The organism is Pseudomonas sp. Marseille-Q7302, from assembly GCF_965111925.1.
Map to the genome: position 1 here is coordinate 3777501 of NZ_CBCOPK010000001.1, position 112470 is coordinate 3889970.

Genomic DNA, 112470 nt, shown 5'->3' on the forward strand with positions numbered 1-112470 from the left:
CAAGGACAGCCAGGCCTTCCATACCGACCAGAGCGTCTTCAGTTTTCTGGTCAAATACCAGTTCTGATCCAGGCGGGATGGCGGATCCGCCCAGAACGCCCCGCACGCTCTGACCCGGGACGACTTGTGTCGCGGGTCGGGGGTGCGCTATTGATGCCCGTCCGTGCCTTCAGACCTTGCAGTGGCCAATGACCCTACTCGTACCCGCGCACCATGCTGGCCAGGACAAGCCGGCCGGACGCATCCGGCAGAAGAATGAGGAGGCGATCCTGAGCGCGGCGGAGGAGGAATTCGCCCGCCATGGCTTCAGGGGCACCAGCATGAACACCATCGCGCAACGTGTCGGGCTGCCCAAGGCCAATCTCCATTACTACTTCACCAACAAGCTCGGCCTCTATATGGCGGTGCTGGGCAATATCCTCGAGCTCTGGGACAGCACCTTCAACCACCTGACCGTCGATGACGATCCGGCCGAGGCCCTTAGCCGTTATATTCGCGCCAAGCTGGAGTTCTCGCGACGCCAACCGCTGGCCTCACGGATCTTCGCCATGGAGATCATCGGCGGTGGCCACTGCCTGTACGAGTATTTCGATCAGGACTACCAGACCTGGTTTCGCAGCCGGGCGGCAGTGTTCGAGGCCTGGATCGCCGCTGGCAAGCTGGATCCGGTGGATCCGGTCCATCTGATCTTTATGCTGTGGAGCAGCACCCAGCACTATGCCGACTTCGCCAGTCAGATCTGTCAGGTGACGGGGCGTGCGCGCCTGACCCGACAGGATTTCGACGAGGCGGCCCAGACCCTCACCCATATCATCCTCAAGGGACTGGGTCTCAAGGCATCATGACTTTTACCCTGACTCAGGACGCCTCTTTCGAAGAAGAGGTACGCAAGAGCCGTTTCCTCGCCCTCGCCGCCCCAGTGGCGACTGCGGAAGCGGCCATGGCCTTCATCGAGCGCGTGAGCGTGCCGACCGCGACCCACAACTGCTGGGCCTGGAAGCTCGGCAATCAATACCGTTTCAATGACGATGGCGAGCCCGGAGGTACAGCTGGCCGGCCCATTCTGGCAGCCATCGAAGGGCAGGATTGCGACCAGGTGGTAGTGGTGGTCATCCGCTGGTACGGCGGCATCAAGCTGGGTACCGGCGGTCTGGTACGGGCCTATGGCGGTTGCGCCGCCCGCTGTCTGCAGCAGGCGGACAAACAGCCGCTAGTGGTGCGGCAGGACTATGGCTTTGCCTGCACCTATGCGGAATGGCCGCTGATCAAGGCGCGCCTGGCGGGCCTGGCGGTGCTGATGCTCGAAGAGGATTACCAGGCGTTGGAGATCGCCCTGCGGATTGCGGTGGAGCCACAGCGCCGGGATGAAGTGGCGACGCTGCTGAGCAATCTGAGCAGCGGTCGTATCGTCCTGCGCTCGCTCTAGCGGCATGACCTTTGCTGTCTGGTGGTGCACGCCCTTCCGTTTCGCACCGCCCAGGCGCATCCCTGCGCCAAATCCACGTTGCGTTTCTCCTGGCGGCAAGACTGAACCTGCCGAGAGCTGCCACGCGCCCCAAAAGCGCGCACCAAGCAGCCGCCAGGCATGTTTTTGGTGCAACCCTTTCAGACGACTGCCCTGATGAACGAATTGCCTTCTGCCGTGGCGACCCTGGTCCACAGTGCCAATACCCTCTTTCTCCTGCTCGGCGCCGTGATGGTGCTGGCCATGCACGCCGGCTTCGCCTTTCTCGAAGCCGGTACCGTGCGGCACAAGAACCAGGTGAATGCCCTGTCCAAGATCCTCGCCGACTTCGCCATTTCCACCCTGGTGTACTTCTTCGTCGGCTACTGGATCGCCTATGGCGTGACCTTCTTTGCTCCGGCCCAGGTGCTGACCGCCGACAGTGGCTATGGACTGGTGAAGTTCTTTTTCCTGGCGACCTTCGCCGCGGCCATTCCGGCAATTATCTCCGGCGGCATCGCCGAGCGGGCGCGCTTCGTGCCACAGCTGTGCGCCACCGCGCTGATCGTGGCCTTCGTCTATCCCTGCTTCGAGGGCCTGATGTGGAACAACAACCTGGGGCTGCAAGACCACTTCGAGAGCCTGTTCGGCGCACGTTTCCATGACTTCGCCGGCTCCGTGGTGGTGCATGCGGTGGGTGGCTGGCTGGGGCTGGCCGCGGTGATGTTGCTGGGCCCGCGCCAGGGCCGCTATCGCGAAGGCCGACTGGTGGCCTTTCCGCCCTCGAACATTCCCTTCCTGGCGCTGGGTTCCTGGATCCTGATCGTCGGCTGGTTCGGCTTCAACGTGATGAGCGCCCAGAGCCTGGCGGGCGTCAGCGGTCTGGTGGCGCTGAACTCGCTGATGGCCATGGTCGGCGGGACGGCTGCCGCCCTGCTGCTGGGACGCAATGACCCTGGCTTCCTGCACAACGGCCCTCTGGCCGGGCTGGTCGCCATCTGTGCCGGCTCCGATCTGATGCACCCCATCGCCGCCCTGGGGACCGGTCTGGTCGCGGGAGCCCTGTTCGTCTGGGCCTTTACCGCAGTGCAGACACGCTGGAAGCTGGACGACGTCCTGGGGGTCTGGCCGCTCCACGGCCTCTGCGGTGCCTGGGGCGGCATCGCCTGCGGCCTGTTCGGCCAGACCGCGCTTGGAGGTCTGGGCGGTGTGAGCCTGCTGGCGCAGCTGGCCGGCACCGCGCTGGGTATCACCGTTGCCCTGCTTGGTGGCCTGGCGGTGTACGGGCTGCTCAAGGCCGTGCTGGGACTGCGCCTGAGTCAGGAAGAGGAATACCAGGGCGCCGACCTGTCGATCCATCGGATCGCCGCCAACAGCCACGACGGCTAGTCGCTCAGGTTACCCACAGGGACCGTGTACAGTGATGTGGATAACCCGTGCATGAAGTCACGAGAACGCCACAGAGACCGGGCTGGCGGCGACTGGTGAAGAAATGAACACGCTACCGATGTCGTGGGGGCAACCGGAGACGGCGGGACTCAGGTAGCCCACTGGCAACCGGAATCGGTAGAGTGGGCGACCCTTCTCCCAGGAGCGCTCCATGCCCGCCCTTTCGACCCTGCTGCCCTGGCTCCGTGAGGTGGACCGCACCACCCTGAAGGCGGATCTGGGTGCGGGTCTGCTGGGGGCGGTCCTGGCACTGCCCCAGGGCGTCGCCTTTGCCACCCTGGCCGGACTGCCACCGCAATATGGCGTCTATGGCGCTGTGGTGCCCTGTATCGTCGCTGCCCTGGCGGGCTCCAGTCGCCATGTGGTGACCGGGCCAACCAATGCCAACTCCCTGGCCCTGCTGGCGGCGCTGTCGCCACTGGCGCTAGCCGGCTCTGGCCCCTATATCGATCTCGCCCTCGCGGTGACCCTGCTGGTCGGTCTGCTGCAATTGACCGTGGGCGCCCTGCGGCTCGGCGCGGTGGCCAACTTCATCTCACCCTCGGTGCTGCTCGGTTTCATGAGTGGTGCCGCCGTGCTCATCGGGCTCTATTCGCTCAAGGACCTGTTCGGGCTGTCGCCGCCGCTGGGCACCTCGGCTTTCGGCGTGCTCGGTTACGTACTCGCTCATCCCCTGGCGATCCATTGGCCCTCACTGGTGATCGGGGTGGTGACCCTGGTCGCCACCCTGCTGCTGCGCCGGCTGCGCCCGCGCTGGCCGACCATGCTGCTGGGCCTGCTGGCCGGCTGCCTGAGCGCCTGGGTGCTGGAGCGCAGCGTGCCGGGTGCGGCCCAGGGGATCGCCACGGTCGGCCGCATTCCTTCGGCGCTGCCGCCCTTCCATCTGCCCAACGTCACCCTGCAGGACCTGGGCAATCTTTCCGGGATCGCCGTGGCCCTGACGCTGGTGGCACTGGGGCAGTCGCTGTCGATCGCCAAAGCGGTGGCCCAGCGCTCCGGGCAGCGGCTGGACGTCAATCGCGAATTCCGTGGCCAGGGGGTGGCCAACCTGGTGGGCGGCTGCTTTTCAGCCTATGTCTCCTGCGGCTCGCTGAACCGCTCCATGCCCAATTTCGAAGCCGGCGCCCGCACCCCGCTGGCGGCGGTGTTCGCTGCCCTGCTGGTGGTGGCCCTGGTGGCCTTCGGGGGTGCCTTGATCGCCGCCATTCCCCTGGCAGCCATCGCCGCTACCCTGCTACTGGTGGCGCGCGGCCTGCTGGATCTGGGGCGCTGGCGCGAGGTCCTAAGGGTCAGCCGCACCGAGGCCCTGGTCGCGGGAGTGACCTTTCTGGCGACCCTGACCATTGCCCTGGACCGGGCAGTGCTGCTGGGCACCCTGGTATCCCTGGTGGCCTATCTCTATCGCACTTCGCATCCGGCTATTCGTCCTCTGGTACCGGATCCGCGCACGCCCGAGCGCCGTTTCACCCCGCTGGACGAACTGGGCCAGCCGGCGCAGGAGTGTCCGCAACTCAAGCTGGTGCGGGTGGAGGGCTCGGTATTCTTTGGCGCCGTACCCCATGTCGGGGATCAGTTGGACGGTTTTCGCAGTGCCCAACCCGGCCAGAAGCATGCCCTGTTCATGACCAAGAGCATGAACTTCATCGACCTGGCCGGTAACGACCTGTGGCGCCGCGAGTGGCGCGAGCGCCGGGCCCTGGGCGGCGATCTCTATTTCCACCGTCCTCGTACCCCAGTGCTGCAGCTGTTCGCCAAGACCGGCTTTCTCAAGGAGCTGGGCGAAGGCCATGTCTTCTCGTCCAAGGATCAGGCCTTGCGCAGCATCTATCCACGTCTGGATCCGGAGGTCTGCCGGACCTGCACCGCACGGACCTTCGTCGAGTGCGCGGCGCGTGCCGCGGAACAGGCTCCAGGCGCGGACGCCGCCCGGACGGACTGCTAAGCTGGCGGTTTCCTTCTGCCGCTGGAGATCTCCATGACCGCTGTCCTGCGTCACGCTCGTCGCCTCGCTCTGACCTGCCTGCTGCTGCCGGGGCTGGCCCTGGCCCATGGTCACCTCAAGACCGCCGAGCCTGCACCCGACAGCACCAGCCAGGCGCCGAAACAGTTGAGCCTGAGCTTTTCCGAAGGCATCGAGGCGTCCCTGAGCCAGGTGCAGCTGCAACGTCTGGATGGTCAGGCCAGCACGGCCATCACCACGGGCAAGGTCATTTCCGGCCGCGACGAACGCACCCTGGACGTTCCGCTGGAGGCGCCGCTGGCGCCGGGCCGCTACCAGGTGAAATGGCGCGTACTGGCCAAGGATGGGCACAAGACCCAGGGCGACTACCGCTTCACCGTCCAGTAACGATGGATGGCGGACTGGCAACGCCCGACGCCTGGCGTCCGCTCGCCCGTGCCCTCTTCCTGTTGCCGCTGCTGCTGGCCTGGGGCTATCTGGCGCTAGCGCTCTGGCTCGGTCGCCCTAGACTGCGCACCTGGCTGTTGGAACGCGCGCGAGCCAGCGCCCGTCTGCTGGGGGCGCTGTTGCTCCTCGGGGTACTGAGTCAGCTGCCCTTGCAGGCGGCGCTGGTGGGTGATGGCTGGGGAGATGCCTTCAACCTGCCCTTGTGGCAACTCTACCTGGGCACGGCGGCCGGCCACGGCTGGCGCTGGCAACTGCCTCTGGGCTTGTTGCTGTCTCTGTGGCTGCTAGTGGGGCCATGGGTCCGCGGCAGCCGCTGGCTGTGGGGATTCAGTGGCCTGCTGCTGGCCAGTCTGGCCCTGGGTGGCCATGCCGCCGCGACGGCCGGCTGGCTTGGCGGAGTGCATCAGCTGAATCAGGCGCTGCATCTGCTGACCACGGGTCTCTGGCTAGGCAGTCTGCCCGGGGTGCTGCTGTGTCTGCAGCGACCGCCGAGCGCCCTGCGCGATGATGTTCAGCAACTGCTGCGCAGCTACTCCCTGCCCGGTCAGATCAGCGTGGCGCTGGCGCTGCTCAGCGGTGTCTTCAACAGCCTGTTGATCCTGGGCCCGGATGGGCTGCTGCAGCTGACGCCCTACTCCGGTCTGCTGCTTGGCAAGGTGCTGGTGGTGGCGGCGATGGTTGCCCTGGCCCTGGCCAATCGTTATCTGCTGGTACCCCGCCTGAGGCGGCAGGCGCCTGCCTTGACGCTGTTGCGCCGGGCCACCGCCGCGGAGATCGTTCTGGGCGTGGTCGCCGTGGCGCTGGTGGCAACCTTCTCGGGCCTGGACCCCTACGGCTGAAGAAGACCGGGACGACCGCTGTCGACCCGGCCGCGCCTTAGAAGTAGACGTTCATACCCACATAGATTTCCTTGCTGCTGTCGAGCCGGCTGGAACCGAGCTTGGCGCCGTCCTGGTCGATGTCCGGCTTGGCGTTGCTGCGCAGATAGCGGTAGCCGGCTTCCAGGGAGGTGCGCTCATTGACCTGCTGCAGAATGCCCGCCTGGACGCCGGCCACATAGCCGGTGTCGCTCTCGTGTCCAAAACTGGAACCGTCCTGGGTGACCCGGGCGACGCCCAGGGTGCCACCGCCGAACAGCTTGGTACTGCTGCCCAGGGGGTAGAAGGCATCGTAGCTCCCCGTGAGATCCTGCTGCTTCAGCCTCAGGCCATCGCTGCTGCCGCTCGCCTGGTCGAGGGTGGCGTAGTAGCGACCGGCAGCGTTCTGCTGACCGACGCGCAGCCCCCAGGTGTTGCTGCCATCGATGGCGCCATCGGTGTCAGGGCTGTTCAGGTTGCCATCGAGGGCGTGGCTGTTGCTGAAGTTGTCGTAGCTCTTGCCATAGGTGAGGCCGGCGAAACTCTGGGTATCGGCGGCAAAAACCTGGTGGCTGGCCAGGGCCAGCAGGCCGAAGAGGACGACACGGGATTTCAGGGCGTTCATGGTGGAAAGATCCTCACACGATTCGAATACAGCCCGACCGGCTGCGCGGCCATCTTTGGCGGATGCGGATTAGCAGCGGATTAAGGGGACTGAATCGGAGCTGAACGGGTGAGGCGACAAGCGAACCGGACCGCCCGTTGCAGGCGGCCCGGCAGGAGGGATCAACGCTGACGGTGGTACTCGGTCACGCGCTGGACTTCTTCCTTGGAGCCCATGAACACGGCCACGCGCTGGTGCAGGCCGTCGGGCTGGACGTCGAGGATGCGCTGGTGACCGTTGGTGGCGGCACCACCGGCCTGCTCGACCAGCATGGACATGGGGTTGGCCTCGTACATCAGGCGCAGCTTGCCGGGCTTCTCGGGCTCACGGGCATCGCGGGGGTACATGAAGATGCCGCCGCGGGTAAGGATGCGATGGACGTCGGCCACCATGGAGGCGATCCAGCGCATGTTGTAGTTCTTGCCCAGGGGGCCTTCCTTGCCAGCCAGCAGCTCGTCCACGTAGCGCTTGACCGGGGCTTCCCAGTGACGCTGGTTGGACATGTTGATGGCGAATTCGGCGGTGGACTCGGGAATGGTGATGTCTTCGTGGGTCAGGACGAAGCTGCCCAGCTCGCGATCCAGGGTGAAGCCCTTGACGCCGTCGCCCAGGGTCAGCACCAGCATGGTCTGGGGACCGTAGATGGCGTAGCCGGCAGCGACCTGCTCGGTACCCTTCTGCATGAAGGCTTCTTCGGTCACGTCACCGGTGGTGCTGCTGACGAAGTCCTTGCGCAGGATGGAGAAGATGGTGCCGACGGAGACGTTGACGTCAATGTTGGACGAGCCGTCCAGCGGGTCGAACATCAGCAGGTAGGCACCCTTGGGGTAGTGACCGGGGATCTGGTGAACCTGATCCATTTCCTCGGAGGCCATGCCGGCCAGGGTGCCGCCCCACTCGTTGGCTTCCAGCAGGATCTCGTTGGACAGCACGTCCAGCTTCTTCTGCACCTCGCCCTGGACGTTCTCGGTGCCCATGCTGCCGAGCACGCCACCCAGCGCCCCCTTGGACACCTCGTAGCTGATGCGCTTGCACGCCCGTGCCACGACTTCGATGAGGAAGCGCAGGTCGGCCGGGGTCTTGTGGCTGCGGGTCTGCTCGATGAGGTAACGACTGAGGGATATCCGGGACATCGCGGTGCTCCTTGTAATGATGGGCGCGAGTGTAGCGCCAAAGCTCAAGCTCCGTCTCAAGCAGAGCGGACCGACAGGCCGGGTCTGCCAGCCAGTGCCGATTTGCTGCTTCCTCGACCAGGTGAGAAAGCGATCAGCGCTGACGACCGACCGGGAACGGGCGCCTAGGGCGCGTCCGGGGTCTCCACGGCCAGCAGTACGCCTCGGCCAACACGGAGGTTTTCGGCGCTGGGATAGACTGCCGAGTCCGGTTCCAGTTCAGGCCGACGGCTGTCCAGCTGTATCACCCAGTGATGTCCGTCACGTGACGGGGGCAGACGCAGCTCGATCTCCTCCCGGCGTGGCTGGAAGGCCAGCCAGATTCGCGCCGCGTCGGGCTGATCCTCGCCATCGAGGGATTCCAGGGTGAGCGCGAGTGGCAAGCGGCCCCCGGCTTGCCAGCGGCCGTCGTCCATCGACACGCCATCGGCATCGAGCCATTCGATCCTCACCCAGCCACGGGAATCGGGGCGACCCAGCAGCCGCTGTGCCTGCAAGGCCGGCAGTTCCTGGCGTAGCGCCATGAGGCGGCCGACGAAGGCGCTCTGCCGTTGCCCGGCGGGGCTGGCGGCCTGCCGCCAATCCAGCCAGGACAGTTCGTTGTCCTGCACGTAGGCGTTGTTGTTGCCCTGCTGGGTACGACCGAATTCGTCGCCAGCGGTGAGCATGGGTTCACCCCCGGCGAGGATCAGGGTCGCCAGCAGGGCGCGCTGATCGGCGGCACGGGCCTCTTGGATAGTGGGATCGTCGCTCGGGCCCTCCGCGCCGTTGTTCCAGCTCTTGTTGTCGGTGGTGCCGTCGCGATTGTCTTCGCCGTTGGCGTCGTTGTGCTTTTCGGCGTAGCTGACCAGGTCGGCGAGCGTGAAACCGTCGTGGGCGGTGATGAAGTTGACGCTGGTGCGCAGCGGGCGATCGCCCGTGCCGAACAGATCGGCACTGCCAGCCAGGCGGGTCGCCAGGGCGCCACGCAGCCCCTCGTCGCCGCGCCAGAAGCGGCGGACGTCGTCACGAAAGGCGTCGTTCCATTCTTGCCAGGGCGCGCGGAAGGCACCGACCTGATGACCACCGGGGCCGATGTCCCAGGGCTCGGCCACCAACCGCACCTGGCGCAGGACCGGATCCTGGGCCAGCGCCTGGAGCAGTGGTGCGTCACGATCGAAACCGCTTTCCAGGCGCCCCAGCGCCGGCGCGAGGTCGAAGCGGAAGCCGTCGACGCCGGCGGCGGTGACCCAGTGGCGCAGGCTGTCCAGGGACAGGCGCAGCGCCGGCGGGCTGTAGAGTGCCAGGCAGTTGCCGCAACCCATGTCGTTGATATAGCGGGCCGGATCGTCTGGCTGCAGGCGGTAGTAGCCGGCGTTGTCCAGGCCACGGAGGTTGAAGGTCGGGCCCAGTTCGTCGCCTTCGCCGGTATGGTTGAAGACCACGTCGAGCAGCACCTCGAAGCCGGCCGCCTGCAGGGTGGCCACGGTCTCGCGCAATTCGCCCAGGGCATCGCGCCCGGCCAGGCGAGGATCGACGGCGGCCATGACCACCGGGTTGTAGCCCCAGTAGTTGGCCAGCCCCAGGGCCGGCAGATGGCGGTCGTCAGCCCAGGCGGCGATGGGCAGCAGTTCCAGGGTGGTGACGCCGAGACCCTGCCAATGCTCGATCAGCGCAGGATGCCGCAACGCCGCCAGGGTGCCGCGCTGGCGGGCTGGGACCTTTGGATGCAATTTGGTCTGGCCGCGGACGTGCAGCTCGTAGATCAGTCCGGCGTCGCGACGCTTGGGTGCGGGCGTCAGGGCGTCGAGCGAAGGCAGGACGATGGCCTTGGGGACATGGGCGCCGCTGTCGCGCTCGTCCGGGCGGTTGGGGTCTTCGGGGTGGAAGCCATAGGTACTGGGGTGCAGCTGGAACGGCCGGTCCACCGCCAGGGCCCAGGGATCCACCAGCAATTTTTGGGCATTGAATCTGAGCCCATCCTGGGGCCGATAGGCGCCCTGGGCGCGCAACCCATATCTTAGGCCTGGCTTGGCGCCAGGTAGAAAACCATGCCAGACGCCGCCCTCATGTTCGCGAAAGGCCAGGCGCTGGGTCTCGGCCTCACCCTTGGCATCGTAGAGGCAGAGTTCGACGGCTTCGGCGGCAGGGGACCAGACGGCGAAGTTGATCCCGCCGTCGACGACGGTGGCACCGTAATGGGCGGGATTGCCCGCTTCGAGGCGGGTGAAGGTACGGGGCATGAGGGCTCCAGATGAACGCTTGCGAGGCGGAGGCTGCAAGGATGTAGACGTCGTGGAAGGCGGGGGTTCTCAACCGGGGGTAGTTGATCGCGGCCATGGCCGGCCCCCGTAGATACCGTCTTCCACCTCAGTGTGCAATTGCCAATGCAGGATCGAAAGGCTTGCCCGATTTGAGCACGCCATAGGCGATGCTCAGCAGCTTGCGCATGGCGGCGCAGACGGTTTGTTTCCCTTTTTTGCCCTTGGCTTTCAGGCGCTCGGCTTGCGCCTTGATCGCGGGGTTATGGGTCAACGCCACGACGGCAGGCAGGTACAGCGCGGTGCGCAAGCGGGCTGATCCCGTACGCGAGATACAGGTACGGCCACGATAGGTGCCAGACTCCTGCAAGCGTGGATCCAGACCCGCAAAGGCAGTGACGGCGCGGGCATGAGTGAAGCGACCGATATCGCCCAGCTCAGCTAGGATCAGGGCTGCGGTCTTGTCGGCGATGCCGTCTATGCTCACCAGCAGATCACGTTTGCCGCGCAGGTCCGGATCATCGTCGATGTGCCGTTTGATCTGCTCTAGCGTCCAGGCAATCTGTTCATCGAGCCGCTGCAGGACTGCTCGGATCGAGTCCTGGACGTTTTCCGGGCTGACCTCGAGTCGGTTGAGCTCCATCTGCCGCAGCGATCGAAGATCTTCCAAGCGTCGGGTCAGCGCGCGGAGTTGGCGCAAGGGCAGAGGCTCAGGTTGCCAGGCCCGTAGTCGATCCAGATGCAGCTGGCCATAGGTGGCAATCAGCTTGGCATCGAGCTTGTCTGTCTTGCTGCGCTGCAGCTGACTTTGTGCATAGCGGGCAACCTGCGCAGGGTTGAGTATGGCGATCCGATAGCCCAAGGCATGAAAGTGCTCGGCAAGGGCTTCGTGGTAGATGCCGGTCGCCTCCATCACGATCCAGGCGTCCGGTTCGGCATGCCGCTGCAGCCAGTCGGCAAAGACCGCGAAGCCTGCCTTGTCGTTAGCCAGTTTGCCCTTGGTTCGATACTTGCCGTTGGGTTGCAGCATCGCCAGATCAAAGGTGCGCTTGGCGATATCGATGCCCACTACCACTGCCATGAGATCTCCTCCACGAAGGTGTCTTGATGATCACGTCATCCTGTCCAACCTTGCGTAATACGAGCTCTTGTGGCTCCAGATACCGTTCGGACTTAATGGATGAGTGTGGAGGAGGCAGCCCAATCTACGTTGCAAGCTCAAAGGCTTAAGGGTGGATACGGCTTGCCATCCTCCCCCGATGATCAGTCGGGGACTATGACCTCGCAAAGGGGCCGTAGTCGAGATACAAGGTTGGGTTGAGCACAGCGAAGCCCAACGTCGCCTCGGGGACCGGCAATGTTGGGCTTCGACGATGGAGCCGTCTCAACCCTACCTACGGTCTATCGCCGCCGTGGCCGCGAAACGTACTCGGCTACAACGCCCTCCAGATCTCCGTGGCGTATTCGCGGATGGTACGGTCCGACGAGAACCAGCCCATGCTGGCGGTGTTGATCACCGCCGATTGCCACCACTTGTCCGGCTGCTGCCAGCGGGTTTCGACCTGGCGTTGGGCATCCCAGTAGGCGTCGAAGTCGGCGCAGACCAGGAAGCGGTCGTGCCAGGTCAGGACGTCCAGCAGGCTGTTATAGCGCGCCGGTTCTTCGGGCGAGAACTGGCCGGCACGCAACCCGGCCAGTACCTGGGCAAGCCGGGGCGAATTCTCGATGATGTCCGAGGAGATGCCACCACTGCGCTGGCGCTCTTCCACCTCGGCCGCCTTGAGGCCGAAGATGAACATGTGCTCTTCACCGATCAGCTCGCACATCTCCACGTTGGCGCCGTCCAGGGTGCCAATGGTGAGGGCGCCATTGAGGCCGAACTTCATGTTGCTGGTGCCCGAGGCCTCCATGCCGGCAGTGGAAATCTGCTCGGACAGATCCGCCGCCGGGATGATGACCTCGGCGAGGCTGACGTTGTAGTTGGGCAGGAAGACCACCTTGAGCAGGTCGCGGGTCAAGGGATCGTTGTTGACCACCTTGGCCACGTCGTTGGCCAGCTTGATGATCAGCTTGGCCTGGTGATAGCTGGCCGCAGCCTTGCCGGCGAAGATCTTCACCCGCGGCGTCCAGTCGCCATTGGGGTTGTCGCGGATGGCCTGGTAGAGGGCAATGGTCTGCAGCAGATTCATCAGCTGCCGCTTGTACTCGTGGATACGCTTGATCTGGACGTCGAACAGCGCGCCGGGATCGAGATCGATCTCCATCCGCTGCTTCACCAGACCCACGAAGGTGTCCTTGTTGCGCTGGCGCTGCAGGGCGAAACGCTCGCGGAAGTTGCTGTCGTTGGCATAGGGCTTGAGGTGCGGCAGGGTCTTTTCGGGGTCGTGCAGCACGCCCTGACCGAGGGTATCCACCAGGAGGTCGGTGAGCGCCGGATTGGCCTGGTGCAGCCAGCGGCGAAAGGTGATGCCGTTGGTCTTGTTGTTGATGCGATCCGGATAGAGCCGGTGCAAGGAGCGGAAGACCGTCTTGCGCATCAGGTCGGTATGCAGCCCGGACACGCCGTTGATGCTGTGGGAGCCGAGGAAGGCGAGATTGCCCATGCGTATCCGGCGGCCCTGGCTTTCGTCGATCAGGGAGACATAGGAGATCATGGCGCCATCGGTCTCGCCGCGGGCGCGCAGGGAGTCGAGGAACTGGGCGTTGATCAGGTAGATGATCTGCATGTGCCGCGGCAGCAGACGCTCCATCAGCTGCACCGGCCAGGTCTCCAACGCCTCGGGCAGGAGGGTGTGGTTGGTGTAGCTGAGGGTGCCGACGGTGGTGCTCCAGGCGGCGTCCCAGGGAATGCCGTGGAGGTCCACCAGCAGCCGCATCAGCTCGGCCACGGCGATGGCCGGGTGGGTGTCGTTGAGCTGGATGGACACGTGCTCGGGCAGGCTGAGCAGGTCGTTGTGCTGCTTGAGATGGCGGCGGGTCAGGTCGGCCAGGGAGGCGGCGACGAAGAAGTACTCCTGGCGCAGGCGCAGCTCCTGGCCGGCTTCGCTGCTGTCGGCGGGATAGAGCACCCGCGAGATGCTCTCGGCGCGGGCCTCGTTGGCCACGGCACCGACGTGGTCGCCGGCGTTGAAGGTTTCCAGGTGGAGGATCTCCAGCGGCCGCGCACGCCAGAGTCTCAGGGTATTGGCGCCCTCCCCGCCCCAGCCGATCACCGGGGTGTCATAGGCCACCGCACGGATGCGCTCGCCGGGCGTCCACACCTGGCGCCGCGGATCGCCTTCGCCATAGGGGGCGACATGGCCGCCGAAGCCGATCTCGTACACCACCTCGGCGCGTTCGAATTCCCAGGGGTTGCCGAAATCCAGCCAGTTTTCCGGTTGCTCCAGCTGGAAGCCATCGGCGATCACCTGGCGGAACAGGCCGTGCTCGTAGCGAATGCCGTAGCCATGGCTGGCGATGCCCAGGGTGGCCATGCTCTCCATGAAGCAGGCGGCCAGGCGACCCAGGCCGCCGTTGCCCAGGGCGGCGTCCGGCTCCAGCCCGCGGATACGCTCCAAGTCGACACCCAGGTCGGCCAGGGCGCGGCGGGTCTCTTCGAGGATGCCGAGGTTGGATAGGCTGTCGATCAGCAACCGACCGATGAGGAATTCCAGGGAGAGGTAGTAGACCCGTTTCTGACCGGTGCGATAGGCGTCGCGGGTGCGACTCATCCAGCGATCGACGATGTAGTCGCGGGCCACCAGGGCGGTCGCCTGGAACCAGTCGTGGTCGAGGGCGTTGTCGGGATCCTTGCCGACGGCGTAGGTAAGCTTGGAGAGAATGTTGGTACGGAGCGCGGAAACTTCGTTGGGCGAGATGAAGCGGGGTCTTGTCATCAGGATTGACCTCTGCAAGCGCTTGAGCTTTGTCTGAAAAGTACCTGCGCATCGGTGATGCTGCGTTAAAAATCAACTCAGAATGCTCATTTACCGCTCGTAAACTGCGCTTCTTCGCTGATTTTTGCCTTGCCTCACCTTCACTCGGTGACTTTTCAGACAAGCCTGGGAATCAGATCGCGAAGTGGCCGCGGATAATGCGGCGCGTGCCGTTCGCCTTACTTTTAGGCGAAACGAAGGGGACGTCCAAGCTTTTTTCGACCCATCAGACGGTTAGACGTTACCCCTCTCCTCTCTCTAGACCGAGGTTTCCATCATGCGCAAGACCCTGCTCATCACCGGCGCGAGTCGCGGTATCGGCCGTGCCACGGCCATTGGCGCCGCCGCCCGCGGCTGGAATGTCGCCTTCAACTATCGTCAGGATGAGGCCGCGGCCCAGGCCACCCTGGCCGAGATCGAAGCCCAGGGTGCGGAAGGGTTGGCCGTGCGTGCAGACGTCGCCGATGAAGCCGAGGTGCTGGCACTGTTCGAGCGCACGGTGGCGCGCTTTAGCGGGCTGGACGGCTTCGTCAACAACGCCGGTATCGTCGACCGCTCGCAGCCGCTGGTGGAGATGAGCGCCGAGCGGTTGCGGCGGATGTTCGAGGTCAACGTCTATGGTGCCTTTCTCTGCGCCCGCGAGGCGGCCCGCCACCTTTCCCGCGAACGGGGCGGTCGCGGTGGCGCCATCGTCAACGTCTCGTCCATCGCCGCGCGCCTGGGCTCGCCCAACGAATATGTCGACTACGCTGCCAGCAAGGCGGCGCTGGATACCCTGACCCTTGGCCTGGCCAAGGAACTCGGGCCCCACGGGGTGCGCGTCAATGCCGTGCGACCGGGCGTCACCCTCACCGACATCCACGCCAGTGGCGGCCAGCCGGGACGCGCCGAGCGCCTGGGCGTGACTACTCCGCTGGGCCGCGCGGGTGAGGCCGAAGAGATCGCGGCCGGCATCCTCTGGCTGCTGTCGGACGAGGCCTCCTACACCACCGGCGCGCTGCTGGACATCGGTGGCGGGCGCTAGGGCCTAGTTCCGCCGGGGCGTGAGGGCATTGAGCACCTGCTGCGACAGCGCATGGTAGAGCGGCACCGGCATCAGCCAGCCGGAAACGGCAGCGGCCAGCAGGCAGGCCGCCAGCACCGGCAACGCCATGTCCGGGCTATGGGCCAGCTCCAGGGTGATGACGGTGGCGGTCAGCGGCGTGCGGGTGACGCCGGCGAGATAGGCGGCCACCCCCAGCAGGGCGCATTGCGCCAGGCTGATACCGGGCAGCCAGTCGACCAGCCAGGGCCCCAGGGCCGCACCGACCGCTAGCGAGGGCGAGAACAGGCCACCCGGCACCCCGGCCAGATAGGAAACGACGTTGGCGAGGAATTTCCATAGCAGGAAGTCGCCCCCGGTCACGGGTTCGCCGGCCAGGATGGCATGGGTCTCGGCATAGCCGGTACCGAACACATGCTGACCGGAGATCAGCCCCAGGGCCGCCAACACCAGCCCGCAGCCTGCGGCGAAGGCGACCGGGCGCCGACCACGCAGGGCGTTGAGGCGACCGAGCCAGCCCTGGTCGGTGGGCAGCACCAGGCGACCGTAGCAGCCACCCAGCAGTCCACCGACGACCCCGATGACGGCTACCCCGATCCAGCCCAATCCCCAGGTCAGGCGCAGATCCAGGGCGCCGAGGTAGCTGTAGGGGCCGACGATACCCAGGGTGACGATGCCGCCGAGCAGTACGGCGGTGAGCACCAGGCCGCTGAAACGCTGCTCGAAGGTGTGAGTCAGCTCCTCGATGGCGAAGACCACCCCGCCCAGGGGCGTGTTGAAGGCCGCGGCGATTCCGGCGGCGCCGCCGGCGAGGATCAGTCCGGACAGGGTTCTGCGCCCGTGCAACCCGAGGCGCTTGCCGAAGCCATAGAGCAGGGCCGCGCCGACATGAACGGTGGGCCCTTCACGCCCCACCGAGCCGCCCACCAGCAGGGCACCGGCGGTAAGCAGCAGCTTGGCGAGGGCGATGGGCGGCGCCAGCAGGCGCGCACGCAGGTCCGCTTCGGGTCGTTCGAGGGTGGCGATGACCTGGGGAATGCCGCTGCCGCGGGCATCGCGCAGCGCGCCTTGCGTCAGCCAGACCAGCAGCGCAAAACCCAGGGGTGTCACCAACCAGGGCCAGATCGCACTGTGCTGCAACATCTTCTGAAAGAGGCCGAAGGAGGCATCGGCCAGCCAGGCGAAGGCCAGACCGGCCAGACCCACCAGCACCGCGCCGACCCAGAAAGCGATGCGCTGGCGCCACTGGCGCAGCCGACGCCGTCGGCGATGGCGCAGCAGATGCAACCGACGCCGGGCGGCGACTTCGGGATCGGTATCGGGAAAGACGGGATCGGACATGGAAACGAGGGCACCAGGAGGCGGAAGCCTCCCAGTGTAACCTCTTGTTACCGCGGTATTACCAGCGCCTGGATCAGGCGGCAGGTACCAGCTCCGTTGCCGCTTCGTGACGCTTTAGCACCGCGTAGATGACGCCGGTCACCAGACTGCCGGCCGCGATGGCCGCCAGATACAGCCAGGCATGGCTGATGGCATTGGGGATCAGCAGCACGAAGAGGCCACCGTGCGGCGCCATCAGCTTGCAGTTGAACAGCATCACCAGGGCGCCGGTAAGGGCCCCGCCGATCACGCTGGCCGGGATCACCCGCAGCGGGTCCTTGGCGGCGAAAGGAATCGCGCCTTCGGAGATGAAGCACAGGCCCAGCACCGAGGCTGCCTTGCCCGCCTCGCGCTCGCTCTGGGCGAACTTGTGCCGCGCCAGCAGGGTGGCGATGCCCATGCCGATGGGCGGCACCATGCCAGCAGCCATGGTGGCGGCCATAGGCCCGTAGGTCTTGGACGCCAGCAGGCCGACGGTAAAGGCGTAGGCAGCCTTGTTGATCGGGCCACCGAAGTCGATGCACATCATGGCGCCGAGGATCAGGCCGAGCAGCACGGCGTTGCTGGTGCCCAGGTTGTTGAGGAAGTCGGTGAGACGACTCAGGGCGCCGGCCACCGGGGTGCCGACCAGATAGATCATCACCAGGCCGACGATGAGGCTGGCGAACAGCGGGATGATCAGGATCGGCTTGAGCGCCTCGACGCTGGCGGGCAGGCGAACGTGCTGGGCGATGGCCTTGGCCACGTAGCCGGCCAGGAAGCCGGCGATGATGCCGCCAATGAAGCCGCTGCCCAGACTGGCCGCCAACCAGCCGCCGATCATGCCGGGTGCAAGTCCCGGGCGGTCGGCGATGGAATAGGCGATGTAACCGGCCAGTACCGGTACCATCAGCTTGAAGGCCGAGTCGCCACCGATCTGCATCAGGGCCGCCGCCAGGGTGCCCTGCTCCTTGAAGGCCTCGATGCCGAAGACAAAGGACAGCGCGATCAGCAGACCGCCCGCCACCACCATCGGCAACATGTAGGACACCCCGGTGAGCAGGTGCTTGTAGACACCCGCACTCTCTTTCTTCGCGGGCTTGGCGCCGTCGCCCGCTGCCGGCGCGGCGCTGCCGGCCAGGGTCTCGCCTTCGGCCAGGGCCTTCTTGATGGTCGCCTCGGGTTGCTTGAGCGCCACACCAGTCCCACAGCGATAGACGCGCTTGCCGGCGAAGCGCTCGACGTTGACCTCGATGTCGGTGGCCAGCAGCACCACGTCGGCCTCGCGGATGGCCTCGGCCGGCAGCGGATTGCGCGCCCCCACCGAGCCCTGGGTTTCCAGATGCAGGCGATAACCAAGCTTCTTGGCCGCGTTCTGCAGCGCCTCGGCGGCCATAAAGGTATGGGCGACCCCGGTCGGGCAGGCGGTGATGGCCACCAGCCGTGGCGTCTCGCTGGCAGTGGCCGACGCGCTCGGCGCAGCGCCAGTGGCGGCTGGTGCCTGCTCCAGCACCTTGGCTTCGCTGGTGGCACGTTGCAGGAAGGCATCGACGTCGCGCAGGGCCTCTGCCGGGGCGGCGCGGTAGACGCGCTTGCCGACGAAGCGCGACAGATCGACTGCGCCGGTGTGGACCACCACCACCAGTTCGGCGCGGGCCACCTGGTCGTCGGTCAGCAGGGTGGCCTCGGGGCCGTCGTGGATCTCGACGCTGGTGGTCCAGCCGCGGCGCTGGGCGGCGGCGTCCAGCAGACGTGCGCTGAGCACGCTGGTGACCATGCCGGTCGGGCAGGTCGTGACGATAGCGATGTTCATGGGGTTACCCCTGATTCTTGTTCTAACGGAAAGTCGGGAAGGACACGCACCTGCACCTGCTCTTCAAAGATGGCGAGTTGCGCGGGATCGTTAATGCCGAAGCCGATCTGGGTGACCGCCAGGGCCGCGATGGCGGTGGCCGTGGTCAGGGTGCGTTCCGGCGACTGGCCAGTGAGCAGGCCGTGCAGCATGCCGGCCAGCAGGGAATCCCCTGCGCCAACGGTGCTGGCCACGGTGACGGTGGGCGGCTGCGCCTCCAGGGTCTGGGCGCCATACCAGCGCACGCCGTCGGCGCCCTGGGAGATCACCAGGTGCTCGATGCCCAAGGCGCGCAGCTGTTCGACCAGCAGCGCCTGCTCGGTAGCGGTCTCGGCCGGGGCACCACAGGCTTCGGCCAGCTCTTCGGTATTAGGCTTGATCAGCCAGGGGCCGGCGGCCAGGGCGGCACGCAAGGCGGCGCCACTGGTATCCAGCGCCACCGGCAGGCCCAGCGACTTGAGGCGCCCGACCAGGGCGGCCAGCCACTCGGGGGTCACCCCGCGCGGCAGGCTGCCCGCCAGCACCACGGCGTCATGGCCGGGGGCCAGGCGATCCAGGGTTTCCAGCAATTCCTGCTGGGCGGCAGCGGACACCTCCGGGCCAGGCCCGTTGATGTCGGTGATGCGGCCAGCCGCCTCGGCCAGCTTGAGGTTGCTGCGGGTCTCGCCGGGCACCCGGACAAAGGCGTCGGTGAAACCGCGACGGGCGAACAGGGCCTCGAAGGCGCCGGCGTTGTCGGCACCGAGAAAGCCGCTCACCGTCAGTTCGTGGCCGAGATCGGCCAGCACCTGGGCGACGTTGATGCCCTTGCCGGCGGCATGGACGATCACCGCCTCGCTGCGATTCACCGCGCCAGGCTTGAGCGCCGGCAACTGCACGGTGAGGTCCAGCGCCGGGTTGAGGGTCAGGGTGAGGATGCGGCTCATCGCAGGGCCTCCACGCTTTGCCGGACTTCGTCGGCGGTGGCCAGTTCCAGGGCTCGCGCAGCGCAGGACTGCACCAGGCGCAGTTCCAGTTCACGCACCCGGGCCTTGACCAGCGGCACACTACGCGCCGAGACCGACAGCTCGTCCACGCCCAGGCCGACCAGGACCGGCACCGCCAGGGGATCGGCCGCCAGCTCGCCGCAGACGCCCACCCACTTGCCGTGGGCATGGGCGGCGCGCACCGTCATGTCGATCAGGCGCAGCACGCTGGGGTGCAGGCCATCGGCCTCGCCGGACAGCAGCGGGTGGCCGCGATCGATGGCCAGGGTGTATTGCGTCAGGTCATTGGTACCGACGCTGAAGAAGTCCACTTCCGGAGCCAGCACCGGCGCCAGCAGCGCGGCCGAGGGCACCTCGATCATGATGCCGACCTGCAGATCGGTGGTGGGGATCTCCTGGCGCAGGCGGTCGAGCACGTCGCGCGCCTGGCGCCACTCCTCCACCCGCCCGATCATGGGGAACATGATCCGCAGCGGCCGACCATCGGCGGCCTTGAGCAGGGCGCGCAGCTGGGTTTCCAGCAGTTCCGGGCGGCGCAGGGTCAGGCGGATGCCGCGAATGCCGAGGAAGGGATTCTCTTCCGGCGGCAACGGCAGATAGGGCAGCGGCTTGTCGCCGCCGACGTCCAGGGTACGGACCACCAGCGGCTTGCCGGCGAGACCATCCAGCGCGCGGCGGTATTCCTGCTCCTGGGTCGCCTCATCGGGCGCAGCGTCATGGCTCATGAACACCAGCTCGGTACGCAGCAGGCCGACGGCTTCGGCGCCCTGCTCCACCGCGGCGGCGGCCTGGGCGGTGTCGCCCAGGTTCACGGCGATCTCGACCTGATGGCCGTCGCGGGTGGTGGCGCTTTCGAAACGGCGGGCCTCGGCGGCGCGACGGCGCTCGGCCTGGACCTCGCGCTCACGCTGCACGGCTTCGATACGACTGGCATCCGGAGCGATTTCCAGGGTGCCCTTGTCGCCATCCAGCAGCAGCACGCTGCGTGGCGCCAGATCCAGCACGCGGCGCCCAGCGCCGACGATGGCCGGAATGCCCAGGGCGCGGGCGACGATGGCGCTGTGGGAGCTGGCGCCGCCGCGGGCGGTGAGGATGCCGCAGACGCGCTCGCGATCCAGTCGGGCGACATCGCCCGGGCCGACCTCGTCCATCACCAGCACATAGGGTTCTTCGGGTTCGCGGGCGGATTCGACGCCACACAGCTGGGCCAGCACCCGGCGACCAACGTCGCGCAGATCGGCGGCGCGTTCGGCGAGCAGCCGATCGTGCAAGGCCTCCTGCTGGCTGGCCGCCGCTTCGATCTGGGCATCCCAGGCAGCCGCGGCGCTGGCGTTGGCCTTGAGCCGGGCCGTGATGCCCTGCTGCAGGTCCGGGTCTTCCAGCATCTCCAGGTGGGTCAGGAAGATCTCGCGCAGGGCACTGGCCTCGCTGCGCGCGATAAGCGCTTCAATATCGGTGCGCACCACGGCCAGGGCGGTATCCAGCCGCTGCCGTTCAGCGGCGGCGCCTTCCCCGGTGGCGGGATAGTCGAATTGCTGGGGCGCCACCACATGGGCTGGCCCCACGGCCAGACCCGGTGCGGCGGCCACCGCCTGGGCGTGATCGCCCGGGGCCAGCGGCAGTTGTTCGGAGGGGTCCACCAGGCTGATGGCGGTGACCCGGGCGGCAGCGGCCGTTGCCGGGGCGCTGGCGGTGACCGGCTCGACCTCTTCGCCAAGACCAGCCTGCACCGCGCCGATCAGATCGTTGAGCGCGGCTTCGGCTGGGGTACCGGGTTCGACCAGGAATTCCAGGGTCTGGCCGCGCCGAGCACCCAGGGCCAGCAGGCGCGACAGGCTCTTGGCCGAAACCGGGGCGCCCGCGTCGACGCGCACGCGGATCTCGCCGTCATAGGCCTTGGCCAGACGCGCCAGCTCCTTGGCCGGACGGGCATGCAGGCCATGGGCGTTGGCCAGCACCACCTGGGCGCTGGGCCAGTCGGGGGCCACTTCGCCCCCCAGAGCCTGGAGCACGGCACGACGCGAGGTGGCCTGGGCCAGTTCCTGACCACGGCCGGCGACGAGCAGATCGCAGAGACGTTCGAGCAGTGCGCGATGGCCCTCGCCGAGGCTGGCCAGGCAGAACAGGCCACGCACCGGCTGGTCCTCGAGTTGCAGGGTCTGGAGCGGGGTGACGAACGCCAGACCGGGACGCTTCACGGCGGTTTCGCTGTTCAGCCACCAGAGGCCATCGCCCAGGGGCAGCGGCTGGCTGGCCTGCAACGCACCGGCAAAACCGGCGCCCACGCATTCCATGTGCTTGAGCATGCGCGCACCCTGCCAGGCCAGGTCTTCCAGGTCCTCGGCGTCGATGGCCAGCTGGACCAGTTCTTCGTCCAGCGCCAGCGCCTGAGGCGCGCCCTGCAGCAGATCGAGGATCTGCTGGGGCTCGCGGGCATCGCGCAAGGCCTGTTGCAGGTCGCTTTCGCCCAGGGCGCGGGTCAGCAGCTGCAGGATGCGCAGGTGTTCGTCGGATTTGGCGGCGATGGCGATGGCGAGGTAGGTCAATTGACCGTCGCCCCAGTCCACCCCGTGCGGAAACTGCATCATCCGTACGCCGGTGACATGCACCTGGTCGCGGGTCTGAGGCGTACCGTGGGGAATGGCGATACCCTGGCCGAGGTAGGTGGAGCCCTGGGCCTCGCGGGCCTTGAGCCCCTCGAGATAACCCGGGGCGACCAGGCCATCGGTCACCAGGGACTCGGCGAGCATGGCCAGGGCGGTCGCCTTGTCCGGCGCCTGCTGGGCCATGCGGATATGCTGGGCATTGAGTTCGAACATGGAAGGATACCTCCGGCGCCGCGCGCCCGATCCTGGCGCCGTGCCTTTCTTGTAATAGATGCTTGCCGGCTCGCTCAGCCCTGCAATCGCGTCGGGAGAGGCGTGGCAGGGCCCTTGGCAGATTCGTGCCAGCCCTCGGACAACAGAAAGCTGAAACGTTTCACCCAATGGGACTGGAACGTTACTCGATAATCGCCGATCCTTGAAGCACAACACACAATAAAGACCGTCTCGTTCATGGCGTACAGCACAGGCGATTCAGGTCCGATGAGGAACAGGCGTGAAACTTAGCGACATCGCCCAATTGGCCGGCGTATCCCTTACCACCGCCAGCTATGTCATCAATGGCAAGGCAGCGCAAAGGCGCATCAGCGCCGCGACCGTGGCGCGAGTCATGGCCGTGGTCGAGGCCCACGGCTATCAGCCTGATCAACGCGCTGCCGGCCTGCGCCGCGGGGCGACCCACACCCTGGGCTTTCTGCTGCCCGACCTGGAAAACCCAAGCTACGCCCGTCTGGCCAAACAGCTGGAGCGACGTGCGCGAGCGCGTGGCTATCAGTTGCTGATCGCCTGCACCGACGACAATCCCGACAGCGAACGCCAGCTCATCGCGCTGTTTCGCGCCCGTCGCTGCGATGGCCTGTTCACCGCCAGTAGCCTGGCCGAGGACGACGCGCCCTACCGACAGCTGCAGGAACACAACATCCCGATCATCGCCATCGATCGCCAGCTCGATCCCGCGCAGTTCTGCTCGGTGGTCAGCGACGACCACACCGCCGGCCGCCAGCTGGCGGCCACCCTGCTGACCCCGGACACCCACAGCATCGCCCTGATCGGCGCCCGCCCGGACCTGGTCATCAGCCGCGAGCGCGCCGCCGGTTTCGCCGCCGCCCTTGCCGATCACCCGGCGCGCCACTGGGAGCGTCATGCCCCTCACTACAGCCGCGACGGCGGCCGCGCTCAGGCCCAGGCGATGATCGAGGAACTCGGCCACTGGCCCGAAGCCCTGCTGGCCACCTCCTATGTGCTGCTGCAAGGCGTGCTGGACGTGCTGCGCGATCATCCGCTGGCCGAGGGCAACACCTTGCGCCTGGCGACCTTTGGCGACACCCAGTTGCTCGACTACCTGCCGTTCAAGGTCAACGCCATCTCCCAGCAACACGAGGTCATCACCGAGCGGGCCTTGGAGCTGATGCTGGACGCCCTGGAAAACGACCACTACCTGCCCGGTGTCCAAGCCATTCCAAGGGTTCTCAAACGCCGCCTGTCATGAGCCTGCTGATCGACACCCACAACCACCTGGACTACCCGGGCTTCGACGCCGAGCGGCCCGCGCTGCTGGCCGAATGCGCGCGAATCGGCGTGGTGCGCCAGGTACTGATCGGTGTCGAGCGCAGCCAGTGGCCGCAACTCTGGAGGGTTGCAACAGCCCATGACGGCCTCTATGCGGCCCCAGGCCTGCATCCGCTATACCTGCACCGCCATCAGGAGGCCGATATCGAGGCGCTCAGGACCTTCTGCCTGGACCATCGGCCAGATCCCCGCCTCTGCGCAATCGGCGAGATCGGTCTGGACTATTTCATCGAGACACCGGACAAGCCGCGCCAGGCCTGGTTCTTCGAGCAGCAGGTGCGCCTGGCCATGGAGCTGGAGTTGCCGGTGCTGCTGCACGTGCGCCGCGCCCATGCCGATGTGGTCAAGATTCTGAAACGCCTCAAGCCGCCACGCGCCGGCATTGCCCATGCCTTTTCCGGCAGCTACGAAGAAGCCCGTGAATACCTGCGCCTGGGTTTCAAGATCGGCCTGGGTGGCGCCCCCACCTGGCCCCAGGCCAGACGGCTGCAGCGCGTGCTACCGCAGCTGCCACTGGATGGCATCGTGCTGGAAACGGACGCGCCCGATATGCCGCCGGCCATGCACCCGGACGTGCGCAACAGTCCAACCCATCTGCCAGCCATCTGCGCCGCCCTGGCGCCGCTGTGGCAGGTCTCTGCCGAGACCCTGGCCGCCGCCACCACGCGCAATGCCTGCGCGGTGTTCGGCTGGGAGGCAGACCCGCCGGCCTAATCCTCGCCAGGCTGCAACTCGGCCTCCAGGCGCTGCCAGTCGAAGGCTGGCCCCGGATCGGTCTTGCGCCCCGGCGCAATGTCGCTGTGGCCCTGGATACGCTCGGCGGTGATCGCCGGATAGGTCCGCTGCAACGCCCTCGTCAACCGCCCCAGGGCACGGTACTGAGCATCGGTGTAGGCCAGCTCATCGGTGCCTTCCAGTTCGATGCCGAGGGAAAAGTCATTGCAATTCTCACGACCGTCGAAGCAGGACACCCCGGCGTGCCAGGCCCGCTGTTCGCAGGACACGAACTGGGTCACCACCCCGTCGCGCTCGATGAGAAAGTGGGCAGCCACCTTCAGCTCGGCGATTTCCGCGAAGAAGGGATGGGCCGAGTGATCCAGGCAGTTCTGGAAGAAGGCCTGGACGCAACCGGTGCCGAACTGCCCGGGCGGCAAGCTGATGTTGTGGATCACCAGCAGGGACACTTCCGTCCCGGGCGGTCGTTCGTTATGGTTGGGCGAAGGGCAGAGTCGCGCCTCGCGATACCAGCCATCGACGAACACCCTGTCCATCAGCGCGCCTTGGCCTTGAGCGCGTCGCGCAGGGCATTGGCGTCGCTGAATTCGCGCTGGCTGACGAAGCGGCCATGGTCGAGGGTCACCCAGAGTACCTTGTCGGCATCCCCCGGGAAGCGTGGCACGACGCGCGATTCGCGATCGAGCAGCACCCGGTAGCCGTACTTGCGCATGGCCGGCACGGCGAACATCCGGGTGATGGCAGTCGGCATGCTGCTGATGTCGGCGATATAGGCCACCCGGGTGCCGTCGATATAGTTCGCGGGCTGGTCGCGCATGGCTTCCTTTACCAGCCCGGAGCCACTCATGCTGCGGGCGACCAGCAACACCTGCAGCTGATCGTCGAAGGTATAGGGCTGATCCCGCTGGTCGAGCAGGGTGAAGGGCGAGACACGTTCGCCCGGCTCGAGCGCCAGCGCGGACAGCGGCAGCAACAGACACGACAGCAACAACGCCAGAACTCTTGCGCGCATGGCATCCTCTCTTGAGCGATCTATCAGGGCCGCTATCCTGCCCTACCGCTCAGGCTGGCACCACCCATCGCATCGAGGAGCCCCATGATTCCGCTCAAAGAACTGCTCGCTCAGGTTCCCCAGTCCGGCGAGGTGCGCTGGATCGGTGTGCGACCCGCCTCGCGCGCGCCCATGGTCGAGATCGAGGCCGTGGAGGCGCGCCGGGATGCGGGTCTTACCGGCGATCATGCCCGACCTACCCCACGCAACCAGCGCCAGGTCACCCTCATTCAATGGGAGCATCTACCGGTGGTCGCGGCCCTGATCGGCACGCCCGTGGCGCCGGCCGATCTCAGACGCAACCTGGCCATTGCCGGAATCAATCTCTTCAGCCTGAAGAATCGCCGCTTCCGTATCGGCCAGGCGGTGCTGGAAACCACTGGCTGGTGCCAGCCCTGCGCGCGCCTGGAAGAACGCCTGGGCGCAGGTACCTTCCAGGCCATGCGGGGTCATGGCGGACTCACCGCCCGGGTGCTGGAGAGCGGCATCATCCGCCTGGGTGATCGAGTACAGGTGCTGGATTGACCCCAGTTTCCCTAGGGTCGAATGGCCGGGCCAGCCCGGTTAAACTAGCGCTACCTCTCGTCGCCGCGGACATCGCCACCTGGGTAGATGCAGGCTGTTTCCCTTGAAAACCACCAGTTCTCGCCCATCTTCCTCTTCAGATACCACGATCCCCATACGGCGCGACGACCCCTGATTTCGTCCGGCCCGGGACTGCGCCCGCTTGCGGCGACGCGCCCGGACCGGCCAAGGCTTTCCTTCTCCAAGAGTGCTCTCCATGACCCATCGTATCGTTATCGTCGGCGGCGGCGCCGGCGGCCTGGAACTGGCTACCCGCCTGGGCCGCAGCCTGGGCAAGCGCAACCAGGCGCAGATCGTGCTGATCGACGCCAACGCCACCCACCTGTGGAAACCCCTGCTGCACGAGGTGGCCGCCGGCTCGCTCAACTCCACCGAGGACGAGCTGAGCTACGTTGCCCAGGCCAAGTGGAACCACTTCGACTTCCAGCTCGGGCGCATGACCGGCCTGGATCGCGAGCGCCGCAAGGTGCAGCTGGCGGCGATCGAGGACGACGGCGCCATCCTGGTCCCGGAGCGGGAGATCGGCTATGACTCCCTGGTGCTGGCCATCGGCAGTACCACCAACGATTTCGGCACCCCGGGCGCTGCGGAAAACTGCATCTTCCTCGACACCCGTGCCCAGGCCGAACGCTTCCACCGCAAGCTCCTGACCCACTACCTGCGCGCCCACGTCAGCGAGCAGCCGGGTGAATTCATCGAGGTGGCCATCGTCGGTGCCGGTGCCACCGGCGTGGAGCTGGCCGCCGAACTGCGCAATGCCGCCGAAGAGCTGCAGGCCTATGGCATGGACCGCATCCGCCCCGAAGACCTGCGCATCACCCTGGTCGAGGCTGGCCCGCGCATCCTGCCGGCCCTGCCGGAGCGCCTCGCCGGCCAGGCGCAGCGGACGCTGGAAAAACTCGGTGTCCGGGTGCTGACCAGTTCGGCGGTCAAGGAAGTCCGGGCCGACGGCCTGCAGACCGCTGGCGAATTCGTCCCGGCCAGTCTCAAGGTCTGGGCCGCCGGTATCCGCGCACCGGCCTTTCTCAAGGACCTGGCTGGCCTCGAGACCAATCGCATCAACCAGCTGGTGGTGAATTCGACGTTGCAGACCACTCGCGATCCCGATGTCTTCGCCCTTGGCGACTGCGCGGCCTGCCCCCTCACCCCGGGCGACACCCGTACCGTACCGCCCCGCGCCCAGTCCGCCCACCAGCAGGCCTCGCTGCTGGTCAAGACCTTCAAGGCGCGCCTGGAAGGCAAGCCGTTGCCCGACTATGTCTACAAGGACTACGGCTCGCTGATCTCGCTGTCGCGCTTCAGCGCGGTAGGCAATCTCATGGGTGGCGCCCTCGGCAGCCTGACCCTGGAAGGCTGGCTGGCGCGGACCTTCTATGTCTCGCTCTACCGGATGCACCAGGTCGCTCTCTATGGCCCGCTGCGGGCCCTGGCGCTGTTTGCCGGCGATCACCTGAGACGCAAGACCGAGCCACGCCTGAAGCTGCACTGAGCCCCTGACTCAGGCATAAAAAAAGCCGTCCTTGGGACGGCTTTTTTCATTCCACAACGGTTTCAGGACGGCGACTGACCACGCAGGTTGCCGATCACCGAGGTCATGGCGCGATCAAACAGCAGGGCATCGTCGAGCAGCCGTACCCGGCCTTCCTGGTAATCCAGCGCCAGTTCCTCGCGAGTGCGATCCAGGACCTTCATGCCGGTGCGATTGACGAACACCAGCCGCCCCATGGGGCGAATGACCGCGGCCAGCTTGCAGCGCAACTTCTGCTCGACGTCGAGGATTTCCAGCCAGGCGCCAACCGACAGGTTATCCACCCACTCCAGGGACTCGGCGGTCAGGCCTGCGATCCGTTCGCCTGCCCGCGGCAGCTCGAAGGGTTCGTCGGCAGGGACCGGCGTCGGCGCGGCCGCCACCACATCCGGAGTCGCCGACGCTTCCGCCAGCTCGGGGCGCGTCTGCTGAAAGGTCTGTACGTGCAGGGACTCGAGCTCGGTGAAGAATTCAGAGGTGGAGAAGGGATCGAAAGCCGCGCTGGCCAGGCCTTCGCGCAAGGCCTTGAGCAGACCGGGCACCATTTCCAGCAGCCGCTGCCGTGAGGCCACGTCGTGGTGCGGCTGGATGCTCCAGATCAGATCGTCCATGGTCTTCAGGGCCGCGCGCCATTCGCTGGAGTCGTAGCCCTGCTTCAGGCAGGTCAGCAACAGCACCTGGCTCCAGGCCTCGCGCAACACGCGCTGCACGGCGCCTGGCAACTGATGCTCCTGCAGGCGCTGACTCAGCACGTGCTCCACCTGCAACCGGGCGATCTCGGCACGGGCCCGGCCTTCCTCGGCGTCACGGGTGCGCTGTTCCAGCAGCTCGCTACGGCGCTGTTCATCGCTGACATAGGCCATGAAGTCGGCCAGCAATTCGGCAAAGATTTCCGGATCGTCGACGAAGTCGCTCAACAGGCGCTGCACGATCTGCTCGATCTTCTGATAGAGACCGTCGCGCTGCAGATCGCTTTGTTCACCCCAGCCCAGGGAGGCCGCGGCGATCTCGTTGAGCAGGCGGCGCGCCGGATGGCTGCCACGGCTGAAAAAGGTCTTGTCGAGGACCGCCACCTTGAGCATGGGAATCTGCAGACGGGCGATCAGGGCCTTGAGCGAGTCCGGCAGGGTGAGGTCATCGAGAATGAATTCGAACAGCATCGCCACCAGATTGATGACGTCTTCGTCGACCTGCCCCACCACGCGCTTTCGACCCGAGCGCTCGCTGATGCGGCCCAGCGCCACGCCCAACTGCGCCTTCAGGTCGTAACCGTCCAGGGACTGGCTGGAGATCTGCTGTTGCAGGTGCGACAGCAGACGCATGAGGTCGTAGCTGGTGATGACCTGGCCATCGCCGGTCGCGGCGCCCTCGTCGCTGGCCCTTCCGCCACCCAGGGTGGCACTACCCGGGGATCGCAACTGGGCCAGCAGGCCCTGCAGGGTGCCGAAGAGCTCCTGACCATCGTCTTCGCTGTTGACGTGGGCCGGCGTGCGCCCGCTGTACCCCTTGGACGAGCGGCCCGGTACCTGCTGGGGAATGGCCTTGAGCTGGGGCAGTACCCCGGCATCGACCAGTTGCCGATTGGATTCCGCGTACAGCTGACCAAGGCCATTGAGCACGAAGCGCTCGAACAGCTTGTAGATGATCAACTTGACCTTGATGTCGGTATCGAGATCGCGGCAGGCCTCGACGAAGGCCTCGCACAGGCGGCGCGGCCCCAGGGGATGAGTCGCGTCATCCAGCTTGCTGGACAGCTGAGTGTTGAATCTGATGGTCAGGTGACTGATGGCCATGGCGTTGTTGCTGAGCGCCTTGGCCACCATGGTGTCCACCGCCACGCTCTCTTCCAGGGCGTCGTTCTGCACCAGACTCAGGTCTTCGTAGGAGACGCTGTCCAGACGCATCTCCGGCTTGCTGCCAACGAGGTTGTTCAGCGCGGCGAAGCGTTCGAAATATTGCTGGAGAAAGCTGCGCTCGATGCTCTTGCGTCTCAGACGCAGATCACGCATCGCTTCGAAGTAGAGGCTTTGTTCCTGGTTGCTGCCGGCCCGATCGGCCATTTCGAAGAGGGCATCGTCGGCATTGTCGAACAGCTGCTGCAAAGAGGTGTTGAGTCGCTGAGCGGCGCGATCCCTGACCGGTAAAAGCACAGCAGGCAATCGGGAAGAAGATTCCCCGAGCGCCTTGAAATGAACCACATTTACGTCGTTCTGCACCACCGCCTCCCACAACCGTCCTTGCGTTCGGCTGAATCGCGTTCCACTACAGGAGCATTGAACAACGTTGGCCGCCCTGGCCGCGAGGTGAAACGTTGTCGATGTGCCATTATTTGCTCTGCAACGGCATCGACCAATCGGCATCTGCGCAGTACATGACCGGGTTCACAAGGCACCTGTCAGCCAGCGCCTGCCCTTCGAATGATTCAACGTTGTCTATCTCAGATCGTCAACCTCCCCTAAAGTTGCCCGTCCGCTTCCTGCAGCCCCTATCGGAGTCCCTCAATGTCCAGCGCTACCCTGTCCGATCTTGCCCAGGTCATCACTGAAAACGTCGCCGCAGCCCTGCGCGAAGACGTTGGCAGCGGCGATCTCACGGCGGGCCTGATTCCCGCCCAGCAGCACGCCCGGGCGCGCGTCATCACCCGAGAAGCGGCGGTCGTGGCAGGCAGCGCCTGGGTCGACGAGGTGTTCCGCGTCCTGGATCCGCAGGTAACCGTCAGCTGGCAGGTGGCGGATGGTGACCGGGTCGCCCCTGACCAGGTGCTGTTCGAACTCCAGGGGCCGGCGCGGGCCCTGCTCACCGGCGAGCGCAGCGCCCTCAACTTCCTGCAGCTGCTGTCCGGCACCGCCACCCGCTGCCGGCACTATGCCGACCTGGTACAGGACACGGCCGTACGCCTGCTGGATACTCGCAAGACCCTGCCTGGCCTACGCCGCGCCCAGAAGTACGCGGTCACCTGCGGCGGCTGCTACAACCACCGGATCGGACTGTTCGACGCCTTCCTGATCAAGGAAAACCACATCGCCGCCTGTGGCGGCATCGCCCAGGCCGTGGCCACCGCTCGCCACTTGGCACCGGGGCGCCCGGTGGAGGTCGAGGTGGAGAATCTGCAGGAACTGGAACAGGCCCTGGCCGCGGGTGCGGACATCGTCATGCTGGACGAACTGAGCCTGGCCGACATGCGCACGGCGGTGGCCCTGACCGCCGGCCGGGCCAAGCTGGAGGCCTCCGGGGGCGTCAACGAAGACACCCTGCTCGGCATCGCCCAGACCGGCGTCGACTACATTTCCATCGGCACCCTGACCAAGGACGTCAAGGCGATCGATCTGTCGATGCGGATCCTCGCGTGAGCGGGATAGGCAAAGGGCGTCGCGGCGGCTAGACTCCGCAGCCGCGCCAAGCGCGCACCGGCTTCGAGCGTTCCTCGCGACCGCTCGCCCCTCGCGATACTCGAACAAGATCGAACCCGTGACCAAAGATCAACTGCGCGCTGAACTGGAACGCCAGGCCCAGCGCTATCAAGATGTCTACGGTGGCGAAATCGTCACCTACGCCGCTCAGCCCAAACCCGATCGCAAACCCTGGAAGAAGCGTCCTACCGTGCAGGACGAGGTATTCGCCTCGGAAGTGCGCAAGATCGCCGACCACAAGGCCAAGACCGCTACCGAGGCGACCGCTCAGGACGACTGAGCGGAGCCGTTGGAATGCGCGTCATCTGGCGCTGCATCCGCGTGGCCTGCCGACGCCTGTAGCTGACGCCAGAGCGCGGCCGCTGCGCTGAAGTCCGCGCCGTCCTCGTCCGTCATGGCCTGCAGGTCATAGCGGGCGAGGCAGCCTTCGCCCAGGCGCGGCGGCGGCTCCGCAGTGCCGGGCGCCGCCTGGAGATCGCGGTCAGTCGAAGATGACGGTCTTGTTGCCATGGACCATGACCCGCTCTTGCAGGTGGTATCTCAGCCCGCGCGACAGCACCATCTTCTCGACGTCCTTGCCCAGCCGCACCATGTCCTCGACATTGTCTCTGTGGCTGACACGCTCCACGTCCTGCTCGATGATCGGGCCGGCATCCAGCTCTTCGGTCACATAGTGGCAGGTGGCGCCGATCAGCTTCACGCCCCGCAGCGCGGCCTGGTGATAGGGCTTGGCGCCGACGAAGGACGGCAGGAAGCTGTGGTGGATGTTGATTACCTGATGGGCGTAGCGGGCGCAGAGATCGGGCGGCAGGATCTGCATGTAGCGCGCCAGCACCACGGTATCCGCCTGGTGCAGATCGATCAGCCGCGAGACCTCGTCGAAGGCCGGCTGCTTGTTGGCGGGATCGACCGGCACATGGAAGAAGGGGATGCCGTGCCATTCGACCATGCTGCGCAGGGTGTCGTGGTTGGAGATGACGCAGGGAATCTCGCAATCCAGCTCGCCGCTGTGCCAGCGGTGCAGCAGGTCCGCCAGGCAGTGGGATTCGCGGCTGGCCATGAGCACCACGCGCTTGCGCTGGGCCGAGTCGGTGATCCGCCACTGCATGGAGAACTCTCGCGCGATGGGCGCGAAGGCCTGGCGAAAACCTGCCAGATCGAAGGGCAGTGAATCGGCGCGGATCTCATGGCGCATGAAGAACCAGCCACTCTCCGTATCCGAATGATGACTCGCTTCGGTAATCCAGCCGTTATAGGTCGCCAGGAAGTTGCTGACCTTGGCCACGATACCTACCCCGTCCGGACAGGCGATCACCAGACGAAACGTTTGCATAGCACAACCTCGAGCGAAAAGGGGCTGCATTCTAGGCGCAGTCGCTGGCAGCGTCGAGCGGCGCCGGGCTTCGCACACAGGCCCCAGGAGACCAGTGGATAATCGAAAGCGGCCAGTCGTCACCTGACAAGTTCCATGGATATTCCGTTTAAAGTTGCAGGCGACTTGGCAAATCCATTAATGCCGCACTCAAATGACTAATGAACGCCTATATCCAAGACCGTTTACTTATCCCGATAGCCAATCTATGATTGCTGCAGACTTTCACCTCTGCATCATTTCAGAACAAAGGCCGTTTATGTCACTCATCAATGAATACCGCCAGACCGAAGAAGCCATCAAGGAACTGCAGGAGCGCCTGAAGTCGCTGCAACAGGATGACAAACTGCAACGCGAACTGGAGTTCGAAAAGAAACTGCGTTCGCTGATGGGTGAGTATCAGAAGTCCCTGCGCGACATCATCGGCATTCTCGACACCGAAGCCAAACCCGCGCGTCAGGCTCGCACCAACAAGGCCAGCAACACTGCCACCCCCAAGCGTGCGCGCAAAGTTAAGCAGTACAAGAATCCGCATAATGGCGAAGTGATCGAAACCAAGGGCGGCAATCACAAGACCTTGAAAGAGTGGAAGGCCAAGTGGGGCTCCGACGACGTCGAGTCCTGGGCTACCCTGCTGGATTGATCGGAGAACGCCGGCTTGCCGGCGTTTTTCTTGCCTTCTTACCAGCGCTACGGCCAGTGCAGGGCCTCAGGCGCCAGCAATACCTGCTCCTACCCTGCGCACGTTCAGCAACCTGCTCAAACCTCCACCTACTCGTGCCCATTCCCTAGTCTGCCAGGGTGGCGAGCAGGATTAGGCAGATCACCTCATCGGTTTGCCGATCCAAGCCCTTTCTTTATCCGTACTTCTCTTGATCGGTGACAAAGCGCCGCGACTTTAGGTCGCAGTGGTAACGTCGTTATCCAGTTGCTGAATCAGGCTGCGCACATGAGCGGACCAGGCATCGAGAATGGGTAGCACATCGATGGACACTTCAAGACGCAATTGTTCGCTCAAGGCAAGGAATTGACTACAGGTCATATGTCCTTGTCCGGCTTCGCTCAGCAATCGCTGCCGACAGAATTGCCGCCAGCGTATCCCCTCTTCCGCCGTCAGCAATTCAGGAAAGTTACGTGCGCGGTAGCGAAAGAACAGTTCCGGATGACGCTCATCCTGAAAGGCCCAGGTTCGAGCGCCAAGTTGCTCGGCGGAACAATGACGAACTTGATCGCAGAGTTGCCGCTCCTCAGCCGCGATGAAACCGTCATACAGTCTTAGCTCAGCGTCCTGTTCCTGCTCGGAAAAGCCGGATGGTTCGCTATAGATCGCCTGCACCTTGGGCTGCCAATTCGCACGCTGCTCGAGAATCCGGCGAACGGTGCGCCAGACGGCGGCCAGATCGAACTGCAGGCGTTCCGTGTCCGCAGGACGCAATACGCTGAAGGGCGCCAAGATCGGGCACTTGTTGATCTGCACCAGCTTGAGGGGGACCGGCAGTTCGCCTTCGGCGAGGGCATCGCGCCGGGTGTAGAGGCGCTGGCGCAGACTATCGGCATCGAGGTCGAACAGCGGATCCGGCGCTGCGCCGAGATCACAGACGATCAACGCGTTGCGGTTGACCGGATGCCAGGCCAGCGGCAGGACGGGAGCAAGAAAGTGACGCTCGGCGCTGAAGCGACCGGAGACATGCAGCAAGGGCTCGAGCAGGCGAATGCGTGCGAGTGCCGCCTTCTTCTGGCGCTGCGTCCAGAGATAGTCATAGAGCCGCGGCTGGCGCTGCCTGACCAGCCGTGCCAGGGCGAGGGTCGCACGGACATCGGCCAGGGCGTCGTGCGCCTGGCTGTGCTCGATGCCGTTGGCCAGGGTCAACCGGTCGAGGCGCAGGGACAGCCGCTGGTTTTCCTCGGGCCAGGTGAGGCCCTCCGGGCGAAAGGCATAGACTGCCCGGATCAAGCCCAACACATCCCAGCGACTGTTACCCTGCTGCCACTCACGGGCATAGGGATCGTGGAAGTTGCGGTACAGGCTGTGCCGCACCATTTCGTCATCGAAGCGCAGGTTGTTGTAGCCAACGGTGCAGGTGCGCGGGCGGCTGACTTCGTCATGGAGACGCTGCACGAAATCTCGCTCGCGCAGCCCCAGGCGCTGCAGGGTAGCCGGCAGGATACCGGTGACCAGGCAGGCCGAGGGATGCGGGAGGACATCCGGGCTCAGCTGGCAATGCAGATTGAGCGGCTCGCCAATTTCATTGAGTTCAAGATCGGTACGAACCCCGGCGACCTGCAACGGACGATCCCGCCGCGGATCGATCCCCGTGGTCTCGAAGTCGTACCAGAAGATACTGTCAGTCACACCGCCCTCCTCTGGAATGGCCGCAGTCTAGCATCGCCAAGCGTCTTGCTCCCGATCGCCCGCACCCGCTAGGCTCTGGACTTATCCCCCTGTATTGCCACCACCCATGCGTTCAGTCGATCGGCTCTCCCTTCGCGCCAGATGCCGATTCATCGGTCTCCGCCTGAGCGCCGCGCTCTGGGCGCTGATGCTGTCCGCTGCCTGCCTCGCCCAACAGGCGCCCCTGTCCTGCCCGCTACCGCCACAGGCCGACAGCGGACCGGCCAGCCTGCGACTCACCCATCAGGCAGTCGACAGCCGCGCCGCCCGCCAACTCGCCACCCAGCTCGCCGCAGCGAACGCGACCGATGCCGACCCGCTGTCCCTGGCGGCGGCCTATCTAAGCCACTTCGGTAGCCTGGTCCGGCGCAGCCGTCCCGAGCAGCTCGCCGAACTCCCAATGAGCGGGGGCGTGCGACTCTGGCTGGCCGGCAATCCACCGCTGTCGGAACAGGATGCCGAAAGGCTGCTGGACTGGGTCGCGTCGGGCGGGCGGCTGGTGGCCATCGCCGATGACAGCACCCTCGCGCTGACGGCGACCCTGGGCGTGCGCCCCATGCCGACCCGGGAACTGAGCGGCGCCGCCCAGCCGATCATGGCGCTGCCACTCTGGCCCAATCTGACCCAGCTCTACCTGGCCCAGGACGATGCCCCTGCCTACCTGGGCTTCGACGACAGTCGTCATCTGTTCGATGTCGGCGATCAGGCGGTGGCCTGGGCGAGCAGCGCCAGCGCCACCCATCTGCTGCTGCTGCCCTGGGGCGACGGCAGCGTCACCCTGCTGTCGGATACCGAGCTCTGGAGCAACGCCCGGCTCCCTCAGTACGACAATGCCTGGTTGCTGTGGTACCTGACCCAAGGCGCGCCGGTGACCCTCGTTGCCCCGGCACCGCCCGTCCCCCTCTGGCTCGAAGTCCTGCAACGCGGCGGCCTGGCAGTCGTGCTACTGGTTCTGGCGCTGGCCTTCTGGCGGCGGCGTGAGCCCCGCCCTGCAGGGCGCGGGGCTGAGCGCGGGTCGGAGCTGATCAGCGCCCTGCAACGCGACATCCAGCGCGAGGTACAACGCCGCCGTCCGGAACTCGCCGACCAGGGGGTGGCCGAGCGCTGGCAATATCTCGCCCGCCTGAGCGGCCTGAGCACCCGGGTAGTGGGCGAAGCGATGCGTCCCAGCCCTCCGCGCCTATCCGGTCGAGACTTCACCCGCCGTGTCGCTCAGTTGCGCCACCTGCGCCTGGCCGTGCGTCCCACTGTTCTTGAGGAATCCCGATGACCGACACCTCCCCTTCCGACGCTGCCCCGGCGGACGCCGGCGAAACAGGCGTCAAGGCCCGCGCCCTGACCCGCCTGCAGGCCCTGCGCCAGGCCCTGCTCAAGGTGCTGCCACAGCAGGATGCCGCCGTGGACGGTTTGCTCGCCACCCTGCTGGCCGGCGGTCATCTGCTGCTGGAAGGCCCGACCGGGGCCGGTAAGACCCTGCTGGCCCGGGCCCTGGCTGCCAGCCTGGAGGCCGGCTTCGCCCGATTGCATTGTCATCCCGCACAGACTCCGGCCGACGTGGCGGGCGAAATCGTCATGGACAGTGGCAGCGACAGCGCCCGTCTGCGCCGCGGACCGCTGTTCAACTCCCTGGTGCTGATCGAGGACCTGCACCGCGCGCCGGCCCCGGTCCTCACTCTGCTGGACGATGCCCTGCAGGGCCGCCAGCTGAGCCTGGAAGGCCGCCAGGTGCCTCTGCCCACGCCCTTCATGGTGATTGCCACCCGCGCGCCGGGCAGCGACCTGCCCCTGGCAATACGCGATCGCTTCCTGGTGCAACTGCGCCTGGAGTGGCCGGCCGAGCCTCAGGAGCTCGCCGCCTTGCGCCAGGCCGTACAACTGGGCCACGCCGATCCCTTGGAGGCGGCCGCCCTGCGCCCTCTGCTGCAAGCACGGGACTTGCCAGCCCTGCAGCGCCTGGTAGCAGCTCTGCCGATAGCGGAGCCGGTGCTGGAGCATGCCTTGCGTCTGGTGCGCCTCACCCGGGAATGGCCAGCCTTCGAGCAAGGCGCCGGACCGCGGGCGGCGCAAGCACTGCTGCGTCTCGCCCAGGCCCAGGCCTTCCTGCGGGGCGGCGACAGCGTCGCCGCCGAGGATGTACGTACGCTGCTGCCCGCCGTGCTGCGGCCACGCCTGCGGCTGACGCCGGAGCGAGAATTCGAAGGTGACAGCCTCGACGGCCAGATCCTCAAATTGCTGGGACAGTGTCCGGCGCCGCGTCCATGATCGCGCGTCACCGCCTCCCGCTGGCGCTGGCCAGCCTGGCACTGATCAGCCTGATCCTCGGTCTGGTCGCGCCCCCCTTGTGGCAGGGACTGCCCGCGGCAGGCGCGGGATTGCTCCTGGCCGTTGCCTTGCTGGAGCGCCTGCGCCCGCGCTGGCGAGGGCTAGGCCTCTGGCAACGTCCGCCGGCATGTCCTAGCCTGACCCAGGCACGGCGCCGCTCGAACACCACCCTGCACCTGCTGATCGCGAATCAGGCCCCGCACGGACAGACCGCCTGGCAAAGCGACCGCGACCAGGCCCTGGGCTTCTGGCAGAGTCTCGCGGCCAGTGGCAACGAGGTGCGCCTCTACGGCTTCGATCCCGAATTGCGCCTGGTCGCGGCGGCTACGCCAACCCGCGCACTGGACTCATCTGTCACCCTCGACCCTGCCTCGGGCCCGGCAGGCGATCTCAAGGCAGCACTGGCACGACTCTGCAGCCAGGCGCGAGCAGGCAGTATCCTGGTGGTGGTGGCACCACTGGAAGAAAGCGCGGTGGACTGGCTTGCCCGGCTGGATCTGCAGCGACGCGGCCTGGCGCTCTGGCTGGTCGGCACCTCGCTGCGGCAAGTGGCGGAGCCCGGCGAGATTCGCGATTGGCGTAGCGCCTGGCGCTATGCCGAGGCCTGGCAGGCGCAGATCCGCAGTGAGCGACTGGCCGCGCGGCTAGGTAGACGAGGGATCCGCTGGTTAGCAGCCAGCGAGACGGCGGATCTGCACATCCGCCTGCTGCGACTCTGGGAAGACGACAGCCTTCAGATCGCCGACTGAGACAGGCGGCCGAAGGTGAAATAGTGCTGCAGCACGCCGATCAGCTCGGCGAATTCGGCCGGCGGCTCGGCGACGCTGAAGCCGGAATCGTAGTTGCCCGGAGTCACGTCTTCGTTGCTCCACTGGCAGCGAGCGTCGAAATCGACGAAGTGCAGCTGCCCATCCTGGCCTGGAATCTTCAGCCGAAGTTCGAAACTCGCGTTCACCAGCATGGGCAGCTGACTGATCATCAGGAGCCCTTCCCGGGAGATGTTGCCGATGTAGCCCATGGGCTTGTCGGTGAAACGGTTGAACACCTTCAGGTAGTAGGGCAACTGATGGCGTTCGATACGACGATTCTGAGTCATGGTGCGATTCATCCTGCACACGGTAAAGCCACTTTACCGACAACGTCCTGGAAAGCTCAGCGCTGCGGTAGGTTTCGCACCGGTTGGGGCGTCGCAACGGCCGTTCCGCCATCTAGCCCCATTTGGCGCAGGGTGTCCAGTCGGGCCTGGGCCCGAAAGGCGTATTCACTGGCCGGATAGCGGGCCTGGATGAAACGATAGGTCTGGGCGGCGTCGCCGTACAGCTGCTGCTGCTCCAGGCACTGACCACGCAGCATGGACATCTCCGGCTGCAGCCAGGGCCGCGCCCGCCCCTTGCGCTCGGCCTGGGAGATCTGCAGCAGAGCGTTGGTGCAGTCGCCTTCGGCATAGGATTTGTAGGCGGCATCGAGATAGGAATTCATCGAAACGCTGGTACAGCCGGTGAGGCCGAGCAGCAGGAACAGGCAGAGATAAGGGCGCATGGAAAGTCCTCCTGTTCGCTAGATCGGCGCCGAGGCCAGCTTCTTGAGGCCAAACGACCATTGGTGTGACGAACCTGTAAAAAGCCGTCATGTGCTGGCCACTCGACGGCGCTACAATGAGGTGCGCTCCGTGTTCTACGTCGACTCGTCGCCGAGGACCTGTTCACCATCTCGCGAGCTAGAGGCAACAAAGTGAAAATGCTTGAGGAAGCGGAGTTTACGAAGGGTAGATGAGCACTCCGAGGGCATTTTCAACGTCGTTTGGCCGACGCGCAGCAGATCGTGAACAGCTTCTGAGGTGTCGACTCATGATTGCAATCCGCTAAAGGAAAGACTGCATGATTTATCGCCGTACCAAGATCGTCGCCACCCTAGGCCCGGCTAGCAATTCTCCGGAAGTCCTCGAGCAGCTCATCATCGCCGGCATCGACGTCGCCCGCCTGAACTTCTCGCATGGCACGCCCGACGAGCACCGTGCCCGTGGTCAGCTGGTACGGGATCTCGCCGCCAAGCACGGTCGTCACGTCGCTCTGCTCGGCGACCTCCAGGGTCCGAAGATCCGCATCGCCAAGTTCGTCAACAAGCGCATCGAACTCAAGGTCGGCGATCCCTTCCGCCTGTCCATCGCCCATCCCCGCACCGAAGGCACCGAAGAAGTCGTCGGCATCGACTACCCGGGCCTGGTCACCGACTGCCGCGTGGGTGACGAACTGCTGCTGGACGATGGCCGTGTGGTCCTGCGCGTAGAAGGCATGACCGCTACCGAACTGCACTGCACCACCTTGATCGGCGGCCCACTGTCCGATCACAAAGGCATCAACCGTCGCGGTGGTGGCCTCACGGCGCCGGCACTGACCGACAAAGACCGCGAAGACATCAAGCTGGCCGCCTCCATGGAGGTCGACTACCTGGCCGTGTCCTTCCCGCGTGACGCCGAAGACATGAACGAAGCCCGGCGCCTGATGGAAGCCGCCGGCGGCAAGTCCTGGCTGGTGGCCAAGATCGAGCGCGCCGAAGCCGTGGCCTGCGACGAAGCCCTGGACGGCCTCATCCATGCCAGCGACGCCGTGATGGTGGCCCGGGGTGATCTGGGCGTGGAAATCGGCGACGCCGAGCTGGTAGGCATCCAGAAGCGCATCATTTCCCACGCCCGTCGCCTCAACAAGGCAGTGATCACCGCGACCCAGATGATGGAATCGATGATCAGCAGCCCGATGCCGACCCGTGCGGAAGTCTCCGACGTAGCCAACGCCGTGCTGGATAACACCGACGCCGTGATGCTGTCCGCCGAGAGCGCCGCCGGCCAATACCCGGTGGAAGCGGTCAAGGCCATGGCGCGCGTCTGCGTCGGCGCCGAGAAGCAGCCCACTAGCAAGCTGTCCAGCCACCGCCTGGGTCAGACCTTCACCCGTTGGGACGAGAGTATCGCGCTGGCCTCCATCTACGTGGCCAACCACTTCCCCGGCGTGAAGGCCATCATCAGCCTGACCGACACCGGCTACACCCCGCTGATCATGTCGCGCCTGCGCTCCTCGGTGCCGATCTTCTCCTTCGCGTCCAGCCGCGCCACCCAGGCCCGCACCGCGCTGTTCCGCAACGTGCACACCATCCCCTTCGATCCGACCACCATGCCGGCGAACAAGGTGAGCCAGGCGGCGGTGGACGAGCTGCTCAAGCGCGGTATCGTCGAGCACGGCGACTGGGTGATCCTGACCAAGGGCGACAGCTACACCAAGCGTGACGGCACCAACACCATGAAGATGTACCGCGTGGGCGACCTGCTGGTCTGATCCCGCCACCGGTCCTCGACCGGTGCCAACGACGAAAGCCCCGAACAGGTGACTGCTCGGGGCTTTTTCATGGGCAGGGCTAAAGGTCGCCTGGGATCGACAAGAGCTGGCAGGCCTAGAAACCGCCAAAGGCGAGGTAGGCAAGGTGCAGGGCGGCCGCGCCCAGCACGCCCAGGCTGCAGACGATAAGGATGCAGCGCTGCAACGAGCGCAATCGCCCTTCTCGCCGGGCCTGCAGGCGGCTGGCCGTGATCAGGGCTACGCTGGCTAACGGTTGTTCACGCATCGTCCCACTCCTCACCTCCGTTAAATGCACTATATTCTCATTCTCACATAGATCAAGGGAGTCCGACGAGCGTCCGGCCGACTGTGGCAGAATAGCCGGTTTGGTGCGAACAGCCTGGGTGAACGATGGCGTTACGTTTCGAACGGCTCAAGTGGCAGGACTGGAAAGGCGCCTTCACGGAGCGCAACTACGAGCGCGGCCGGCGGCTGGCGCTGGATGGGCTGGTGCACCTGCGCTCGGCGGTCAAGGGCCAGCTCTATGCGGAGTGCAGCAGCCCAGCGGGGCCTGCCTATCGCCAGGCGATCAGCCTGCGCCCGGGTGATACCGCCTGGCGCGTCGACGCTCGCTGTACCTGTCCGGTCGGCCGCAATTGCAAGCACGCGGCTGCCGCCCTCATCGAACTCGAACGGCTGCAGCGCAGCGAGGCCGAACTGCCGGCCACGCCGGTGGCCAATCCGGAGTTACCGCAACCGGTACTGGCCCTCGGCAGCCATACCCAGATCGATTACGACCGCCATATCGGCAAGATGCGGCCCACGGTGCGCCATCGCGCCGCCCTGGCGTTCGCCTATGGCCCGCGGCGGCTGTTCGGCCCCCTGCCCCGCACCCCTGATTCCAGCTACCCCGCGCGCCAGCTGCAGGCGGAACAACGCTGGCGGCAGACGCTGCTCGATCATGGCCTGCGCCTGGCGACCCGGCGCAGCGCCGCGCTGCCCGACGACAGCGGCGAGATGTTCGAACTCCCCGACGACCCCGCCTGGCTCAGATTCGTGCAGCAGATCATCCCCCGCCTGCGCGAGGCCGGCTGGCAGATCGAGGCTCACCCGGAATTCACCTTCGACCTGACGCCGGTAGAAGGCTGGTATGGCCATCTCCAAGAGGTGGAAGATCAGACCACCACCAGCGGTCTGTTTGACGTCGAACTGGGCATCCGCCTGGGCCAGCGCCGCGTCAGCCTGATTCCGTTGCTAATCGACGCCATTCGCCGCGAACCCTCCCAGTACGAGCCGGCGATGCTGGCCAAACGCGCCGACGACGAACCCGTCCTGCTGCGTATCGATCCACCACGCCTGGCGGGCCAGCAGGGCCGGGTACAGCGGGTCGCCGTGCCCCTGGGTCGGCTCAAGCCAATCCTGCAGATCCTTGGCGAGCTCTATGCCACGGATCGCCTCACCAGCGAGCGAGCCCTGCGCCTGCCGCGCCTCGACGCCGCCCGCCTGGCGGAGCTGGATGAGCGCCTGCCGCTGGAATGGGAAGGCGGCGAACGCCTTAGAAGCTTTGCCGAGCGCCTGCGCAGCTATGCAGCCGAGCCAGTGGTTCTGCCCGATACCCTGCACGCCGAATTACGCCCCTATCAGCGCGAGGGCGTGGCCTGGCTGCAGGCTCTGCGGGAACTGGAAGTCGGCGGCATCCTGGCCGACGACATGGGCCTGGGCAAGACGTTGCAAACCCTGGCGCACATTCTCGTCGAACAGGCGGCAGGACGGCTGACCGCGCCAGCGCTGATCGTCATGCCCACCAGCCTGATTCCCAACTGGCAGGACGAGATCGCCCGCTTCGCGCCTGGTCTGCGCGTACTGACCCTGCAAGGCAGCGCCCGCAGCAGTCGCTTCGACCGCATACCCGAACATGACGTGGTGCTTACCACCTACGCCCTGCTCCCCCGTGATGCCGAGCGCCTAGCCGACTATGACTTTCACCTGCAGGTACTGGACGAAGCCCAGTCGATCAAGAATGCCGCCACCAAGGCCGCTCAGGCGGCGCGACACCTGCGGGCCCGGCATCGCCTCTGCCTGACCGGTACGCCGCTGGAAAACCACCTGGGCGAGCTCTGGTCGCAATTCCACTTCCTGATGCCCGGCTGGCTGGGGGACGAGAAAGGCTTCAAGCAGGCCTATCGCATCCCGGTGGAGCGCGAAGGTGATGTGCAGCGCCTGGCAGCGCTCAAGGCCCGGGTGCGGCCCTTCATGTTGCGCCGCACCAAGCAGCGGGTCGCCAGCGAATTGCCGCCCAAGACCGAGATCGTTCAGCTGGTCGAACTGAGCACGGCGCAACGCGAGCGCTACGAAGACCTGCGGCTGCTGCTGGACGAACGCGTCCGCGCCGAGATCGCCCGTCAGGGGATCGGCCGCAGCCAGCTGCTGATCCTCGATGCCCTGCTGCGCCTGCGCCAGGTCTGCTGCGATCTGCGGCTAGTGCCCAACGAAGACGACAGCGTGGCCAAGCCCTCGGCGAAGCTGGCAGCCCTGAACGAAAGGCTCGACGCCCTGCTTCCGGGGGGCAGCCGCGTGCTGGTGTTCTCCCAGTTCACCAGCATGCTCGACCTCATCGCTGCCGATCTCGACCAGCGCGGCATCGAGTACGTCACCCTGACCGGCGAGACCCGCGATCGGCGCACCCCGGTGCAGCGTTTCCAGAATGGCGAGGTACCGGTGTTCCTGCTCAGTCTCAAGGCGGGTGGCAGCGGTCTCAACCTGACCGCTGCCGACACGGTGATCCACTTCGATCCCTGGTGGAATCCGGCGGCCGAGCAGCAGGCCAGCGACCGTGCCTATCGGATCGGTCAGGATCGCCCGGTGTTCGTCTACAAGTTGATCGCCCGTGGCACCCTGGAAGAACGCATCCAGCAGCTACAGCAGGAAAAGGCGCGTCTCAGCGCCGGCATCCTCAGCGAGAACAGCGGCGACTGGCGCCTGACCGAAAGCGATCTGGCCCAGCTGCTGGCGCCGCTGGACCGCTAGGCTTCAGCCGGTTGGTCGTTCTGACGGCGCGGCACCTGGCTTGGCCAGCCGCGCCGCCAGTGGCGAAGCGGATAGGTGCTGCGCACGCTACTTGTCGCCCTCGCCCACCACATCGCCCGTCGCATCGAGCGCCTTGCTGGAAGGAAACTTGTTCGAAGCGACCCTGACCGCCAGCACCGAAAGCGACAGCAGAAAGATCCCGCCGCAGAGATAAAGCAGGCCGATATCAGGCGGCCGATGGTGCGACACATCGCCGATCAGATAGCGCGTCAGGGCGGTGATGGCGATGTAGAGCAGAAACCGGATGGGCAGGTGATTGGTCTTGAAGTAGATGCCCACCATGGCACCCAGCTCCAGATAGATGAAGAGCAGGAGAATGTCATCGATACTGGCCTGCCCCTTGTCGACCATACCCATGAAGGCCATCACCGAGGCCCAGGCCGTGGCTGCCCCGATGGCGAACAGACCAAAGTAGTGGAAACCTTCCACCATCAGGTTGCCGAGCGAATTCGCCCCGTCATGCATGCGTTTGCGGCTGCTATCGGCCCATTTCATATACGGTTACTCCATTCAGGCACTGGGACTACCAGGCCTGCTAGCCAGCAGATCGCGGAAAGGTGTGAACTGGCAACGTCAGGTCGCTCTTGAAGAGAATGCCGACCCGGACGACCCGGCGATGACACTTCCAATGGCTTAGCCATTCGCTCAGGGATTCGCCCATGCTGGAATTCCCGTTCTCAAGGCTGCTCTGGCACCAGCTCGCTCTTATAGCGAGAAGCCGGACGGTCGACCAGTGCGCGACTGTCGCAGACTGGACGGCCAGGCGCCGGCAGGCTAAAACCTGAGAGAAAGCCCAAAGGGCCTGGAGTCTATCTTGGAACCGCGTCTTTCTTGCCTCGCCTGCCTGGACCGGCCCGACCCTCGACTGCTGGAAGCCGCGCTCTGGATCGCGGCTGAGCACCATCAGGAGGTCGACCCTCACGCCCTGCTGCATTCACTGGACGATCTGGCCCTGCATCTGCTCGCCACCCTGGATGGCGATGCCAGTCACTCCGAGCGTGCCCAAGAATTGTTACGACAGTTGTGCGACGCCGGCTTTCGCGCGGCCGATTGGCCATTGAATCCGACCGCCGCCCTGCTCGACGAAGTCCTGACGCGCCGCCGCGGGCAACCCCTATCGATCGCCCTGGTGGCACTGGAGCTGGCCCGGCGCCTGGAAATCAATCTGCAGGGCATCGGCTTTCCCGGCCATTTCCTGCTGCGCGTCCCGGGTGCGGATCACCTGCTTGAACCCTTCGGTGGGCGGCGCCTGTACATGAACGACTGCCGGCAGCTGCTGGTGGAGCAATTCGGCCCCGCCGCGCAACTGCAGGCGAGCTACCTGGCGCCACTGGGTCCGCGGCAGATGATGCAGCGGCTTTCGCGCAATCTGCGCGAATTGCATCGCCAGGGCGAGCAACCGCTGGCAGCGCTCAAGGATGCCCAGCGGGTCATCGAACTGGGGGCGGTAGGTGTCATCGATCACCTGGCGCGCGCCGATCTGTATCGGCAACTCGAATGTCCCCAGGCCGAGCGCTACGATCTGCAGCACGCCCTGCTGATCAGCGAAGACGAAACCGAAAGGGAGCAGGTGCGGCGGCGCCTGGAACAGCTCGGCGCGCCTTCCGCCACGCTGCACTAGGTTCCGCACGAAACGTCATCGAGTGCAGGCCCCTCATCCGACCTAACCGTGCAGCAACCAGAGCACCAGCTGGGCCCCAAGCAGATTACTCAGACCCGCCAGCACCATGACCAGCCCGGCCACAGTGCCCTCTTCCAGACCAACCTCGTAGGCCTTACTGGTGCCCACGCCATGGGCGCCCATGCCGAACAGGGCGCCGCGGGCCAGCGCCGACTTGAGTGGCAACAGCTTGATCAGCAGGCTACCGAGGATGGCGCCACCCAGCCCGGTGATCATCACGAAGGCCGCGGTCAATTCGGGGACGCCGCCCAAAGTGGCGGACATCGGCATGGCGAAGGGGGTGCTGATGGAGCGCGGCAGCATGGACAGCAGCACCCGGTCGTCCAGCAGCAGCAGCCGGGCCAGCAACCAGGAGCTGCCGATGGCCACGCCACTACCCACGCAGAGTCCGGCCAGCAGCGCCTGCCAGTAACGCGCCAGGAGCCGGCGCTGTTGCCAGATCGGCACGGCGAAGGCCACCGTCGCCGGTCCCAGCAGGGTGATCAGCCAACGGCTGTAGTGGGCATACTGGGCATAGCTCACCTGCTGCCAGAGCGTGGCGGCATAGAGCAGCACCGTGACGAAGATGATCGGACTGACCACATACCAGCGCAGACGCGCATAGAGCAGGCGGCTCACCACGTACCCGGCCACCGTCAGCAACAGCCAGAAGAGCCCGGGCAGATCAAGCATCGCGACGCCCCCGACGGCGGAACATCCAGTCCACGGTATAGGCGGTGGCGACCATGGTCAGTACGGTACTGAGCAGAATCGCCAGCAGAATGCGCACGCCCTCCTGCCGGAGCAAGGGGCCGTAATCGAGCAGACTCAGCAAGGCGGGAATGAAGAACAGCAGCATTTCGCCCAACAGCAGGCGCACCCCATTCTGCAACCACTCGGGCTCGACGATGCGCGCGGCCAACAGCAACAGCAGCATGGCCAGACCTACTACACCGCCCGGTACCGGCAAGGCGAAGGAGGTCGCCAGCCAAGTACCCACGCCCCACAGCGCGCCCAATCCGCATAGCTCCAGAGCCAGGCGCACATATCTATTCACCCAGGGCTCCATCTCAAATCATCATCAGGCGCTCAAGGATACCGAGGCTGAGGTGACGAGGACAGCCGACCGGGCCCAGCGGCGGGATCAGCGCGAGTAAAGCAGCTTTGCTCACTGGGCAAGATCAGCCCAGCGCGGCGATGACCTCGGCGATCCAGCCCTCGGCGTCTTCGTCCGGCGTCACCGTCTCGCTGGCATCGATGCGCAGCATGGGCAGCAACTCATGCAGTCCCAGCTCGGCGAACAGCTCCTGCATCAGCTCGCCACCGCCGCAATAGGTGTCGCCATAGCTGGAATCACCCAGCGCCAGCACGGCACCTGGCCGTCCCTGCCAGGGCGGCAGGCGATCGCGCAGCTGGAAGTACAGTGACTCCAGGTTGGCGGGCAGCTCGCCCATGCCCGTGGTGGAAGTGATGGCCAGCAGGGCCTCGGGCGCGAAGGCCTCCAGACTGGCGAGATCGGCATTCGGCTGGTGCCAGACCTCATGGCCCGCCGTGGCCAGACGTGCCTTCACCTGGCGCGCGATATCTTCCGCGGTGCCGTATACCGAGCCATTCAACAATGCGACTTTCATACAAACCTCTTGCGTGGAATCCCGCCCAGTATGCCTGGCGCGACTGTCGTTGGCGCTCCGTCAGCGCCGCTGCTCCGCTGGCAACCACCGCTGCTGCCAAGGGTCTCAAGGCTTGTTATGCTAGCGCCGCCTGCTACCCCAGGCGTTTTCGCCACCTGCCCGCCTACCCGGCGGCGTGACGGCATCCGGCCTATCCGGCCTGATCGCCCGGAGTTAGAGCATGAATCAGCCTGTTACCCTCATGGTCGCGCGGCGCGTGGCGGCCGGCCAATACGACGCCTTTCTGGTCTGGCTGCGCGAAGGCGAAGCCCTGGCCACTGCCTATCCCGGCTATCTCGGTTCGGGTGTCCTGACCCCGCCACCGGGCGATAACCTGGTACAGATCATCTTTCGTTTCGCCTGCCCCCAGACCCTCGACGAGTGGGAACACTCGGACACGCGGCGCCTCTGGCTGGAGCGGGGCCAGGGCCTGTTCGAAGCCCCCCAGGCACGCCGCGCCCAGGGCATGGACGACTGGTTCGGTGCCGGCATCCAGCCGCCGCCGCGCTGGAAGCAGAGCATCGCCGTCTGGCTGGCGTTCTTTCCCATCTCGCTGCTGTTCAATGCCGCCTTCGGCGATCACCTCGCCCATCTGCCATTGCTGCCGCGTATCCTGCTGAGCACCCTGATCCTCACTCCGGTCATGGTCTGCGTCTTCATTCCGCTGATTACCCGGGCGCTCAAGGGCTGGCTGCACAACGCCTCCTCGCGGGCCAACGACTGGCGCAGCAGCGCCCGCTAGATCGCAAGGGATCGGCCTGCATCCTGACGAGTCGAATGCGTACAATGGCGGCCAGCCTTCTGGCCGCTTCGCTCATCAGGATCGGGTACCCTCATGTCCGCAACCCTTCCCCTTCTGATCACCGGTGCCAATCGCCGCGTCGGTCTCGCCTTGACCCGCCGGCTGCTGGCAGAGGGTCAGCCCGTCATCGCGGTCTACCGCGACGATCCGGGACCCCTGCGCGAACTCGAAATCGAAGCCTATCAGGTCGATCTGACGGAAGAGTCGCAGCGCGATCTCCTGCTGCAGCAGTTACATGAACGCCACCGGGCATTGCGCGGCATCGTGCACAACGCCTCGGTCTGGGCCGAAGACGGCCTGGACAATCTGCGCCTGCTCTATCGCCTGCACCTGGAAGCGCCCTACCACCTCAACCTGGGCCTGCAGGAGTTGCTGCTGGCTGCGCCACGCGCCGACATCATCCATATCGGTGACGACAGCGCGACCCGGGGCAGTCGCAATCACATCGGCTACGCCGCCACCAAGGCCGCCCTGCACAACCTGACGCTGTCCTTCGCCGAAGCCCTGGCACCCACCGTTCGGGTCAACACCATCGCCCCGGGCCTGCTGATTTTCAAGGAAGGCGCGGACGAGGCCTATCGCCAGGCGACCCTGCACAAGGCGCTGCTGGATTTCGAACCCGGCGCCGAGCCTATCGTGGATACCGTGCTCTATCTGCTGTCGACCCAGTACGCGACCGGCAGCACCTTTACCGTCAACGGCGGGCGCCACCTGCGCCACGGCCGACGCTAGCAAGAGGAATCAGCCATGACCGAACAAGACCGCCTGGAACTGGAAGCCGCCGCCTTCCGTACCCTGGTCCAGCACCTGCGCAAGCGCACCGATGTCCAGAACATCGACCTGATGAACCTGTCCGGTTTCTGCCGCAACTGCCTGTCCAAGTGGTACAAGGCCGCCGCGGATGACAAGGGCCTGGAGCTGAGTCTCGATGACGCCCGCGAAGCCGTCTATGGCATGCCCTATGCCGACTGGAAAGCCCAGCACCAGACCGAAGCCACGCCAGCTCAGGCAGCCGCCTTCCAGGAGCAGCAGAGCAAATGAGCGACCTGTCCAGCTTTCGCGCCAGCCTGGCCAGTGGCGATCATACCTTCGCCGACACCCTGGCCTTTGTCACCGAGCACTACCACTACCAGCCTACCGCCTTTCGCAACGGTGACGTCGACAATGCCGCCGGCCAGAACGAAGGCTCCTGCAAGACCCTGGGGTTGGCCACACTCGAAGGCCTGAGCGATCAGGAAACCCTGTTGGCCTTTGGCGAACACTATCGCAGTGTGCTGCAGACGCCCGAAGGCAGCGACCACGCCAACATTCGCGCCCTCCTCGCCAACGGCTTGGCCAAGGTGCACTTCCAGGGCGAACCCCTGAGTCGTCGCTAGGGTTTCTGGCGGCCATAAAAAAAGCCCTGCGGATGCAGGGCTTTTTTGTAGAACCGGGCTCAGACGGCAGCCGCGGGTCTCATATAGGAAATGGGTGCCAGACCGGAATCTTCGAAGGTGACCACTTCCCAGGCATCACGATCGGCCAGCAGCGCACGCAGCAGACGATTGTTCATGGCATGGCCGGACTTGTAGCCGCGGAACTCGCCGATGAGGCTCTTGCCAAGCAGATACAGGTCACCGATGGCGTCGAGGATCTTGTGCTTCACGAACTCGTCTTCATAGCGAAGACCGTCTTCGTTCATCACGCCCTTCTCGTCCACCACAATAGCGTTGTCGACGCTACCGCCCAGGGCCAGGTTGTGCGAGCGCAGGAATTCCAGGTCGCGCATGAAGCCAAAGGTACGGGCACGACTGACTTCCTTGAGGAAGGAGGTGCTCGAAAAGTCCACCGAAGCTTTCTGGGTACGGTTGTTGACCACCGGGTGATCGAAATCTATTTCGAAGGTCACCTTGAAGCCATCGAAAGGCACAAAGGTGGCGCGCTTGTCACCGTCGACGACGGTCACTTCCCGCTTGATGCGGATGAACTGCTTGGGCGCTTCCTGTTCCTGCAGACCCGCGGACTGGATCAGGAACACGAAGGGGCCGGCGCTGCCGTCCATGATCGGTACTTCGACCGCGGACAGCTCGACGTAGGCATTGTCGATACCCAGACCGGCCATGGCCGACAGCAGGTGCTCAACGGTACCCACCTTGACGCCACTGTCACTGAACAGGTTGGTCGACATGGTGGTTTCACCCACGTTCTCGGCCCAGGCCGGGATTTCCACGACCGGATCGAGATCGGTGCGACGGAACACGATTCCCGTATCGACCGGAGCCGGCTTCAGGGTCAGGTAAACCTTCTCCCCCGAGTGCAGGCCTACGCCAGTGGCGCGAATGGTGTTCTTGAGGGTGCGTTGTCTAATCATGCCAGGGCCGCTCGGTCGCAGGGTGCGAATGGTGTTCAACGAAGTCGCGATGATAGCAGATGCGAAAATCGATGCCCACTAATCACACCCTGGCTTGTGATATACCCGATCAATCAGCCTGACGACGCAGGAAGGCCGGGATGTCCAGGTAATCCAGGTCGTCGTTGGGATTGACCTTGGTCGCCGCTGCCGAGCCGCCATGATTCTGGCTGCCGCGACCGGAGCGCATCGAGGTCGGGTACTTGAGGTCGTCGTAGTTGACCGGACCCGCTTCCTGACGTGCAGCGGCCAGGGTCTGAGCGGTGTTGTCCACCACCTTGACCGGCTTTTCGATGCGCGCACCCAGACCGGTGGCGACCACGGTGACATGCAGCTCGTCGCGCATTTCCGGATCGATCACCGCGCCGACCTTGACGGTGGCGTGCTCGGACGCGAAGTCCTCGATGATCTCACCCACGGCGGCGTATTCACCCAGGGACAGGTCCAGGCCGGCAGTGATGTTGACCAAGATGCCACGGGCGCCGTGCAGGTTGACGTCTTCCAGCAGCGGGTTGCGAATGGCCGCTTCGGTGGCTTCACGTGCACGGTTCGGACCGCTGGCGTGACCGGTACCCATCATGGCCATGCCCATCTCGCCCATCACGGTCTTGACGTCGGCGAAGTCGACGTTCATCAGGCCGGGACGCTGCATGATGTCGGAGATACCACGGACGGCGCCGGCGAGAACGTCGTCAGCCTTGGCGAAGGCAGCCAGCAGGCTGGCGTCCTTGCCCAGAATGGTCAGCAGCTTCTCGTTGGGGATGGTGATCAGCGAGTCGACGCATTCGGACAGGGAACGGATACCTTCGTCGGCGACCTGCATGCGCTTGCGGCCTTCGAAGGGGAAAGGACGGGTGACCACGGCAACGGTCAGGATACCCATTTCCTTGGCCACCTCGGCAATGATCGGCGCAGCACCGGTACCGGTGCCACCGCCCATGCCGGTGGTGATGAAGACCATGTCGGCGCCTTCGAGGACTTCGGCGATGCGCTCACGGTCTTCCATGGCCGCCTGGCGGCCGATTTCCGGGTTGGTGCCAGCACCAAGACCCTTGGTGACACCCGGGCCGAGTTGCAGCACGGTACGGGATGTGACGTTCTTCAGGGCCTGGGCGTCGGTATTTGCACAGATGAATTCGACGCCTTCAACACCGCTTTTGACCATGTGGTTAACGGCGTTGCCACCGCCACCGCCCACGCCGATGACTTTGATCACGGCGCTTTGTGGAATGTTGTCTACGAGTTCGAACATGGTCCCCTCTCTTTCCTTTCGGATCTTCGCCTACTGCCGCGGTTTAATTGTGAATTACAAGTTGCCCTGGACCCAACGCTTCATGCGTTCCAGGACTGTGGATTTGGTTTCGCTGCTATATCCGCCAGAAACAACCGGCAGGGGATCGGTCTGCTTTTGCAGACCATAGAGCAACAGGCCGACGCCTGTGGAATAGATCGGGTTGCTGATTACATCAGTCAGACCCTTGACCGTCTGGGGCACCCCCAGGCGTACCGGCATATGGAAAATCTCTTCCGCCAGTTCGACCGCGCCTTCCATCTTCGCGGTACCACCGGTGAGTACGATCCCTGCGGGGATCAGATCCTCGTAACCACTGCGGCGCAGTTCCGCTTGCACCAGTGTGAATAGCTCATCGTATCGGGGCTCGACCACTTCCGCGAGGGCCTGACGCGACAATTCTCGCGGCGGACGATCACCCACGCTGGGGACCTTGATGGTTTCACCCGGGCCAGCCAGCTTTGCCAGGGCACAAGCATACCGAATCTTGATTTCTTCGGCATATTGCGTCGGGGTTCTCAAGGCCATGGCGATGTCATTTGTGACTTGGTCGCCAGCAATAGGTATCACCGCCGTATGGCGGATGGCGCCTTCGGTAAAGATGGCAATATCGGTAGTGCCGCCACCGATGTCCACCAGGCAAACGCCCAATTCCTTTTCATCATCTGTCAGCACCGAATAAGCCGAAGCCAACTGCTCCAGAATGATGTCGTCAACTTCCAGTCCGCAGCGCCGGACGCACTTCTCGATGTTCTGCGCGGCATTGACGGCGCAGGTCACCACATGGACCTTGGCTTCCAGTCGGACGCCAGACATGCCCAGGGGCTCACGCACGCCTTCCTGGTTGTCGATCACATAGTCCTGGGCCAGGGTGTGCAGCACGCGCTGATCGGCAGGAATGGCCACCGCCTGGGCGGCATCGAGTACCCGCTCGATGTCGGCGGGGCTCACTTCACGGTCACGGATCGCCACGATGCCGTGGGAATTCAGACTGCGGATGTGATTGCCGGCAATGCCGACGAAAGCCGAATGGATTCGGCAACCGGCCATCAGCTGGGCTTCTTCGATGGCCCGCTGGATGGAGGCGACGGTGGATTCGATGTTGACCACCACGCCCTTCTTGAGCCCGCGCGACGGATGGGTGCCGATTCCGACGATCTCGATCTGACCATCGGAAGACACCTCGCCGACCAGAGCCACGACCTTGGAAGTGCCGATGTCGAGGCCGACGATCATCTTGCCGCTTTGCACGCTTGCCATAGTAAAAAACTTCTCCTCAATGCTTGGCCGGTTCGGTCACGGGGGTGGCAGCGATAGCGGGATCACGCCAGGCCACGGCCAGACCGTTCGGATAACGCAGATCGATCCGCGCGATATTGTCCATCTGTGCCTTGAGCACCTGATCGTACAGGCGCATGAAGCGCCGCATCTTTTCCACCAGCTGGTCGCGGCCGAACACCAGTTCCAGGCCCTGACCGGTGGTGAGGTACCAGCTGCCGCGCTCCTGCATTTCCAGGCGTGCCACGGTGTAACCGAGCGGCCGGAGCATCTGGCTGAACATCTGGTACTGCTGCATCACTTGCTGCTGGGCCCGTTTGGGGCCGTACAGTCGCGGTAGATTGTCATAGTTGGCCAGATCCTGTGGGGCAAAAGCCTCACCCTGGTTATTCAGCAGCGCCTCGTCACCCCAACGGGCGATGGGCATCTGCTCTTCCAGGCGGATGCTGATCTCGTCAGGCCAGACCCGACGCACCTCGGCATGGGCGATCCAGGGCATGGTTTCCAGTTCGTGGCGCATGTCGGCCAGGTCGACCTGGAAGAAGGTGGTACCCACGAAGGGAGCGATGCGCTGCTGCACCGCCCCCTGACTGATATAGGACAGATCACCCTTGACGCTGACCTTGGCGATTGGCCGGTCGGCATAGGGCAGCAGCTTCTGGGCCCCTTCGTAGGTGCCAAAGCCCAATCCCAGCAGCAGGAACGGCCAGAGGATGCGCTTGAGCAGGCCCAGGCTTGGGCGCGGCAGGCGCGTCGACAGCGGCTCTTCGGCGACCAGGCGACTGGCGCCCCGCTGCTCGACATTGCGCGAACGGCCGAAGCCGGGCTGGTTGTGACGTAGGGTGGCGACCAAGGTTCAGCCCTCCACGTGCGCGCCGGCAGCAGGAACTGCCAGCAATAGGTTGGATGGATGACGGCTCATGCCGAGCTCCCAGCGGTCGCGGCGGTGGCGAACAGCGGGTGGTTGAGCAGTTGCGGCGCCAGCGCACCGATGTCGCCCGCGCCCTGGCACAGCAGGATGTCGCCTGGGCGCAGCAGCGGCTTGACCAGCGGGGCGATGTTGCTGCCACGCTCCACATAGATCGGATCGAGCTGGCCGCGCTGGCGAATGCTGTGGCAGAGCTGACGGCTGTCTGCCCCGGGGATCGGCTCTTCGCCGGCCGGATAGACTTCCATCAGCAGCAGGACGTTGGCATCCGCCAGGACCTGGACGAAGTCCTCGTAGAGATCGCGGGTGCGGCTGAAACGGTGCGGCTGATAGACCATCACCAGCCGGCGCTCGGGCCAGCCACCGCGTACGGCCTTGATCACCGCGGCGACTTCGCGCGGGTGGTGACCGTAGTCGTCGACCAGCATGACGCTGCCGCCAGTGACCGGCAGTTCGCCGTAGACCTGGAAGCGCCGCCCGACCCCTTGGAAGCCGGACAGACCATTGAGGATGGCCTCGTCGCTGACGCCTTCGTCGGTGGCGATGGCGATGGTGGCCAGGGCGTTGAGCACATTGTGCACGCCCGGCATGTTGACCGAGACCGCCAGCGGCGCACGCCCCTCACGCAGGACGGTGAAATAGGTGCGCATGCCTTCCTGGCGGATATCCACGGCGCGTACGTCGGCGTCTTCGGCGGTGCCGTAGGTGACGGTGGGACGAGCGACCTGGGGAATGATCTCGCGCACCACCGGGTCGTCGACGCAGAGCACGGCCAGGCCATAGAACGGCAGGTTGTGCAGGAAATCGACGAAGGTGCGCTTGAGCCGATTGAAGTCACCTTCGTAGGTGCTCATGTGGTCGGCGTCGATGTTGGTGACCACGGCGACCATGGGCTGCAGGTGCAGGAAGCTGGCGTCGCTCTCATCGGCCTCGGCGACCAGATAACGGCTGGTGCCGAGCTGGGCGTTGGTGCCGGCGGCGTTCAGACGTCCCCCGATGACGAAGGTGGGATCCAGACCCTCAGCGGCGAACACCGAGGCGATCAGGCTGGTGGTGGTGGTCTTGCCATGGGTGCCGGCGACGGCGATGCCATGGCGATAGCGCATCAGCTCGGCGAGCATCTCGGCGCGAGGCACCACGGGAATGCGCTGTTCGAGGGCAGCGGACACCTCGGGATTGGATCTATTGATGGCGCTGGACACCACCAGCACATCGACCTGATCCAGGTTTTCCGCGCGATGGCCGATATAGATGCGCGCACCGAACTGCTGCAGACGTGCGGTGACCGCGGACTCCTTGAGGTCAGAGCCCGAGACTTCGTAACCCAGATTCAGCAGCACCTCGGCGATACCGCACATGCCGACGCCACCGATACCGACGAAATGGATGCGCCGAATGCTGCGCATGCGCCGAACCTCGGCCTGAATGGCACTTTGCGACTTAACCACGGGCAACCTCCAGACAGGCGTCGACGACGGCACGGGTCGCATCGGGTTTGGCCAGGGCACGGCTGCTAGCGGCCATGTCGGCAAGACGTTCGGGATGCATCAGGACCTCGGTAAGCTGCGCGGCGAGATCCGCCGGGCGGGTGGAATGTTGGGGCAGCACCACACCGGCACCGGCACGCTCCAGGAAGCGGGCGTTGCTGCTCTGGTGGTCGTCGATGGCGTGAGGCAGCGGAATCAGCAGCGCCGGCAGGCCGGTGGCCGTCAGCTCGGCGACGGTCAGGGCACCGGCCCGACAGATCACCAGATCGGCCCAGGCATAGGCAGCGGCCATGTCGGCGATGAAGGGCTGGACATCGGCCTCCACCGCGGCATTGGCATAACGCTCGGCGGTCACCTCGGCATGCTGGCGGCCGGCCTGGTGGCGCACATTGGGCCGCAGACCAGCGGGCAACTGGGCCAGCGCCTCGGGCAACAGCTTGTTGAGCGGCTCGGCGCCCAGGCTGCCACCTAGCACCAGCAGGTTGGCGGCGCGCTCGTCCAGCGGTGCGCGGGTCACCGGGGCGAAGAGTTCGGCGCGCACCGGATTGCCGGTGGACAGGCGTTTGGCGGAGGCCGGGAAGGTATCGGCGAAGCCTTCGCACACGCGCGCGGCCAAGGGCACCAGCAGGCGATTGGCGGTGCCGGCATGGGCGTTCTGCTCGTGGATCACCAGCGGAATATTGCACAGCTTGGCCGCCAGGCCACCGGGACCGGTGACGAAGCCGCCCAGGCCCAGTACGCAGATCGGCTTGAGCCGGCGCATGAGACCTATGGCCTGCATCAGGGCGCCGCTGAGTTGCAGAGGCGCCTTCACCAGGGAGCGCATGCCCTTGCCGCGCAGACCGGTGACTGGAATGTGGTGCAGGGTAATGCCGGCCTTGGGCACCACATCGTTTTCGATACCGCGCGGGGTGCCCAGCCAGTGGACGGTATAGCCGCGGGCTTCGAACTCGCGGGCGCAGGCCAGCGCCGGAAAGACGTGCCCGCCGGTGCCACCCGCCATGATGAGGACATTAGCGGACATCAGCGAAATCCTCCTCGGTGAACTCCACATCCTCGGTATCCGCGAGCGTTCGCCGTTCCCACTCGATGCGCAGCAACAGCCCCATGCTCACGCAGCAGATCACCAGGGAACTGCCGCCATAGCTGAGGAAAGGCAATGTCAGGCCCTTGGTCGGCAGCAGGCCGACGTTCACCCCGATGTTGATCAGAAACTGACCGATCCAGAGCATCGACAGACCATAGGCCACATAGGCCGAGAAGAACTGCTTGGACTGCTCGGCCCAGTGGCCGATGAACAGGCCACGGACGCAGACGAAGAGGAACAGGCCGACGGTGGCCATGGCGCCGATCAGCCCCAGCTCTTCGGCCAGCACGGCGAAGAGGAAGTCGGTGTGGGCTTCGGGCAGATAGAACTGCTTCTGGATGCTGTTGCCCAGGCCCAGACCGGTCCAGCCGCCGCGACCGAAGGCGATCAGCGCCTGGGTCAGCTGGTAGCCGGAACCGAACTGGTCGGCCCAGGGATCGGTAAAGGTGATCAGGCGCTGCATCCGGTAGGACTGGGTCTGCACCAGGACGAACACCGCCAGTACCGCCAGGGCGACCATCAGCATGAAGCGGAACAGGCCGACACCGCCGAGGAACAGCATGGCGCCGGCGGCACCCATCATCACCACGGTAGCGCCGAAGTCGGGCTCGCGCAGCAGCAGCATGGCCATCGGCAGGAGCACGATGAAGGGCTTGAAGAAGCCGGCCCAGGTATGGCGCACCTCGTGCTGACGGCGCACCAGGTAACCCGATAGATAGAGCACCACGAAGACCTTGGCGATCTCCGAGGGCTGCACGTTGAAGATGCCGAAGCCGATCCAGCGTAGGGAGCCGTTCACCTCGCGGCCGATGCCGGGCACCAGTACCGCCACCAGCAGCAGGAAGGCGATGATCAGCAGCGGAAAGCCGAAGCGCTGCCAGGTGGCCATGGGGATCAGCATCACCACGCCGCAGGCAACGAAGCCAATGGCCAGATAGACCAAGTGGCGATACATGAAATACAGCGGATTGCCGGATTGAGCCGCGGCGACCTCGGACGAAGCCGAGGTCACCATCACCAGGCCAAGGCCGAGTAGCAGCAGGCAGCCAGCCAGCAGCGGGAAGTCCAGGTCGATGCCGTGGCGGCTGGCCAGCGGCGAAGGATAGGGACGCAGCAGGCTGAGAATCATGACAAGCCCTCCACGGCCTGGGCGAACAGCCGTCCGCGTTCCTCGAAGTTGCGGAACATGTCGAGACTGGCACAGGCCGGCGACAGCAGCACGGCATCGCCTGGCTGGGCCAGACTGCGGCTTTCGCGCACGGCTTCCTCCAGCGTAGCTACGTGCACCTGCTTGACCGCTGGCGGCAGTATCTCGGCGATCCGCGCGGCATCGCGTCCCAGCAGTACCACGGCGCGGCAATGGCGACCGATGGGTTCGCGCAGGGCGCTGAAGTCGGCGCCCTTGCCATCGCCACCGGCGATCAGCACCAGTTGGCCGACGATGTCGTCGCCCAGGCCTTCGACGGCCGCCAGGGCAGCGCCGACATTGGTCGCCTTGGAATCGTTGTAGTAGCTGACGCCTGCGACCTCACCCACCCACTGGCAGCGGTGCTCCAGACCAGGGAAGGCACGCAGGGCTTCCAGCATGGGCGCCAGCGGCAAGCCGGCGGCCTGACCGAGCGCCAGCGCGGCCAACGCATTGCTGTGATTGTGAGTGCCACGGATCTTGAGCTCCTCGACATCCAGCAGGTTGTCGAAGGCCAGCGCCAGATAGCGGCGCCCCTCCTCCTCGCGAATGCCGAAGGCACGAAAATCCGGACGCCCCAGGCCAAAGGTCAGGCAGGGCACGCCCTCGCCGATCAGTGGCCGCGACAGCGCATCGTCGCGATTGACCACCACTTGGCGGGCGCCCCGGAAGATGCGGTGCTTGGCCTGGTGATAGGCCGGCATGCCGGTGTAGCGATCCATGTGGTCTTCGCTGAGGTTGAGCACCGTGGCCACCTCGGCGTCCAGCCGCTCGCAGGTCTCCAGCTGGAAGCTCGACAGTTCCAGCACATAGAGCTCGACGTCATCGGCCAGCAGATCCAGTGCCGGAGTGCCCAGGTTGCCACCCACGGCGACGCGCTTGCCGGCGCGCCGGGCCATGTCACCGACCAGGGTGGTGACAGTGCTTTTGGCGTTGGAACCGGTGATGGCAACGAGGGGCGCGCGGGCATGGCGCACGAAGAGATCGATGTCGCCGGACAGCCGCACGCCACGGGCAGCGGCCTGTTGCAGGGCAGGCGTTTCCAACGCCAGGCCTGGACTCACATAGAGCTCGGCAGCCCGGGCGAGGAAGTCGACGTCCAGCTCACCGCAGCGCACCTCGATCCCGGGGTACTGGGTTCTCAGGGTCTCCAGTTCCGGCGGCTGTTCCCGCGTGTCGGCCACGGCAAAGGGCACGCCCCGGCGCGCGAGAAAGCGCACCAGCGACATGCCACTCTTGCCGAGGCCGACGACGATACGGAACTGGTCGGAAGCGATGAGCACTGCGGTTACCTCAGTTTCAGGGTGGCGAGACCGAACAGCACCAGGATCACGGTGATGATCCAGAAGCGCACGATGACCCGCGGTTCGGGCCAGCCCTTCAATTCGAAATGGTGGTGGATCGGCGCCATGCGGAAGACGCGCTTGCCGGTCAGCTTGAAGGAGGCGACCTGGATGACCACAGAGAGGGTCTCCATGACGAAGACGCCGCCCATGATGAACAGCACCACTTCCTGACGGACGATCACGGCGATGGTGCCGAGGGCAGCGCCCAGTGCCAGGGCACCGACGTCACCCATGAAGACCATGGCCGGATAGGTGTTGAACCAGAGAAAGCCCAGGCCCGCCCCGATCAGGGCGCCGCAGAAGACGATCAACTCGCCGGAGCCTTCCACATAGGGAATCAGCAGGTAGTCGGCGAATTTCACGTTCCCCGACAGGTAGCAAAAGATACCCAGGGCGCCGCCGACCATCACGGTGGGCATGATCGCCAGGCCATCGAGACCGTCGGTGAGGTTGACCGCGTTGCTGGAGCCGACGATGACGAAGTAGGTCAGCACAACGAAGAAAATCCCCAGCGGGATTTCGATGTTCTTCAGCAGGGGCAGGATCAGCGTGGTTTCGATGGGCGCCTTGGCCGTGACATAGAGGAAGATCGCCGCCCCCAGGCCGAACACCGATTGCCAGAAGTACTTCCAGCGGCTTGGCAGACCCCGGGAGTTCTTTTCGATCACCTTGCGATAGTCATCGACCCAGCCAATGGCGCCGAACAGGAAGGTCACGGCCAGCACGGTCCAGACATAACGATTGTGCAGGTCGGCCCACAGCAGGGTGCTGATGCCGATGGTGGTCAGGATCAGGGCACCGCCCATGGTGGGGGTGCCGGATTTGGACAGGTGCGACTGGGGGCCATCGTTGCGTACGGCCTGGCCGATTTGACGGATCTGCAGGGTGCGGATCATCCAGGGGCCGAGCCACAACGACAGCATCAGGGCGGTCAGGACGCCCAGAATGCCGCGCAGGCTGAGGTATTGGAAGACAGCGAAGCCCTTGTAGAATTGTTGCAGGAACTCCGCCAACAGCAGCAGCATCAGTGTTTCTCCTCGGTGTTGATAGCGCAGAGCGCGGCGACGACCTTGTCCATCGCGGCGCTGCGGGATCCCTTGATCAGCAGGGTGGTTCCGGCCCGGTCCTCGTCCGCCAGGGCCTCGATCAATTGTTCGCGATCGGCGAAATGCCGGGCCTCGACGCCATAGGCGCGGGCCGCATGGGCCATCGAAGGACCGACGCTATAGAAGTCGTCCACCTTGCCGCGGGCATGCTCGCCCACCTCGCGATGGCCCTGTTCGGTCCATTCGCCCAACTCGGCGATATCGCCCAGGACCACCACGCGACGACCCGGCAAGGCCGCCAGCAAGTCGATCCCGGCTTTCACCGAAGCGGGGTTGGCGTTGTAGCTGTCGTCGATGACCTGTGCGCCGCGCTGGCTGGTGCGGGTCAGGGTGCGCCCCTGGACCGGTGCCGCAGCGGCAAGGCCACGGGCAACGATGGTCAGGTCCAGGCCGAGGCTGAGCGCTGCAGCGGCAGCGGCCAGCGCATTGCCGACGTTGTGGGCACCCAGCATCTGCAGGGTGATGCGCGCGTCGTCTTGCGCAGTGTGCAGAATGAAGCTCGGACGACCCTGGCTATCCAGGCTCACCTCGGTGGCGCGGACGTCGGCGCGGGCATCCAGGCCGAAGGAAAGGATCTTGCGACCGGCCGCGCGGCGCTGCCAGGTTTCGAACGCCGCGTCGTCACGGTTGAGCACCACGGTGCCCGCCTCGCCCACGCCTTCGATGATCTCGCCCTTGGCTTCGACGATGCGGTCGACACCGCCGAATTCGCCCACATGGGCCTGGCCGGCGTTGGTAATGATAACGACATCCGGGCGTGTCAGGCTCACGGTATAGGCAATGTCCCCCACATGGGAGGCGCCCAATTCGATGACGCCAAAGGCGTGCTCGGCAGCGAGTTGCAGCAAGGTCAGGGGCGCGCCCAGATCGTTGTTCAGATTGCCCTGGGTAGCCAGGGTGGCACCTTGCTGACGCAGGATGGCGGCGAGCAGTTCCTTGACCGTGGTCTTGCCACTGGAGCCCGTCACGGCGGCAACCTGACCCTGGAACAGGTCGCGATTGAAGGCACCCAGGCGACCCAGCGCCAAGCGGGTATCGGCCACCACCAACTGGGGTAGATGGACCTCGGACACGGCCCGCTCTACCAGGGCTGCCGCAGCGCCCTGGGCGGCCACGTCGGCCAGATAGGCATGACCATCGAAGCGTGGCCCGGCAAGGGCGACGAACAGCTGCCCGGCCACGGCCTTGCGGCTGTCGGTGCCAACGCCGTCGAACAGGGCATCGGCGCCCAGCAGATTGCCGGTCAGGGCCTCGGCCACTTCGGTAAGGGTGAAGGATCTAAGCATGCTGTCGCTCCCAGGCGGTCAGGGCCCGCTCGGCCTGGTCGAGATCGGAAAAGGGATGCCGGACCCCAGCGATTTCCTGGTAGAGCTCATGGCCCTTGCCGGCCAGCAGGACGATGTCGTGCGGATTCGCCTCGGCGATCGCCTGGGCGATGGCCGCCTCGCGACGCCCGGCGAAGCGCACCTGATGGGGCTGCTGGAAGCCCGCACGGATGTCGGCGACGATGGCGGTGGGATCTTCAGTACGCGGATTGTCGTCGGTCACTACCACCCGATCGGCCAGCCGCTCAGCCAGCGCGGCCATTTCCGGTCGCTTGCCACGATCGCGGTCGCCGCCGCAGCCGAACACGCAGATCAGTCGGCCCGAGCTACTGACATGGGGCCGCAGCGCGGTGAGCACCTTGTCCAAGGCATCGGGAGTGTGGGCGTAGTCCACCACTACCAACGGCCGCCCGGCGCCACCCAGGCGCTGCATGCGCCCGGCAGGCCCCTGCAGCTGCGGCAGGATAGCGAGGATATCGGCCAGTGGATGACCCAGGCCCAGCAAGCCACCGATGGCGGCCAGCAGGTTGCTCAGGTTGAAGCGCCCGATCAACTGACTGCGCAATTCGCCCGTGCCCTGGGCGGTGACCAGACGTGCCCGTACACCGTGATCGTCGAATCGTGGATCCTGGCAATAGAGGCTGGCAGCCGGATCACTCAGGCTGTAGGTCAGGGTCGTGGCCGAGCTGGCGCGACTCGCCAGCTCGCGCCCGAAGGCGTCGTCCAGATTGAGGACGCGGGTGCCAAGCGCCGGCCAGGCGAACAATTGGGCCTTGGCTTCGCCATAGGCTTCCATGGTGCCGTGGAAATCGAGGTGGTCGCGGGTCAGATTGGTGAAGACCGCGACCTTGAAGGCCAGGGCGGCCACGCGCCCTTGAGCCAGGCCATGGGACGAGACTTCCATGGCTACGGTGGAGGCGCCCCCCTCGGCCAGCTCGGCCAGGGTCGCCTGCAACTTGAGGGCATCCGGGGTGGTGTGGCGGCCTTCAGCGAGAGCGCCATAGAAGCCGTTGCCCAGGGTACCGACGATACCGCAGCGCTGACCGAGCAGGTCACAGGCCTGGGCGATCAGCTGGCTGACGCTGGTCTTGCCATTGGTGCCGGTCACGCCGACCAGGGCTAGGCGCTGACTGGGTTCACCATGGAAGCGCCCGGCGATGGCGGACAGCTGCTCGGCAAGGCCCTCGATGGCTATCATCGGGATATCCAGGGCCGGGAGCGCCGGAGCGTCTTTCGCCTCATAGGCGATGGCGGCAGCCCCCTGCTCGCCGGCGGCCGCGACATGAGCGCGGCCATCGCTATAGGCACCGGGAATGGCCAGGAACAGAACGCCTGGGCGGACTTCACGGCTGTCCAGGGCCAATCCAGCGATCTCGACGGCGGGACAGCTGACGGCCAGCAACTCGGGCAGTAGGCGGCTCATCGGTCACGTTCCCCTACCAGCAGGGGCTTGGCCGCGGCCTGGGCCTGCTGTACCGGCAGCGGCTGGAGGTTGTCCGGCTGGATGTTCATCAGGCGCAGGGCACCGGACATCACGCGACTGAATACCGGAGCCGAGACCACGCCACCGTAGTAGCCACCCTTGCTCGGGCGATCTATCACCACCACTGCTGCCAGGCGCGGATTGCTGGTGGGGCCGAAACCGGCGAACAGCGAGCGATAGGAATTCTCGGCATAGCCGCGGGTACCGGTGCTGGTCTTGCGCGCGGTACCGCTCTTGCCGGCGACGTGATAGCCAGGCACCTGGGCACGGAAGGCCCCACCGGGTGCTTCCACGACCTGTTGCAGCATGCCCTGCAGGGTCTTGGCAACGCGCGCGTCCACTGCCTGATCGCTGTCCGGCGCCTTGTCCAGACGCACCATGGACAGGGGCACCGAGCGACCATCGTTGGCCAGCACCGAATAGGCATGAGCCAGCTGCACAGCGGTCACCGCCAGGCCGTAACCATAGGACAGGGTCGCCGTCTCGGCCGGACGCCAGGTGCGATGGTTGGGCAGGTTGCCGACCCGCTCGCCGGGGAAGCCCAGACCGGTGTCCTGGCCCAGCCCTACGGCGCGCATGGCGTTGTAGATGTTCTCACCGCCGACGTCGAAGGCGATCTTGCTCATGCCGACGTTGCTGGACTTGATGAGGATGCCGGTCAGGTCCAGGGCGCCATCACTGTGGGAGACGTCCTTGATGGTGTAGCGACCGATCTGCAGCGAGCCGGGATAGACATTGACCTTGTCGGTGGGCTTCCAGCGACCGCTGGCCAGCGCCGCGGTCATGGAGATCGGCTTCATCACCGAGCCGGGTTCCATGACGTCGATCATCGCGCGGTTGCGCATGGCAGCCGGTTCGAGCGTGCGTCTGTTGTTGGGGTTGTAGGTGGGCATGTTGACCATGGCCAGGACCTCACCGGTCTTGACGTCGACGATGGTCAGGCTGCCCGCCTCGGCTTCGAACTGGGTCAAGGCATTGCGCAGCTCGCGGGCGGCGAGATACTGCAGGCGCAGGTCGATGGACAACGCCAGGGTGTTGCCCGGCTTCGCGTTCTTGGCCACCTGCACGTCCCGAATCAGGCGACCACGGCGATCCTTGACCACCTGCCGACGGCCCGGCACGCCCGACAGCCATTCGTTGAAGGCCAGCTCGATGCCTTCACGTCCGTGATCGTCTATGTCGGTGAAGCCGACCACGTGGGCTGCCACCTCGCCAGCCGGATAGAAACGGCGAAATTCCTCGATGTCGTAGACCCCAGGAATCTTGTGCGCCTTGACCTGCGTCATCACCGCCTCGCCCTGCTCGGGCGTCAGGCCTCGGGCCAGGTAGAGGAATTCCTTGCTGGCGTTTTGCTCTATGCGCTTGGCCAGATCCGCACGGGGCTGGCCAACGGCGTCGGCCAGGATCGCCCAGCGATCTTCAGCGCCGAGCAACTCCTTGGGATTGATCCACAGGGTGGTGACCGGCGTGCTGACCGCCAGAGGTTCACCATTGCGATCGGTGATCAGGCCGCGATGCGCTGGAATGGGAATGGTGCGGACACTGCGTGCGTCGCCCTGGCCCTTGAGGAAGGCCCGGTCGATCACGTGCAGATCGACGATGCGCCAGATGATGGTGCCGACCATGACCAGCAACAGCCCGATAATGAGGCTGAAGCGCCAGGGCAGGCGCGCGACCAGGCCTTTCACGGATTGACCATCCGGATTTCGGTCGGGTCGGGGATACGCATTTGCAGTTGGCCGCTGGCCAGGGCCTCGACCCGGCTGTGGGCGGTCCAGGTGCTCTGCTCCAGCAGCAGCCGACCGTACTCGGCCTGGGCCTTGTCGCGGATGGCCATCTCGCCATAGAGGGTGTTGAGCAGCTGGCGATTCCAGTGGGCACTGTAGGCCACGGCCACCGCCGAGAGCAGCACGCCCGCGAAAAGCACCAGCATGACGCTGCTGCCCAGGGGCAGCTTCTTCACGAAGAGGCGGCTCATTTCAGTTTCTCGGCGACGCGCATTACGGCGCTGCGGGCCCGGGGGTTCGCCGCCAGCTCGCCTTCGCCGGCATAGACCGGCTTGCCGAGCAGGCGCAGCGAGGGCTCGAACACGGTTGCCCGGATGGGCAGGTCGCGCGGCAACTGGTCGGCCTCGCCCTTGGCCAGCCGGCGCATGAACTGTTTGACGATACGGTCTTCGAGGGAGTGGAAGCTGATCACCACCAGCCGACCACCTACGGCCAGTTGCTCGTAGGCCGCCTGCAGCCCCTGCTCCAGGTCGCTCAGTTCGCGATTGATGTAGATGCGCAGGCCCTGGAAGGCACGGGTGGCGGGATGTTTGCCCTTTTCCCAGGCCGGATTGGCCTCGGTGAGCACCTTGGCCAGATCGCCGGTGCGCTCGAAGGGCTGGACTTCGCGACGCTGCACCACGGCGCGCGCCATGCGCTTGGCGAAGCGCTCTTCGCCGAATTCCTTGAACACCTGGGCGATGTCGGCCTCGGAGGCGCTGGCGATCCAGGCTGCGGCGCTCTGGCCCCGACTCGGGTCCATGCGCATGTCCAGCGGACCGTCCTGCATGAAGCTGAAGCCGCGCTCGGGATCGTCGAGCTGTGGCGAGGACACGCCCAGATCCAGCAGCACACCATCGACCTGGCCGGACCAGCCACGACTGACAAGTTCATCGCCCAGTTCGGCGAAGCTGCGCTGGACGATCTCGAAGCGCGAATCCTCGACAGCCAGGGCCTGGCCGGCAGCGATCGCCTGCGGGTCCTTGTCGAACCCCAGCAACCGCCCTTCCTCACCCAGCAGGCGCAGCACGGCCCGGCTGTGTCCGCCGCGGCCAAAGGTGCCGTCCAGATAACGACCGGCAGGCTGGATCGCCAATGCCTGTACGGCCTCGTCCAGGAGAACGGAGACGTGGTGGAAGACTGGGTTCATGGTCACAGGATCAAATCGCGCATTTCATCCGGCATACCGCCGGGTTCCTTAATTGCCTGCAGATCCGCGTCGCACACGGCACTCCAGGCATCCTCATCCCATAACTGGAACTTGTTCAGCTGCCCGACCAGCATCACGCGCCGGTCGAGCTTGGCGTATTCACGCAGGCGCGGCGGTACCAGGAAGCGGCCACTGCCGTCGAGTTCCAGATCCACCGCATTGCCGATCAGCAAGCGCTGTAGGCGACGAGTCTCCTCCCGTAGCGAGGGCAACTGCCGCAGCTTGCTTTCGATGATTTCCCATTCAGGTAGCGGATAGACGCAAAGGCAGGGGTCGACAGCATCGATCGTCACGATGAGCTGGCCGGCACAACGCTCCAGCAGCTCGTCACGATACCGACTCGGCATCGCGGCGCGCCCCTTGGCGTCGAGACTGATGGCGTTCGCTCCCCGGAACAATTTCGCGTCCTCTAATAGGCTGTCCTTGCCATTAAATCCCACTTCGCCCCACTTCGTACCACCGGCCGCCACTATATTGAGGAGGGCCGCTTTCAGTCAAGGTAAGCGAGGGGGTTCCCAGGCCGTGTGGGACGCGGATTTCAAGCAAATTGCACCTGGTCACGACCAGGACGGACGACATTGATTTCCGACAAACGGAAATGAAGTCAATTGATTGGCTCAATTGATTAAAGTGATTTGTGAAGAAGGAGTCACAGACCCGGGCGCAGCGGCCCGAGAGGGAGGGGGTGCGAGAGCCGACCTGTAAGCCGGGTTCTGTCGAGGACAGTCATTCCTCTGGGACAACCATCGCTGATTGCCTCTAGCGACCTACCCGAATCCAGCGCGGGCCACGCCTATGGATTCCTATTTGGTCTTGCTCCAGGTGGGGTTTACCTAGCCACGGACTGTTGCCAGCCGTGCGGTGCGCTCTTACCGCACCTTTTCACCCTTACCGGCGCTTGCGCGCTTAGGCGGTTATTTTCTGTGGCACTTTCCGTAGGCTCACGCCTCCCAGGCGTTACCTGGCACCTCGCCCTATGGAGCCCGGACTTTCCTCCCTCGCGACCCTTGCGGGTCACGACAGCGACTGCCCGGTCGGCTCTCGCGGCGCAAGGGTATAGAGACTGGTGCCGGATAACAAGGAAAGATGCCCACAAAATCCCGCTTACTCGGCCTTGCGTTCCAGCGCCAGCTGATAGAGCAGGTTCTTGCGCGCACCGGTGATTTGCGCTGCCAGGGCGGCAGCGCGCTTGACCGGTAGCTCGGCCAACAACAGATCCAGGATGCGCAGGGTCTCGGCATCGACTTCGGCGTCTTCCGGCGCCGTCCAGCCAGCCACCAGCAGCACGCACTCGCCACGCTGTTGATCCAGATCCGCGCGGATCCAGGCCTGCAGCTCCCCGGCGGGCAGGCCGCGCAAGGTCTCGAACGTCTTGGTCAGTTCGCGTCCGAGCACGACGTGGCGATCAGGTCCGAAGATGGTCACCAGGTCGGCCACGCAATCGTCGAGGCGATGGGGCGCCTCGTAGAAGATGAGCGTTCGCGGGTCCTCGCGCAACGCCGCCAGCCGCCCCTGACGACCCACCGCCTTGGCTGGCAGGAAGCCTTCGAAGCTGAAGCGATCCGAGGGCAGACCGGCCGCCGAGAGCGCGGCGATCAGGGCGCAGGCCCCGGGAATCGGCGAGACCCTGATCCCCTGGGCGCGCGCCGCCCGCACCAGGTGAAAGCCCGGGTCGGAGATCAGCGGCGTGCCCGCATCGGAAATCAGGGCGACGTCCTCCCCCGCCAGCAGCCGGGTGATGAAGCGCCCCCCCGCATCCCTTTCATTGTGATCGTGGCAGGCCGCAAGAGGCGTCTCGATGCCGAAATGGCGCAGCAGGCGCGCCGAATGACGGGTGTCTTCGGCGGCGATCAGGGCCACATCGCGCAGGACCTTGAGGGCGCGGGCGGTGATGTCGTCCAGGTTGCCGATGGGCGTGGCAACCACATAAAGAGTACCCGGCGAAATCATGATGAAACCTGACAGACTGGAAATAGCCCAACAGTGTACGCCGCTCTCGCCCTCGGCGTTCGCAGCGCCTGGGTGCTGTGAGACAATCGCCCCCTTTCCAGACAATTGCTCAGGAACCACCGCATGAAGTTCCGCCTGCGTCCGCTGCTCTGCGCCACCGCCTTCGCCCTGCTCGCCGCCTGTAGCAGCACGCCCACCACGAGCAGTCTCGGGGCGCTGCCTGAGCCCAGCCAGGCCAGCATCGAGCAACTGCTGAACCAGGCTGGCGCCAGCCAGTCCGAGCAGGCGAACCTGCTGCGCCTGACCGCGGCCGACAAAGCCTATGCCCAGCAGAACACCCGCGAAGCGCGCCAGATTCTGGGCTCCATCAATCTGGAAGGGCTCAAGCCGGCGCAGCAGATGTTCGCCCAGACCCTGCTGGCCCAACTCGACCTGCTCGACAAGCAGCCGGCCCAGGCTCTCAAGCGCTTCGACCACCCGAGCTTCGCGCAACTGGGCGAGCTGCCGGCGCAGCAGCAGATCCGCAGCGGCCTCACCAAGGCCGATGCCCAGGCCGCCAATGGCCAGCCGCTCGCCGCCGCCCAGGAACGCATTTTCATTGGCCCGCTGCTCGAAGGCGACGCGGCCCATGACAACCGCGAGCAGATCTGGCAGCTGGTGACCAGCCTGCCGGATGCGCAACTGCGCCAGAGTGTGAAGGATGCCGACCTCAATGGCTGGTTGGCCCTGGCTGCCATTACCCGTGGCAACCTGGCGCTGGATCAGCAGCTCGCCGCCATCGAGGAATGGCAGAAACAGCATCCGAGCCATCCCGCCGCGCGACAGCTGCCTGACGACCTGGAGCGCCTGAAAACCCTGGCGCGCGAGCCGCTCAATCGTGTCGCCCTGCTGCTGCCCCTGCAGGGCCAACTCGCAGGTGTCTCTCGTGCGCTGCAGGACGGCTTCATGGCCGCCCGCTACGAAGCCTTGGCCGCCGGCCAGGCCGCGCCGACCGTGACCGTCTATGACAGCACCCAGATGGGCTCGCTGGATGCCTTCTACCGCCAGGCCCAGGCTGCCGGTATCCAGCTGGTGGTCGGCCCGCTGGAAAAGAACCTGGTCAAGCAGCTGAGCGACCGGCCGCAATTGCCGCTCAACACCTTGGCGCTGAATTATGGCGACAGCCAGGGCGCCCAGCCGCCGCAACTCTTCCAATTCGGCCTGGCAGCCGAGGACGAGGCCCGTGAAGCCGCGCGCCGTGCCTGGGCCGATGGCAAGCGCAGTGCCGGCGCCATGGTGCCCCAGGGGGAATGGGGTGCCCGCGTGCTGGCCGCCTTCCAGAACGAGTGGCAGCAACTCGGGGGTCGCCTGGTCGCCGCCGAACGTATCGGCCAGCCCGTGGAAATCGCCAATCGCATCACCAGCCTCCTGCAGATGCGCCAGGGCATGGATTTCATCTTCCTCGCCTCGACGCCGGCCCAGGCTCGCCAGATCAAGCCGATCCTGGTCTATCAGAACGCCCGCGATCTGCCGGTGTATGCCACCTCCAATCTCAACAGCGGGGTCAACGAGCCAGGCGCCAACCAGGACCTGAACGGCATCCTGTTCTGCGAAACGCCCTGGCTGCTCGATCCGAGCAATCCGCTACGCGCCAAGATTACTGCCCAGTGGCCCCAGGCCGGCAGCAGCATTGGTCGGCTCTATGCCATGGGCGCCGACGCCTACCTGCTGGCCCTGCATCTGCAGCAGCTCAAGGCGCTGCCCAACTCCGAATTGCCCGGCCTGTCCGGCAGCCTGAGCGTGGCGGCTGATCAGCGCGTGGTGCGCCACCTGCCCTGGGCGGAATTCCGCAACGGCGTGGCCCAGCCGCTGCCGGCCAACAATGCGCCGCTGCCGGCCACCAGCGTGCCGCCGTCGCTCAGCACGCCGTGAAGCAGGCCCCGCACCTCCAGCGCGGTCAACAAGGCGAAGACCGCGCCCTGCAGTTCCTGCAGACGCGCGGATTGCGCCTGATCGCCCGCAACTGGCGCTGGCGCGGTGGTGAGCTCGATCTGGTCATGCTTGACGGCGATACAGTAGTATTCGTCGAGGTACGCGCCCGTCGGCACACCGCCTGGGGCGGCGCCGCGGAAAGCATAGATGCCCGCAAGCGGCAGCGACTGGTCAACAGCGCTGCCCTCTTTCTGCAATCCGAAGCGCGCTGGGCCAAGCGGCCCTGCCGTTTCGACGTGATCGCGATCGGCCCCGGGGCCGACGCATCCCCTCAAGCACTCGAATGGATCACCCAAGCCTTCGAGGCCTGAGGCCCTCCACTGCACAGGTCAAAGATATCGCGATGGACACCCACGCCCGCATCCAGAAACTCTTCCGGGACAGCATCGAAACCAAGCGTCAGGCCATGGAAGTCCTGATTCCTCATATCGATCTGGCCAGCCAAGTCATGGTTGCGGCCCTGCTCAACGAAGGCAAGATCCTCACCTGTGGCAACGGCGGATCCGCCGGCGATGCCCAGCACTTCTCCTCGGAACTGCTGAATCGCTTCGAGCGCGAGCGCCCCAGCCTGCCGGCCCTGGCCCTGACCACCGACAGCTCGACGCTGACGTCCATCGCCAACGACTACAGCTACAACGAGGTGTTCTCCAAGCAGATCCGCGCCCTGGGTCAGCCTGGCGACATCCTCCTGGCCATCTCCACCAGCGGCAACTCGGCCAACGTGATCCAGGCGATCCAGGCCGCCCACGACCGCGAGATGACCGTGGTCGCCCTCACCGGCCGCGACGGCGGTGGCATGGCCTCGCTGCTGCTGCCCGAGGACGTCGAGATCCGCGTGCCCGCCAAGGTCACCGCCCGCATCCAGGAAGTGCACCTGCTGGTGATCCACTGCCTGTGCGACCAGATCGATCAGCAACTGTTTGGAAGCGAAGAATGAAAAAAGCTCCTCTGCTCGCCATCCTGGCGCTGTCCTTTGCAGTGGTCGGCTGCAGCAACGTGGTCACTGCCAGCCGCGACAAGCCCATCGACGACAACCGCGGCACCCGCACCCTGGGCAGCACCGTGGATGACGCTCTGATCGAGACCAAGGCCGCGGTCAACATCTCTAAGGCCAACTCTGATCTGGCCAGTTCGCACATTGTGGTGGTGAGCTACAACGGCGTGGTGCTGATCGCTGGCCAGACGCCGCGGGCCGACCTCAAGGCCCAGGCCGAACAGGCCGTACGCAGCGTGCAGCGGGTCAAGACGGTCCATAACGAGCTTCAGGTGACGGGCAACTCCTCGCTGCTGGCACGCAGCAACGACTCCTGGTTGACCACCCGCATCAAGGCCCAGATGTTCGCCGACGAGGACATCCCAGGCTCGCGCATCAAGGTGGTCACGGAAAACGGCATCGTCTATCTGCTGGGCCTGGTGACCCAGCAGGAAGCCAATCACGCCGTACAGCTGATCCAGAGCGTTTCGGGCGTCCAGCGCATCGTGAAACTGTTCGAGTACATCAACTGATCGTATTCACCACCCAACAAAAAGCCCCGCTAATGCGGGGCTTTTTGTTGGGTGGTGGCTGGCGTCAGGCGGCCTGCCACTCACGCTCGGCTTCGTCGCGGGTCTTGCTCAGGCGTACCTGGCTGCCTTCCACGGACTGGACCCAGCTCAACGGAATGTAGTGATGCTTGCCATCGGCATCCTGATCGCGCTTGGTCAGCTTGATGCGATCGGCGCCTTCCATATGATCGACGGTGCCCACGTGCTGGCCGTCCGAACCGACAACTTCCGCATGCTCTTTGATCTGGGTTGCATCTACCATGGTGGTTCTCCGGCAGGTTAAGAAAAAGGAGGCCGCTCTTTCAGCGCCTGCAGGATAGGAGGCATGAAGCGCCGTCTGGGTTCGCCCTCTGCCGACGAAAGGCCATCATCATGGTCACAGCCCCATGACCATCGAGAGGATTCGCCAATGAGCGATGAGCCAAGCAAGCTGACCCGCTCCAAGGAGCGCTGGGCACAGGAGGGGCGCTTCCTGACCGGACAGAGCGCACGCCCGGAAAGCGAACGCCTGCCCCCCGGCCAGCATCGCGTCAGCAACTGGCCGGTTCTGGATCTAGGTGTACGGCCGGAGGTCAGCCACGAGCGCTGGCAACTGGCGGTCACCGGAGCGGTCCGCAGGACGCTGCGCTGGAACTGGGATACCTTCGCGGCCCGAGCGACGACCCAGGCGGTCAGCGACATGCATTGCGTCACCACCTGGTCGCGTTACGACAATCGCTGGATCGGCCTGCCGGTCAGCGAGCTGCTGGAAGAAGTGCAGCCGCGGGAAGACGCCACCCATGTGCTGTTGCACAGCTACGACGGCTACATCACCAATCTGCCCCTGGCCGACTTCGCCGCGCCCGGCGCCATGCTGGTACACAGCTGGGAGGGCCAGCCCCTGACGGCCGAGCACGGCGGCCCGGTACGGGCATTGATCCCGCACCTCTATCTGTGGAAAAGCGCCAAATGGCTCAGACGCATCGATTTCCGCGTGGGCGATACGCCCGGCTTCTGGGAAATGCGCGGCTACCATGACCGTGGCGACCCCTGGCAGGAGCAGCGCTACTCGGACGACAGCTGATGGCACCAGAGCCTTTGACTAGGTTCCTAGGGTGCCGCCGGGGCCAGTTGCAGCTCTACGGGCTCGCCGGGATTGAGGCTGCGGATCCGGAACTCGTCACGCTTGAGACTGAGGATTTCCGTGGGATAGGTGATGCCTTCCTCGATGAGGTTCAGGCCCTTCTCGGTCCGCGTCCAGCGCCCCAGGGAGGGCTGGCTGCTCGGTGAGGCCATCACCAGGGTGCCATCGCTGAGGAAGACGTACAGCATGCCGGGTTCGATGCTGTTGCTGGTCTTGATCTGCCAGACCTTGTTGACGAAGCTTTCCTGGGTGCTGCCCGTCTTGTCGCCACCGCCCTGGACATAGCCGATCAAGCCGGCCACCACGCACAGCGCTCCTATCACCAGCACCACTGCGCGCCAGTAACGACGCGCCTTGTCTTGCAAACTCATGTCACTCCTTGGGTGTTCTTGAGACTGGCCAGGTAGGTACCCAGCGGTGGGCGCTCCTGGAAGTAGCCATGCAGACCAGCAAAGATCGAATCGGCCAGCTGCTTCTGGTGACGGCTGTCGAGCAGCCGCCGGCAGTCGCGGTCATTGGAAATGAAGCCCGTCTCGACCAGGATCGAGGGGATGTCCGGTGATTTGAGCACGGCGAAGCCAGCCTGCTCCACCCGTTTCTGGTGCAGATTGGTGATGCTCGACAATTGCCCCAGCACCTTCTGGCCCAGGTCCAGACTCGACGAGATGGTGGCATTCATCGACATGTCCAGCAGCACCCCCGCGAGCATGGGGTCACGGCCCTTGAGGATCTCGTTGGCACCGATCAGGTCGACGTTGTTCTCGCTATCGGCCAGGAAGCGCGCCGTGGTCGAGGTCGCGCCACGCTCGGACAGGGCATAGACCGAGGCGCCATAGGCGGTACGCCGCGGTGCGGCATCGGCATGCACCGATACGAACATGTCGGCGTTGTAGCTGCGCGCCACCTCGACACGCTTGCGCAGCGGCACGAAGAAGTCGTCGTTGCGCACCAGCTTGGCCTTGAAGCCCTTCTGCAGATTGATCCGGCGCGCGAGATTCTGCGCCACGATCAGGGCGATGTCCTTTTCCCGATCACCGCGCGCACTCAGGGCGCCGGGGTCCTTGCCACCGTGCCCGGCATCGACCACGACCATGATGTCGCGCCCCGAGGCCAGGCCCCTGCCCCGCTTGACCTCCAGCGGCGGCTCGGCATCGACCGGCTTGCGCGCTGCCACGACCGGTGCCCCGGCACGCTTGAGATCGAGCACCAGGCGATTGGCCGCGCCCTCGCCGGGGCCGAGGACGAAGCTTTCCATCTCCACCGGATGGGCCAGCTCCAGCACCACCCGAGTGTCCTGGGGGCCATATTGAGCACTGCGGACGGCCCGCACGGGCGAACCTTTCAGCGCCAGGTGATTGAGTACCGCAGGCGCCTGGGTGTCGGCGAGATCGAGAATGATGCGATCCGGCGCGACCAGGGTGAAGGTCTTGTAATGCACCGGCCCGGTAAGATCGAAGACCAGGCGGAGCTTGTCGGCGTCCTGCCAGGCCCGGGCACCCTTGAGTTGCTGACGGGCGGCAAATGCCGGCAACCCGACAGGCAAGGTCATGCCAGCCAGGATCAGATTGAGCAGACGACGGCGATTCATGGAGTCCTCGCGAGAAACGAGAAACGGCTGGGAAGTTACAACATAACGCTAAAGATCGCCTGCCACCTGACGCCTGTCAACTGCCGTTTAGACAAAATATTCCTTAGAAAACCGTGGCATAGCGTTCGTTTGCAGAATCAGCTTTAGATACAGTCACTTGCCGTCGCCAAAGGGGCAGGCGTCAGAAAGGCAAAGCGCAAGAAGTGCGACGGAGAGCGAATTTATCGGCGCCGTCATCGTCGAAGTGTCAGGCACTTCCGCCTTTGAAGGGATCACACCATGAACAAGAAGATTGCAGTCGCGGCCGCACTGCTGGCCGGCACCGTGCTGGCGGGCTGTTCCTCTGTGAAGAACACGGCTGACTACACCGTGGGTCGCGTCGAATTTCGCGAGCAGCCCCTGGTGAAACAGATTGAAAAGGGTATGCCCAAGGCTGACGTCCTGCGTATCGGTGGCACCCCGTCGAGCACCTACACCCGCAAGTATCGTCCGGGTACCTGCAACAACTATGTCCTCAACAAGGACGGCAAGGAGCAGGTCTATTCGATCGGCTTCGACAGCATGAACCGTGTTGACAGCAAGGACTTCGAGACCTGCGAAAGCGCAGACCGCGCCTGAGTGAGGGAGCTGACCGGCCAACCCGGCCGGGTGTCCTGAAGGGCGCTGGCGGCGTCTGATGGATAGGATGGGCGAGTGGCAGCACCATTGGCCCTCGCCATCCCCGACCGTTGCGCCGACGTCATGCACTGCGGATTGACGCATGCTCGGCCAGCGCCGCCAGGCTCTACCCATCGTTCCAAGGAATTCAGGCATGTCCAGACGTCACCTCATACTCACAGCTGCGGTGCTTTCCCTGACTGGCTGCGGTGGCTATGACTACAGCTGCGATGCGGCCAAGACCGCCGAACTGGTTCGTCAGCAATACGCCCAGACCATCAACGAAATCTACGCGGACGACATCACCGCCGGGCAGCCCGCGCTGGAAGCCGGTCAGGTCTCGCTGGTCGATATCAAGACCCAGGAAGAGCCATCGGACAGTGGCGACGCAGGCTTCTACACCTGCAACGCGACCGTCGAAGCCACCTGGCCCAAGGCCGCCCTGGAGCGCTTGGCACCTGCTGCAGCCCAGTTGGCCAGCGTCGGTGCCATCCTCGAAAACGGTCATCTGCGCCACGCGCTCAGCTATGAGTCTTCCCTGGAAGGCAGCGAGAAGCAGCGCGTCGACATCACCCTGCCCGAGGCCGTGGAGTTGAGCCTGAAGACCCTGGCGGGCCAGGAGCCCATGGACGAATACCTGGAAGACGCCCCCGACGGCGAACAGGAAGCGCCCTGAGCCACCGGCGCCCGCGCTGCTGTGCAGCCCTGGCGCCCACGTGTATGATCGACTTTCCCCTCGCCAGCATCCTCCGGCGGGTTCGTGAGCCCTGGTGCCCCTGTGGTGATCCCGCACGGCGTCGCCGCCCTCCGGCCCGGCATTCGTCACTCCGCGTTTGCACCGTGCCCCGCCTGCGCTCACGATGATCAGAACCGTGACCTAAAAGCCGCCTCGGAGAGACGCTTCATGCCTGACTATCGTTCGAAAACCTCTACCCAGGGCCGCAACATGGCTGGCGCCCGGGCGCTCTGGCGCGCCACCGGGATGAAGGATGAAGACTTCAAGAAGCCGATCATCGCCATCGCCAACTCCTTTACCCAGTTCGTACCCGGCCACGTGCACCTCAAGGACCTCGGTCAGCTGGTCGCTCGCGAGATCGAAAGGGCCGGCGGCGTGGCGAAGGAATTCAACACCATCGCCGTGGACGACGGCATCGCCATGGGCCACGACGGCATGCTCTATTCGCTGCCGAGCCGCGAGATCATCGCCGACGCCGTGGAATACATGGTCAACGCCCATTGCGCCGATGCGCTGGTATGCATCTCCAACTGCGACAAGATCACCCCCGGCATGCTGATGGCCGCCTTGCGCCTGAACATCCCGGTGGTGTTCGTCTCTGGCGGCCCCATGGAAGCCGGCAAGACCAAGCTGGCCAGCCACGGCCTGGACCTGGTGGATGCCATGGTCATCGCCGCCGACAGCTCGGCCAGCGACGAGAAGGTCGCCGAATACGAACGTAGCGCCTGCCCCACCTGTGGCAGCTGCTCGGGCATGTTCACTGCCAACTCCATGAACTGCCTGACCGAGGCCCTGGGCCTGGCCCTGCCAGGCAACGGCTCGACCCTGGCCACCCACGCCGATCGCAAGGAGCTGTTCCTCCAGGCTGGCCGCACCATCGTCGAGCTGTGCCGCCGCTACTATCAGGAGAACGACGAGTCCGCCCTGCCGCGCAACATCGCCTCCTATGCGGCCTTCGAGAATGCCATGACCCTGGATATCGCCATGGGCGGCTCGACCAACACCATCCTGCACCTGCTGGCCGCTGCCCAGGAAGCCGAGGTGGACTTCGACCTGCGCAATATCGATGCCCTGTCGCGCAAGGTGCCGCAGCTGTGCAAAGTGGCGCCGAACATCCAGAAGTACCACATGGAAGACGTGCACCGTGCCGGTGGCATCTTCAGCATCCTGGGTGAACTGGCCCGTGGCGGCCTGCTCCACACCGACCTGCCCACGGTACACAGTCGCACGCTGGGCGAAGCCATCGAGAAGTGGGACATCACCCTGACCCAGGACGAGGCGGTGAAGACCTTTTTCCTTGCAGGTCCGGCGGGTATCCCGACCCAGGAAGCCTTCAGCCAGGCCACCCGCTGGGACAGCCTGGACGATGACCGCGCTGAAGGCTGCATCCGCAGCGTCGAGCACGCCTACTCCCAGGAAGGCGGTCTGGCCGTGCTCTACGGCAACATCGCCCTGGATGGCTGTGTGGTGAAGACCGCCGGCGTGGACGAATCCATCCATGTGTTCGAAGGCAACGCCAAGGTGTTCGAGAGCCAGGACGCGGCGGTGCGCGGCATCCTGGCCGACGAGGTCAAGGCCGGCGACATCGTCATCATCCGCTACGAGGGTCCCAAGGGTGGTCCGGGCATGCAGGAGATGCTCTACCCCACCAGCTACCTGAAGTCCAAGGGGCTGGGCAAACAGTGCGCCCTGCTCACCGATGGCCGCTTCTCCGGTGGCACCTCGGGCCTGTCCATCGGCCATGCCTCGCCGGAAGCGGCTGCGGGCGGCGCCATCGGCCTGGTGCGCGACGGCGACAAGGTACTCATCGACATCCCCCAGCGCAGCATCAACCTGCTGGTGAGTGACGAAGAGCTCTCTCATCGCCGCATCGAGCAGGACAAGCAGGGCTGGAAACCGGTCCACCCCCGTACCCGCCGCGTCACCACGGCGCTCAAGGCCTATGCGCTGCTGGCCACCAGCGCCGACAAGGGCGGCGTGCGCGACAAGGCGCTGCTGGGCTGACCGCTGTACCCGGGCGACGGCGCCTGCCGTCGTCCTTCCCTACTGATCCGCTCCTGTCTCTTCCTCTCCAGCCCCCGCCCTAGCTCCGCCTTCTCGCTGCACCTCCTGACCTTGCCGCAGCCATCTGCCACGACGCCCATTCCAGAGGGATTCACCGTTGCTTGGCTTGCTAATTTTGTAGAAGCGCAACCTGTGATTCAGCTCACACCTAGCGATTCGCGAGCCGCTAGGCCGTTGAGTGATCAAAGGCTACCCTCCGTCTGCCGCTGAATTGATTCAGCGATAAGTTTGTAGTCAGGTTGAGCCCCAATGGTCACACCTATGCTGATCTTCCGCTGGAGCACGGCGGGTCAGGTGTAGGCCAGGCACGCGTCACACAACAACAATAAACAGGGAACATAAATGAATAAGAAAAAGGCTATGCCCTTGGCCAGGGTTTCGGTCGCCTCCTTGATGAGCACCCTCCTGCTGATTCCTTCGGCACACGCCCTAGAAACTATCGGGTACTTCCGTACCGGGCTCGGCGATTCCTCCGGTTCCGACTCCATGCGCTGCTTCAAGCTGCAGGGCGCGCAGTCCAAGTACCGCCTGGGCAACGAGTGCGAACAGTACGGCGAACTGGCACTCAAGCAGGACGTCCTGACCCTCAACGACGGCTCGGCAGTCGGCGTATACGGCATGGGCAGCTTCTTCAACCGCTACGACCGCACCCCGACCTTCAACGGGGACAATGGCGAGATCCGTGCCGTCCAGGCCTATGCCTACTGGAACAACATCGCCGCGCTGAACGGCGGTAATCTCTGGGCCGGCCGCCGTTACTACAAGCGGAACGACATCCACATCTCCGACTTCTTCTACTGGAACCAGAGCGCCACCGGCGGCGGTATCGAGGACGTCAACATCGGCGGTCTCAAGTACAGCCTGGCCTTCTCGCGCAAGGACAACCAGAACCAGAAGGACTTCCAGAACCGCCTCGACTTCAACGTCGCCGGCTTCAACACCAATCCGAATGGCTCGCTGGAAATCGGCGTCAGCTATCTGGACAAGCCCACCAATCAGCCCAATGCCAACAGCGGTGTAGCGGTCACGCTGCAACACAAGCAGGCCAACTTCATGGGTTGGGGTGGTGTGAACACCTTTGCCGTGCAGCGCGGCCAGGGCCCAGGCACCGCCCTGGGCAGCACCGGCGATCCGACCCTGAGCAGCGCCGACGTCTCCTATCGCGTCGTCGACTTCTTCGACTGGCAGATCAGCCGCTACTGGGGTGGCCAGATCGCCGCGGTCTACCAGAAGGACGAACGTCCCAACGGTAATGACCTGCGCTGGACCTCGCTGGGTGGCCGCCTGGTGTACGGCATCACTGACCAGTTCAAGTTCTCCACCGAGCTGGGCCATGATCAGGTGCAGGCTCCCGGCGGCACCCGCAAGCTGACCAAGCTGACCCTGGCGCCCACCTGGTCGCCCAAGGGCCCGGAATTCAAGACCCGTCCGGAGTTCCGCCTGTTCTATACCTATGCGGCCTGGAACCGGGCAGCGCAGCAGGCAGCCGATGATTTCGACGCCGGCTCCGCGCTGTCGAGCACCGGTACCTTCGGCAACGACCTGCACGGCTCCAACATCGGCTTCCAGATCGAGCAGTGGTGGTAGCCATCCTCCGCCGCGACCGGCGTGCTGCCGGTCGCGTTCTCGTCCGCGAACCTGAGCGCACACAATGAAAAGAACTGTCTCCCTTTCCGCCTTCACCGGCTGCCTGCTGGCCGCCGCCCTGGCCAGCGCCACCGCCCAGGCGGCACCCGTGTCCGCCTGCCTTATCACCAAGACCGATACCAACCCCTTCTTCGTCAAGATGAAGGAAGGTGCCAGCGCCAAGGCCAAGGAGCTGGGCATGACGCTCAAGGCCTATGCCGGCAAGATCGATGGCGACAGCGAAAGCCAGGTGGCGGCCATCGAGACCTGCATCGCCGATGGCGCCAAGGGCATTCTCATCACCGCCTCGGATACCAAGGGTATCGTCCCCAATCTGCAAAAGGCCCGCGAGGCCGGTCTGCTGGTGATCGCCCTGGATACCCCCCTGGACCCGGTGGGCGCCGCCGACATGACCTTCGCCACCGACAACCTGCTGGCCGGCAAGCTGATCGGCCAGTGGGCTCGGGAGACCCTGGGCGACAAGGCCAAGGACGCCCGGGTGGCCTTTCTCGACCTGAACGCCTCCCAGCCCTCGGTGGACGTCCTGCGCGACCAGGGCTTCATGCTCGGCTTCGGCATAGATCCCAAGGATCAGAACCGCATCGGCGACGAGACCGACTCGCGCATCGTCGGCCACGACGTGACCAACGGCAACGAGGAAGGTGGGCGTGCAGCGATGGAAAATCTGCTGCAGAAAGACCCGACCATCAACGTGGTGCACACCATCAACGAACCGGCTGCGGCCGGTGCCTACGAGGCGCTCAAGGCCGTGGGTCGCGAGAAGGACGTGTTGATCGTCTCCATCGACGGCGGCTGCCCGGGCGTGCACAACGTGGCGGACGGCGTCATCGGCGCCACCTCTCAGCAATACCCGCTGCAGATGGCCGCGCTGGGCATCGAGGCGATCAAGACCTTTGCCGACACGGGCAAGAAGCCTACCGCCACCGAAGGCAAGAGCTTTGTCGACACCGGCGTGAAGCTGGTGACGGACAAGCCGGTACCCGGCATCCAGTCCATCGACAGCAAGACCGCCCTGCAGAAATGCTGGGGCTGATGCCAGTCGTCTAGCCTGAGCAGACCGGTCGCCCCGCCTGAGCGTTTTCGCCTCGGCGCGGGCGACCGACTCTCGGCTGCTTTCTCGCTATCAGGAGATTGCCATGAGCGATCCGACCTCACCCTCCTCGTCCGGCCAGCCCTTCGAACAGGTGCTCAAGCACAGCGCCACGGAAGTCGCCTCCTTCGCCCGTGACGAGCGCAGCCCACTCGTCAAATTCCGCCACTTCCTGCATTCGCGTCCCTCGGCGGTCTCGCTGCTGGTGCTGCTGTTGTCACTGGGCATCTTTGGCGCCCTGCTGGGTGGCAAATTCTTTTCCGCCTTCGCCCTCACTCTGATCCTGCAACAGGTCGCCATCACCGGGATCGTGGGCGCGGCCCAGACCCTGGTAGTGATCACCGCCGGCATCGACCTTTCGGTAGGCGCCATCATGGTGCTGTCCTCGGTGGTCATGGGCCAGTTCACCTTTCGCTACGGCCTGCCGGTGGAGCTGTCGATCCTCTGCGGCCTGGTGGTGGGCACCCTGTGCGGCATGGCCAACGGCTGGCTGATCGCCCGCATCAAGCTGCCACCCTTCATCGTCACCCTGGGCATGTGGCAGATCGTGCTCGCGGCCAACTTCCTCTATTCGCGCAACGAGACCATCCGCGCCCAGGAAATCGGTGCGACGGCGCCCTTGCTGCAGGTGTTCGGTGACAACTTCCGCCTGGGCGGTGCCGTCTTCACCTATGGCGTGATCGCCCTGGTGGTGCTGGTCGCCCTGCTCTGGTACGTGCTCAATCACACCGCCTGGGGCCGGCATCTCTATGCGGTAGGCGACGATCCCGAGGCCGCGGCGCTGGCCGGAGTCAACGTCAGGCGCATGCTGATCACCGTGTACGGGCTGTCCGGACTCATCTGCGCCTTCGCCGGCTGGGTCCTGATCGGCCGCATCGGCTCGGTCTCGCCCACCGCCGGCCAGTTCGCCAACATCGAGTCCATCACCGCCGTGGTGATCGGCGGCATCTCGCTGTTCGGCGGGCGCGGCTCGATCCTCGGCATGCTGTTCGGCGCTCTCATCGTCGGCGTCTTCGCCCTGGGCCTGCGCCTGCTGGGTACCGACGTGCAATGGACCTATCTGCTGATCGGCACGCTCATCATCGCGGCCGTGGCTATCGACCAATGGATCAGAAAGGCGGCCAGCTGATGACTACCGAACCCCTGCTGATGGCGCGCGGCCTGGTGAAGCGCTATGGCCGCGTCACCGCCCTCGACCATGCCGACTTCGACCTGCTGCCCGGCGAGATCCTGGCGGTGATCGGTGACAACGGCGCCGGCAAGTCCTCGCTGATCAAGGCCATCTCCGGTGCCCTGCGCCCGGACGAGGGCGAGATCCGCTTCGAGGGCCAGCCAGTGCAGTTCGCCTCGCCCATCGCCGCGCGGCGTGCCGGCATCGAGACGGTCTACCAGAACCTGGCGCTGTCGCCAGCGCTGTCCATCGCCGACAACCTCTTTCTTGGACGCGAACTGCGCAAACCGGGGCTGCTGGGCACCCTCTGCCGGACCCTGGACCGCAAGGAAATGGAGCGCATCGCCCGGGAAAAACTCTCCGAGCTAGGGTTGATGACCATCCAGAACATCAACCAGGCGGTAGAAACCCTTTCCGGTGGCCAGCGCCAGGGCGTGGCCGTGGCCCGGGCGGCGGCCTTCGGCTCCAAGGTCATCATCCTCGACGAGCCCACGGCAGCGCTGGGGGTGAAGGAATCGCGCAAGGTGCTGGAGCTGATCCTCGATGTGCGGGCCCGTGGCATCGCCATCGTGCTGATCTCGCACAACATGCCCCATGTGTTCGAGATCGCCGATCGCATCCACATCCATCGACTGGGTCGCCGGCTGACGGTGATCGACCCGCGCGAGCACTCCATGGCCGATGCGGTGGCACTCATGACCGGCGCCCAGACGGTGGCCGCCTAGTCGACTTCGACTGATCAGGCACCCTCCCGAGTCTTCCAGCCGGCAGTCGCCTTGGAAGACCGGGGAGGGGCCGCCTACCCAGACGCGGATCGTCGCTTCTGCGACGAAAATCTGACCGAACGCTCAAGTTATCGCGTACCGGCACCGATAAAGCCTGAATAATTATTTCGGAGCTATACGCCGTGCCTGCCTTGTCGTTGAAACAGAAACTCTCGTTGTCTGCCACCGCGGCCGTGCTGGTGGTGGGTGTAGGTCTGACGACCATCAATTTCTTCAACACCCGTGCGGCCCTCGAAGCCTCCACGGTCGAACAGCTGAAGACCGTCAGCTTCGTCTTCAACGGCGGTGTCCGTCAGTGGTTCGACGGCAAGGCCGCCGCGTTGCGCGCACTGGCGGCGGACACCCAGGAGACGAACCTTCCGGCCGGTCTCAATCAGGTCAAGCGCTCCGGCGGTTTCGACAACGTCTTCTACGCCCGCGGCGATGGCAGCCAGGTCAATGCCAACGGCGCCCAGTTACCGCCGGACAACAACGACCCGCGCAAATGGCTGTGGTACCAGCAGGCGATGCAGAATCCCCGCAAGGTGTTCTTCTCCATACCCACGGTGGCGGCGGCGACCAAGCAGAACGTGCTGTCCCTGGGCTGGGCGTTGCAATCCGGTGGCAACACCAGCGCCATCCTGGGTGCCGACGTCAGCATCAGCGACATCCTCGATCAGCTCAAGCGGGTGCAGCTGCCGGGTGCCGGCAGCGCCGTACTGGTCAACGGCCAGAACATCGTGCTGGGGCATGAAGACACCGCCCTGCTGGCCAAACCGCTCACCGAGCTCTATCCCCAGCTCACCGCGGACACCCTCCAGCGGCTGGCCCAGGCGCCCGGTGAGCGCTATATCGAGACCAACGCCGGCCAGCGGCTCTATGCCGCGCCCATGAATCGCGACGGCGAGACCCTGGTGATGATCGTCGATAGCGGCGTCCTGCTGGCACCGCTACAGCGGCAACTCTGGATCAGCATCGCTATCCTGGCCGTGGTGCTGGGTGGCTCGCTGGTGCTCATCAACCTGCTGTGCAGCTATCTGCTGCGGCCGCTGGGCGTGGTCTCGAACGGTCTGCAGGTGATCGCCGATGGCCAGGGCGACCTGACCCGGCGCATCGCCGTACAGAGTAACGATGAAGTCGGCGGCCTCGCCGGCCACTTCAACCAGTTCGTGGCCAGTCTGCACGGCTTGATCGGCGGCGTGCGCCAGCATGCCCAGAGCGTGGACGCCGAATCGCAAAAGGTCCTGCAGCGCAGCGCCGCAGCCACTCAGGAACTGGGGCGTCTGCAGCAGGAGATCACCCTGGTCGCCACCGCCGTGACCGAGATGTCTTCCGCGACCCAGGAGATCGCCCGCAACGCCGAGCAGACCGCCGAGGCCATCCGGCAGTCCTCCGACAGCACCACCCAGGGCCTGACCCTGGTGCAGACCAGCAAGCAGTCCATCAACAGCCTGGCCCAGGAAGTGGATGACGCCACCCGGGTGATCGGCGAGCTGGATCATCACTCGCAGGCCATCGCCAAGGTGCTCGACAGCATCCAGAGCATCGCCGAGCAGACCAACCTGCTGGCGCTGAACGCGGCCATCGAAGCCGCCCGGGCCGGCGAGCATGGCCGTGGCTTCGCGGTGGTCGCCGACGAGGTGCGGACGCTGTCGCAGCGCACCCAGGCGTCGACGCGGGAAATCAACGAGACCATCGGCACCCTCCAGCAGATGACCCGCCAGGCGGTGCAGCGCATGGACAGCAGCATGGCCATCGCCGAACGCAGCGTCGCCGACGTGGAACGCGCCTCCAGCGCCCTGGAAGAGATCGCCCAGAGCGCCGGCATCATCGCCGAGATGTCTCTGCAGATCGCCACGGCGGCCGAGGAACAGACCTCGGTCACCGAGGAGATCACCCGCAACGTGATCACCATCAAGGGGCTTGGCGATACCCTGGCCAGTGGCGCCGAGGATTCGGAGCGGCAATCGCGCTCCCTGCAGCATCACGCCGCCGACCTCAACCGCGACGTGGCGCGCTTCATCCTGTAAGGCACCCGGGACACCTGCGGGCGACCAGCCAACAGGTGTCCCCTGGCCGAAGATCCTGCGCTCCGGGACGGGCATCCGGTAAGATCGGCGCTTTTTCCGCGACGACCCGCCCATGTCCCAGTCTCCTCGCTCCGAACTGCTCTATGGTCCCCAGGACCGACCTCGTCCGCTGCCCGCCTTGCTGGCCGCCATCCAGCACCTGCTGGCGATCATCGTGCCCATCGTCACCCCGGGACTGCTGATCTGTCAGGCCCTGGGCGTCTCGCCGCGCGACACCAACCTGATCGTTTCCATGTCGCTGGTGATCTCCGGCATCGCCACCTTCGTCCAGTGTCGGCGCTTCGGGCCATTCGGCGCCGGCCTGCTGATCGTCCAGGGCACCAGCTTCAACTTCGTCGGCCCACTGATCGCCGGTGGTGCCCTCATGGTCAAAAACGGTACCCCGGTGGAAGCCGTGATGGCGGCCATCTTCGGCGTGGTCATGGCGGGCTCCTTCGTCGAGATGGGCGTGTCGCGGGTGCTGCCCTTCGTCAAGCGCCTCATCACCCCGCTGGTGACCGGCATCGTGGTGCTGATGATCGGCCTGACCCTGATCAAGGTCGGCCTGATCAGCATGGGCGGCGGCTTCGCGGCCCTGGGCAACGGCACCTTCGCCAACGGCGAGAACCTGCTGCTGTCGGGCACCGTGCTGGCCACCATCGTGGTGCTCAATCGCATCCCGCTGCGCGGCCTGCGCAGCAGCGCCATCGTCGTCGCCCTGTTGCTGGGCTATGCCCTGGCGGCCTGGCTGGGACGCCTGAATTTCACCGGCATGCATGACGCCGCCTGGGTGCAGATCCCCCTGCCACTGCACTTCGGCCTGGGCTTTTCCTGGTCGCTGTTCGTGCCGCTGCTGGTGATCTACCTGGTGACCTCGCTGGAGGCCATCGGCGACATCACCGCCACCAGCAAGGTTTCGCGCGAACCGGTGGAAGGCCCGCTGTGGATGAACCGGATCAAGGGCGGGGTGCTGGTCAACGGCGCCAACTCGCTGCTGGCCGGACTCTTCAACACCTTTCCCAGCTCGGTGTTCGCCCAGAACAATGGGGTGATCCAGCTGACCGGTATCGCCAGTCGCCATGTCGGGCTGTGGATCGCCGCCATCCTGGTGCTGCTGGGCCTGTTCCCGGCGGTGGCCGGGGTGATCCAGGCGGTGCCCGAACCGGTGCTCGGGGGCGCGGCCATGGTGATGTTCGGCGCGGTCGCCGCCTCGGGGATCAACATCCTTGCCGGCGTCGAACTGGACCGCCGCGCGCTGCTGATCATCGCCGTATCCCTGGCGCTGGGCCTGGGCATCTCCCAGGTGCCGGAATTCCTTGCCCATATGCCCGCCGGCCTGCGCGCGGTGCTGGAATCCGGCGTCGCCACCGGTGGCCTGTGCGCCCTACTGATGAACTGGTTCCTGCCAGAAACGCCCAAGGCCGCCGACTAGACGGCCTTTTTCATCCGGGGGCTGAAGTTCCACGCAGGGGTGCCGATAGCCTGGGCAAGTCACCTGTGGACTCGCCGCGATCGTCGTTTCGACCGTAGGCGACCCACCCAGCAGAGCGCCCATGATCAGCCCGGATGTTCCTGTCGTTAAGGTACCGCTGCGCGAATATGCCGCCTTGGCGCGTGCCATGGGCGCCACCGTCTTTGCCCAGAACCTCGAGAAGCAGCCGGGCGAACTGGTCGGCTGGCGCTTTCCCAAGGGCTGCTTCGTGCAGAAGGCGCACTTCCAGATACTGCTGGGCCGCCAGCCGGAGACGCTCTAGCGAGGGTCTTCCTGGGCGGCCAGAAAACGCTGGGCCGCCGCCAGCTCGGTCTCGTTGAATACGGCGACACCCGCGCGTTTCAAGGCGGCTGCCGTGACGCCCTCACCTGCCACCCGGGTGCCGCTGAAGGTGCCATCGTAATTTTCCAGATTGCCACAGGAAGGGCTGCGCGCCTTGAGCACGGCCAGGCGGATGCCATGACGCGCGACCAGTTCGAGCGCGGCCTCGGCGCCGGCAACGAACGCCGCGGTCACCTCCTCTCCCGTGTCGGTCACGACCGGCAGCCGGCCATCCAGCACGGCGCCACCCTGGCCGCCGGGGATCTCGGCGGGCGGACGCGGAGTGGGCAGGCCACCCGCCACTTCCGGACAGAGCGGCACGATGCGTCCCTCCTCCTGCCAGACGCCAAGCAGATCGAAGGGGCCATGGGCGCCACCGTCGTAGCGCACCCGATGCCCCAGCAGGCAACGACTCACCAGTATCTTTTCCATGCGTCCCTCCTGGTCAGATGCCAGTCCACTGTCTAAGCCTGCAGCGGATTCTCGCCGCGGCGGCGGAACCAGCCAGTGAGCGACAGCCGTTCGCGAGTGGCCGGCAGGACCTCGTGGGGCAACTGGCCGGAAAGAAAGCAGACCAGACTGCCGCCCAGGGGCAGGACGTCCTGCTGACGCTCCTGGTCGAGATAGAGGCGTAGCTCACCGCCCTGCTCCGGCAGCCAGGCGTCATTGAGATAGAGCACCAGGGAGACCATGCGCCGGTCATCGTCGCGGAAGCGATCCAGATGCCGGGCATAGAAGGCGCCAGGCGGATAGAGGGCGAAGTGGCTCTCGTAGTCTTCCAGGCCCAGGAACAGGGTGCGATTGAAGGCCTCGCGCAGGGTGTCCATCAGGTGCAGATAGCGCTGCACGCCCGGATGGGCATCGTCCGGTTCCAGCCAGGCGATGTGATCGCCACGGACCCCTTCGCGGATCAGCGGGCTGTCGCCGCGACCGATGCCGGCGCGCTCCAGCTCGCCGCGGGCATGGCGCAACCGGCACTCGGCCGCCAGCTCGGCGGTGAGATCCAGGGGCAGGAAGATGCTCTGCCGCGACCAGCCATGCTCGGCGAGATCGTCGACGATACGTTGCAGCAGGGGATGCTCGGGGTGCAGAGCCATCACGAAAACCAGGCTAACCGGGCCAAGCCGGCGGGATGCCGAGTGTAAGAGAAGTCGGCCGCGCCTGCGCGCCTCCCTCGACCAGGCGACGAATGCCCGGGGGGAGCGCCTCGACAGCCAGCCTGGGGTTGCCGACAATGGCGGACTTTTCGGCTCCGCGCCGCTGCCCGAGGTGTCCATGCGCGTTCTGTTCGCTTCCCTGCTTTTCGCCATCAGCCTGCCCGCCCTGGCCGACGATACGGTCAGTCTCTATCAGGCCGCGGGTTGGCCCGAGCAGCGCGGACACTTCCGCGATGCCCTGCAGGCCGCCCAGCAGCGCTATCAGAACAGTCTGCCGCCGGCGCTCTACCAGAGCCTGGTCGACAACAGCAACAAGCGCTATACCGCCGCGGCCATCGACCAGCGTGCCCTGGCCGCGCTACGTCAAAGCCTGCCTGCCGACGGCCCCGCGCTGCAGTTCTTCCAGTCGCCGGTAGGGCGCAAGGTGGTCGCCGCGGAAATCGCCGCCACGCGCAGCGATCAGCTGGCGAAGAATGCCAACGGCGTGCCCCAGGTGCAGGCCAGTCCTGCCCGTCGCGCCCACGCCAAGCGTCTGGCCAGCGCCCTGCCCGTGCGTGAAGCCGGCGCCGAGGTCAGCGTGGCCCTGGCTGGCCTCGCCGCCGACAGCCTGAGCTCGATGCTGCCTGGGCTGATGGGGCAGCAGCAGTCCGGCGGCATGATCGAGCAGCAGCGGCAGCGATTCATCCAGCAGATGAATGCCGGTGATTTGGAAAACACCCTGCTCTATGTCTACCGCACCCTGAACGACAACGAACTCGGCCAGTTCGCCGACTTTGCCAGCTCGCCCAACGGCAGCGCCTACTACCGGGCCGCCGTGGCCGCGCTGCGCGCTGGCCTGGGTAGCGGCGGTCAGTAAGGCTGTTCAGGCGAGACGCTCGTCCAGCCAGCGGAAGTAGCGCTGGCGCAGGCTTGGCGTCTCGTTGACCAGATGGTGTCGCGCCTCCGGCAGGCGCAGCACCTCGGGCCGGGCGAACTTGGCCTCCAATACCCCCAGGTTATGTCGCCAGTCGACGGTGAAGTCCTGCTCGCCCTGGATCACCAGGGGGCTACGGGTGCTGGCCGGCGCGCCTTCCAATTGTGGAATCCAGCGCGCCAGGGCGCCTACCCACTGAGCCGGCAGTTCCCGTGGTTGCAAGGTGTCCTGCTGCAAGAAGTCAAGGAAGGCTGGATCGCCGGAATTCACCGAGAAGCGTCGTGGCAGGGCACGCACGAAGGGCTTCACCAGCCGATAGGTCCATAGCCCCTGGCGCCAGGCATGGGGCCTGATCAACGGTGCCAGCAGCACCGTCTCGCCCAGCTCGGGCGCGGGATCGCCCCTCAGCAGATAGTCCAGCAGGATGGCGCCACCGGTACTCTGGCCCAGCAGGTGCCAGGGTTGCGGCAACTCTAGACGCCGCGCCTCGGCGATCAGCGCGGCCAGGGCGACCTGGTATTCGGCGAAATCGTTGATGCTGGCGCGGGCGCCGCTCGACAATCCATGCCCGGGCAAATCGCAGGCCAGCACCGCCAGCTGCCGTGACAGGGCCCAGTCCACCACATGGCCATAGAGACCCATGTGATCGTAGTAGCCGTGCAGCATCAGCAGGCTGCCGCGTGGCTCAGGCGGCCACCAACCCTGGACCGCGAGCTGGTAGCTGCCCGCTGGCAGGGCACCCAGCGCCACCGTGACTCCGGGGTGCACCAGGTTATCCGCCAGGCGGTAATGGGCGCGATAGCCCTGGTGGTCGGCATCCGCTGGCAGGTCGCGGCGCAGGGGCACCAAGGCCTGGCGCAGGCGGTCTAGATCGAAGTCAGGCGTCATGGGTCGGTTCAAACTGAAGTTACCCCCATGATCGGCGTCCGGGCCACTACAGGACAAGGGTTCGCCAAAGGACTTTTCCAATTGTTTCAAAATGCGCAACGCTCCCCTGCGCAAAGGTGTCTGAATATTTCACTGCCTAGGCAGTATTCTGGATGCGCTTGATTGCCTGGGCAGATACTGCAATGTCACATTTCGACCGAAGCAACTTTCCACTGCGCAACTCCGTAGGCCATTTGATCCACCTCGCGAACCAGTACAAGGATCGCGTGCTGGACAGCCACCTCGCGCCTTACGACATCACCGCTGCCCAGTTCAAGGTGCTGCTGCTGCTGGCCCGCGACCAGACCGACACCCCGGCCGAACTCAGCCGTTGCCTGTCGCTCGACAGCGGCGCCATGACCCGCATGCTCGATCGCCTGGAAGCCAAGGGCCTGCTGCGCCGGGTGCGCAGCCTGAGCGATCGTCGCCAGGTGCGGCTGGAGCTGACCGAACAGGGCCAGGCCCTGAGCAGTGAACTCATGCAGATCGGCGTGGACGCCCTCAATGACCTCACCCACTGCCTGGACCGCCAGGAGCTGGATGACCTCGAACGCCTGCTACGCCGACTGCTCGGCCCCTCCGGCCTGTTGCCGGCGCCCTCTGGAGACCTCTGATCCATGACCTTTCGCCTGCCATTGACCGCCCTCTGCGCCGCCCTGCTGCTGGCCGGCTGCGTGTCGTCCGAAGGGCTGAACACCCAGGGGCACGCCGTGGATCCGGCCACCCTCAAGGGCGACGCCACCTTTGCCGGCGATCGCCTCTCCCCTGTCCAGTGGCCGAGCGCCGACTGGTGGACGCGGCTGGGCGATCCGCAGCTCGACAACCTGATCCGCGAGGCCCTGCGCGACAGCCCTTCGCTGCAGGAAGCCGATGCGCGCAGCCGCCAGGCCGATGCCGCGGTGCTCGCCGCCGATGCCAATCGCTATCCACAGATCGACGCCAATGCGGGCGTGACCCGCTCGCGTCTGGCGCGGCCAGACGATCCGGTCGGCCAGGGTGACCGTTACAGCACCTTGCGCCAACTCAATGTGAGCGGCAGCTATAGCTTCGACCTCTGGGGTGGCCAGCGCGCCGCCTGGGAGGCCGCACTCGGCCGCGCCCGCGCCGGTGAAGTGGATCGCCAGGCCGCACGCCTGACGCTGGCCGCCGACGTCAGCCGCGCCTACAACCAGCTGGGCCTGGCCTATGCCAATATGGACGTGGCCCAGCAGGACCTGGAGCGTACCCGTGGCATGCTCGACCTGGCCCAGCGCCGGGTGGACGCCGGCCTCGACAGCGACTACCAGCTGCAGCAGACCCAGAGCCTGGAAGCCAGCGCGGCGGCCTCCCATACCGCGGCTGAACAGCAGGTGCGCACGGCCCAGATCCGTCTCGCCGTGCTGTTGGGCAAGGGGCCAGACCGTGGCGCCGAGATTCCACGGCCCAAGCTGATCGCCCCCGCCGCGGTGAACCTGCCTGCCCAGTTGCCGGTCGAGCTGGCCGGGCGTCGTCCGGACCTGATCGCCGCCCGCTGGCGGGTGGAGGCCGCGAGCAAGGACATCGTCGCCAGCAAGACCAACTTCTATCCCAACCTGGACCTGACGGTGGCCGCCGGCAGCAAGGCCATCCTCGGCGACGCCTTGCTCGGCGGTCCGGCGCGCTTTTTCAACGTCGGCCCGGCGCTGTCGCTGCCGATCTTCGATGCCGGTCGTCGCCGCGCCGATCTCGCCAGCCGCGATGCCGACTATGACCTCGCAGTGGCCCAGTACAACCGGACCCTGGTGCAGGCACTGGGCGACATCGCCGACGCCATCACCCGCCAGCGCTCGCTGGACCAGCAGATCGTCGAGCAGCAACGGGCACGGGACATCGCCAAGAGCTCCTTCGACATCGCCATGCAGCGCTATGGCGCCGGCATCGGCAACTACCTCGATGCCCTGACCGTGGAACAGCAACTGCTGCAGACCGAACGTCAGCTGGCCAGCCTCCAGGCCGACCGCGTCGACAGCGGCGTGCTGCTGATGCAGGCCCTGGGTGGCGGCTTCCAACCGTCCAAACTGCCGCCGGCGCCCACCGCCGCGGCCACACACTGATACCGAGAGCCCGACCATGGCCGATTCCGCCGCAACCCCCAACGACAATGCCCAGGAGCAGAAGCCGCAGCGCTCCGGCAAACGCAAATTCCTCCTGCTGCTCCTGCTGCTGGTGGTGATCCTGGCCGGCGTGGGTGTCTACTGCTACCACCTGTTCTATGGCCGCTTCCATGCCGATACCGACGATGCCTACGTCAACGGCAACCTGGTGCAGATCACGCCCCAGGTCGTTGGCACCGTGACCCGCATCGCCGTGGATGATGGCGACTACGTCCGCCAGGGCCAGCCGCTGGTGGAATTCGATCCCAGCGACACCGCCGTCGCCCAGCAGAGCGCCGAGGCCAACCTGGCCAAGACCGTGCGCCAGGTGCGCGGCCTGTACAGCAACGTCGACAGCTACAAGGCCCAGGTGGCTGCCCGGCGCGTCGAGGTCGAACGGGCCCGCGCCGACTACGCCCGCCGCCAGCAACTGGCCAAGGGCGGCGCCATCTCCAAGGAAGAACTGGCCCACGCCCGCGACACCCTGGTGTCGGCGCAGAGCTCCCTGACCTCCGCCCAGCAGCAACTGGATACCAACCAGGCACTGGTGGACGACACCGAGATCGCCTCGCACCCCGACGTCAAGGCCGCCGCCGCCCAGCTGCGCCAAGCCTACCTCAACCATGCCCGCAGTACCCTGGTGGCGCCGGTCAGCGGCTATGTCGCCAAGCGCTCGGTGCAGGTCGGCAGCCGCGTGCAACCCGGCGCGGCCTTGATGGCCGTGGTGCCGCTGGACCAGATCTGGATCGATGCCAACTTCAAGGAAACCCAGCTCGCCGAGATGCGCATCGGCCAGCCGGTGGAGATCCACTCCGACCTCTATGGCGACGACGTGCGCTATCGCGGCGTGGTGGAAAGCCTGGGCGTGGGCACCGGCAGCGCCTTCTCGCTCCTGCCGGCGCAGAACGCCACCGGTAACTGGATCAAGATCGTCCAGCGACTGCCAGTGCGTATCCGCCTGGAAGGCGACAACCTGGACAAGCATCCGCTGCGCATCGGCCTGTCGACCGTCGTCGATGTCGACCTGCACGACCAGGACGGCGCCCGCCTGCCCACCACCACGCCAAAGCAGCCGCGCTACAGCACCGACGTCTACGATCACCAGTTGGCCGATGCCGACCAGCTGATCCAGCAGATCGTCCACAACAACGGTCCGGCGGCACGCGCCGCGGGCGTCGCCAAGCGCTGAGGCCCTGGAGGCTCGGTCATGAGCCTCCCCGCCCCCTTCTGGTAATCCGTCATGAGCGATAACGCCTTTCGCCCGGCGAGCCTGGTCCTCGCCACGGTGGGTCTTTCCCTGGCCACCTTCATGCAGGTGCTCGACACCACCATCGCCAACGTCGCCCTGACCACCATCTCCGGCAACCTCGGGGTAAGTTCGGAACAGGGCACCTGGGTCATCACCGCCTTCGCCGTGAGCAACGCCATCGCCCTGCCGCTGACCGGCTGGATGGCGCGCCGCTTCGGCGAGGTCAAGCTGTTCATGGCCGCCGTGGTGCTCTTCGTCATCACCTCCTTTCTCTGCGGCATCGCCACCTCGATGCCCGAGCTGGTGATCTTCCGCGCCATGCAGGGTTTCGTCGCCGGCCCGCTCTACCCCATGGCCCAGACCCTGCTGCTGGCGATCTTTCCGGCGGCCAAGCGGGGCATGGCCCTGGCGCTCCTGGCCATGGTGACGGTGGTGGCGCCCATCATCGGGCCCATCGCCGGCGGCTGGATCACCGACAACTACAGCTGGCCGTGGATCTTCTTCATCAACATCCCCATCGGCATCTTCGCCACCCTGGTGGTCTGGAGCCAGCTGGGCAAGAAACCGGAAAAACTGGTGCACCAGCCCATCGACTACGTCGGGCTGATCCTCCTGGTGCTAGGCGTGGGCGTGTTGCAGGTGGTGCTGGACAAGGGCAACGACCTGGACTGGTTCGAATCCAACCTGATCTGCCTGGGCGCGGCCTTTTCCGCCGTGGCGCTGACCGCCCTGGTGATCTGGGAGCTGACCGACAAGCATCCCATCGTCAACCTGCGGCTGTTCCGCTATCGCAACTTCAGCTTCGGCACCCTGGCGCTGGTGCTGGGCTATTCGGGCTTCTTCGGCATCAACCTGCTGCTGCCCCAGTGGTTGCAGACCCAGCTCGGCTACACCCCGGTGTGGGCGGGCCTGGCGGCAGCGCCCATCGGCATCCTGCCGGTGATCCTCTCACCGCTGGTGGGCAAGTTCGCGCACAAGACCGACCTGCGGCTGCTGGCCGGGGGCTCCTTCCTGGTGATCGGGGCGTCGTGCTTCATGCGCGCCACCTTCAACAACGAGGTGGACTATCGCCACATCGCCGAGGTACAGACCTTCATGGGCCTGGGCGTGGCGCTGTTCTTCATGCCCACCACCAGCATCCTGCTGTCCAGCCTCAAGCCATCGGAACTGGCGGACGGCGGCGGCCTGGCGACCTTTCTGCGGGTCCTGGGCGGCAGCTTCGCCTCCTCCCTGACCACCTGGCTCTGGCAGCGCCGCGCCATCCATCACCATGCCCAGCTGACCGAGGACGTCACCGCCTACAGTCCGGCCACCCAGCATTACCTGGACGCCCTCGGCGGTCCGTCGCAGCAGGCCTATGCCCAGCTGGACAAGGTGGTGGAGAGCCAGGCCTACATGCTCTCCACGGTGGACTACTTCACCCTGCTTGGCTGGATCTTCATGGGCCTGTTCCTGATCATCTGGCTGGCCAAGCCGCCGTTCGCGGCCAAGCCGGGCGCCGGTGGCGGCGATCACTGAGCAGCGGCCCTGGCTCTCGCGAGCCAGGGCCCCATGAGCCCTGAACGGTTTCGACGCAATTCACCCACCTCCCAGCCGGTCGCTAGCCCTCCTGACGATCAGGGCGCGCTGTGTTGGGTCTGCAGGTAGTCGGCGATATCACGCAGATCCTCGGCATCGCCGATGCCCCAGAACCTCATCTTGGTGCCCGGCACCTTCTGCTCGGGATCACGCAAGAAGGCCGCCAGGGCCTCGCGATCCCAGGCGAAGCCGGCCTGGCGCATGGCCTCGGAGTAGTGGTAGCCCGGGAGGCTACCGGCCTGGCGACCGAAGAGGTCGTTGAGCTGGGGACCGAAACCGGATTGAGCGCTCGGCCCTACCGAATGGCAGTTATGGCAGCGCCGCAGGAAGAGATTGCGGCCGTTATCGGCGTCGGCCCAGGCCAGTTCACTACCGAGCAATGCCAGCACGGCCAGCCCAGCCAGGCCCTTCATCGCTGGCATTTCCGGCAATAGACGCTGGCGCGCTGGCCCAGGCGGATCTCCTGCAGGCCCGTCCCACAGACCTTGCAGAATTCGCCCTTGCGCCCATAGACGAACAACTCCTGCTTGAAATAGCCCGGCGCCCCGTCGCCCCCGATGAAGTCGCGCAGGGTGGTGCCGCCGCTCTCGATGGAACGCGCCAGCACCTTCTTGATCTCGACGGCCAGGCGATCGTAGCGCGCCCGGGAAACGCTACCGGCCGCCCGGCGGGGGTCGATGCCGGCGGCGAACAGCGCCTCGGCGGCGTAGATATTGCCTACCCCCACCACCACGGCGTTGTCCATGATGAAGGGCTTGACCGCCATGCTGCGCCCACGTGACAGCTCGAACAGCCGACCGCCGCCGAAGGCCTCGGTCAGGGGCTCGGGCCCCAGCTTGCTGAGCAGCACATGAGCATGGGGATCCTGGGTCCAGAGCAGCGCACCGAAACGGCGCGGATCGGTGTAGCGCAACGACAGCCCGGACTCCAACTCGATGTCGACATGCTCGTGCTTGGCCGGTGGCTGATCCGCCGGCACCAGGCGCAGGCTGCCGGACATGCCCAGGTGGCCGATCAGGGTGCCGCTCTCGGCGCGAATCAGCAGGTACTTGGCACGCCGCTCCACGGCCTCAATGCGCTGACCGGAGAGGCGCACGTCCAGGTCTTCGGGGACGGGCCAGCGTAGCCGACCATCGCGGACGATGACCCGGCGCACGCGTTGACCGACGACATGGGGCTCGATGCCCCGGCGAGTGGTTTCGACTTCAGGTAATTCGGGCATGGAGGTCCAGGACGATTGCAGGTGCCTTAGTAATTGATCCGGCCACTGCCCATTTCAAGGATCGTCTCCTTGAGCGACTCGAAGTCGTACTCGGACAGGCCGACGTGATCCAGCACCCGCGGCGCGATAGCCTGCCACTCGTGATCCTCGTCCTGGCCGCCCAGGGCGCGATAGCAGCGGCAGATGTGCTCGGCCATCTTCAGCAGCGCCAGCAGATTCTTGATCTGGATGTCGGTGGTCGAGTCCTCGTCGAAGACGGACTGGGCATTGTGATGGTTGGCGATGGCCTGGCCCACGTGCTCCGGCAGGCGCCAGGACCGCGAGATGAAATACCCCACCACGGCGTGGTTGGTATTGAACATGCGGTTTTCTACGTCGACCACCCGTACCTGTTCGTTGACGCTGGCATAGGCCTCCTCCAGCACAGCCATGTAGCTGGGGAAGCGCTTGAGCATCAGCGGGATGCCGCAGTTGTGGAACAGACCCAGGGCATAGGCTTCGTCGGGGGTCGGATAGCCGGTCTTCTTGGCCAGGCTCAGGCAGGTCTCGGCTACATCCTGGGCGGTGTCCCAGAAGCGGTTGAGGATGACGATGGTCTCGTCGGTGAGCTCCCCCTTGATCGACTGGGCGTTGATCAGGTTGATGACCGACTGGCTGCCCAGCAGGTTGACCGCCCGCTGGATCGAGGTGATGCGATTGCTCAGGCCGAAGTACGGCGAGTTCACCAACTTGAGCAAGGCGCCCGACAGCCCCGGGTCCTGGCCGATCAGACGGGAAATGACCTTGAGATCCGGGCTGGGCATGAGCTGTTCGAGCTGCAAATCCACCATGATCTGCGGCTGCGGAGGAATGCTGATGCCTTGCAGAGCCTGACGGATCTGCTCCTCGGTCAGCTGAGGGGACGCTTGGGACATGGAGGCTACTCTGCGATGGATGTCGCAAATTTACTCTGCGCCGTCCGCCGATGCCATCGGGCGCGACGAAGGAACTTCAGGGGGGTAAAGCGAGACGGATTTAGGAGCGCTGGCAAAAGGCTAGCCCGACCGAATTCCAATCGAGGTACCCGCAACCATGGCTACATCCCTGAACGGCAAGAAAATCGCCATCCTGGTCACCGACGGCTTCGAGCAGGCCGAGCTCACCGGCCCAAAAGAGGCCTTGGAACAGGCAGGTGCCCAGACCCACATCATCTCCGCCGAGAGCGGCCAGGTGCAGGGCTGGGACGGCACCGAGCCGGCCGACAGCTTTCCGGTGGACCTTACCTTCGCTGAGGCCAATGCCGGTGACTATGACGCCGTGCTGTTGCCCGGGGGCGTGGTCAACGCCGACACCATCCGCATCGACACCCAGGCTCAGCAGCTGACCAAGCAGATCGCCGATGCCGGCAAGCCGGTGGCCGTCATCTGCCATGGTGCCTGGCTGCTGATCTCCGCCGGCCTGGTGCAGGGCAAGACCATGACCAGCTGGCCCTCGCTGACCGACGACCTCAAGAACGCTGGCGCCACCTGGCAGGACCAGGAGGTCATCGTCGACGGTCAACTGGTGAGCAGCCGCAAGCCAGACGACATTCCGGCCTTCAATCGCGAGTTCATCAAGCTGCTCGCAGGCTGATACCCGAGGAATGGCACTTTGATCTCATAAGACGGAACTATGGCAAAGTGCCAGAGTCTTATCGAGTGCCCCCAAAGCACTTTTAGCCCGCCCTGCCCGGCGGGCTTTCTTTTGCCCGGCGTTTGGCCTGGAAGCCTGGGTACGGCCGTGCGAGCCAGGTTTGGACCGCCCTACAAAACGCTAAAGAAACGAAGGGGACTCGCGCCCGCGTTTACATCAGGTAACTGAGCAGTGTCCTGGGGCGACCCAGGCTATTGAGCCAGGGCGTTTTCAACAGCGCCGCGGATCATGGACAGGCTTTCTCAGGCCTTGAAATCGTCCTGCAGATCCACCAGATGGCGTTCGATAGCGGCCAGGCGCTGGCCCTGATCGCTCATGCCCAGCCAATCCAGCTTGAGATGGGCCTCGAACGGCAGCAGGTAGGCCAGCTGGCAGCCCAGCGCCTGACGGTCGGCGACCTGGCCGCCCATGTCCAGGCTGGCCACCAGGGGATGCTGAGCCAAGGCCGCCAGCAGCGCCATCAGATCGGCGTCGGCATCGCGCAGCGGCTGAGGATCGGTTTCAGCCAGCCATTCCACCTCGCCCACCACCAGGTGATCGGCCTGTTCTTCCTGGCTCAACAGGCGAAAGCGCCGACCGCCTTCGATGCGAATGCCCAGGAGACCATTGCTCTGTTGCTGCCAGTCGCGGATCAGCGCCTCGCAGCCAAAGGCACCCAGCCGGTTCGGCGCGGCACCGGTCTCGCGACCTTCGAGGATGGTTACCACGCCGAAGCTGCTGCCCTGCTTGAGGCAGCGGCCGAGCATGTCCAGATAGCGGGCTTCGAACAGTTGCAGATCGAGACGGCAACCGGGAAACAGGGTGGTGTTCAGCGGAAACAGGGGCAGCGTCATGAAACCTCCGAGGCCTGATGGTCCTGCTGGATAGAGCGTCGAGCGCCGTCGGCTGCTCCCGCGCGGCGACGCGCGGGGCCTTGCCGGCTTAGAAGCGGTAGACCTCGGCGCCGGTGCGAATCGGCACCACGGCTGGCAACGTTGGCCGGGCCTGGGCCTCTTCCACGAGTTTCTTCGGTTCCTTGCGTGCGACCTCGCTGTCGCGCCGACCACGCTGGGCGACCTTGGTGAGATCCGTGGCGAGACGCGCGGCCAGTTGCTGCAGCAACTCGCCTTGCGCCCGCACCTGGGCGGCACGATCACCGCCCTGACGCCCTTGCAGGTGTACCACCTCGGTGTCCAGCAGGCGCCCCTGGCCGTCACGTAGTTGCCAGCTGGCGTCCAGGGCAGCGGGAGCCTGGTCCCCGGCGTCGAGGCGGGTCACCACCAGCTCCACCCGGTATTGCGGATCGAAGCCCTCGGGCTGCTCGCCCACTACGACCCGACCGCTGTTCAGGCGGCTGGCGAGCTGGCGTTGCAGCAACTGGCGTACGTTGGCGTCGAGCGGACCGGCCCAGTGATCGCGAGTGGCCTTGAGGCTGCCGTCAGGCTGGCGCTCCAGCAGCACGTCACGCTGCAGGTAGTCGGCCAGTTGCAGGTTTTCGATCCACACCGCAAGGCCACGCGCGCTGTTCGCGGGCGTACGCGCGTTACCGCCGTCGAGTTGATAGTAGTGGCTGGGGCCAAGGCTGGCACAGCCGCCGAGGCCGGCCAGCAGGCCAACGAGCGCCAGCCTGGCGAGACACATCCGTTTCATCGAGGCTCTCTCTCGACGGGCGCCATGGCCCGGCGAGTCCTGGTCGAAAAAATCCGGCCTATGCTAGCGGCTGACCGCAGGCGGCTCAAGTTTCCACCTGCAGCGAGTCCACCCGCTGGAACCCACGCGGCAGCTTGTTGCCTCGCCGCCCGCGCTCGGCACGGTAATGTTCCAGGTCGCTGCCCTTGAGGGTATAGGGCCGCTTGCCCGCCTGCAGGGTGAGGGACGCGCCGGCCGGGACCACGGCCAGATCGACTACGTATTCCTCACGCTTGGCCACCCGCTCGCCAGGAATGGAAATCAGCTTGTTGCCCTTGCCCTTGGCCAGCTGTGGCAGCTCGGTGATGGCGAATACCAGCAGGCGCCCCTCGTTGGTGACCACCGCGATGGAGGTGTCCTCCAGGGAGGCCACCGGCTTCGGAGACAGCACCTTGGCGCCGTTGGGCAGGCTGATCAGCGCCTTGCCGGCCTTGTTCTTGGCCTGCAGGTCCTCGCCCTTGACCACGAAGCCGTAGCCGGCATCCGAGGCCAGTACATAGAGGCTGCTGTCGTCCGGCAGGAGCAGACACTCGAAGCTGGCCCCTGGCGGCGGCGTCAGGCGTCCGGTCAGGGGTTCACCCTGGCCACGCGCCGACGGCAGGGAGTGAGCCGCGACCGAATAGCTGCGTCCGGTGGAGTCGATGAAGACGGCGAATTGATTGGAGCGCCCCAGGGCTGCCGCCTTGAAGCCGTCGCCGGCCTTGTAGGACAGCCCGGTCGGATCGACATCATGGCCCTTGGCCTGGCGCACCCAGCCCTTCTCGGACAGCACCACGGTCACCGGCTCGGTGGGCATGAGTTCGGTTTCGGACAGGGCCTTGGCCTCGGCACGCACGACGATGGGCGAGCGACGAGCGTCGCCGTAGGTCTCGGCGTCCTTGATCAATTCGTCGCGGACCAGATTGCGCAGCTTCTTGTCGCTGCCCAGCAGGGTCTGCAGGCGCTTCTGCTCCTTGAGCAGCTCGGCCTGTTCGCCACGGATCTTCATCTCTTCCAGCCGCGCCAGCTGGCGCAGGCGGGTTTCGAGGATGTAGTCGGCCTGGTCCTCGGAGAGCTCGAAACGGGCCATCAATGCCTGCCTGGGATGCTCTTCGGTACGGATGATGTGGATCACCTCGTCCAGGTTGAGAAAGGCGATCAGCAGGCCGTCCAGCAGGTGCAGGCGGCGGTTGACCTTGTCCAGGCGGAACTGCAGGCGGCGACGCACCGTGCCGATGCGATAGATCAGCCACTCTTGGAGGATCTGCCGCAGGTCCTTGACCTGGGGTTTGCCGTCCAGGCCGATGACGTTGAGGTTGACCCGGTAGCTGGATTCGAGATCGGTGGTGGCGAACAGGTGCTGCATTAGTTCGTCGGCATCGATGCGGTTGGAGCGCGGCACGATGACGATGCGGGTTGGGTTCTCGTGGTCCGACTCGTCACGCAGGTCGGCCACCATGGGCAGCTTCTTGGCCTGCATCTGGGCGGCGATCTGCTCCAGCACCTTGGAACCAGAGACCTGGTGCGGCAGTGCGGTGATGACCACGTCGCCGTCTTCACGGCGGTAGACGGCACGCATGCGCACCGAGCCGCGCCCGGTCTCATAGATTTTGCGCAGGTCGGCGGGTGGCGTGATGATCTCGGCTTCGGTGGGGAAGTCCGGACCCGGCACATGCTCGAGGAGTTCGGGAATCCCGGCGATGGGATCGTCCAGCAGGCGCACGCAGGCAGCCGCCACCTCACGCAGGTTGTGCGGCGGGATGTCGGTGGCCATGCCCACGGCGATGCCGGTGGTGCCGTTGAGCAGCAGGTTGGGCAGGCGTGCCGGCAGCACCGCCGGTTCGTTCAGGGTGCCATCGAAGTTGGGCACCCAGTCCACAGTGCCCTGCCCCAGTTCATTGAGCAGCACCTCGGAATAGCGCGACAGCCGCGCCTCGGTATAGCGCATGGCGGCAAAGGACTTGGGATCGTCCGGCGCACCCCAGTTGCCCTGGCCATCCACCAGCGGATAGCGATAGGAGAACGGCTGGGCCATCAGCACCATGGCTTCGTAGCAGGCCGAGTCGCCATGGGGGTGGTACTTACCGAGCACGTCACCCACGGTACGGGCGGATTTCTTGTGCTTGGCGTCGGCATCCAGGCCCAGTTCGCTCATGGCATAGATGATGCGGCGTTGGACCGGCTTGAGACCGTCGCCGATGTGCGGCAGGGCGCGGTCCATGATGACGTACATGGAGTAGTTCAGGTACGCCTGCTCGGTGAAGTCGGCCAGCGAACGGCGTTCGACGCCATCCAGGCTCAGGTCGAGGGGTGCACTCATGGGAGTCCTTTGGTGTTACGTCTTTGATCGGGGGGCCCGGTCCATCGCGGTCATGGACCGCTCCTACAGGCGCTCGACACACCTGTAGGAGCGGCCCATGGCCGCGATAAGCGCAGCCAACATATTTAGAGCAGCACTTCGGCGCGATCGCCCTTGGATTCCAGCCAGCTCTTGCGGTCGCCGGACCTCTTCTTGGCCAGCAGCATGTCCATCATCTCGAGGGTGCCGGGCACGTCTTCGAGGGTCAGCTGCACCAGGCGTCGGGTGTTGGGATCCATGGTGGTCTCGCGCAGCTGCAGCGGATTCATCTCGCCCAGGCCCTTGAAGCGGGTGACCTGGGGCTTGCCGCGCTTCTTCTCCGCCGCCAGGCGATCGAGGACGCCGTCACGCTCGGCCTCGTCGAGGGCGTAATGGACCTCCTTGCCCAGGTCGATGCGGTACAGCGGCGGCATGGCCACATAGACATGGCCGGCGTCCACCAACGGGCGGAAGTGCTGCACGAACAGGGCGCACAACAGGGTGGCGATGTGCAGGCCGTCGGAGTCGGCATCGGCGAGGATGCAGATCTTGCCGTATCTCAGTCCGCTCAGGTCGGCACTGCCGGGGTCGATGCCGATGGCCACGGCGATGTCGTGCACCTCCTGGCTGCCCAGCACTTCGCTGCCGTCCACTTCCCAGGTGTTCAGGATCTTGCCGCGCAGCGGCATGATGGCCTGGAATTCCTTGCTGCGCGCCTGCTTGGCGCTGCCGCCAGCGGAGTCACCCTCCACCAGGAACAGCTCGGATCTCATCGGATCCTGGCCGGCGCAATCCGCCAGCTTGCCGGGCAGCGCCGGCCCTTGCGTGATCTTCTTGCGCTCGACCTTCTTGCCCGCCTTGAGGCGGCGGCCGGCGTTGTTGATGGCCAGCTCGGCGATCTGCTGACCCAGCTCGGGATGGGCATTGAGCCAGAGGCTGAACGCGTCCTTGACCACCCCGGCGACAAAGGCAGCCGCCTCGCGGGAGGACAGCCGCTCCTTGGTCTGGCCGGAGAATTGCGGCTCCTGCATCTTCATCGAAAGGACGAAGGCGATGCGCTCCCAGACGTCTTCCGGAGCCAGCTTGAGGCCGCGCGGCAGCAGGTTGCGGAATTCGCAGAACTCCCGGATGGCATCCAGCAAACCCTGGCGCAGGCCATTCACATGGGTGCCACCCTGGGCGGTGGGAATCAGGTTGACGTAGCTTTCCTGCACCGACTCGCCACCCTCGGGCAGCCAGAACAGTGCCCAGTCCACCGCTTCCCGAGCCGAAGCCAGGCTGCCGTGGAAAGGCGCCTCCGGTAGCCGCAGGGCGTCGCCCACGGTATCCACCAGGTAGGATCTCAGGCCGTCCTCATAATGCCACTCGGTGCGTTCGCCGGTGGCTTCGTCGTGGAAGCTCACGGCGAGGCCCGGGCAGAGTACTGCCTTGGCCTTGAGCACGTGCTTCAGGCGGCTGACGGAAAACTTGGGGGCATCGAAGTACTTGGGGTCCGGCCAGAAGTGCACGCTGGTACCGGTGTTTCTCTTGCCAACGCTACCGACCACGGCCAGTTCGCTGGCCTTGAAGCCGTCGGCGAAGGCCATGGCGTATTCGTTGCCCTCACGCTTGACGCGTACCTCGACACGGGACGACAGGGCGTTCACCACGGAAATGCCCACACCGTGCAGGCCGCCGGAGAACTGGTAGTTCTTGTTGGAGAACTTGCCGCCGGCGTGCAGCTTGGTGAGGATCAGCTCGACACCGGAAACGCCCTCTTCCGGGTGAATGTCCACCGGCATGCCACGACCGTCGTCGATCACTTCGAGGGAGTTGTCGGCGTGCAGGATCACCTGCACCTGGCGCGCGTGACCAGCCAGGGCCTCGTCCACGCTGTTGTCGATGACTTCCTGGGCCAGGTGGTTGGGCCGGGAGGTGTCGGTGTACATGCCAGGGCGCTTGCGCACCGGATCGAGTCCGGAGAGGACTTCGATGGCGTCGGCGTTATAGGCGTTCTGCGTGGCCATGGGGTCTCTATTCGAAGGTGTTGAAATCCAGCTCGCGCCAGAGCGCCGGGTCGAAGCCGGCCAGCTCGAGCAGCAGCGGCAGCTGGCGGTGGAAGCCCTGGAAGCCGTGGTCGCCACCCTGTTCGATGCGCAGGGTGCAGGCGCCGTAGTAGCGTTCGGCATCCCGGTAGTCGAGGGTCTCGTCACCAGTTTGCAGCCAGACGTGAAAGCGCTCGGGATCTGCCGGCGCTGCGACTTCCTGCGCGCTCAGGGCTTCGACGTGGGCCTCGGTGAGGGTCCAGGTCTCGCCGGTATGGTGATTGCGTTGGGGGCCGAGATAATGCTCCATGAAGCGCCAGGGCCGGACTGCCGGGTTGATCAGCACGGCCTTGAGCCCATGGCGCTCGGCCAGGACGGTGGCATAGTAGCCGCCCAGGGAGCTGCCGACCAGCAAGGGGGCGTCCAGCTCGGCCTGTTCGCGCTCCAACAGCGCGAAGGCAGCACCGGCATCGTTGGGCAGCGCCGGGGCGCGCAGGTGGTCCGCCAGGCCAAGGTGGGTCATGCAGGCGGTCAGCTGCCGGGCCTTCAAGGACGCGGGCGAGCTGTTGAAACCATGGATATAGAGGATCGACGGCATCAGGCCGCTCCTACTGGATAAAAATACAGGCAAAGAGTACCCGGTTTCGACCTCCGCGACCAAGGCAGCCGACCGGCGTCAGACCTAGTAGCCTGCCGCGCTGTGATCCACGGTGAAGGCATGCTGTTGCAGGCGCGAGACACCGGTCTCCAGCTCGCCGTCTGGCAGCAGGCGCAACCAGCGATAGCCAGGGGCCTGGTCGCCCGCCTTGAACTCCTGGCTGCCCGGTTCGAATTGCAGGCCGGTGGACGGCGAGGCCAGCAGCCGCACGCCATTGCGCAGCTGATCGAATTCCTGGTGGATATGCCCCCAGAGCACCACCTTGACCTGTGGGTGACGATCCAGCACGGCAAACAGCTCGTCCGGCCGGTTCAGGCCCAGAGGTTCCATCCAGCCACAGCCTACCGGCACCGGGTGATGGTGCAGGCAGATCAGCGCCGGACGCTCGGGCGCCGCGCTCAAAGCCTCGTCCAGAGTAGCCAGCTGTGCCTGCTCCAGCTCGCCGAAGACGCAGCCGCGCACGGTGCTGTCGAGCAGGATGAGGCGCCAGGCACCAAGATCGGTGACGGTGTCCAGAAAATCGCGGTCGCCACAGGCCTTGGCCATGGGCGCGTTTTCGTCGTGATTGCCGGCCAGCCAGCGCATCGGCGCAGCGAGGGGTTTGGTCAGTTCGCAGAACCGCTGATAGGAGGCTACCGAGCCGTCCTGGGAGAGGTCACCGCTAGCCAGCAACAGATCGATGCGTGGCTGCTCCTGCACCACCTGAGCGACCACCTGTTGCAGGCTGGCTGCCGTGTCGATACCCAGCAAACGTCCATTGGCACGGGCAAACAGATGACTATCGGTCAGCTGGACAACGAGAGGAGCGTTGACACTATCCGGCAAACTCACCAAAGCCTCCTAGGCATAAGGGGACAACGAGCGCAGGCAGGGTGCAGAAAAGTTCCCGAGAACTTGCGTGCATGCTTCACATTTTCGCAGCTTGAACGGCGCGAGGGAAGCCGCAGCTGTCAGCGTTGCGCTCTGGTGCTCATCGCTGCAGGATCGGTTCAGCTTCATGGCCACAGGCCAGGCAGTGACTCAGCCATTCGCCGAGAAACAGATTGAGCTGGTTCTTCTCGTCAGGCTGATGCATCGCCTGGTTGGGATAGGGATAGCGCCCGAGCAGGTGCCGGGAGGCCCCCGCCGACACCACTTCCGCCATCCGCGCATCGTGATAGACCCGCACCTCCAGTTCAGGAACCGGCAGCCAGGGCAACCCTAGCTCCTGGCGGACCCGCAGGGCCGTCGTGTAGGGACAGGCCTCAGTGACCTCCAGCGCGAGCACCCCCAGCGGGCGCTCGCCTTGTGACAGCATGACGCGACGCGAAACCATGGCTTCGCGCATCTTGGGCAGAAGCCGCATCAGCCGCACGTAGTTGGCCTCGCACGTGGCCTGCAGGCCCGGCAGGTCAACTCGATAGCGATCTCGCAGTTTCAGCCCCATAACCCCCGTACCTCGGCGCGATTGAGCGCCAACCATTGCAGGGCGATGATTGCCGCTGCGTTATTGATTCGACCGTCGCGAACCCCGGCCAGTGCCTCGTCCAGCGACCAGACATGGACGCGAATGTCCTCGCCCTCCTCCTCCAGACCATGGACGCCACCGGCGTCCACGGTGCTGCACCGACCCAGGTAGAGATAGACCTGTTCGTCACTGCCGCCGGGCGAGGGGAAGTAGGTGGAGATGGGCCAGAGCGATTGCAAGGTCAGCCCGGCTTCTTCCTCGGCTTCCCGATGAGCGACCGCCTCGACGGCCTCGCCCTGCTTGTCCACCAAGCCCGCCACCGGCTCAAGCAGCCAGGGATGAGCGGTCTTTTCCATGACGCCGACGCGAAACTGTTCGATCAGCACCACCTCGTCGCGCACCGCATCGTAGGGCAGCACGCAGACGGCATCCGGACGCACGAAGACCTCGCGCTCCAGTTCAGGGCCGAGGTCACCGGAGAACTGCCGGTGGCGCAGCCGGAAACGGGCCATGCGGTAGAAGCCCTGGAAGCAGATTTCGCGACTCAGGATCTCGACGGCAGGCACCTGGGATTCGTTGGCTTCGTTCATGGGCGCTCCAGCGCTGGTAAAAGGTCATCAGATCATCCTAGCGTGCCGCCTGCGCTCGTGCAGCCCCTGACGAGACAAGTCGCGAAACGGGCAACAAGCCAGGAAACCTCTGCCCGGGCCTGGCAAACTTATGGGTCCAGACGGGTTCGAAAGCCGTCGCACTCCGCTTCAACGAAGGTTTCAACGACAAGGAATCCCATGCGTATCCGCCCGCTCCTCCTGCTCGCCGGCCTGCTGCTCGGTGGTTGCCAAAGCGTCTTCGGCCCCAACCTGGACAAACCGCTCACGCCCCGCCACCAGGCCTGGGAGCATCGCCCCGCCGGTTGCCAGGGCGAAGAATGCCCACTGATCAACATCGACTACGTGGAATTCGGCGAACCGGCGCTGGACGCCCTGGTGCAGCGTCACCTGCTGGGCCTGGCACGGGCCGAGCCGGGGGCACCCATTCCCACTTCGCTCGCGAATTATGAGCGGGACTTCCTCAGCCAGGCCCAGCCACGCTGGAGCAGCTATCTGCAGGCCAAGGTGCGCGAACAGCATGACGGCCTGGTGATCATCGAGTTCTCCAGCTATCTGGCCAATGGCGGCGCCCATGGCCTGGCCGGGCGCGACTTCGTCACCTGGGATCGCCACCTCGATCGGCAGATCTCCCTGGGCGACATGCTGGTTCCCGGGCAGGAAGGCGAATTCTGGCGGCTGGCGCAGCTGTCACGCGAGGCCTGGATGGTCAGCAACGGCGTCGGCGATGCCGAGTTCCGCCAGCAATGGCCCTTCCTCAAGACCAACAACGTGGCCCTGGACTTCGGCGCCCTGACGCTCAAGTACGACATCGGCAGCATCGCGCCCTACGCCATGGGCCATCCGGAGCTGAAGATTCCCTATCCCAAGCTCAACGGCATCCTCAAGGGTGAGTATTTTCCGGGGCGCGGGAAGAGTCGCCAGCCGTAGTCCGCCTTGTTGGGCTTCGACGGTGGAGCCGTCTCAGCCCAATCTACGGTGTCACCTCGGACCGCAACCGACGTAGGTTGGGCTGAGCGCAGCGAAGCCCAACGGCCGGACCCTAAACTCGCTTCAACCCCAACAGCGCCTGTGCGGTACCGGCCACCACGATGGCCGGCAGGGTCGCGCCCCAGGCCGGCAGCAGCGTTGGCAGCAGGTGGTAGACGGCCACGCCGAGGGCCCAGGCGACCAGGGACTCCAGGCGCAGTGCCCGCACCCGCTGCGGAGCCTTGCGGCGGCGCAGCAGGAAATGATCCACCAGCACCACGCCGAACAGCGGCGCGAACACCGAGCCGATCAGCAGCAGGAAATGCTCGTACTGCGCCAGGGGGACCAGCAGCGCCAGCAGGGTGCAGAGAATGCCGATGGCCAGGGTCAGCTGCCAGATCTTGACCTGGGCCAGGAATCCTGTCGCCACAGCTGCCGAATGATAGGCGGCGAAGGCGTTCTCAGATTCGTCCAAGAGGATCAGCAGCAGTGGCAGACCCAGGCCGGCCACGGCCAGGGCACGCAGCAGGGCGTCGGCTTCACCGCCGCTGGCGAAGGCCAGGGTGTAGGCGAAGCCCAGGCCCATCAGCCAGAGGTTGCCGCAGAAATAGCCCAGCATGACGCCCCGCCCGGCGCTGCGTCCGGTGCGGGCGAAGCGGGTGTAGTCGGCGATCACCGGCAGCCAGGACAGCGGCATGGCCACCACCAGATCGAAGCCAAGGGCCTGGGTCAGGGAGCCATCGCCCGGGCGCTGCCAGAGCGCGGCCAGGTCGGCGCGCAGGAACAGGTCCAGGGTCAGCCACCCGCAGGCGCCCAGCAGCAGCCAGATACCCCAGCGACTGAGGAAACGCCGCACGAAGGTCAGCGGACCGGCCACCGCCAGCGCCGTGGCCAGGGCGCCGAAGACCAGGGTCCAGAGCACCGGCGAGGTCCAGTCCTGCAGGCCCCAGCTGCCCAGCAGCACGCTGGCCGCCTCGCGCATCACCACCAGTTCGAAGGCGCCCCAGCCGATCAACTGGGTGATGTTGAGCACCGCCGGCAGCAGCGCGCCGCGCTGGCCGAGGCTCTGGCCCAGGGCGGTCATGCCGGCCAGGCCGGTATCGCTGCCCACCAGGCCGGCGGCCGCCAGCAGCAGCACCCCGACCCCGGTGCCCAGCACCAGCACCAGCAGGCCGTCGGCCAGGCCGAGACCGGGTGCCAGCAGCGCGCCGGCCTGGGCCACCATGAGGCCGATACCGAGGGAGAACCAGAGGGTGAAGAGGTCGCGCCCACCAAGGATGCGGCGGTCGGCCGGAACGGGAATGGTGGGGGTGTAGAGGCCGGGGGCCTGGGCCATGATAGGTCTCGTGAGCAAGGGGTTGAGGACGCCCAACGTCGTTGGGTGACGCTGGGCATTGTTGGGCTTCGCTGCGCTCAGCGCCAACCTACGGAAACGGCGTGCTGGCCTAGCGGACGCAGGTTGGGCTGAGACGGCTCTTTCGTCGAAGCCCAACGTTGCAGGGTGACCTGGGCATTGTTGGGCTTCGCTGCGCTCAGCGCCAACCTACGGAAACAGCGTGCTGGCCTAGCAGACGTCGGTTGGGCTGAGACGGCGTTATCGTCGAAGCCCAACGTTGCAGGGTGACCTGGGCATTGTTGGGCTTCGCTGCGCTCAGCGCCAACCTACGGTGGTTTGTCTGGAACCGTAGGTTGGGTTGAGACGGCTCTATCGTCGAAGCCCAACGGTGCGAGGTCGACCTGGACAACGTTGGGCTTCGCTACGCTCAGCGCCAACCTACGGGTGTCAGACCTGCTTGTAGATCACCCCTCCTTCGTCCTTGAAGCGCGCGGCCTGTTCCTGGAAGCCGGCCTCGATGGCCTTCTGCTCGTCGGTCAGGCCGTTCTCCTTGGCGTAGTCGCGGACTTCCTGGGTGATCTTCATGGAGCAGAACTTGGGGCCGCACATGGAGCAGAAGTGCGCCACCTTGGCCGAGTCCTTGGGCAGGGTCTCGTCATGGAAGGCACGCGCCGTGTCCGGGTCCAGGCCCAGGTTGAACTGGTCTTCCCAGCGAAATTCGAAGCGCGCCTTGCTTAGTGCGTTGTCGCGGATCTGGGCGCCGGGATGCCCCTTGGCCAGGTCCGCGGCATGGGCGGCGATCTTGTAGGTGATGATGCCAGTCTTGACGTCGTCCTTGTTGGGCAGACCCAGGTGCTCCTTGGGCGTCACGTAGCAGAGCATGGCGCAACCGAACCAGCCGATCATGGCGGCGCCGATGCCGCTGGTGATGTGGTCGTAGCCAGGGGCGATGTCGGTGGTCAGGGGGCCGAGGGTGTAGAACGGCGCCTCGTCGCAGCACTCCAGCTGCTTGTCCATGTTTTCCTTGATCAGCTGCATGGGCACGTGGCCCGGGCCTTCGATCATGGTCTGGACGTCGTGCTTCCAGGCGATCTTGGTCAGCTCGCCGAGGGTTTCCAGCTCGCCGAACTGGGCGGCGTCGTTGGCATCGGCGATGGAGCCCGGACGCAGGCCGTCACCCAGGGAGAAGCTCACGTCGTAGGCCTGCATGATCTCGCAGATGTCTTCGAAGTGGGTGTAGAGGAAGTTTTCCTTGTGATGCGCCAGGCACCACTTGGCCATGATGGAGCCGCCGCGGGAGACGATGCCGGTGACGCGCTTGGCGGTCAGGGGCACGTAGTGCAGGCGCACCCCGGCATGGATGGTGAAGTAGTCCACGCCCTGCTCCGCCTGCTCGATGAGGGTGTCGCGGAACAGCTCCCAGGTCAGTTCTTCGGCGACGCCATCGACCTTTTCCAGAGCCTGGTAGATGGGCACGGTGCCGATGGGGACCGGCGAGTTGCGGATGATCCACTCGCGGGTCTCGTGGATGTGCTTGCCGGTGGACAGGTCCATCACGGTGTCGGCGCCCCAGCGGATGCCCCAGGTCAGCTTCTCGACCTCTTCCTCGATGGAAGAGCCCAGGGCGCTGTTGCCGATGTTGCCGTTGATCTTCACCAGGAAGTTGCGGCCGATGATCATCGGCTCCAGCTCCAGGTGGTTGATGTTGGCCGGGATGATGGCGCGGCCGCGGGCCACCTCGTCGCGGACGAACTCGGGCGTGATCTCCTGGGGAATGCTGGCACCGAAGCTCTGGCCGCGGTGCTGGTTGCCGAGCAGGCCGGCGGCGCGGGCCTCCTGCAGCTTCATGTTCTCGCGGATGGCGATGTATTCCATCTCCGGGGTAACGATGCCCTGGCGGGCATAGTGCATCTGGGAGACGTTGCGCCCGGCCTTGGCTCGACGCGGCTGGCGCGCCAGGTCGAATCTCAGGGCGGCGAGGCTTGGATCGGCGAGCCGCGCCTGGCCGAACTCAGAGGAGAGGCCGGCCAGCAGTTCGGTGTCGCCGCGCTCCTCGATCCAGCGTGAACGCACGTCCGGCAGGCCCTTGCGCAGGTCGATGCGTGCGGTCGGGTCGGTGTAGGGACCGGAGGTGTCATAGACGAACACCGGGGCGTTCTTTTCACCGCCGAACGCGGTGGGGGTATCGGCGAGGGAGATTTCCCGCACCGGCACGCGAATGTCGGGACGCGAGCCAGTCAGATAGACCTTGCGCGAATTGGGCAACGGCTGGGTGGACTGGCGGTCGACGCGGGTAAAGTCGGTGACGTTGTTCTGCTTGTTCATCGAGGCTCTCCTGGTGGGCGCGTTGCCGAGGGAAGAACCTGGACGAAGGGGTGGGCACGCAGGAAGACGCAAGCCCGGACGGATGGCGACCACGGAGACGAATGCGGACGCCCTCTTGTTCCCTACGCAGGTTGACGCACCGCCATGCGGCGCGCCTAGCCTGATCAGGTTCAACGGGATCCGGGACTACCCGATCTCAGCGCCTCGTAGCGCACCCCGACAAGAACGCGGTCAGTGTAAACCCAGACTGGCAGAAACTTCGACCGCTATTTCCTCTCCTATGGCGGATTCGGACGAAGTCACTACACTGGCCCGGTCCCTCAAGGAAGGCTCCAAGAATGCGAAGATTCCTGCTGCTCGCGGCGCTCTGCACCACGGCCGGTCTGGCCCAGGCCCAGGTGGCCGGCAATGGCCTGCTCGACGTCTACCGCGAGGCGCTGGACAACAACGCCGACCTGGCCGCCGAGCGCGCCGGTCTCGGCGCCCAGCGCGAAGCGGTGCCCCAGGCACGGGCCGGCCTACTGCCGCAACTCGGCCTTGGCGCCCAGTTCAACGACACCCACACCAGCCTGGAGCTAAAGGACAATCCCGCGCTGGGCGTCCAGGGTGGCCGCTACAGCAGCGATCGCAGCAGCCAGCTGATCCAGGCCACCCTCAGCCAGCCACTGTTCCGTGCCGACCGCTGGTTCCAGCTCAAGGCCGCCCAGGCCGCCACCGAGCAGGCCGAGCTGCAGTTTTCCGCCGCCCAGCAGCAACTGATCCTGCAGACCGCCGAGGGCTATTTCAGCGCCCTGCGCGCCCAGGACGCCCTGGCCACCGCCCGTGCCGAGGAAAAGGCCTTGTACCGCCAGTTGGACCAGTCCCGCGAGCGCTACAAGGTCGGCCTGACCGACGACACCGACGTGCTCCAGGCCCAGGCCAGCTTCGACAATGCCCAGGCCAACCGCTCGCAGAGCGAGCAGCAGGTGGCGGACGCCTTCCAGGCCCTGACCCGTCTGACCGATCGTGACTACGGCAGCATCGCCGGCATTCGCCACGAACTGCCGATCCTGCCGCCGCAGCCCAACGATGCCCGGCAGTGGGTGGACACCGCCATGCGCCAGAATCTGCAGCTGCTGGCTGCCGGCCAGGGCGTGAACGCGGCCCAGGAAACCCTGCGCCAGCGTCGCGCCGGGCACCTGCCGACGGTGGATGCGGTGGCGCGCTACAGCCACAGCGACAACGATGCGGTGAATCTGCCCAACGCCGAGCAGCTGGCGCTGTTCGGCAGCCCGGTCAACAGCCGCAGCATCGGTATCCAAGTGGAGCTACCGCTGTACAGCGGCGGCGCCACCAGCTCCCAGGCGCGTCAGGCCTACCAGCAGCTGGACCGGAGCGAACAGCAGCAGGAAAGCCTGCGCCGCCAGGTGGTGCAGAACACCCGCAATGCCCATCGGGCGATCAACACCGACATCGAGCAGGTGCGTGCCCGACGGCTGTCCATCGCCTCCAGCCAGCGCGCCCTGCGCGCCACCGAGATCGCCTACCAGGTGGGCAGCCGCACCATCGTAGATGTGCTCGACGCCCAGCGGCTGCTGTACAACGCCGTGCGCCAGTACAACGACGCCCGCTACAACTACATCCTGGATACCCTGAGACTCAAGCAGGCAGCCGGCACCCTGGCGCCCAACGACCTGCTGGCGCTGTCGGGCTATCTCGACCCCCACTACGACCCGGACCGCGACTTCCTGCCGCCGGACCTGGCCAAGACCCGCGCCGACGTCCTGCCGGCGCGTTCGGCTCAGGGCGTGAGCAATTTATCCAGTCCGGAGAGCAGGCGCTCCAGCGCGCCCTGATTGGCGGCCAACACCGCCAGACCCGCCTGCCGGTGCCGCTCGGCTTCCGCCGGTTCGGCCCACAGTCGGGCCACGGCGGCGGCGATGGCCGAGGCTTCCGCTACTGTTTCCAAAGCGCCGGCGTCGCGCAACTGGGCGACGATGTCGAGGAAGTTGAACACGTGCGGACCGCTGAGCACCGGCACCCCCAGGGCCGCCGGCTCCAGCGGATTGTGGCCGCCACGCTCGATCAGACTGCCACCGACAAAGGCCACGTCGGCCAGGGCGTAGAGAAACAGCAGCTCGCCCATGGTGTCGCCCAGCAGGACCTGGGTCTGCGGTTGCACCGCCTCCCCCGTCGAGCGCTGGATCACGCTGAAATCTTCGCGACGCACCTCGGCCAGTACCTCAGGAAAGCGCTCGGGATGGCGCGGTACCAGGATCAGCAGGGCATCGGGGCGTGCGGCCAGCAGTTGGCGATGGGCCTGGAGCAGGACCTCGTCTTCACCGGCATGGGTGCTGGCGGCGATCCACACTGGGCGATGGCCCCAGCCCTGGCGCAGGTCAGCCGCGCGGGCCGGCAGCTCGGGATCGATGCGCAGGTCGAACTTGATGGAACCGGTCACCGTGACCCGCTCGGCACGGGCACCGAGGGCGCGGAAGCGCTCGGCTTCCACCGGCGTCTGCACCGCCAGCCACGCCAGCTCCGCCAGCATCGGCGCGGTCACCCCGCCCAGTTTTCCATAGCCCCGAGCGGAGCGCTCGGACAGCCGGCCATTGGCTAGGGCAATGGGAGTGTCGCGGCGCGCCGCCTGGTGGATGAGGTTGGGCCAGAGTTCGGTTTCCATCACCACGCCCAGGCTGGGCCGCAGCCGGTCGAGGAAACGCCCGGCCAGCCCCGGCAG

Annotated in this window: 106 protein-coding genes, 1 other RNA gene, 1 pseudogene and 1 riboswitch (2 of these 109 running past the window's edge); of the genes and pseudogenes, 49 read left to right on the plus strand and 59 right to left on the minus strand. The window is 65.5% G+C overall.

What is annotated here, in order from left to right:
* The 7 genes from ACWPW1_RS17610 to copD form a co-directional block, all read left to right on the plus strand.
* A protein-coding gene (locus tag ACWPW1_RS17610) for a DUF5020 family protein (RefSeq protein WP_323149485.1) crosses the window boundary here: on the plus strand, nucleotides 1–67 show its 3' portion. Its footprint begins 731 nt before the window's first position; only the last 67 of its 798 coding nucleotides appear in the window; its start codon lies off the left edge, out of view; it ends in the stop codon at nucleotides 65–67.
* A gap of 121 nt (nucleotides 68–188) precedes the next feature.
* Nucleotides 189–845 carry a TetR/AcrR family transcriptional regulator gene (locus tag ACWPW1_RS17615; protein ID WP_059315926.1) on the plus strand — a complete coding sequence of 219 codons (657 nt, stop codon included), beginning with the start codon at nucleotides 189–191 and terminating at the stop codon, nucleotides 843–845.
* Complete coding sequence (locus tag ACWPW1_RS17620) at nucleotides 842–1426, plus strand: IMPACT family protein (RefSeq protein WP_454253562.1); 585 nt, start codon at nucleotides 842–844, stop codon at nucleotides 1424–1426. The genes ACWPW1_RS17615 and ACWPW1_RS17620 overlap by 4 nt, the downstream gene beginning before the upstream one ends.
* 195 nt (nucleotides 1427–1621) lie before the next feature.
* Complete coding sequence (locus tag ACWPW1_RS17625) at nucleotides 1622–2833, plus strand: ammonium transporter (RefSeq protein WP_454253563.1); 1212 nt, start codon at nucleotides 1622–1624, stop codon at nucleotides 2831–2833.
* Nucleotides 2834–3044: 211 nt separating this feature from the next.
* Nucleotides 3045–4835: a SulP family inorganic anion transporter gene (locus ACWPW1_RS17630; RefSeq protein WP_454253564.1), complete on the plus strand. Its 1791-nt coding sequence runs from the start codon at nucleotides 3045–3047 to the stop codon at nucleotides 4833–4835.
* A gap of 33 nt (nucleotides 4836–4868) precedes the next feature.
* Nucleotides 4869–5240 carry a copper homeostasis periplasmic binding protein CopC gene (copC, locus tag ACWPW1_RS17635; protein ID WP_454253565.1) on the plus strand — a complete coding sequence of 124 codons (372 nt, stop codon included), beginning with the start codon at nucleotides 4869–4871 and terminating at the stop codon, nucleotides 5238–5240.
* Between the two features lie 2 nt (nucleotides 5241–5242).
* On the plus strand, nucleotides 5243–6139 hold the full coding sequence (gene copD / locus ACWPW1_RS17640; protein WP_454253566.1) for a copper homeostasis membrane protein CopD: 897 nt from the start codon (nucleotides 5243–5245) through the stop codon (nucleotides 6137–6139).
* Nucleotides 6140–6176: 37 nt separating this feature from the next.
* Here copD and ACWPW1_RS17645 read toward each other — a convergent pair whose 3' ends face one another.
* The 5 genes from ACWPW1_RS17645 to ACWPW1_RS17665 all read right to left on the minus strand — a co-directional run bounded on the left by ACWPW1_RS17645 (nucleotide 6177) and on the right by ACWPW1_RS17665 (nucleotide 14108).
* A complete protein-coding gene (locus ACWPW1_RS17645; RefSeq protein WP_454253567.1) occupies nucleotides 6177–6782 on the minus strand; it encodes an outer membrane protein in 606 nt (201 codons plus the stop codon).
* 161 nt (nucleotides 6783–6943) lie between these two features.
* On the minus strand, nucleotides 6944–7954 hold the full coding sequence (locus ACWPW1_RS17650; RefSeq protein ID WP_059315932.1) for a class 1 fructose-bisphosphatase: 1011 nt from the start codon (nucleotides 7952–7954) through the stop codon (nucleotides 6944–6946).
* Between the two features lie 164 nt (nucleotides 7955–8118).
* Nucleotides 8119–10215 (minus strand): glycogen debranching protein GlgX, encoded by a 2097-nt coding sequence (glgX, locus tag ACWPW1_RS17655; protein ID WP_454253568.1) that lies wholly within the window; start codon nucleotides 10213–10215, stop codon nucleotides 8119–8121.
* Between the two features lie 127 nt (nucleotides 10216–10342).
* Nucleotides 10343–11314, minus strand: coding sequence for an IS110 family transposase (locus ACWPW1_RS17660; protein ID WP_454252870.1), 972 nt, complete (start codon nucleotides 11312–11314; stop codon nucleotides 10343–10345).
* Nucleotides 11315–11666: 352 nt separating this feature from the next.
* Nucleotides 11667–14108 (minus strand): glycogen/starch/alpha-glucan phosphorylase, encoded by a 2442-nt coding sequence (locus ACWPW1_RS17665; protein WP_454253569.1) that lies wholly within the window; start codon nucleotides 14106–14108, stop codon nucleotides 11667–11669.
* Nucleotides 14109–14424: 316 nt separating this feature from the next.
* Here ACWPW1_RS17665 and ACWPW1_RS17670 point away from each other — a divergent pair, with 316 nt between their 5' ends.
* Complete coding sequence (locus ACWPW1_RS17670; RefSeq protein ID WP_454253570.1) at nucleotides 14425–15171, plus strand: SDR family oxidoreductase; 747 nt, start codon at nucleotides 14425–14427, stop codon at nucleotides 15169–15171.
* A gap of 3 nt (nucleotides 15172–15174) precedes the next feature.
* Here the strand turns inward: ACWPW1_RS17670 and ACWPW1_RS17675 are convergent, their stop codons facing one another.
* The 4 genes from ACWPW1_RS17675 to ptsP all read right to left on the minus strand — a co-directional run bounded on the left by ACWPW1_RS17675 (nucleotide 15175) and on the right by ptsP (nucleotide 22205).
* Entirely contained in the window at nucleotides 15175–16530 is a 1356-nt protein-coding gene (locus ACWPW1_RS17675; protein ID WP_059315936.1) for a chloride channel protein, read from the minus strand.
* A gap of 73 nt (nucleotides 16531–16603) precedes the next feature.
* Nucleotides 16604–18361: a PTS fructose-like transporter subunit IIB gene (locus ACWPW1_RS17680; RefSeq protein ID WP_454253571.1), complete on the minus strand. Its 1758-nt coding sequence runs from the start codon at nucleotides 18359–18361 to the stop codon at nucleotides 16604–16606.
* Nucleotides 18358–19326, minus strand: coding sequence for a 1-phosphofructokinase (gene pfkB / locus ACWPW1_RS17685; RefSeq protein ID WP_454253572.1), 969 nt, complete (start codon nucleotides 19324–19326; stop codon nucleotides 18358–18360). Before pfkB ends, ACWPW1_RS17680 begins: the two co-directional genes overlap by 4 nt.
* Complete coding sequence (gene ptsP / locus ACWPW1_RS17690; RefSeq protein ID WP_454253573.1) at nucleotides 19323–22205, minus strand: phosphoenolpyruvate--protein phosphotransferase; 2883 nt, start codon at nucleotides 22203–22205, stop codon at nucleotides 19323–19325. Before ptsP ends, pfkB begins: the two co-directional genes overlap by 4 nt.
* Before the next feature lie 280 nt (nucleotides 22206–22485).
* Here ptsP and cra point away from each other — a divergent pair, with 280 nt between their 5' ends.
* Together cra and ACWPW1_RS17700 are read left to right on the plus strand one after the other, a co-directional pair.
* Nucleotides 22486–23478 (plus strand): catabolite repressor/activator, encoded by a 993-nt coding sequence (gene cra / locus ACWPW1_RS17695; protein WP_454253574.1) that lies wholly within the window; start codon nucleotides 22486–22488, stop codon nucleotides 23476–23478.
* Nucleotides 23475–24272: a TatD family hydrolase gene (locus tag ACWPW1_RS17700; protein WP_059315941.1), complete on the plus strand. Its 798-nt coding sequence runs from the start codon at nucleotides 23475–23477 to the stop codon at nucleotides 24270–24272. The genes cra and ACWPW1_RS17700 overlap by 4 nt, the downstream gene beginning before the upstream one ends.
* On the opposite strand, the gene ampD is transcribed toward ACWPW1_RS17700, so the two are convergent.
* Both ampD and ACWPW1_RS17710 read right to left on the minus strand, forming a co-directional pair.
* Entirely contained in the window at nucleotides 24269–24829 is a 561-nt protein-coding gene (gene ampD / locus ACWPW1_RS17705) for a 1,6-anhydro-N-acetylmuramyl-L-alanine amidase AmpD (protein ID WP_059315942.1), read from the minus strand. The genes ACWPW1_RS17700 and ampD overlap by 4 nt on opposite strands.
* Nucleotides 24829–25305: an FAD/FMN-containing dehydrogenase gene (locus ACWPW1_RS17710; RefSeq protein ID WP_313648063.1), complete on the minus strand. Its 477-nt coding sequence runs from the start codon at nucleotides 25303–25305 to the stop codon at nucleotides 24829–24831. Before ACWPW1_RS17710 ends, ampD begins: the two co-directional genes overlap by 1 nt.
* A gap of 84 nt (nucleotides 25306–25389) precedes the next feature.
* Here ACWPW1_RS17710 and ACWPW1_RS17715 point away from each other — a divergent pair, with 84 nt between their 5' ends.
* Together ACWPW1_RS17715 and ACWPW1_RS17720 are read left to right on the plus strand one after the other, a co-directional pair.
* Nucleotides 25390–25869: an MOSC domain-containing protein gene (locus tag ACWPW1_RS17715; protein ID WP_068383365.1), complete on the plus strand. Its 480-nt coding sequence runs from the start codon at nucleotides 25390–25392 to the stop codon at nucleotides 25867–25869.
* Between the two features lie 256 nt (nucleotides 25870–26125).
* Nucleotides 26126–27418 (plus strand): NAD(P)/FAD-dependent oxidoreductase, encoded by a 1293-nt coding sequence (locus ACWPW1_RS17720; RefSeq protein ID WP_313648064.1) that lies wholly within the window; start codon nucleotides 26126–26128, stop codon nucleotides 27416–27418.
* 62 nt (nucleotides 27419–27480) lie between these two features.
* Here the strand turns inward: ACWPW1_RS17720 and ACWPW1_RS17725 are convergent, their stop codons facing one another.
* A complete protein-coding gene (locus ACWPW1_RS17725; protein WP_434774887.1) occupies nucleotides 27481–29673 on the minus strand; it encodes a DUF1631 domain-containing protein in 2193 nt (730 codons plus the stop codon).
* A gap of 285 nt (nucleotides 29674–29958) precedes the next feature.
* Between ACWPW1_RS17725 and nadC the strand changes: the two genes are divergently transcribed.
* The gene (gene nadC / locus ACWPW1_RS17730) at nucleotides 29959–30807 is read left to right on the plus strand and encodes a carboxylating nicotinate-nucleotide diphosphorylase (RefSeq protein ID WP_454253575.1); all 849 of its coding nucleotides are present in this window, start codon (nucleotides 29959–29961) and stop codon (nucleotides 30805–30807) included.
* Nucleotides 30808–30925: 118 nt separating this feature from the next.
* On the plus strand, nucleotides 30926–31147 hold the full coding sequence (locus tag ACWPW1_RS17735) for a hypothetical protein (protein ID WP_454253576.1): 222 nt from the start codon (nucleotides 30926–30928) through the stop codon (nucleotides 31145–31147).
* On the opposite strand, the gene ACWPW1_RS17740 is transcribed toward ACWPW1_RS17735, so the two are convergent.
* Complete coding sequence (locus ACWPW1_RS17740) at nucleotides 31135–31377, minus strand: hypothetical protein (RefSeq protein WP_454253577.1); 243 nt, start codon at nucleotides 31375–31377, stop codon at nucleotides 31135–31137. The two genes, ACWPW1_RS17735 and ACWPW1_RS17740, sit on opposite strands and share 13 nt — an antisense overlap.
* On the minus strand, nucleotides 31349–32200 hold the full coding sequence (purU, locus tag ACWPW1_RS17745; RefSeq protein WP_059315948.1) for a formyltetrahydrofolate deformylase: 852 nt from the start codon (nucleotides 32198–32200) through the stop codon (nucleotides 31349–31351). The genes ACWPW1_RS17740 and purU overlap by 29 nt, the downstream gene beginning before the upstream one ends.
* A 298-nt stretch (nucleotides 32201–32498) precedes the next feature.
* Between purU and mvaT the strand changes: the two genes are divergently transcribed.
* Nucleotides 32499–32882: a histone-like nucleoid-structuring protein MvaT gene (mvaT, locus tag ACWPW1_RS17750; protein ID WP_059315949.1), complete on the plus strand. Its 384-nt coding sequence runs from the start codon at nucleotides 32499–32501 to the stop codon at nucleotides 32880–32882.
* 255 nt (nucleotides 32883–33137) lie between these two features.
* On the opposite strand, the gene sbcB is transcribed toward mvaT, so the two are convergent.
* Entirely contained in the window at nucleotides 33138–34592 is a 1455-nt protein-coding gene (gene sbcB / locus ACWPW1_RS17755; protein WP_454253578.1) for an exodeoxyribonuclease I, read from the minus strand.
* A 106-nt stretch (nucleotides 34593–34698) separates the two neighbouring features.
* Between sbcB and ACWPW1_RS17760 the strand changes: the two genes are divergently transcribed.
* The 3 genes from ACWPW1_RS17760 to ACWPW1_RS17770 are packed head-to-tail and all read left to right on the plus strand — an operon-like array spanning nucleotide 34699 to nucleotide 37702.
* On the plus strand, nucleotides 34699–35901 hold the full coding sequence (locus ACWPW1_RS17760; RefSeq protein ID WP_454253579.1) for a DUF4350 domain-containing protein: 1203 nt from the start codon (nucleotides 34699–34701) through the stop codon (nucleotides 35899–35901).
* Nucleotides 35898–36893, plus strand: coding sequence for an AAA family ATPase (locus tag ACWPW1_RS17765; RefSeq protein ID WP_454253580.1), 996 nt, complete (start codon nucleotides 35898–35900; stop codon nucleotides 36891–36893). Before ACWPW1_RS17760 ends, ACWPW1_RS17765 begins: the two co-directional genes overlap by 4 nt.
* A complete protein-coding gene (locus ACWPW1_RS17770) occupies nucleotides 36890–37702 on the plus strand; it encodes a hypothetical protein (protein ID WP_454253581.1) in 813 nt (270 codons plus the stop codon). Before ACWPW1_RS17765 ends, ACWPW1_RS17770 begins: the two co-directional genes overlap by 4 nt.
* Here ACWPW1_RS17770 and ACWPW1_RS17775 read toward each other — a convergent pair.
* Entirely contained in the window at nucleotides 37687–38049 is a 363-nt protein-coding gene (locus tag ACWPW1_RS17775; protein ID WP_059316936.1) for a PilZ domain-containing protein, read from the minus strand. The genes ACWPW1_RS17770 and ACWPW1_RS17775 overlap by 16 nt on opposite strands.
* A 56-nt stretch (nucleotides 38050–38105) precedes the next feature.
* Nucleotides 38106–38492 (minus strand): tetratricopeptide repeat protein, encoded by a 387-nt coding sequence (locus tag ACWPW1_RS17780; protein ID WP_059315953.1) that lies wholly within the window; start codon nucleotides 38490–38492, stop codon nucleotides 38106–38108.
* Nucleotides 38493–38830: 338 nt separating this feature from the next.
* Here ACWPW1_RS17780 and pyk point away from each other — a divergent pair, with 338 nt between their 5' ends.
* Nucleotides 38831–40282 carry a pyruvate kinase gene (gene pyk / locus ACWPW1_RS17785; RefSeq protein WP_059315954.1) on the plus strand — a complete coding sequence of 484 codons (1452 nt, stop codon included), beginning with the start codon at nucleotides 38831–38833 and terminating at the stop codon, nucleotides 40280–40282.
* A 115-nt stretch (nucleotides 40283–40397) separates the two neighbouring features.
* Here the strand turns inward: pyk and ACWPW1_RS17790 are convergent, their stop codons facing one another.
* Nucleotides 40398–40568: a hypothetical protein gene (locus ACWPW1_RS17790; RefSeq protein ID WP_271655771.1), complete on the minus strand. Its 171-nt coding sequence runs from the start codon at nucleotides 40566–40568 to the stop codon at nucleotides 40398–40400.
* A 125-nt stretch (nucleotides 40569–40693) separates the two neighbouring features.
* Between ACWPW1_RS17790 and ACWPW1_RS17795 the strand changes: the two genes are divergently transcribed.
* Complete coding sequence (locus tag ACWPW1_RS17795) at nucleotides 40694–43309, plus strand: DEAD/DEAH box helicase (protein WP_454253582.1); 2616 nt, start codon at nucleotides 40694–40696, stop codon at nucleotides 43307–43309.
* Between the two features lie 87 nt (nucleotides 43310–43396).
* On the opposite strand, the gene ACWPW1_RS17800 is transcribed toward ACWPW1_RS17795, so the two are convergent.
* Entirely contained in the window at nucleotides 43397–43864 is a 468-nt protein-coding gene (locus ACWPW1_RS17800) for a phosphate-starvation-inducible protein PsiE (RefSeq protein WP_313648072.1), read from the minus strand.
* 319 nt (nucleotides 43865–44183) lie between these two features.
* Between ACWPW1_RS17800 and ACWPW1_RS17805 the strand changes: the two genes are divergently transcribed.
* Complete coding sequence (locus ACWPW1_RS17805; protein WP_454253583.1) at nucleotides 44184–44990, plus strand: SirB1 family protein; 807 nt, start codon at nucleotides 44184–44186, stop codon at nucleotides 44988–44990.
* A gap of 42 nt (nucleotides 44991–45032) precedes the next feature.
* On the opposite strand, the gene ACWPW1_RS17810 is transcribed toward ACWPW1_RS17805, so the two are convergent.
* The 3 genes from ACWPW1_RS17810 to ACWPW1_RS17820 form a co-directional block, all read right to left on the minus strand.
* On the minus strand, nucleotides 45033–45722 hold the full coding sequence (locus ACWPW1_RS17810; protein ID WP_454253584.1) for an LrgB family protein: 690 nt from the start codon (nucleotides 45720–45722) through the stop codon (nucleotides 45033–45035).
* Nucleotides 45715–46098, minus strand: coding sequence for a CidA/LrgA family protein (locus ACWPW1_RS17815; protein ID WP_454253585.1), 384 nt, complete (start codon nucleotides 46096–46098; stop codon nucleotides 45715–45717). Before ACWPW1_RS17815 ends, ACWPW1_RS17810 begins: the two co-directional genes overlap by 8 nt.
* A 112-nt stretch (nucleotides 46099–46210) precedes the next feature.
* On the minus strand, nucleotides 46211–46660 hold the full coding sequence (locus ACWPW1_RS17820) for a flavodoxin (protein ID WP_059315960.1): 450 nt from the start codon (nucleotides 46658–46660) through the stop codon (nucleotides 46211–46213).
* A gap of 220 nt (nucleotides 46661–46880) precedes the next feature.
* Between ACWPW1_RS17820 and ACWPW1_RS17825 the strand changes: the two genes are divergently transcribed.
* From ACWPW1_RS17825 to ACWPW1_RS17840, 4 genes are all read left to right on the plus strand, one after another.
* Entirely contained in the window at nucleotides 46881–47441 is a 561-nt protein-coding gene (locus ACWPW1_RS17825; RefSeq protein ID WP_059315961.1) for a hypothetical protein, read from the plus strand.
* Nucleotides 47442–47534: 93 nt separating this feature from the next.
* Nucleotides 47535–48233, plus strand: a complete 699-nt coding sequence (folM, locus tag ACWPW1_RS17830) for a dihydromonapterin reductase (RefSeq protein ID WP_454253586.1) — start codon at nucleotides 47535–47537, stop codon at nucleotides 48231–48233.
* Between the two features lie 15 nt (nucleotides 48234–48248).
* Nucleotides 48249–48542, plus strand: a complete 294-nt coding sequence (locus ACWPW1_RS17835; protein WP_059315963.1) for a DUF1244 domain-containing protein — start codon at nucleotides 48249–48251, stop codon at nucleotides 48540–48542.
* Complete coding sequence (locus tag ACWPW1_RS17840; RefSeq protein WP_454253587.1) at nucleotides 48539–48877, plus strand: HopJ type III effector protein; 339 nt, start codon at nucleotides 48539–48541, stop codon at nucleotides 48875–48877. The genes ACWPW1_RS17835 and ACWPW1_RS17840 overlap by 4 nt, the downstream gene beginning before the upstream one ends.
* Nucleotides 48878–48936: 59 nt before the next feature.
* Here the strand turns inward: ACWPW1_RS17840 and lpxC are convergent, their stop codons facing one another.
* The 17 genes from lpxC to rsmI form a co-directional block, all read right to left on the minus strand.
* Nucleotides 48937–49851 (minus strand): UDP-3-O-acyl-N-acetylglucosamine deacetylase, encoded by a 915-nt coding sequence (gene lpxC / locus ACWPW1_RS17845; RefSeq protein ID WP_059315965.1) that lies wholly within the window; start codon nucleotides 49849–49851, stop codon nucleotides 48937–48939.
* Nucleotides 49852–49960: 109 nt separating this feature from the next.
* A complete protein-coding gene (gene ftsZ / locus ACWPW1_RS17850) occupies nucleotides 49961–51142 on the minus strand; it encodes a cell division protein FtsZ (protein WP_059315966.1) in 1182 nt (393 codons plus the stop codon).
* 54 nt (nucleotides 51143–51196) lie between these two features.
* On the minus strand, nucleotides 51197–52441 hold the full coding sequence (gene ftsA / locus ACWPW1_RS17855) for a cell division protein FtsA (protein ID WP_007162051.1): 1245 nt from the start codon (nucleotides 52439–52441) through the stop codon (nucleotides 51197–51199).
* A 16-nt stretch (nucleotides 52442–52457) separates the two neighbouring features.
* Nucleotides 52458–53312: a cell division protein FtsQ/DivIB gene (locus ACWPW1_RS17860; RefSeq protein ID WP_059315967.1), complete on the minus strand. Its 855-nt coding sequence runs from the start codon at nucleotides 53310–53312 to the stop codon at nucleotides 52458–52460.
* Between the two features lie 65 nt (nucleotides 53313–53377).
* Nucleotides 53378–54793, minus strand: a complete 1416-nt coding sequence (murC, locus tag ACWPW1_RS17865) for a UDP-N-acetylmuramate--L-alanine ligase (protein WP_454253940.1) — start codon at nucleotides 54791–54793, stop codon at nucleotides 53378–53380.
* 34 nt (nucleotides 54794–54827) lie between these two features.
* Nucleotides 54828–55898, minus strand: coding sequence for an undecaprenyldiphospho-muramoylpentapeptide beta-N-acetylglucosaminyltransferase (gene murG, locus ACWPW1_RS17870; RefSeq protein ID WP_454253588.1), 1071 nt, complete (start codon nucleotides 55896–55898; stop codon nucleotides 54828–54830).
* Nucleotides 55888–57087 carry a putative lipid II flippase FtsW gene (gene ftsW / locus ACWPW1_RS17875; RefSeq protein WP_156429007.1) on the minus strand — a complete coding sequence of 400 codons (1200 nt, stop codon included), beginning with the start codon at nucleotides 57085–57087 and terminating at the stop codon, nucleotides 55888–55890. The genes murG and ftsW overlap by 11 nt, the downstream gene beginning before the upstream one ends.
* Nucleotides 57087–58430 (minus strand): UDP-N-acetylmuramoyl-L-alanine--D-glutamate ligase, encoded by a 1344-nt coding sequence (murD, locus tag ACWPW1_RS17880; protein WP_454253589.1) that lies wholly within the window; start codon nucleotides 58428–58430, stop codon nucleotides 57087–57089. The genes ftsW and murD overlap by 1 nt, the downstream gene beginning before the upstream one ends.
* Before the next feature lie 5 nt (nucleotides 58431–58435).
* Entirely contained in the window at nucleotides 58436–59518 is a 1083-nt protein-coding gene (mraY, locus tag ACWPW1_RS17885) for a phospho-N-acetylmuramoyl-pentapeptide-transferase (protein ID WP_059315971.1), read from the minus strand.
* Complete coding sequence (locus ACWPW1_RS17890) at nucleotides 59518–60885, minus strand: UDP-N-acetylmuramoyl-tripeptide--D-alanyl-D-alanine ligase (RefSeq protein ID WP_454253590.1); 1368 nt, start codon at nucleotides 60883–60885, stop codon at nucleotides 59518–59520. The genes mraY and ACWPW1_RS17890 overlap by 1 nt, the downstream gene beginning before the upstream one ends.
* Nucleotides 60878–62347, minus strand: coding sequence for a UDP-N-acetylmuramoyl-L-alanyl-D-glutamate--2,6-diaminopimelate ligase (locus ACWPW1_RS17895; RefSeq protein ID WP_454253591.1), 1470 nt, complete (start codon nucleotides 62345–62347; stop codon nucleotides 60878–60880). Before ACWPW1_RS17895 ends, ACWPW1_RS17890 begins: the two co-directional genes overlap by 8 nt.
* Nucleotides 62344–64032 (minus strand): penicillin-binding transpeptidase domain-containing protein, encoded by a 1689-nt coding sequence (locus ACWPW1_RS17900; protein WP_434776649.1) that lies wholly within the window; start codon nucleotides 64030–64032, stop codon nucleotides 62344–62346. The genes ACWPW1_RS17895 and ACWPW1_RS17900 overlap by 4 nt, the downstream gene beginning before the upstream one ends.
* A gap of 59 nt (nucleotides 64033–64091) precedes the next feature.
* Complete coding sequence (gene ftsL, locus ACWPW1_RS17905; RefSeq protein WP_017640714.1) at nucleotides 64092–64385, minus strand: cell division protein FtsL; 294 nt, start codon at nucleotides 64383–64385, stop codon at nucleotides 64092–64094.
* Nucleotides 64382–65323 carry a 16S rRNA (cytosine(1402)-N(4))-methyltransferase RsmH gene (gene rsmH, locus ACWPW1_RS17910; protein WP_271655783.1) on the minus strand — a complete coding sequence of 314 codons (942 nt, stop codon included), beginning with the start codon at nucleotides 65321–65323 and terminating at the stop codon, nucleotides 64382–64384. The genes ftsL and rsmH overlap by 4 nt, the downstream gene beginning before the upstream one ends.
* A gap of 2 nt (nucleotides 65324–65325) precedes the next feature.
* Complete coding sequence (gene mraZ, locus ACWPW1_RS17915; RefSeq protein ID WP_059315977.1) at nucleotides 65326–65781, minus strand: division/cell wall cluster transcriptional repressor MraZ; 456 nt, start codon at nucleotides 65779–65781, stop codon at nucleotides 65326–65328.
* Between the two features lie 288 nt (nucleotides 65782–66069).
* Nucleotides 66070–66425: RNase P RNA component class A (rnpB, locus tag ACWPW1_RS17920), an RNA gene on the minus strand.
* Between the two features lie 62 nt (nucleotides 66426–66487).
* Nucleotides 66488–67333 carry a 16S rRNA (cytidine(1402)-2'-O)-methyltransferase gene (gene rsmI, locus ACWPW1_RS17925; RefSeq protein WP_059315978.1) on the minus strand — a complete coding sequence of 282 codons (846 nt, stop codon included), beginning with the start codon at nucleotides 67331–67333 and terminating at the stop codon, nucleotides 66488–66490.
* Between the two features lie 123 nt (nucleotides 67334–67456).
* Between rsmI and ACWPW1_RS17930 the strand changes: the two genes are divergently transcribed.
* Genes ACWPW1_RS17930 through ACWPW1_RS17945 form a run of 4 tightly spaced genes read left to right on the plus strand, consistent with a single transcriptional unit; the run spans nucleotide 67457 to nucleotide 70810 of the window.
* Nucleotides 67457–69244 carry a penicillin-binding protein activator gene (locus ACWPW1_RS17930; protein WP_059315979.1) on the plus strand — a complete coding sequence of 596 codons (1788 nt, stop codon included), beginning with the start codon at nucleotides 67457–67459 and terminating at the stop codon, nucleotides 69242–69244.
* Nucleotides 69241–69615, plus strand: a complete 375-nt coding sequence (locus ACWPW1_RS17935; RefSeq protein WP_059315980.1) for a YraN family protein — start codon at nucleotides 69241–69243, stop codon at nucleotides 69613–69615. The genes ACWPW1_RS17930 and ACWPW1_RS17935 overlap by 4 nt, the downstream gene beginning before the upstream one ends.
* A 32-nt stretch (nucleotides 69616–69647) precedes the next feature.
* Nucleotides 69648–70241, plus strand: a complete 594-nt coding sequence (locus ACWPW1_RS17940; RefSeq protein ID WP_059315981.1) for a phosphoheptose isomerase — start codon at nucleotides 69648–69650, stop codon at nucleotides 70239–70241.
* Complete coding sequence (locus tag ACWPW1_RS17945) at nucleotides 70238–70810, plus strand: BON domain-containing protein (protein WP_059315982.1); 573 nt, start codon at nucleotides 70238–70240, stop codon at nucleotides 70808–70810. Before ACWPW1_RS17940 ends, ACWPW1_RS17945 begins: the two co-directional genes overlap by 4 nt.
* A gap of 64 nt (nucleotides 70811–70874) precedes the next feature.
* On the opposite strand, the gene ACWPW1_RS17950 is transcribed toward ACWPW1_RS17945, so the two are convergent.
* Entirely contained in the window at nucleotides 70875–71111 is a 237-nt protein-coding gene (locus ACWPW1_RS17950; RefSeq protein ID WP_059315983.1) for a DUF2171 domain-containing protein, read from the minus strand.
* A 147-nt stretch (nucleotides 71112–71258) separates the two neighbouring features.
* Here ACWPW1_RS17950 and ACWPW1_RS17955 point away from each other — a divergent pair, with 147 nt between their 5' ends.
* Nucleotides 71259–71912 (plus strand): sulfite oxidase-like oxidoreductase, encoded by a 654-nt coding sequence (locus tag ACWPW1_RS17955; protein WP_059315984.1) that lies wholly within the window; start codon nucleotides 71259–71261, stop codon nucleotides 71910–71912.
* 26 nt (nucleotides 71913–71938) lie between these two features.
* Here ACWPW1_RS17955 and ACWPW1_RS17960 read toward each other — a convergent pair whose 3' ends face one another.
* Complete coding sequence (locus ACWPW1_RS17960) at nucleotides 71939–72343, minus strand: hypothetical protein (RefSeq protein ID WP_271655785.1); 405 nt, start codon at nucleotides 72341–72343, stop codon at nucleotides 71939–71941.
* Nucleotides 72340–73560, minus strand: coding sequence for an N-acetylmuramoyl-L-alanine amidase (locus tag ACWPW1_RS17965; protein WP_313649631.1), 1221 nt, complete (start codon nucleotides 73558–73560; stop codon nucleotides 72340–72342). Before ACWPW1_RS17965 ends, ACWPW1_RS17960 begins: the two co-directional genes overlap by 4 nt.
* A gap of 279 nt (nucleotides 73561–73839) precedes the next feature.
* On the opposite strand from ACWPW1_RS17965, the gene osmE reads away from it, so the two are divergent.
* The 11 genes and pseudogenes from osmE to ACWPW1_RS18020 all read left to right on the plus strand — a co-directional run bounded on the left by osmE (nucleotide 73840) and on the right by ACWPW1_RS18020 (nucleotide 85512).
* On the plus strand, nucleotides 73840–74178 hold the full coding sequence (osmE, locus tag ACWPW1_RS17970) for an osmotically-inducible lipoprotein OsmE (RefSeq protein WP_059315987.1): 339 nt from the start codon (nucleotides 73840–73842) through the stop codon (nucleotides 74176–74178).
* Between the two features lie 193 nt (nucleotides 74179–74371).
* Nucleotides 74372–74893, plus strand: coding sequence for a hypothetical protein (locus tag ACWPW1_RS17975; RefSeq protein ID WP_059315988.1), 522 nt, complete (start codon nucleotides 74372–74374; stop codon nucleotides 74891–74893).
* A 228-nt stretch (nucleotides 74894–75121) separates the two neighbouring features.
* A complete protein-coding gene (ilvD, locus tag ACWPW1_RS17980) occupies nucleotides 75122–76957 on the plus strand; it encodes a dihydroxy-acid dehydratase (RefSeq protein WP_323148028.1) in 1836 nt (611 codons plus the stop codon).
* A 453-nt stretch (nucleotides 76958–77410) separates the two neighbouring features.
* Complete coding sequence (locus tag ACWPW1_RS17985; protein WP_231356057.1) at nucleotides 77411–78604, plus strand: maltoporin; 1194 nt, start codon at nucleotides 77411–77413, stop codon at nucleotides 78602–78604.
* A 64-nt stretch (nucleotides 78605–78668) separates the two neighbouring features.
* Nucleotides 78669–79697, plus strand: coding sequence for a sugar ABC transporter substrate-binding protein (locus ACWPW1_RS17990; protein ID WP_271655789.1), 1029 nt, complete (start codon nucleotides 78669–78671; stop codon nucleotides 79695–79697).
* A gap of 103 nt (nucleotides 79698–79800) precedes the next feature.
* Complete coding sequence (locus ACWPW1_RS17995) at nucleotides 79801–80883, plus strand: ABC transporter permease (RefSeq protein ID WP_059315992.1); 1083 nt, start codon at nucleotides 79801–79803, stop codon at nucleotides 80881–80883.
* Nucleotides 80883–81650: an ATP-binding cassette domain-containing protein gene (locus ACWPW1_RS18000; protein WP_085984308.1), complete on the plus strand. Its 768-nt coding sequence runs from the start codon at nucleotides 80883–80885 to the stop codon at nucleotides 81648–81650. Before ACWPW1_RS17995 ends, ACWPW1_RS18000 begins: the two co-directional genes overlap by 1 nt.
* 242 nt (nucleotides 81651–81892) lie before the next feature.
* A pseudogene (locus ACWPW1_RS18005) lies at nucleotides 81893–82861 on the plus strand (cache domain-containing protein); the annotation flags it as partial.
* 144 nt (nucleotides 82862–83005) lie between these two features.
* On the plus strand, nucleotides 83006–83719 hold the full coding sequence (locus tag ACWPW1_RS18010; RefSeq protein ID WP_420480523.1) for a methyl-accepting chemotaxis protein: 714 nt from the start codon (nucleotides 83006–83008) through the stop codon (nucleotides 83717–83719).
* Nucleotides 83720–83831: 112 nt separating this feature from the next.
* Nucleotides 83832–85190, plus strand: coding sequence for a nucleobase:cation symporter-2 family protein (locus ACWPW1_RS18015; protein WP_454253592.1), 1359 nt, complete (start codon nucleotides 83832–83834; stop codon nucleotides 85188–85190).
* Between the two features lie 121 nt (nucleotides 85191–85311).
* Entirely contained in the window at nucleotides 85312–85512 is a 201-nt protein-coding gene (locus tag ACWPW1_RS18020; protein WP_059315996.1) for a hypothetical protein, read from the plus strand.
* Here the strand turns inward: ACWPW1_RS18020 and ACWPW1_RS18025 are convergent.
* Nucleotides 85509–86003, minus strand: a complete 495-nt coding sequence (locus ACWPW1_RS18025; protein WP_059315997.1) for a DUF523 domain-containing protein — start codon at nucleotides 86001–86003, stop codon at nucleotides 85509–85511. The genes ACWPW1_RS18020 and ACWPW1_RS18025 overlap by 4 nt on opposite strands.
* Before the next feature lie 32 nt (nucleotides 86004–86035).
* Nucleotides 86036–86668: a 2OG-Fe(II) oxygenase gene (locus ACWPW1_RS18030; protein ID WP_059315998.1), complete on the minus strand. Its 633-nt coding sequence runs from the start codon at nucleotides 86666–86668 to the stop codon at nucleotides 86036–86038.
* Between the two features lie 178 nt (nucleotides 86669–86846).
* On the opposite strand from ACWPW1_RS18030, the gene ACWPW1_RS18035 reads away from it, so the two are divergent.
* A complete protein-coding gene (locus tag ACWPW1_RS18035) occupies nucleotides 86847–87584 on the plus strand; it encodes a DUF2059 domain-containing protein (protein ID WP_434774909.1) in 738 nt (245 codons plus the stop codon).
* 6 nt (nucleotides 87585–87590) lie between these two features.
* Here the strand turns inward: ACWPW1_RS18035 and ACWPW1_RS18040 are convergent, their stop codons facing one another.
* The gene (locus tag ACWPW1_RS18040) at nucleotides 87591–88529 is read right to left on the minus strand and encodes an alpha/beta fold hydrolase (RefSeq protein ID WP_434774910.1); all 939 of its coding nucleotides are present in this window, start codon (nucleotides 88527–88529) and stop codon (nucleotides 87591–87593) included.
* Between the two features lie 182 nt (nucleotides 88530–88711).
* On the opposite strand from ACWPW1_RS18040, the gene ACWPW1_RS18045 reads away from it, so the two are divergent.
* From ACWPW1_RS18045 to ACWPW1_RS18060, 4 genes are read left to right on the plus strand one after another with little or no spacing between them, the layout of a single operon-like run.
* Nucleotides 88712–89182: a MarR family transcriptional regulator gene (locus ACWPW1_RS18045; protein ID WP_059316001.1), complete on the plus strand. Its 471-nt coding sequence runs from the start codon at nucleotides 88712–88714 to the stop codon at nucleotides 89180–89182.
* 3 nt (nucleotides 89183–89185) lie between these two features.
* Nucleotides 89186–90640, plus strand: coding sequence for an efflux transporter outer membrane subunit (locus ACWPW1_RS18050; protein ID WP_454253593.1), 1455 nt, complete (start codon nucleotides 89186–89188; stop codon nucleotides 90638–90640).
* Between the two features lie 16 nt (nucleotides 90641–90656).
* Nucleotides 90657–91868, plus strand: coding sequence for an efflux RND transporter periplasmic adaptor subunit (locus ACWPW1_RS18055; RefSeq protein ID WP_059316003.1), 1212 nt, complete (start codon nucleotides 90657–90659; stop codon nucleotides 91866–91868).
* A gap of 51 nt (nucleotides 91869–91919) precedes the next feature.
* Nucleotides 91920–93446: a DHA2 family efflux MFS transporter permease subunit gene (locus tag ACWPW1_RS18060; protein ID WP_059316004.1), complete on the plus strand. Its 1527-nt coding sequence runs from the start codon at nucleotides 91920–91922 to the stop codon at nucleotides 93444–93446.
* Between the two features lie 98 nt (nucleotides 93447–93544).
* Here ACWPW1_RS18060 and ACWPW1_RS18065 read toward each other — a convergent pair whose 3' ends face one another.
* The 3 genes from ACWPW1_RS18065 to ACWPW1_RS18075 are packed head-to-tail and all read right to left on the minus strand — an operon-like array spanning nucleotide 93545 to nucleotide 95579.
* Complete coding sequence (locus ACWPW1_RS18065; RefSeq protein ID WP_434774911.1) at nucleotides 93545–93919, minus strand: c-type cytochrome; 375 nt, start codon at nucleotides 93917–93919, stop codon at nucleotides 93545–93547.
* Nucleotides 93916–94728, minus strand: coding sequence for a bifunctional DNA-formamidopyrimidine glycosylase/DNA-(apurinic or apyrimidinic site) lyase (mutM, locus tag ACWPW1_RS18070; RefSeq protein ID WP_434774912.1), 813 nt, complete (start codon nucleotides 94726–94728; stop codon nucleotides 93916–93918). Before mutM ends, ACWPW1_RS18065 begins: the two co-directional genes overlap by 4 nt.
* 26 nt (nucleotides 94729–94754) lie before the next feature.
* Entirely contained in the window at nucleotides 94755–95579 is an 825-nt protein-coding gene (locus ACWPW1_RS18075) for an HDOD domain-containing protein (RefSeq protein WP_167348588.1), read from the minus strand.
* Nucleotides 95580–95799: 220 nt separating this feature from the next.
* Between ACWPW1_RS18075 and ACWPW1_RS18080 the strand changes: the two genes are divergently transcribed.
* Nucleotides 95800–96339, plus strand: a complete 540-nt coding sequence (locus tag ACWPW1_RS18080; protein WP_271655796.1) for a type 1 glutamine amidotransferase domain-containing protein — start codon at nucleotides 95800–95802, stop codon at nucleotides 96337–96339.
* A gap of 302 nt (nucleotides 96340–96641) precedes the next feature.
* Here ACWPW1_RS18080 and ACWPW1_RS18085 read toward each other — a convergent pair whose 3' ends face one another.
* The 8 genes from ACWPW1_RS18085 to ACWPW1_RS18120 form a co-directional block, all read right to left on the minus strand.
* On the minus strand, nucleotides 96642–97232 hold the full coding sequence (locus ACWPW1_RS18085; protein ID WP_454253594.1) for an LON peptidase substrate-binding domain-containing protein: 591 nt from the start codon (nucleotides 97230–97232) through the stop codon (nucleotides 96642–96644).
* Nucleotides 97233–97320: 88 nt separating this feature from the next.
* Entirely contained in the window at nucleotides 97321–98028 is a 708-nt protein-coding gene (locus tag ACWPW1_RS18090) for a PqiC family protein (protein ID WP_313649230.1), read from the minus strand.
* 85 nt (nucleotides 98029–98113) lie between these two features.
* A complete protein-coding gene (gene parC, locus ACWPW1_RS18095; protein ID WP_059316011.1) occupies nucleotides 98114–100366 on the minus strand; it encodes a DNA topoisomerase IV subunit A in 2253 nt (750 codons plus the stop codon).
* A gap of 125 nt (nucleotides 100367–100491) precedes the next feature.
* Complete coding sequence (gene parE, locus ACWPW1_RS18100) at nucleotides 100492–102390, minus strand: DNA topoisomerase IV subunit B (protein WP_454253595.1); 1899 nt, start codon at nucleotides 102388–102390, stop codon at nucleotides 100492–100494.
* 7 nt (nucleotides 102391–102397) lie between these two features.
* The gene (locus tag ACWPW1_RS18105; RefSeq protein ID WP_454253596.1) at nucleotides 102398–103006 is read right to left on the minus strand and encodes a YqiA/YcfP family alpha/beta fold hydrolase; all 609 of its coding nucleotides are present in this window, start codon (nucleotides 103004–103006) and stop codon (nucleotides 102398–102400) included.
* Between the two features lie 84 nt (nucleotides 103007–103090).
* The gene (cpdA, locus tag ACWPW1_RS18110) at nucleotides 103091–103897 is read right to left on the minus strand and encodes a 3',5'-cyclic-AMP phosphodiesterase (protein WP_423815105.1); all 807 of its coding nucleotides are present in this window, start codon (nucleotides 103895–103897) and stop codon (nucleotides 103091–103093) included.
* Nucleotides 103898–104036: 139 nt separating this feature from the next.
* Complete coding sequence (locus ACWPW1_RS18115; protein ID WP_059316015.1) at nucleotides 104037–104492, minus strand: DUF1249 domain-containing protein; 456 nt, start codon at nucleotides 104490–104492, stop codon at nucleotides 104037–104039.
* Nucleotides 104483–105103 carry an NUDIX domain-containing protein gene (locus ACWPW1_RS18120; protein WP_454253597.1) on the minus strand — a complete coding sequence of 207 codons (621 nt, stop codon included), beginning with the start codon at nucleotides 105101–105103 and terminating at the stop codon, nucleotides 104483–104485. The genes ACWPW1_RS18115 and ACWPW1_RS18120 overlap by 10 nt, the downstream gene beginning before the upstream one ends.
* A gap of 198 nt (nucleotides 105104–105301) precedes the next feature.
* On the opposite strand from ACWPW1_RS18120, the gene ACWPW1_RS18125 reads away from it, so the two are divergent.
* Entirely contained in the window at nucleotides 105302–106051 is a 750-nt protein-coding gene (locus ACWPW1_RS18125; RefSeq protein WP_454253598.1) for an RsiV family protein, read from the plus strand.
* A gap of 112 nt (nucleotides 106052–106163) precedes the next feature.
* Here ACWPW1_RS18125 and cytX read toward each other — a convergent pair whose 3' ends face one another.
* A complete protein-coding gene (gene cytX / locus ACWPW1_RS18130) occupies nucleotides 106164–107426 on the minus strand; it encodes a putative hydroxymethylpyrimidine transporter CytX (RefSeq protein WP_454253599.1) in 1263 nt (420 codons plus the stop codon).
* Between the two features lie 447 nt (nucleotides 107427–107873).
* Nucleotides 107874–109751 (minus strand): phosphomethylpyrimidine synthase ThiC, encoded by a 1878-nt coding sequence (gene thiC, locus ACWPW1_RS18135; RefSeq protein ID WP_017640759.1) that lies wholly within the window; start codon nucleotides 109749–109751, stop codon nucleotides 107874–107876.
* A gap of 102 nt (nucleotides 109752–109853) precedes the next feature.
* A riboswitch (TPP riboswitch) is annotated at nucleotides 109854–109980 on the minus strand.
* Between the two features lie 109 nt (nucleotides 109981–110089).
* Between thiC and ACWPW1_RS18140 the strand changes: the two genes are divergently transcribed.
* The gene (locus ACWPW1_RS18140; RefSeq protein WP_454253600.1) at nucleotides 110090–111586 is read left to right on the plus strand and encodes a TolC family outer membrane protein; all 1497 of its coding nucleotides are present in this window, start codon (nucleotides 110090–110092) and stop codon (nucleotides 111584–111586) included.
* On the opposite strand, the gene waaA is transcribed toward ACWPW1_RS18140, so the two are convergent.
* Nucleotides 111532–112470 carry the 3' portion of a lipid IV(A) 3-deoxy-D-manno-octulosonic acid transferase gene (waaA, locus tag ACWPW1_RS18145; RefSeq protein ID WP_454253601.1) on the minus strand. 327 nt of this gene lie beyond the right edge of the window, so the window shows 939 of its 1266 coding nt (coding positions 328–1266); its start codon lies beyond the right edge, outside the window; it ends in the stop codon at nucleotides 111532–111534. The genes ACWPW1_RS18140 and waaA overlap by 55 nt on opposite strands.

Coding starts and splice junctions, on each gene's coding strand:
- ACWPW1_RS17820 (WP_059315960.1), bottom strand. CDS start 46,660: ATGAAAGTCGCATTGTTGAATGGCTCGGTATACGGCACCGCGGAAGAT.
- ACWPW1_RS17625 (WP_454253563.1), top strand. CDS start 1,622: ATGAACGAATTGCCTTCTGCCGTGGCGACCCTGGTCCACAGTGCCAAT.
- ACWPW1_RS17670 (WP_454253570.1), top strand. CDS start 14,425: ATGCGCAAGACCCTGCTCATCACCGGCGCGAGTCGCGGTATCGGCCGT.
- ACWPW1_RS18060 (WP_059316004.1), top strand. CDS start 91,920: ATGAGCGATAACGCCTTTCGCCCGGCGAGCCTGGTCCTCGCCACGGTG.
- ACWPW1_RS17665 (WP_454253569.1), bottom strand. CDS start 14,108: ATGACAAGACCCCGCTTCATCTCGCCCAACGAAGTTTCCGCGCTCCGT.
- ACWPW1_RS17965 (WP_313649631.1), bottom strand. CDS start 73,560: ATGAATCGCCGTCGTCTGCTCAATCTGATCCTGGCTGGCATGACCTTG.
- ACWPW1_RS17960 (WP_271655785.1), bottom strand. CDS start 72,343: ATGAGTTTGCAAGACAAGGCGCGTCGTTACTGGCGCGCAGTGGTGCTG.
- ACWPW1_RS17795 (WP_454253582.1), top strand. CDS start 40,694: ATGGCGTTACGTTTCGAACGGCTCAAGTGGCAGGACTGGAAAGGCGCC.
- ACWPW1_RS17775 (WP_059316936.1), bottom strand. CDS start 38,049: ATGACTCAGAATCGTCGTATCGAACGCCATCAGTTGCCCTACTACCTG.
- ACWPW1_RS17760 (WP_454253579.1), top strand. CDS start 34,699: ATGCGTTCAGTCGATCGGCTCTCCCTTCGCGCCAGATGCCGATTCATC.
- ACWPW1_RS17815 (WP_454253585.1), bottom strand. CDS start 46,098: ATGGAGCCCTGGGTGAATAGATATGTGCGCCTGGCTCTGGAGCTATGC.
- ACWPW1_RS18105 (WP_454253596.1), bottom strand. CDS start 103,006: ATGCCGTCGATCCTCTATATCCATGGTTTCAACAGCTCGCCCGCGTCC.
- ACWPW1_RS18140 (WP_454253600.1), top strand. CDS start 110,090: ATGCGAAGATTCCTGCTGCTCGCGGCGCTCTGCACCACGGCCGGTCTG.
- ACWPW1_RS17700 (WP_059315941.1), top strand. CDS start 23,475: ATGAGCCTGCTGATCGACACCCACAACCACCTGGACTACCCGGGCTTC.
- ACWPW1_RS17900 (WP_434776649.1), bottom strand. CDS start 64,032: ATGGTCGGCACCATCATCTGGCGCATCGTCGATCTGCACGTGATCGAC.
- murG (WP_454253588.1), bottom strand. CDS start 55,898: ATGTCCGCTAATGTCCTCATCATGGCGGGTGGCACCGGCGGGCACGTC.
- thiC (WP_017640759.1), bottom strand. CDS start 109,751: ATGAACAAGCAGAACAACGTCACCGACTTTACCCGCGTCGACCGCCAG.
- ACWPW1_RS18065 (WP_434774911.1), bottom strand. CDS start 93,919: ATGAAGGGCCTGGCTGGGCTGGCCGTGCTGGCATTGCTCGGTAGTGAA.
- ACWPW1_RS17825 (WP_059315961.1), top strand. CDS start 46,881: ATGAATCAGCCTGTTACCCTCATGGTCGCGCGGCGCGTGGCGGCCGGC.
- ACWPW1_RS17675 (WP_059315936.1), bottom strand. CDS start 16,530: ATGTCCGATCCCGTCTTTCCCGATACCGATCCCGAAGTCGCCGCCCGG.
- ACWPW1_RS17975 (WP_059315988.1), top strand. CDS start 74,372: ATGTCCAGACGTCACCTCATACTCACAGCTGCGGTGCTTTCCCTGACT.
- ACWPW1_RS17650 (WP_059315932.1), bottom strand. CDS start 7,954: ATGTCCCGGATATCCCTCAGTCGTTACCTCATCGAGCAGACCCGCAGC.
- ACWPW1_RS18085 (WP_454253594.1), bottom strand. CDS start 97,232: ATGACGCTGCCCCTGTTTCCGCTGAACACCACCCTGTTTCCCGGTTGC.
- ACWPW1_RS18055 (WP_059316003.1), top strand. CDS start 90,657: ATGGCCGATTCCGCCGCAACCCCCAACGACAATGCCCAGGAGCAGAAG.
- ACWPW1_RS17620 (WP_454253562.1), top strand. CDS start 842: ATGACTTTTACCCTGACTCAGGACGCCTCTTTCGAAGAAGAGGTACGC.
- ACWPW1_RS17940 (WP_059315981.1), top strand. CDS start 69,648: ATGGACACCCACGCCCGCATCCAGAAACTCTTCCGGGACAGCATCGAA.
- ftsZ (WP_059315966.1), bottom strand. CDS start 51,142: ATGTTCGAACTCGTAGACAACATTCCACAAAGCGCCGTGATCAAAGTC.
- parC (WP_059316011.1), bottom strand. CDS start 100,366: ATGAGTGCACCCCTCGACCTGAGCCTGGATGGCGTCGAACGCCGTTCG.
- ACWPW1_RS17765 (WP_454253580.1), top strand. CDS start 35,898: ATGACCGACACCTCCCCTTCCGACGCTGCCCCGGCGGACGCCGGCGAA.
- ACWPW1_RS17790 (WP_271655771.1), bottom strand. CDS start 40,568: ATGCGTGAACAACCGTTAGCCAGCGTAGCCCTGATCACGGCCAGCCGC.
- cytX (WP_454253599.1), bottom strand. CDS start 107,426: ATGGCCCAGGCCCCCGGCCTCTACACCCCCACCATTCCCGTTCCGGCC.
- ACWPW1_RS17955 (WP_059315984.1), top strand. CDS start 71,259: ATGAGCGATGAGCCAAGCAAGCTGACCCGCTCCAAGGAGCGCTGGGCA.
- ACWPW1_RS18025 (WP_059315997.1), bottom strand. CDS start 86,003: ATGGAAAAGATACTGGTGAGTCGTTGCCTGCTGGGGCATCGGGTGCGC.
- pfkB (WP_454253572.1), bottom strand. CDS start 19,326: ATGAGCCGCATCCTCACCCTGACCCTCAACCCGGCGCTGGACCTCACC.
- ACWPW1_RS17710 (WP_313648063.1), bottom strand. CDS start 25,305: ATGCGCGCAAGAGTTCTGGCGTTGTTGCTGTCGTGTCTGTTGCTGCCG.
- ACWPW1_RS18120 (WP_454253597.1), bottom strand. CDS start 105,103: ATGAACGAAGCCAACGAATCCCAGGTGCCTGCCGTCGAGATCCTGAGT.
- purU (WP_059315948.1), bottom strand. CDS start 32,200: ATGCAAACGTTTCGTCTGGTGATCGCCTGTCCGGACGGGGTAGGTATC.
- murC (WP_454253940.1), bottom strand. CDS start 54,793: ATGCGCAGCATTCGGCGCATCCATTTCGTCGGTATCGGTGGCGTCGGC.
- glgX (WP_454253568.1), bottom strand. CDS start 10,215: ATGCCCCGTACCTTCACCCGCCTCGAAGCGGGCAATCCCGCCCATTAC.
- ACWPW1_RS17680 (WP_454253571.1), bottom strand. CDS start 18,361: ATGAACATCGCTATCGTCACGACCTGCCCGACCGGCATGGTCACCAGC.
- ACWPW1_RS18050 (WP_454253593.1), top strand. CDS start 89,186: ATGACCTTTCGCCTGCCATTGACCGCCCTCTGCGCCGCCCTGCTGCTG.
- osmE (WP_059315987.1), top strand. CDS start 73,840: ATGAACAAGAAGATTGCAGTCGCGGCCGCACTGCTGGCCGGCACCGTG.
- ACWPW1_RS17645 (WP_454253567.1), bottom strand. CDS start 6,782: ATGAACGCCCTGAAATCCCGTGTCGTCCTCTTCGGCCTGCTGGCCCTG.
- ampD (WP_059315942.1), bottom strand. CDS start 24,829: ATGGACAGGGTGTTCGTCGATGGCTGGTATCGCGAGGCGCGACTCTGC.
- ACWPW1_RS18015 (WP_454253592.1), top strand. CDS start 83,832: ATGTCCCAGTCTCCTCGCTCCGAACTGCTCTATGGTCCCCAGGACCGA.
- ACWPW1_RS17660 (WP_454252870.1), bottom strand. CDS start 11,314: ATGGCAGTGGTAGTGGGCATCGATATCGCCAAGCGCACCTTTGATCTG.
- mvaT (WP_059315949.1), top strand. CDS start 32,499: ATGTCACTCATCAATGAATACCGCCAGACCGAAGAAGCCATCAAGGAA.
- folM (WP_454253586.1), top strand. CDS start 47,535: ATGTCCGCAACCCTTCCCCTTCTGATCACCGGTGCCAATCGCCGCGTC.
- ACWPW1_RS18035 (WP_434774909.1), top strand. CDS start 86,847: ATGCGCGTTCTGTTCGCTTCCCTGCTTTTCGCCATCAGCCTGCCCGCC.
- copC (WP_454253565.1), top strand. CDS start 4,869: ATGACCGCTGTCCTGCGTCACGCTCGTCGCCTCGCTCTGACCTGCCTG.
- ACWPW1_RS17890 (WP_454253590.1), bottom strand. CDS start 60,885: ATGCTTAGATCCTTCACCCTTACCGAAGTGGCCGAGGCCCTGACCGGC.
- ACWPW1_RS18045 (WP_059316001.1), top strand. CDS start 88,712: ATGTCACATTTCGACCGAAGCAACTTTCCACTGCGCAACTCCGTAGGC.
- ACWPW1_RS17810 (WP_454253584.1), bottom strand. CDS start 45,722: ATGCTTGATCTGCCCGGGCTCTTCTGGCTGTTGCTGACGGTGGCCGGG.
- ACWPW1_RS17985 (WP_231356057.1), top strand. CDS start 77,411: ATGAGCACCCTCCTGCTGATTCCTTCGGCACACGCCCTAGAAACTATC.
- ACWPW1_RS17630 (WP_454253564.1), top strand. CDS start 3,045: ATGCCCGCCCTTTCGACCCTGCTGCCCTGGCTCCGTGAGGTGGACCGC.
- ACWPW1_RS17840 (WP_454253587.1), top strand. CDS start 48,539: ATGAGCGACCTGTCCAGCTTTCGCGCCAGCCTGGCCAGTGGCGATCAT.
- ACWPW1_RS17930 (WP_059315979.1), top strand. CDS start 67,457: ATGAAGTTCCGCCTGCGTCCGCTGCTCTGCGCCACCGCCTTCGCCCTG.
- ACWPW1_RS17895 (WP_454253591.1), bottom strand. CDS start 62,347: ATGAGCCGCCTACTGCCCGAGTTGCTGGCCGTCAGCTGTCCCGCCGTC.
- lpxC (WP_059315965.1), bottom strand. CDS start 49,851: ATGATTAGACAACGCACCCTCAAGAACACCATTCGCGCCACTGGCGTA.
- ACWPW1_RS17780 (WP_059315953.1), bottom strand. CDS start 38,492: ATGCGCCCTTATCTCTGCCTGTTCCTGCTGCTCGGCCTCACCGGCTGT.
- mraY (WP_059315971.1), bottom strand. CDS start 59,518: ATGCTGCTGCTGTTGGCGGAGTTCCTGCAACAATTCTACAAGGGCTTC.
- copD (WP_454253566.1), top strand. CDS start 5,243: ATGGATGGCGGACTGGCAACGCCCGACGCCTGGCGTCCGCTCGCCCGT.
- ilvD (WP_323148028.1), top strand. CDS start 75,122: ATGCCTGACTATCGTTCGAAAACCTCTACCCAGGGCCGCAACATGGCT.
- ptsP (WP_454253573.1), bottom strand. CDS start 22,205: ATGTTCGAACTCAATGCCCAGCATATCCGCATGGCCCAGCAGGCGCCG.
- ACWPW1_RS18030 (WP_059315998.1), bottom strand. CDS start 86,668: ATGGCTCTGCACCCCGAGCATCCCCTGCTGCAACGTATCGTCGACGAT.
- ACWPW1_RS18080 (WP_271655796.1), top strand. CDS start 95,800: ATGGCTACATCCCTGAACGGCAAGAAAATCGCCATCCTGGTCACCGAC.
- ACWPW1_RS17740 (WP_454253577.1), bottom strand. CDS start 31,377: ATGGCAACAAGACCGTCATCTTCGACTGACCGCGATCTCCAGGCGGCG.
- ftsA (WP_007162051.1), bottom strand. CDS start 52,441: ATGGCAAGCGTGCAAAGCGGCAAGATGATCGTCGGCCTCGACATCGGC.
- ACWPW1_RS18000 (WP_085984308.1), top strand. CDS start 80,883: ATGACTACCGAACCCCTGCTGATGGCGCGCGGCCTGGTGAAGCGCTAT.
- ACWPW1_RS18090 (WP_313649230.1), bottom strand. CDS start 98,028: ATGAAACGGATGTGTCTCGCCAGGCTGGCGCTCGTTGGCCTGCTGGCC.
- ACWPW1_RS17835 (WP_059315963.1), top strand. CDS start 48,249: ATGACCGAACAAGACCGCCTGGAACTGGAAGCCGCCGCCTTCCGTACC.
- parE (WP_454253595.1), bottom strand. CDS start 102,390: ATGGCCACGCAGAACGCCTATAACGCCGACGCCATCGAAGTCCTCTCC.
- rsmI (WP_059315978.1), bottom strand. CDS start 67,333: ATGATTTCGCCGGGTACTCTTTATGTGGTTGCCACGCCCATCGGCAAC.
- ftsL (WP_017640714.1), bottom strand. CDS start 64,385: ATGAGCCGCCTCTTCGTGAAGAAGCTGCCCCTGGGCAGCAGCGTCATG.
- ACWPW1_RS17995 (WP_059315992.1), top strand. CDS start 79,801: ATGAGCGATCCGACCTCACCCTCCTCGTCCGGCCAGCCCTTCGAACAG.
- ACWPW1_RS17770 (WP_454253581.1), top strand. CDS start 36,890: ATGATCGCGCGTCACCGCCTCCCGCTGGCGCTGGCCAGCCTGGCACTG.
- ACWPW1_RS18115 (WP_059316015.1), bottom strand. CDS start 104,492: ATGGGGCTGAAACTGCGAGATCGCTATCGAGTTGACCTGCCGGGCCTG.
- ACWPW1_RS18020 (WP_059315996.1), top strand. CDS start 85,312: ATGATCAGCCCGGATGTTCCTGTCGTTAAGGTACCGCTGCGCGAATAT.
- pyk (WP_059315954.1), top strand. CDS start 38,831: ATGATTTATCGCCGTACCAAGATCGTCGCCACCCTAGGCCCGGCTAGC.
- ACWPW1_RS17715 (WP_068383365.1), top strand. CDS start 25,390: ATGATTCCGCTCAAAGAACTGCTCGCTCAGGTTCCCCAGTCCGGCGAG.
- ACWPW1_RS17945 (WP_059315982.1), top strand. CDS start 70,238: ATGAAAAAAGCTCCTCTGCTCGCCATCCTGGCGCTGTCCTTTGCAGTG.
- mutM (WP_434774912.1), bottom strand. CDS start 94,728: ATGCCCGAATTACCTGAAGTCGAAACCACTCGCCGGGGCATCGAGCCC.
- ACWPW1_RS17720 (WP_313648064.1), top strand. CDS start 26,126: ATGACCCATCGTATCGTTATCGTCGGCGGCGGCGCCGGCGGCCTGGAA.
- ACWPW1_RS17950 (WP_059315983.1), bottom strand. CDS start 71,111: ATGGTAGATGCAACCCAGATCAAAGAGCATGCGGAAGTTGTCGGTTCG.
- ACWPW1_RS18125 (WP_454253598.1), top strand. CDS start 105,302: ATGCGTATCCGCCCGCTCCTCCTGCTCGCCGGCCTGCTGCTCGGTGGT.
- ACWPW1_RS18040 (WP_434774910.1), bottom strand. CDS start 88,529: ATGACGCCTGACTTCGATCTAGACCGCCTGCGCCAGGCCTTGGTGCCC.
- ACWPW1_RS17990 (WP_271655789.1), top strand. CDS start 78,669: ATGAAAAGAACTGTCTCCCTTTCCGCCTTCACCGGCTGCCTGCTGGCC.
- nadC (WP_454253575.1), top strand. CDS start 29,959: ATGTCCAGCGCTACCCTGTCCGATCTTGCCCAGGTCATCACTGAAAAC.
- ACWPW1_RS17800 (WP_313648072.1), bottom strand. CDS start 43,864: ATGAAATGGGCCGATAGCAGCCGCAAACGCATGCATGACGGGGCGAAT.
- ACWPW1_RS17615 (WP_059315926.1), top strand. CDS start 189: ATGACCCTACTCGTACCCGCGCACCATGCTGGCCAGGACAAGCCGGCC.
- rsmH (WP_271655783.1), bottom strand. CDS start 65,323: ATGAACCCAGTCTTCCACCACGTCTCCGTTCTCCTGGACGAGGCCGTA.